General features: G+C 42.2%; 89 protein-coding genes, 8 tRNA genes and 1 riboswitch (1 of these 98 running past the window's edge). Of the genes, 32 read left to right on the plus strand and 65 right to left on the minus strand.

Going from position 1 to position 115,343, the window contains the following annotated elements:
- Positions 1 to 596: 596 nt before the first annotated feature.
- On the plus strand, positions 597 to 1,451 hold the full coding sequence (locus tag B9T19_RS04275; protein ID WP_094567385.1) for a DMT family transporter: 855 nt from the start codon (positions 597 to 599) through the stop codon (positions 1,449 to 1,451).
- Positions 1,452 to 1,624: 173 nt separating this feature from the next.
- Positions 1,625 to 2,014 carry a hypothetical protein gene (locus tag B9T19_RS04280; protein ID WP_094567386.1) on the plus strand — a complete coding sequence of 130 codons (390 nt, stop codon included), beginning with the start codon at positions 1,625 to 1,627 and terminating at the stop codon, positions 2,012 to 2,014.
- Between the two features lie 137 nt (positions 2,015 to 2,151).
- Here B9T19_RS04280 and rhlE read toward each other — a convergent pair whose 3' ends face one another.
- A complete protein-coding gene (rhlE, locus tag B9T19_RS04285) occupies positions 2,152 to 3,645 on the minus strand; it encodes an ATP-dependent RNA helicase RhlE (RefSeq protein ID WP_094567387.1) in 1,494 nt (497 codons plus the stop codon).
- 194 nt (positions 3,646 to 3,839) lie between these two features.
- Between rhlE and brnQ the strand changes: the two genes are divergently transcribed.
- The gene (gene brnQ / locus B9T19_RS04290; protein ID WP_094567388.1) at positions 3,840 to 5,228 is read left to right on the plus strand and encodes a branched-chain amino acid transport system II carrier protein; all 1,389 of its coding nucleotides are present in this window, start codon (positions 3,840 to 3,842) and stop codon (positions 5,226 to 5,228) included.
- A gap of 170 nt (positions 5,229 to 5,398) precedes the next feature.
- On the opposite strand, the gene B9T19_RS04295 is transcribed toward brnQ, so the two are convergent.
- The 3 genes from B9T19_RS04295 to thiC all read right to left on the minus strand — a co-directional run bounded on the left by B9T19_RS04295 (position 5,399) and on the right by thiC (position 7,945).
- Positions 5,399 to 5,716: a type II toxin-antitoxin system RelE/ParE family toxin gene (locus tag B9T19_RS04295; RefSeq protein ID WP_304441075.1), complete on the minus strand. Its 318-nt coding sequence runs from the start codon at positions 5,714 to 5,716 to the stop codon at positions 5,399 to 5,401.
- 5 nt (positions 5,717 to 5,721) lie between these two features.
- On the minus strand, positions 5,722 to 5,955 hold the full coding sequence (locus B9T19_RS04300; RefSeq protein WP_094567389.1) for a type II toxin-antitoxin system ParD family antitoxin: 234 nt from the start codon (positions 5,953 to 5,955) through the stop codon (positions 5,722 to 5,724).
- Between the two features lie 202 nt (positions 5,956 to 6,157).
- Positions 6,158 to 7,945 (minus strand): phosphomethylpyrimidine synthase ThiC, encoded by a 1,788-nt coding sequence (thiC, locus tag B9T19_RS04305; RefSeq protein WP_094567390.1) that lies wholly within the window; start codon positions 7,943 to 7,945, stop codon positions 6,158 to 6,160.
- A gap of 206 nt (positions 7,946 to 8,151) precedes the next feature.
- Positions 8,152 to 8,264, minus strand: a riboswitch (TPP riboswitch).
- Positions 8,265 to 8,673: 409 nt separating this feature from the next.
- Between thiC and B9T19_RS04310 the strand changes: the two genes are divergently transcribed.
- The 4 genes from B9T19_RS04310 (at position 8,674) to B9T19_RS10570 (ending at position 11,989) form a co-directional block, all read left to right on the plus strand.
- Entirely contained in the window at positions 8,674 to 9,144 is a 471-nt protein-coding gene (locus B9T19_RS04310; protein WP_094567391.1) for a RidA family protein, read from the plus strand.
- A 455-nt stretch (positions 9,145 to 9,599) separates the two neighbouring features.
- On the plus strand, positions 9,600 to 10,841 hold the full coding sequence (locus tag B9T19_RS04315) for an MFS transporter (RefSeq protein ID WP_094567392.1): 1,242 nt from the start codon (positions 9,600 to 9,602) through the stop codon (positions 10,839 to 10,841).
- Between the two features lie 149 nt (positions 10,842 to 10,990).
- The gene (locus B9T19_RS04320) at positions 10,991 to 11,470 is read left to right on the plus strand and encodes a VOC family protein (protein ID WP_369828068.1); all 480 of its coding nucleotides are present in this window, start codon (positions 10,991 to 10,993) and stop codon (positions 11,468 to 11,470) included.
- Positions 11,471 to 11,818: 348 nt separating this feature from the next.
- Complete coding sequence (locus B9T19_RS10570; RefSeq protein ID WP_158214345.1) at positions 11,819 to 11,989, plus strand: hypothetical protein; 171 nt, start codon at positions 11,819 to 11,821, stop codon at positions 11,987 to 11,989.
- Positions 11,990 to 12,060: 71 nt separating this feature from the next.
- On the opposite strand, the gene B9T19_RS04325 is transcribed toward B9T19_RS10570, so the two are convergent.
- From B9T19_RS04325 to B9T19_RS04335, 4 genes are all read right to left on the minus strand, one after another.
- Positions 12,061 to 13,068, minus strand: coding sequence for a formamidase (locus B9T19_RS04325; protein ID WP_094567394.1), 1,008 nt, complete (start codon positions 13,066 to 13,068; stop codon positions 12,061 to 12,063).
- Between the two features lie 782 nt (positions 13,069 to 13,850).
- Positions 13,851 to 13,988, minus strand: a complete 138-nt coding sequence (locus tag B9T19_RS10575; RefSeq protein WP_158214346.1) for a hypothetical protein — start codon at positions 13,986 to 13,988, stop codon at positions 13,851 to 13,853.
- A gap of 115 nt (positions 13,989 to 14,103) precedes the next feature.
- A complete protein-coding gene (locus B9T19_RS04330) occupies positions 14,104 to 14,415 on the minus strand; it encodes a monooxygenase (RefSeq protein ID WP_304441076.1) in 312 nt (103 codons plus the stop codon).
- 150 nt (positions 14,416 to 14,565) lie between these two features.
- Positions 14,566 to 17,400: an FAD-binding and (Fe-S)-binding domain-containing protein gene (locus tag B9T19_RS04335; RefSeq protein ID WP_094567396.1), complete on the minus strand. Its 2,835-nt coding sequence runs from the start codon at positions 17,398 to 17,400 to the stop codon at positions 14,566 to 14,568.
- Positions 17,401 to 18,388: 988 nt separating this feature from the next.
- Here B9T19_RS04335 and lon point away from each other — a divergent pair.
- The 4 genes from lon to B9T19_RS04355 all read left to right on the plus strand — a co-directional run bounded on the left by lon (position 18,389) and on the right by B9T19_RS04355 (position 25,606).
- Positions 18,389 to 20,776 carry an endopeptidase La gene (gene lon / locus B9T19_RS04340; protein ID WP_094567397.1) on the plus strand — a complete coding sequence of 796 codons (2,388 nt, stop codon included), beginning with the start codon at positions 18,389 to 18,391 and terminating at the stop codon, positions 20,774 to 20,776.
- 628 nt (positions 20,777 to 21,404) lie between these two features.
- Positions 21,405 to 22,640, plus strand: a complete 1,236-nt coding sequence (locus B9T19_RS04345; RefSeq protein ID WP_094567398.1) for a porin — start codon at positions 21,405 to 21,407, stop codon at positions 22,638 to 22,640.
- Between the two features lie 328 nt (positions 22,641 to 22,968).
- Positions 22,969 to 24,195 (plus strand): porin, encoded by a 1,227-nt coding sequence (locus B9T19_RS04350; RefSeq protein ID WP_094567399.1) that lies wholly within the window; start codon positions 22,969 to 22,971, stop codon positions 24,193 to 24,195.
- A 418-nt stretch (positions 24,196 to 24,613) separates the two neighbouring features.
- Positions 24,614 to 25,606 (plus strand): NAD(P)H-dependent glycerol-3-phosphate dehydrogenase, encoded by a 993-nt coding sequence (locus B9T19_RS04355; RefSeq protein ID WP_094567400.1) that lies wholly within the window; start codon positions 24,614 to 24,616, stop codon positions 25,604 to 25,606.
- A gap of 934 nt (positions 25,607 to 26,540) precedes the next feature.
- Here the strand turns inward: B9T19_RS04355 and B9T19_RS04360 are convergent.
- The gene (locus B9T19_RS04360; protein ID WP_094567401.1) at positions 26,541 to 26,723 is read right to left on the minus strand and encodes a hypothetical protein; all 183 of its coding nucleotides are present in this window, start codon (positions 26,721 to 26,723) and stop codon (positions 26,541 to 26,543) included.
- Positions 26,724 to 27,006: 283 nt separating this feature from the next.
- On the opposite strand from B9T19_RS04360, the gene B9T19_RS04365 reads away from it, so the two are divergent.
- From B9T19_RS04365 to B9T19_RS04375, 3 genes are all read left to right on the plus strand, one after another.
- On the plus strand, positions 27,007 to 28,464 hold the full coding sequence (locus B9T19_RS04365) for a potassium transporter TrkG (RefSeq protein WP_094567402.1): 1,458 nt from the start codon (positions 27,007 to 27,009) through the stop codon (positions 28,462 to 28,464).
- Positions 28,465 to 29,229: 765 nt separating this feature from the next.
- Complete coding sequence (locus tag B9T19_RS04370; protein WP_094567403.1) at positions 29,230 to 29,943, plus strand: response regulator; 714 nt, start codon at positions 29,230 to 29,232, stop codon at positions 29,941 to 29,943.
- Positions 29,944 to 30,108: 165 nt separating this feature from the next.
- Positions 30,109 to 31,407, plus strand: coding sequence for an ATP-binding protein (locus B9T19_RS04375; RefSeq protein WP_158214347.1), 1,299 nt, complete (start codon positions 30,109 to 30,111; stop codon positions 31,405 to 31,407).
- Positions 31,408 to 31,549: 142 nt separating this feature from the next.
- Here the strand turns inward: B9T19_RS04375 and B9T19_RS04380 are convergent, their stop codons facing one another.
- Positions 31,550 to 32,359 (minus strand): phosphodiester glycosidase family protein, encoded by an 810-nt coding sequence (locus B9T19_RS04380; protein WP_094567405.1) that lies wholly within the window; start codon positions 32,357 to 32,359, stop codon positions 31,550 to 31,552.
- Positions 32,360 to 32,753: 394 nt separating this feature from the next.
- On the opposite strand from B9T19_RS04380, the gene B9T19_RS04385 reads away from it, so the two are divergent.
- Positions 32,754 to 33,242, plus strand: a complete 489-nt coding sequence (locus tag B9T19_RS04385; RefSeq protein ID WP_158214348.1) for a Panacea domain-containing protein — start codon at positions 32,754 to 32,756, stop codon at positions 33,240 to 33,242.
- Positions 33,243 to 33,650: 408 nt separating this feature from the next.
- Complete coding sequence (locus B9T19_RS04390) at positions 33,651 to 33,974, plus strand: hypothetical protein (protein ID WP_094567407.1); 324 nt, start codon at positions 33,651 to 33,653, stop codon at positions 33,972 to 33,974.
- 2 nt (positions 33,975 to 33,976) lie between these two features.
- Here B9T19_RS04390 and B9T19_RS04395 read toward each other — a convergent pair whose 3' ends face one another.
- The 3 genes from B9T19_RS04395 to rsmI all read right to left on the minus strand — a co-directional run bounded on the left by B9T19_RS04395 (position 33,977) and on the right by rsmI (position 37,204).
- Positions 33,977 to 34,747, minus strand: a complete 771-nt coding sequence (locus B9T19_RS04395; protein WP_094567408.1) for an inositol monophosphatase family protein — start codon at positions 34,745 to 34,747, stop codon at positions 33,977 to 33,979.
- A 301-nt stretch (positions 34,748 to 35,048) separates the two neighbouring features.
- Positions 35,049 to 36,359: an MFS transporter gene (locus B9T19_RS04400; RefSeq protein ID WP_094567409.1), complete on the minus strand. Its 1,311-nt coding sequence runs from the start codon at positions 36,357 to 36,359 to the stop codon at positions 35,049 to 35,051.
- Positions 36,356 to 37,204, minus strand: a complete 849-nt coding sequence (gene rsmI, locus B9T19_RS04405) for a 16S rRNA (cytidine(1402)-2'-O)-methyltransferase (protein WP_094567410.1) — start codon at positions 37,202 to 37,204, stop codon at positions 36,356 to 36,358. The genes B9T19_RS04400 and rsmI overlap by 4 nt, the downstream gene beginning before the upstream one ends.
- A 54-nt stretch (positions 37,205 to 37,258) precedes the next feature.
- On the opposite strand from rsmI, the gene B9T19_RS04410 reads away from it, so the two are divergent.
- A complete protein-coding gene (locus tag B9T19_RS04410) occupies positions 37,259 to 37,624 on the plus strand; it encodes a YraN family protein (protein ID WP_157957445.1) in 366 nt (121 codons plus the stop codon).
- 690 nt (positions 37,625 to 38,314) lie between these two features.
- On the opposite strand, the gene dnaA is transcribed toward B9T19_RS04410, so the two are convergent.
- The 14 genes from dnaA to B9T19_RS04480 all read right to left on the minus strand — a co-directional run bounded on the left by dnaA (position 38,315) and on the right by B9T19_RS04480 (position 52,038).
- The gene (gene dnaA / locus B9T19_RS04415) at positions 38,315 to 39,679 is read right to left on the minus strand and encodes a chromosomal replication initiator protein DnaA (RefSeq protein ID WP_229821701.1); all 1,365 of its coding nucleotides are present in this window, start codon (positions 39,677 to 39,679) and stop codon (positions 38,315 to 38,317) included.
- Positions 39,680 to 39,758: 79 nt separating this feature from the next.
- Complete coding sequence (locus B9T19_RS04420) at positions 39,759 to 40,541, minus strand: MlaE family lipid ABC transporter permease subunit (protein WP_275665822.1); 783 nt, start codon at positions 40,539 to 40,541, stop codon at positions 39,759 to 39,761.
- Positions 40,538 to 41,341, minus strand: coding sequence for an ABC transporter ATP-binding protein (locus B9T19_RS04425; RefSeq protein ID WP_094567412.1), 804 nt, complete (start codon positions 41,339 to 41,341; stop codon positions 40,538 to 40,540). Before B9T19_RS04425 ends, B9T19_RS04420 begins: the two co-directional genes overlap by 4 nt.
- Before the next feature lie 119 nt (positions 41,342 to 41,460).
- A complete protein-coding gene (locus B9T19_RS04430) occupies positions 41,461 to 41,973 on the minus strand; it encodes a disulfide bond formation protein B (protein ID WP_094567413.1) in 513 nt (170 codons plus the stop codon).
- 522 nt (positions 41,974 to 42,495) lie between these two features.
- Positions 42,496 to 42,571: transfer RNA gene (locus B9T19_RS04435), tRNA-Glu, on the minus strand.
- 4 nt (positions 42,572 to 42,575) lie between these two features.
- Positions 42,576 to 42,651, minus strand: a tRNA-Ala gene (locus B9T19_RS04440).
- A gap of 380 nt (positions 42,652 to 43,031) precedes the next feature.
- The gene (gene dksA / locus B9T19_RS04445) at positions 43,032 to 43,454 is read right to left on the minus strand and encodes an RNA polymerase-binding protein DksA (protein WP_094567414.1); all 423 of its coding nucleotides are present in this window, start codon (positions 43,452 to 43,454) and stop codon (positions 43,032 to 43,034) included.
- A gap of 666 nt (positions 43,455 to 44,120) precedes the next feature.
- Complete coding sequence (locus tag B9T19_RS04450) at positions 44,121 to 44,441, minus strand: hypothetical protein (protein WP_094567415.1); 321 nt, start codon at positions 44,439 to 44,441, stop codon at positions 44,121 to 44,123.
- A 376-nt stretch (positions 44,442 to 44,817) separates the two neighbouring features.
- Positions 44,818 to 45,570, minus strand: a complete 753-nt coding sequence (gene dapB / locus B9T19_RS04455; protein WP_094567416.1) for a 4-hydroxy-tetrahydrodipicolinate reductase — start codon at positions 45,568 to 45,570, stop codon at positions 44,818 to 44,820.
- Between the two features lie 1,128 nt (positions 45,571 to 46,698).
- A tRNA-Ser gene (locus tag B9T19_RS04460) sits at positions 46,699 to 46,789 on the minus strand.
- A 71-nt stretch (positions 46,790 to 46,860) separates the two neighbouring features.
- Positions 46,861 to 47,580, minus strand: coding sequence for a murein L,D-transpeptidase family protein (locus B9T19_RS04465; protein ID WP_233146793.1), 720 nt, complete (start codon positions 47,578 to 47,580; stop codon positions 46,861 to 46,863).
- A gap of 108 nt (positions 47,581 to 47,688) precedes the next feature.
- A complete protein-coding gene (locus tag B9T19_RS04470) occupies positions 47,689 to 48,474 on the minus strand; it encodes an inositol monophosphatase family protein (protein WP_304441078.1) in 786 nt (261 codons plus the stop codon).
- Positions 48,475 to 48,664: 190 nt separating this feature from the next.
- Positions 48,665 to 49,561 carry a glycine--tRNA ligase subunit alpha gene (gene glyQ, locus B9T19_RS04475; RefSeq protein WP_094567417.1) on the minus strand — a complete coding sequence of 299 codons (897 nt, stop codon included), beginning with the start codon at positions 49,559 to 49,561 and terminating at the stop codon, positions 48,665 to 48,667.
- 191 nt (positions 49,562 to 49,752) lie between these two features.
- The gene (locus tag B9T19_RS04480; protein WP_143436854.1) at positions 49,753 to 52,038 is read right to left on the minus strand and encodes a mechanosensitive ion channel domain-containing protein; all 2,286 of its coding nucleotides are present in this window, start codon (positions 52,036 to 52,038) and stop codon (positions 49,753 to 49,755) included.
- 189 nt (positions 52,039 to 52,227) lie between these two features.
- On the opposite strand from B9T19_RS04480, the gene xseB reads away from it, so the two are divergent.
- From xseB to dxs, 3 genes are read left to right on the plus strand one after another with little or no spacing between them, the layout of a single operon-like run.
- Positions 52,228 to 52,455 (plus strand): exodeoxyribonuclease VII small subunit, encoded by a 228-nt coding sequence (gene xseB / locus B9T19_RS04485; protein ID WP_233146794.1) that lies wholly within the window; start codon positions 52,228 to 52,230, stop codon positions 52,453 to 52,455.
- Between the two features lie 15 nt (positions 52,456 to 52,470).
- On the plus strand, positions 52,471 to 53,346 hold the full coding sequence (locus B9T19_RS04490; protein WP_094567419.1) for a polyprenyl synthetase family protein: 876 nt from the start codon (positions 52,471 to 52,473) through the stop codon (positions 53,344 to 53,346).
- A gap of 9 nt (positions 53,347 to 53,355) precedes the next feature.
- Entirely contained in the window at positions 53,356 to 55,287 is a 1,932-nt protein-coding gene (dxs, locus tag B9T19_RS04495; protein WP_094567420.1) for a 1-deoxy-D-xylulose-5-phosphate synthase, read from the plus strand.
- Between the two features lie 282 nt (positions 55,288 to 55,569).
- On the opposite strand, the gene rph is transcribed toward dxs, so the two are convergent.
- From rph to B9T19_RS04520, 5 genes are all read right to left on the minus strand, one after another.
- Positions 55,570 to 56,298 carry a ribonuclease PH gene (gene rph, locus B9T19_RS04500; protein ID WP_094567421.1) on the minus strand — a complete coding sequence of 243 codons (729 nt, stop codon included), beginning with the start codon at positions 56,296 to 56,298 and terminating at the stop codon, positions 55,570 to 55,572.
- A 280-nt stretch (positions 56,299 to 56,578) separates the two neighbouring features.
- Complete coding sequence (infA, locus tag B9T19_RS04505) at positions 56,579 to 56,797, minus strand: translation initiation factor IF-1 (protein ID WP_094567422.1); 219 nt, start codon at positions 56,795 to 56,797, stop codon at positions 56,579 to 56,581.
- 26 nt (positions 56,798 to 56,823) lie between these two features.
- Positions 56,824 to 56,900, minus strand: a tRNA-Pro gene (locus tag B9T19_RS04510).
- Positions 56,901 to 57,027: 127 nt separating this feature from the next.
- Positions 57,028 to 58,614, minus strand: coding sequence for an efflux transporter outer membrane subunit (locus tag B9T19_RS04515; RefSeq protein ID WP_094567423.1), 1,587 nt, complete (start codon positions 58,612 to 58,614; stop codon positions 57,028 to 57,030).
- Positions 58,615 to 59,010: 396 nt separating this feature from the next.
- A complete protein-coding gene (locus tag B9T19_RS04520) occupies positions 59,011 to 59,484 on the minus strand; it encodes a C40 family peptidase (RefSeq protein ID WP_158214349.1) in 474 nt (157 codons plus the stop codon).
- Positions 59,485 to 59,647: 163 nt separating this feature from the next.
- On the opposite strand from B9T19_RS04520, the gene guaA reads away from it, so the two are divergent.
- Positions 59,648 to 60,892 (plus strand): glutamine-hydrolyzing GMP synthase, encoded by a 1,245-nt coding sequence (gene guaA, locus B9T19_RS04525; RefSeq protein WP_094567425.1) that lies wholly within the window; start codon positions 59,648 to 59,650, stop codon positions 60,890 to 60,892.
- Positions 60,893 to 61,154: 262 nt separating this feature from the next.
- On the opposite strand, the gene B9T19_RS04530 is transcribed toward guaA, so the two are convergent.
- A complete protein-coding gene (locus B9T19_RS04530; protein ID WP_094567426.1) occupies positions 61,155 to 61,694 on the minus strand; it encodes a carboxymuconolactone decarboxylase family protein in 540 nt (179 codons plus the stop codon).
- 318 nt (positions 61,695 to 62,012) lie between these two features.
- Between B9T19_RS04530 and B9T19_RS04535 the strand changes: the two genes are divergently transcribed.
- Complete coding sequence (locus B9T19_RS04535; protein ID WP_094567427.1) at positions 62,013 to 62,564, plus strand: adenylate kinase; 552 nt, start codon at positions 62,013 to 62,015, stop codon at positions 62,562 to 62,564.
- A 101-nt stretch (positions 62,565 to 62,665) separates the two neighbouring features.
- Complete coding sequence (locus B9T19_RS04540; RefSeq protein WP_094567428.1) at positions 62,666 to 63,385, plus strand: hypothetical protein; 720 nt, start codon at positions 62,666 to 62,668, stop codon at positions 63,383 to 63,385.
- A 253-nt stretch (positions 63,386 to 63,638) separates the two neighbouring features.
- On the opposite strand, the gene B9T19_RS04545 is transcribed toward B9T19_RS04540, so the two are convergent.
- The 21 genes from B9T19_RS04545 to guaD form a co-directional block, all read right to left on the minus strand.
- Complete coding sequence (locus B9T19_RS04545; protein WP_094567429.1) at positions 63,639 to 64,151, minus strand: hypothetical protein; 513 nt, start codon at positions 64,149 to 64,151, stop codon at positions 63,639 to 63,641.
- Between the two features lie 180 nt (positions 64,152 to 64,331).
- Positions 64,332 to 65,081 (minus strand): ThiF family adenylyltransferase, encoded by a 750-nt coding sequence (locus B9T19_RS04550; RefSeq protein ID WP_094567430.1) that lies wholly within the window; start codon positions 65,079 to 65,081, stop codon positions 64,332 to 64,334.
- Positions 65,082 to 65,530: 449 nt separating this feature from the next.
- Positions 65,531 to 66,109 (minus strand): superoxide dismutase, encoded by a 579-nt coding sequence (locus B9T19_RS04555; RefSeq protein WP_094567431.1) that lies wholly within the window; start codon positions 66,107 to 66,109, stop codon positions 65,531 to 65,533.
- Between the two features lie 556 nt (positions 66,110 to 66,665).
- Positions 66,666 to 67,112, minus strand: a complete 447-nt coding sequence (nusB, locus tag B9T19_RS04560) for a transcription antitermination factor NusB (RefSeq protein WP_094567432.1) — start codon at positions 67,110 to 67,112, stop codon at positions 66,666 to 66,668.
- 80 nt (positions 67,113 to 67,192) lie between these two features.
- The gene (gene rpoC, locus B9T19_RS04565; RefSeq protein WP_094567433.1) at positions 67,193 to 71,302 is read right to left on the minus strand and encodes a DNA-directed RNA polymerase subunit beta'; all 4,110 of its coding nucleotides are present in this window, start codon (positions 71,300 to 71,302) and stop codon (positions 67,193 to 67,195) included.
- 67 nt (positions 71,303 to 71,369) lie between these two features.
- Positions 71,370 to 75,500, minus strand: coding sequence for a DNA-directed RNA polymerase subunit beta (gene rpoB / locus B9T19_RS04570; RefSeq protein WP_094567434.1), 4,131 nt, complete (start codon positions 75,498 to 75,500; stop codon positions 71,370 to 71,372).
- Positions 75,501 to 75,705: 205 nt separating this feature from the next.
- Positions 75,706 to 76,077, minus strand: a complete 372-nt coding sequence (rplL, locus tag B9T19_RS04575; protein WP_094567435.1) for a 50S ribosomal protein L7/L12 — start codon at positions 76,075 to 76,077, stop codon at positions 75,706 to 75,708.
- 73 nt (positions 76,078 to 76,150) lie between these two features.
- Positions 76,151 to 76,660: a 50S ribosomal protein L10 gene (gene rplJ, locus B9T19_RS04580; RefSeq protein WP_094567436.1), complete on the minus strand. Its 510-nt coding sequence runs from the start codon at positions 76,658 to 76,660 to the stop codon at positions 76,151 to 76,153.
- 250 nt (positions 76,661 to 76,910) lie between these two features.
- A complete protein-coding gene (gene rplA, locus B9T19_RS04585; RefSeq protein WP_094567437.1) occupies positions 76,911 to 77,600 on the minus strand; it encodes a 50S ribosomal protein L1 in 690 nt (229 codons plus the stop codon).
- 1 nt (position 77,601) lies between these two features.
- The gene (rplK, locus tag B9T19_RS04590; protein ID WP_094567438.1) at positions 77,602 to 78,033 is read right to left on the minus strand and encodes a 50S ribosomal protein L11; all 432 of its coding nucleotides are present in this window, start codon (positions 78,031 to 78,033) and stop codon (positions 77,602 to 77,604) included.
- Positions 78,034 to 78,278: 245 nt separating this feature from the next.
- The gene (nusG, locus tag B9T19_RS10675) at positions 78,279 to 78,806 is read right to left on the minus strand and encodes a transcription termination/antitermination protein NusG (protein ID WP_198959042.1); all 528 of its coding nucleotides are present in this window, start codon (positions 78,804 to 78,806) and stop codon (positions 78,279 to 78,281) included.
- 9 nt (positions 78,807 to 78,815) lie between these two features.
- On the minus strand, positions 78,816 to 79,244 hold the full coding sequence (secE, locus tag B9T19_RS10680) for a preprotein translocase subunit SecE (RefSeq protein WP_198959044.1): 429 nt from the start codon (positions 79,242 to 79,244) through the stop codon (positions 78,816 to 78,818).
- A 102-nt stretch (positions 79,245 to 79,346) separates the two neighbouring features.
- Positions 79,347 to 79,422: transfer RNA gene (locus B9T19_RS04600), tRNA-Trp, on the minus strand.
- An 18-nt stretch (positions 79,423 to 79,440) separates the two neighbouring features.
- Positions 79,441 to 80,631, minus strand: coding sequence for an elongation factor Tu (gene tuf, locus B9T19_RS04605; RefSeq protein WP_094567439.1), 1,191 nt, complete (start codon positions 80,629 to 80,631; stop codon positions 79,441 to 79,443).
- 42 nt (positions 80,632 to 80,673) lie between these two features.
- A tRNA-Thr gene (locus B9T19_RS04610) sits at positions 80,674 to 80,749 on the minus strand.
- A 5-nt stretch (positions 80,750 to 80,754) separates the two neighbouring features.
- Positions 80,755 to 80,828: transfer RNA gene (locus B9T19_RS04615), tRNA-Gly, on the minus strand.
- 25 nt (positions 80,829 to 80,853) lie between these two features.
- Positions 80,854 to 80,938, minus strand: a tRNA-Tyr gene (locus B9T19_RS04620).
- Between the two features lie 175 nt (positions 80,939 to 81,113).
- Positions 81,114 to 83,069, minus strand: a complete 1,956-nt coding sequence (locus tag B9T19_RS04625; RefSeq protein ID WP_094567440.1) for a murein L,D-transpeptidase — start codon at positions 83,067 to 83,069, stop codon at positions 81,114 to 81,116.
- Between the two features lie 391 nt (positions 83,070 to 83,460).
- Positions 83,461 to 84,384, minus strand: coding sequence for a homoserine O-succinyltransferase (gene metA, locus B9T19_RS04630; RefSeq protein WP_094567441.1), 924 nt, complete (start codon positions 84,382 to 84,384; stop codon positions 83,461 to 83,463).
- Between the two features lie 240 nt (positions 84,385 to 84,624).
- A complete protein-coding gene (locus tag B9T19_RS04635) occupies positions 84,625 to 85,914 on the minus strand; it encodes an O-acetylhomoserine aminocarboxypropyltransferase/cysteine synthase family protein (RefSeq protein ID WP_094567442.1) in 1,290 nt (429 codons plus the stop codon).
- An 859-nt stretch (positions 85,915 to 86,773) separates the two neighbouring features.
- Positions 86,774 to 88,123 (minus strand): guanine deaminase, encoded by a 1,350-nt coding sequence (gene guaD / locus B9T19_RS04645; RefSeq protein ID WP_233146795.1) that lies wholly within the window; start codon positions 88,121 to 88,123, stop codon positions 86,774 to 86,776.
- A 309-nt stretch (positions 88,124 to 88,432) separates the two neighbouring features.
- Here guaD and B9T19_RS04650 point away from each other — a divergent pair, with 309 nt between their 5' ends.
- On the plus strand, positions 88,433 to 88,990 hold the full coding sequence (locus tag B9T19_RS04650) for a MarR family winged helix-turn-helix transcriptional regulator (protein ID WP_094567444.1): 558 nt from the start codon (positions 88,433 to 88,435) through the stop codon (positions 88,988 to 88,990).
- 152 nt (positions 88,991 to 89,142) lie between these two features.
- Here B9T19_RS04650 and B9T19_RS04655 read toward each other — a convergent pair whose 3' ends face one another.
- Together B9T19_RS04655 and B9T19_RS04660 are read right to left on the minus strand one after the other, a co-directional pair.
- Positions 89,143 to 89,640 carry a GNAT family N-acetyltransferase gene (locus B9T19_RS04655; RefSeq protein ID WP_094567445.1) on the minus strand — a complete coding sequence of 166 codons (498 nt, stop codon included), beginning with the start codon at positions 89,638 to 89,640 and terminating at the stop codon, positions 89,143 to 89,145.
- A gap of 341 nt (positions 89,641 to 89,981) precedes the next feature.
- A complete protein-coding gene (locus B9T19_RS04660; protein ID WP_094567446.1) occupies positions 89,982 to 90,527 on the minus strand; it encodes a hypothetical protein in 546 nt (181 codons plus the stop codon).
- 360 nt (positions 90,528 to 90,887) lie between these two features.
- Between B9T19_RS04660 and B9T19_RS04665 the strand changes: the two genes are divergently transcribed.
- Both B9T19_RS04665 and B9T19_RS04670 read left to right on the plus strand, forming a co-directional pair.
- The gene (locus tag B9T19_RS04665) at positions 90,888 to 92,033 is read left to right on the plus strand and encodes an exonuclease SbcCD subunit D (protein ID WP_094567447.1); all 1,146 of its coding nucleotides are present in this window, start codon (positions 90,888 to 90,890) and stop codon (positions 92,031 to 92,033) included.
- A gap of 11 nt (positions 92,034 to 92,044) precedes the next feature.
- Positions 92,045 to 95,275 (plus strand): AAA family ATPase, encoded by a 3,231-nt coding sequence (locus B9T19_RS04670; RefSeq protein WP_094567448.1) that lies wholly within the window; start codon positions 92,045 to 92,047, stop codon positions 95,273 to 95,275.
- Between the two features lie 86 nt (positions 95,276 to 95,361).
- Here B9T19_RS04670 and B9T19_RS04675 read toward each other — a convergent pair whose 3' ends face one another.
- A complete protein-coding gene (locus tag B9T19_RS04675) occupies positions 95,362 to 95,637 on the minus strand; it encodes a hypothetical protein (RefSeq protein WP_094567449.1) in 276 nt (91 codons plus the stop codon).
- A 205-nt stretch (positions 95,638 to 95,842) separates the two neighbouring features.
- Here B9T19_RS04675 and B9T19_RS10580 point away from each other — a divergent pair, with 205 nt between their 5' ends.
- The gene (locus tag B9T19_RS10580; RefSeq protein WP_158214350.1) at positions 95,843 to 95,995 is read left to right on the plus strand and encodes a hypothetical protein; all 153 of its coding nucleotides are present in this window, start codon (positions 95,843 to 95,845) and stop codon (positions 95,993 to 95,995) included.
- Positions 95,996 to 96,287: 292 nt separating this feature from the next.
- Here the strand turns inward: B9T19_RS10580 and B9T19_RS04680 are convergent, their stop codons facing one another.
- The 3 genes from B9T19_RS04680 to B9T19_RS04690 all read right to left on the minus strand — a co-directional run bounded on the left by B9T19_RS04680 (position 96,288) and on the right by B9T19_RS04690 (position 100,996).
- Positions 96,288 to 97,814: an AbgT family transporter gene (locus B9T19_RS04680; protein WP_094567450.1), complete on the minus strand. Its 1,527-nt coding sequence runs from the start codon at positions 97,812 to 97,814 to the stop codon at positions 96,288 to 96,290.
- Between the two features lie 329 nt (positions 97,815 to 98,143).
- Positions 98,144 to 99,433: an amidohydrolase gene (locus B9T19_RS04685; RefSeq protein ID WP_094567451.1), complete on the minus strand. Its 1,290-nt coding sequence runs from the start codon at positions 99,431 to 99,433 to the stop codon at positions 98,144 to 98,146.
- A 231-nt stretch (positions 99,434 to 99,664) separates the two neighbouring features.
- The gene (locus tag B9T19_RS04690; protein WP_158214351.1) at positions 99,665 to 100,996 is read right to left on the minus strand and encodes a hydantoinase/carbamoylase family amidase; all 1,332 of its coding nucleotides are present in this window, start codon (positions 100,994 to 100,996) and stop codon (positions 99,665 to 99,667) included.
- A 181-nt stretch (positions 100,997 to 101,177) separates the two neighbouring features.
- On the opposite strand from B9T19_RS04690, the gene B9T19_RS04695 reads away from it, so the two are divergent.
- The 4 genes from B9T19_RS04695 to B9T19_RS04710 all read left to right on the plus strand — a co-directional run bounded on the left by B9T19_RS04695 (position 101,178) and on the right by B9T19_RS04710 (position 107,506).
- Positions 101,178 to 101,636, plus strand: a complete 459-nt coding sequence (locus B9T19_RS04695; protein ID WP_094567453.1) for an RDD family protein — start codon at positions 101,178 to 101,180, stop codon at positions 101,634 to 101,636.
- Between the two features lie 3 nt (positions 101,637 to 101,639).
- Positions 101,640 to 105,002 (plus strand): transcription-repair coupling factor, encoded by a 3,363-nt coding sequence (mfd, locus tag B9T19_RS04700; RefSeq protein WP_094567454.1) that lies wholly within the window; start codon positions 101,640 to 101,642, stop codon positions 105,000 to 105,002.
- A 522-nt stretch (positions 105,003 to 105,524) separates the two neighbouring features.
- Entirely contained in the window at positions 105,525 to 106,901 is a 1,377-nt protein-coding gene (glmU, locus tag B9T19_RS04705; RefSeq protein WP_094567455.1) for a bifunctional UDP-N-acetylglucosamine diphosphorylase/glucosamine-1-phosphate N-acetyltransferase GlmU, read from the plus strand.
- Positions 106,902 to 107,191: 290 nt separating this feature from the next.
- Positions 107,192 to 107,506, plus strand: a complete 315-nt coding sequence (locus B9T19_RS04710) for a cytochrome C-551 (protein WP_094567456.1) — start codon at positions 107,192 to 107,194, stop codon at positions 107,504 to 107,506.
- 1,054 nt (positions 107,507 to 108,560) lie between these two features.
- Here the strand turns inward: B9T19_RS04710 and B9T19_RS04715 are convergent.
- The 4 genes from B9T19_RS04715 to B9T19_RS04730 form a co-directional block, all read right to left on the minus strand.
- Positions 108,561 to 109,298, minus strand: a complete 738-nt coding sequence (locus B9T19_RS04715) for a TIGR00730 family Rossman fold protein (RefSeq protein ID WP_094567457.1) — start codon at positions 109,296 to 109,298, stop codon at positions 108,561 to 108,563.
- 95 nt (positions 109,299 to 109,393) lie between these two features.
- On the minus strand, positions 109,394 to 110,176 hold the full coding sequence (locus tag B9T19_RS04720; protein ID WP_094567458.1) for a class I SAM-dependent methyltransferase: 783 nt from the start codon (positions 110,174 to 110,176) through the stop codon (positions 109,394 to 109,396).
- An 18-nt stretch (positions 110,177 to 110,194) separates the two neighbouring features.
- Positions 110,195 to 110,656, minus strand: coding sequence for a SufE family protein (locus B9T19_RS04725; RefSeq protein ID WP_198959046.1), 462 nt, complete (start codon positions 110,654 to 110,656; stop codon positions 110,195 to 110,197).
- Between the two features lie 199 nt (positions 110,657 to 110,855).
- On the minus strand, positions 110,856 to 112,361 hold the full coding sequence (locus B9T19_RS04730; protein ID WP_094567460.1) for a YifB family Mg chelatase-like AAA ATPase: 1,506 nt from the start codon (positions 112,359 to 112,361) through the stop codon (positions 110,856 to 110,858).
- Between the two features lie 350 nt (positions 112,362 to 112,711).
- On the opposite strand from B9T19_RS04730, the gene B9T19_RS04735 reads away from it, so the two are divergent.
- Entirely contained in the window at positions 112,712 to 113,491 is a 780-nt protein-coding gene (locus B9T19_RS04735; RefSeq protein WP_094567461.1) for an enoyl-ACP reductase, read from the plus strand.
- A gap of 608 nt (positions 113,492 to 114,099) precedes the next feature.
- Here the strand turns inward: B9T19_RS04735 and B9T19_RS04740 are convergent.
- Positions 114,100 to 115,343 carry the 3' portion of a Wadjet anti-phage system protein JetD domain-containing protein gene (locus B9T19_RS04740; RefSeq protein ID WP_094567462.1) on the minus strand. The gene runs 31 nt beyond the window's last position, so the window shows 1,244 of its 1,275 coding nt (coding positions 32–1,275); its start codon lies beyond the right edge, outside the window — the gene reads right to left on this strand; its stop codon occupies positions 114,100 to 114,102.

Here is a 115,343-nt window from a genome sequence, read left to right on the forward strand (position 1 = left end):
AAAAAAATAGATGCTGGAATTGTTTGGTTAGACTTCTATTCTTTTGCTCACGCAAACAAATACAAGCCCCCATACAAACTTACTTAAGATTAATTTGTTAAAGAACTTTAGGGTTAAAGTGAATCAAACTTGAATCTCTTACCGCCCTAAGCAGACGAACTATATTACAGAAGTGATTCGCTCGTGTCAATTTTATTTTCGACCTCTTTTTAAGCACCGATTCAATTTTAAAGACTACTAGAAAACTGAACTTAAACTTTAAAGAGAGAAGCAAAGAAACTACTAGAGAACTGGGCTTCTACCGAATCATCTTCAACGTTGCCGTCTGAATGAGTGGTGTATCTTACCCCTTTCATTTTTATTTGCAACTCTTTTTTTGAATAAGTATGAACAAATCTCAATCAACCGTTACAATAGCTCATTGATGATCAACTTTCTCTGATTCCCTATTAACGACGGAAGCAGTGAGAGAAAATCTCCCTCGCTCACTATTATGCTCCTATAGTAACCCTATAGTAACCCCTATATAACCTGCTACATATAACAGCTATGTGATTGAACCTCATTAACTAATCTTACTAACTAATAGAGTCTCTATGCGCAATCCGCTACTACTTGGTATCTTTTTTGTCTTTATCTCTCAGATCGCATTTGCCCTAATGGATAGCTCCATCAAATGGCTGAGCAATGATATCTCGACGGCTACCATTATCTTCTTTCGAAATCTAGTCACCCTCTTTTGGGTATTGCCGGCATTCTACTACTCTGGCGAGATGCGAAACTCCATCAGGCGCCTACCTCTTCATGCGATTCGCTCCCTATCAGGTCAGATTGGCATGATCTTAATCTTTATTTCGTTAAAGGTACTTCCCCTCTCTGATGCCACGGTTCTACGCTCACTGACGCCACTCTTTGTGCCGATATTGGCTTTTATTTGGCTCAAAGAGAGATTAAGTTGGGTCTTAATCCCGAGCTTTCTTTTAGCACTTGCCGGCGTTTGGATGTTAGCAGATGTGGATAAACCTCAATTTACCGTACTCTCGCTTCTTCCTATTATTGCGGGTGTCTTTGTTGCGATGGCGATGGTCGCGATCAAAAGAGTCAGCCGCGTGGCTAAAGGGGAGGAGATTGTCTTCTACTTCTCTTTGACCGGGATTGTTTCCGCATTAGGCTTAGCACTCTTTACCGAATTCAGTCTTCCCTCATCATTTGCCGTTTGGGGTGTTGTCTTATTGATGGGGCTCTTTGGATCACTCGGGCAAATTTGGGTAACACGCGCTAATACATTGACCGATGCTTCGATTTTAGCGCCCTTCTACTACCTTAATGCCGTATTTGGTGCTCTTCTCTCCCATTTTATCTGGGATGAGACATTAGGTTTTTGGGGTTGGTTAGGCGCACTACTCGTTATTTTTGCAGGATTACTCCTGCTCTTCGTCCCCCGAAAATAACAGGTACATCATGCGTTCTATTTCCCTTTCTAAGATGAAAATGAAGATCAGATAGGTAGGAGATGAGGTAGACGATGATGTAGTAATGAAAGATATTAATGAAAGATAGTAATATGATCTATTAGGGGCATGCCTTAATCGCATGTGATAGAGATAACATTGAGGATATTAAGATGAAAAAATTAATCATGGCACTAACATTGCCGGCACTACTAACTACCCTTGCAATTGCGCAAGAAGATAACTCAGCAGAAGAAGCCATCGGTTATCGTACTCCGCTTCAAGCCATCTTGGCAGAAAATAACTTTCTAGATCATGAGGAACTCTCCACAATAACCTTAACTCAAAAGCTCAATCGTGTTGAATCTCCCGATGCGGTGATGATTACACTTACGGAATCAGGCTTGTTGGATGATTCTATCTCGGCAATCAGAACCACCTATATCGTTAAGCAATTAATAAAAGATGAAACCCCTATTTGGGTGATCGATGAGAAATTCACAGAACAGAAGTGTCAAAGAAGTGAAGATCCTAATACATTTACCAGTGATCTTTGCCCTTAAGAGCCCTTTCGTTCGGACTTATCACTATTATTGATGCTTTTTGATTTTGATATTTTGATAGCCTGGATAACAATAAAAAAACAGATCGAACAGTATCCGATCTGTTTCCTTGTTTCTTATTAAATAGAGATAGAGTGTTATCTCTCTTCCACCTTCTTCACTCTACGGCGTCGTCTTGGTCGCTCTGAGGGAGAAGTGTTAGTGGACTTATTACCACCTCGTCCGCTTCCGGATTTTTCTGAAGGATTACCGGCATTCTCGCTATTAACTTTTCTGCGAGTTTGTCGATGAGTGCTATTTTCACTTTTTTCTGCGCGCTCGCCACTATTATTGCTGTTGCTGCCGCGAGATGATTGGCCTCGTCCACGCCCTCTACCTGCACTGCGACTATTTCCTCGACTATTTCCATGACTGCTTCCCCGACCTCTACCGCCACGCCCTGTTTCAATCGGTTCTGCTTTAATCGTTGGATCAGGCTCAAAGCCAGCAATAGTTGCTTTAGGGATCTCTTTTTTCAGAAGGCGTTCGATATCTTTTAGAAGCTTCTGCTCATCAATACAAACCAATGAAACAGCTTTACCCGTTGCAGCTGCTCGCCCTGTTCGCCCAATACGATGCACATAATCTGCCGGCACACTTGGTAGATCAAAGTTTACAACAAAAGGCAGCTCAGCAATGTCGATACCACGCGCGGCAATATCTGTCGCTACTAACACCTGAAGTGCATCGGCTTTGAAATCCGCTAAGGCTTTCGTTCTTGCACCTTGACTCTTATTGCCATGAATCGCAGCCGCCACAATCCCTCTATCATTAAGATATTCTGTTAAACGATTAGCACCATGTTTTGTTCGGCAGAAAACCAATACCTGTTGCCAATTTTCGCGCTCAATAAGATGGGAGAGAAGCTCACGCTTACGGGTCTTATCAATAAAATAGAGTTCTTGTGTAACTTGATCGGAGGCTCTCTTCTCCCTTTCGATCTCCACTGTGGCAGGTTGATGCAATAATTTGGTAGCTAATGCCGTAATCTCTGGAGAAAAGGTTGCTGAGAAGAGCAATGTCTGGCGTTTTGCCGGTAGTTTGGAGAGAACGCGCCGAATATCATGGATAAAGCCCATGTCTAACATACGATCCGCTTCATCTAAAACAAGATACTCAACCTGTGAGAGATCGACCGCATTTTGCTGCTCTAGATCGAGAAGACGACCTGGCGTTGCTACTAAGATATCGACCCCGCCACGAAGCTTCATCATTTGAGGATTGATACTCACTCCACCAAAGACCACTAGAGAGCGGAGTTTAAGGTGTCGGCTATAGATCACAAGATTCTCATGGATCTGCGCCGCCAACTCCCTTGTAGGAGAGAGAATCAACGCTCGAACAGCTCTTCTATTTTGTCTATTCTGCCCACTTTTCGCTGAACCTGTTACGGATGCTTGACTCATTAATTCTAAAATCGGAAGTGTAAACCCGGCGGTTTTACCCGTTCCCGTCTGCGCGCAGGCCATAAGATCACGCCCTTTAAGGATGATCGGAATTGCTTGTTGTTGGATAGGTGTAGGCTCACTATATCCAGCGTCACTAATTGCTGTTAAAAGTTCATCACGTAAACCGAGGGAGTTAAAAGACATAAAGCGTGTACACCTATCTAAAAGAAAGGAGCACTATACACTAATTGGAGAGAATTTATCCGACATTCCATTTTTAACAGCCTATAAAAAATTCAACAAGCCCTCGATTTTTTTAGTAAAGTCATCAACGTTTAGGCAAAACCTACAGGTTCATTTTGTCCCCAAAAGGGACGTTTTAAAATTCGAGATAAGATATGAAGAATAACAAACTCTCTCTAGCATCTTACATCACCGTTGGGTCGATGTTATTTGGTCTATTTTTTGGCGCCGGCAACTTAATCTTTCCGGTACATATGGGGCAAGAAGCGGGAGCTTCTACCTTAATGGCAACGATTGGATTTATTCTCACCGGGGTCGGTCTTCCCTTTTTAGGTGTTGTGGCGATTGGATTTTCCAAAAGTAATGGTCTATATGATCTAGCAAGTCGTATCACTCCGGCTTATGGACTCTTCTTTACGATGGTTCTCTATCTCACGATTGGTCCATTCTTCGCCCTTCCCCGTACGGCAACTGTCTCCTTTGAGATCGGTTTGACCCCATTCCTCGGTGAAGATCAATATACAATTGCCCTCTTAATCTTTACGATTCTCTTCTTTCTACTTGCGTGGATCTTATCGCTCAACCCGAGCAATATTATGATGTGGATCGGAAAAGTACTCAATCCGCTCTTTTTGATCTTTTTAGCCTTTCTAATTATTAGCGCCTTTATCGGTCCGATGGGGGAGATTGAACCGCTTGCTGTTCAGCCGGCATATCAAGGAAGTCCTTTCTTTAAAGGATTTACTGAAGGTTATAACACCATGGATGTCTTAGCTTCTCTCGCTTTTGGGATTATTGTGGTTAATGCAATCAAAAGTTTTGGGGTGACAAATACGACCGATATCGCCAAAGACACCTTTAAGTCGGGCATTATCAGCTTAATTTTAATGAGTGTAATCTATGGTTGCCTTGCTTATATCGGCGCGATGAGTCTCAATGCTTATCCGCTCTCTGAAAATGGTGGTATCGCCCTCGCACAGATCGCAACTTACTACTTTGGTGCCTATGGCTCTATTCTTTTAGCGATCATCATTACCGTTGCTTGCCTCAAAACTGCAATCGGTCTGATCTGCGCCTGTGCGGAGATGTTTAATCAGCTCTTCCCTAAGATCGCTTATCGTACCTTTGTTCATCTCTTTAGCTTGATTAGTATGCTGATTGCAAATGTGGGATTAACCGCTATTATCAGCATCTCTATTCCGGTATTGATGTTTCTCTATCCATTAGCGATCACCTTGGTCTTTTTAGCTTTTGCCTCACCCCTTTTTCATCACAAGAAGATTGTCTATCAATTTACAATCGGTTTTACCTTTGTAATTGCGGTAGTTGAAGGTTTAAAAGCATCCTCTGAAGTGATTAGCCAAAACCCGATCATTTTTAGCATTACCTCATTTTTTGATCATCTTCTTCCACTTTCCGATGTCAATATGGGCTGGATTCTTCCCGCAATTGCCGGCTTTGTGATTGGGTGGGGAATCATGTTACTACAAAGCAATCGCACAAAACAAAAGACAAGTCTCTCATCAGTTACTGATAAGCAATAATTAACCGCTGATAATATTGAAAATAGATAATAAAACTTCATTCAGTCAATGGCGGATCCATTGCGGTCTATTAAGGTCTATTAAAAACCCTCTCGAAAATGTGAAATAAACGACATCATCGAGATGGGTTATTTTTTAGATCTTATTTAAGAAAAGTCTACCTTATAATCCTAACGCTTCATCCAACCTGGCAAATCAGAATGTGCATGCAATATTCGCCAAACATGAATGCTATTATCTTCTTCCATATAAAAAATCAAATAAGGAAAGCGCTGTAATTGCCAACTTCGCAAGTTAGGAATCTCCAGCTCATAAGCGTAACGAGTCGAGCCACTTGAGGGGTGTTCACCAATATGTTGAATCGATTTTTCTAAATCATCAATAAAAGAGAGTGCTAATCTTGCCGATTCTTCCATATAATAAAGCAGAGCATTTTCAATATCCTGCTCTGCTAATATTGATTTGGTGATCTGTCTGTTAGTCATCATAAAAACTATTTAGAAAACACTTTATTACGTAAATTCTGAAAATAGTGCTGATCTAAAGCTTGCTCCGACCTAGGGGATCTTGCACCTTCTAATAAAATATTTCTAAGCTTTTCACGCTCTAATTCTTTACGAATCAAATCTTTTACATATTCACTATTTGTACTATATGTTCCGTTTTGGACTTTATCTTCGACAAATTCTTTTAACGATTCCGGCAAAGATATATTCATTGTACTCATATTGCCTCCTAACTATTTTGGCAAAAACTGCCAATTACTGAATACATTTTAGTCTACTCACCAAGTCTTGGACAATATTTTTTACATCGCAATCACAAACCAATAGATAATCAAGCATGCAAAAAACTCCCCCAATTAATGATTAGGGGAGTTTCAAATATAGTATTTTAAAACTATAAATTTCCAATTATTCTAAATCGAATCAACTATAAATCTGCTGCCCTTGCTCTTTAAACTCTTCCGATTTCTGCTTCATACCTTCAATCGCAACACGTACTTCTTCCGGCGCTTCGGCAAGGTTTTTCGCTTGTGCTTCACGGCGAATATCTTGGGAGATACGCATTGAGCAGAATTTAGGACCACACATTGAGCAAAAATGTGCGACTTTTGCCGCCTCTTGTGGGAGGGTCTCATCATGATATTCACGCGCAAGCTCAGGATCGAGGCCGAGGTTGAATTGATCTTCCCAGCGGAATTCAAAGCGTGCTTTAGAGAGTGCATCATCACGTTTTTGTGCATTAGGATGCCCTTTTGCTAAATCTGCGGCGTGTGCTGCTAATTTATAGGTGATCACTCCAGCGCGAACATCTTCACGATTAGGTAAGCCTAAGTGCTCTTTTGGTGTGACATAGCAGAGCATTGCCGTTCCATACCAAGCAATCTGTGCGGCACCAATTGCAGAGGTGATATGATCATATCCCGGAGCAATATCGGTTGTTAATGGACCTAAGGTATAGAAAGGTGCATCGTGACAATACTTCTCCTGCATCTCCATATTCTCTTTGATCTTATTCATCGGCACATGTCCTGGCCCTTCGATCATCGTCTGTACATCGTGCTTCCAGGCAATTTCTGTCAATTCACCGAGTGTCTTAAGTTCTGCAAATTGTGCTTCATCATTAGCATCTGCAATAGATCCTGGACGCAGGCCATCACCGAGCGAGAAAGAGATATCATACTGCTTCATAATTTGGCAGATCTCTTCAAAGTTCTCATAGATAAAGTTCTCTTTATGGTGTGCTAAACACCATTGCGCCATGATCGATCCACCACGAGAGACAATACCGGTCACACGATTGGCTGTCATCGGGATATAACGGAGCAGAACGCCGGCATGAATCGTAAAGTAATCGACCCCCTGCTCTGCTTGCTCAATCAGCGTATCGCGGAAAACTTCCCAGTTGAGATCTTCAGCAATCCCATTGACCTTTTCGAGCGCTTGATAAATTGGTACCGTTCCGATCGGCACTGCGGAGTTACGAATAATCCACTCACGGGTTTTATGAATATCTTTACCTGTTGAGAGGTCCATCACGTTATCAGCCCCCCAACGGGTTGCCCAAGTCATCTTCTCCACTTCCTCTTCAATATTGGAGGTAATTGCGGAGTTACCGATATTAGCATTGATTTTAACGTGGAAATTTTTCCCGATAATCATCGGTTCTGCTTCAGGATGGTTAATATTAGAAGGGATAATCGCCCGTCCTGCCGCAACTTCATCACGTACAAACTCCGGCGTCATCCCTTCGCGAATAGCGATAAATTCCATCTCCGGCGTAATGATCCCTTTACGTGCATAGTGCATCTGTGTCACATTCATCCCCGGCTTGGCACGTAGCGGTTTACGTTTTAATCCTGGGAAGACACCTTCATTGATACGTGGATCATCTTCACGCTTATAACCATCATCTCGGGCATTTTTTACACGCCCCTCATACTCCTCCACATCGCCGCGCTCTATCACCCAATCTCTTTTGAGTGCCGGCAATCCTTTTGTAAGATCGACTTGATAATTCTCATCGGTATAAGGACCACTGGTATCATAGACGCGAAATGGTTCATTCTTCTCGATCACTTCCCCTTTCGGGCCAAGCGTATCGCTCAATTCAATCTCACGAAATGGCACTAAAATATCGGGTCGACTGCCTTCAACATAGACTTTGCGACTCTTGGGAAACTGCTTCATTAACGTGATTGATTGTTGTGGCATAAAAAACCTCTCCTTTATTATCCTAAAAATAAAAGACGAGATTCTGGCATAGGCGTAAATTGGTACAAAAAAACCTGAGCTGCAACGATCATATCGCGAAAAACTCAGGCCTAATCGACACAGTAGATACCTATTCTTCTTTAGCAACAAGCTGATTGATCCTTGATGACCCAATCATCTGCCTATCTCTAACGCTTTACAGATCTACTATAGATTGTTTACTTCCCTACGCTGGTACTAGCCAGATCAGGTCCTGAGGGTTTAAGCATAATTCATGCTAATCTCAGCCCAACTTCATTGGGCACCCCTAGCGAAATCATCTGCACCTTTTATAGATGCAGACCATTACAGTTATAGCTTGTCTCCTCTTTAAAAGCAAATGGAGCAGAAGAAAGAAAAAATAGTAATCCGAGAGATCCTCTCTGCCGAGATCTCTTTACAGAGAGAGAAAGTAACTGCTAAAAATCTATACGCTTTTCGAAGATTTGCTTTTACTCACCGCTATTTACCCCTATAATGCACCGTTCTTGCCGATCGATTTATCGCTCTTTCCAATACTCATAAAAGAGGGGTTGCTATCACTTCTTTGCATCTTTGCAGATAAATGAGAGCATCGAACGGTACCCTTAAATCGTTATCATCAATAGTCGCTTCAAAAGAGCGATCTTTTATCAACTTCTCATCAAGAAGTGATAAGGTGAATAACATCGATAAAAAAGGAAATAGGAATGAAAAAACTAACAGCAATCCTGCTTGCAGCAGGCATAACAATGGGTGGCGCAATGGCAGATGATATCGTAAGAACAGCAGCTCCTGGTGGGTTCCCCATCTCAACTGTCGTTGAAGTCCCAAGTGATGTGACGACTTACTACCTCAGCGGTGCAGTTCCACCAAAATTGGAAGATGGCACTTTTGCTCGTACAACAGAAGAGCAGACTGTTGGTATTCTCAACTCCATCAAAAAGACCTTAGAAGAGCAAGGTTTAACGATGGGTGATATTGTTAAAATGCAAGTCTACTTAGTTGCTGATCCTGATCTTGGTAAAATGGATTTTGCCGGCTTTATGAAAGGTTACTCACAATTCTTCGGTGAAGGCGCTGAGACAAAAGTTCCAGCACGCTCAGCATTTGAAGTCAAAGGTTTAGCATTCCCAGAATGGTTAATCGAAATTGAAGTAATTGCTGCGAAGAAGAAGTAATCATCAGCGATAATGATTACAACTCACGTTGAACCTGCATCAAAAATGATACAACCCGAAGAAGATTCCTTCGAAAACGGTTCAACTAGCAAAACAAATTAAAGTTTTTTACCTACAAAACAGCAGAAAGTATAACTTTCACGCTAAAAAGTATAATAAAACTGACACAACTCCCAAGCGTTATCCACGTTTGGGAGTTTTTTTATTTTAAGCTTGAGATCATTGATAAAATCAAGTTTTTAACAAAAAGAGCATGCGATATTCCATACATAACATTGCCTCTTTATTACTCGATTGATCGCTCATTGTTTGCAGAGTAAGAAAAGATCGTGCTATCTCTATCTAGAATAATCAATTCAAAGAGTATTCAAATAATAATTACAAATAACGACTCACAACTATAAATAACTATAAAAAACAAAATAGACAAGACACTAAAGGATAGGAGGCTCATTATGAGTTCGCGTTGGCTAGGCGTTTTATCGCTATTAGCATTAATTATCATTGCCTATGTTGATAGGGTAAATATCTCTGTCATGCTAGTGAATGAGGATTTCTTGCATCACTTTAATTTAATTGATAATAGAGCATTGCAAGGTGGACTAATGACCGCCTTCTTAGTCGGTTATGGCTTATCTGCCTTCTTTTTAACTCCACTTTTTGAGAGTCAATGGGGCTATCGTAAAGGATTGCTTTTAAGCGTCCTCCTATGGGCCGTTTTCACCATGATCTCCCCGCTTGCAGGAAGCCTCTTTATTCTCTTTATTATCCGCATACTTCTCGGAATTAGCGAAGGTCCCCTCTTTTCATTAAAAACAATGTATATCAAAGACCACTTTGCTGACGATGAATTAGGAAAGCCCAATGCGGTAAGCTCACTCGGTATCTCCTTAGGATTAGTATTAGGCTTTCCAATCGTAACCTATCTCATGAATCAATTCGGTTGGAAGGAATCATTCTATATCCTTGGATTACTCAATCTTATTGTTGGAATTAGCCTCATCTACTTCTTTATCGATAAGCCTCAAAGAGTGTCACCGCTAGAAAATTCACAGATTAAAAAAGGTATTTTAAGTTCAACACTAGAGACCTTTAAACTTGCTTGGAAGACGCCACTTTTAGGATGGATTATCTTAGTGGAGATCGCTACCTTAAGTTACCTTTGGGGATCAAGCTCATGGCTTCCCTCTTACCTTACTAAAGAGCATGGATTTTCTATTAAAGAGATGGGATTTATCTCCTCCTTACCCTTTATTGTTAGCATTCTCTCTAAATATGCCGGTGGTGCTTTTTTAGACAAAATCAATAAACAGCATGCAGCAATTGCTTTTATTATCGGGGGCTTTTTTACCGCTATCTCAATGGGGGTTGTTGTATTCGCAGAAGATAAGTATTTAATCGCCATCTGTTTATTAGCCGCCAATGCCTTTTGGGGATTTCAAGGAGCTGCGATCCCTACCATTATACAGCACCAAGCTCATCCTCAAAGTGTCGGCTCAGCCTATGGCGTTATTAATGGCATCGGAAATACCTTTGCTGCGCTCATCCCTTTCATCATGGGTATTGTCATTCAACAATATGCCTCAATCTCTTCGGGATTCTTCGTTCTCATCATCTCTCAGATATTAACCTGTATTGCCGGCTTAGGTTTATGGATCAGAATGAAGTCTAAAAAACCTATCGCCACTTTGTGGTAAATCACTTTTAGGAGAGATATATGAAATATTCAAACAGTAGACAATCGCTTAATAAAAGGGGTCAAAAGCGATTATTGCCGGCGATGGTATTATCCCTATCATTAATAACGGGAGGAGAGATGGTAATGGCAGAAAAAGCACAACTTCAGGTGAATGATCAAGTAGAGAGCCAAAAAGCACAACAGCTTGCGGCAACAGAGAGCGGTTCTCCTTGGCTCGCCTCTAGATTATTAGTTCCCCATTTAACCGTTGTTGATGTAGTAGAGAGTAAACGTTTCTATCAAGAGGCTTTCGGTTTTGAATTACGCTTTGAGGATAGGCCGGGTGCCGAGAGTCAGCATGTTGAGATGAATTATTTAGGTGAGCTGATCTTAATGTTTGTTCCGGAAGATGTTCGTGGTTCCGATACTCGTGCGCCGATCGATTTTATGCCACCACAACAATTAACAAGCTACTTCTATCTCTATGTTGATGATGTTGATCAGACTTTCCGCAATGCATTAGATGCCGGCGGAACAGCTATTACAGAACCTTACGACTCTGCATGGGGAGATCGCTTTGCCATCATCGCCGATCCTAATGGTTACCATTGGGGGTTGGCTAAGAGCTCAAAGCTGAGTTTTGATTAACGATAAAATCATTATCTGCCGGCGTGCGATTGATGGAGGCATGCGATAGTAAGATCCGGCAACTCATCAGCCTCTGTTATTTAATTGATTCAACCAATAAGAGAATCTGTTGAACGGCGGGAGCCGACCATTTCGTTCTTTTCACCGGTGCATGCCCGCAGGTGGGCATCTTTGATGCCGGGAAAATCATCACTCTTTGAGATATAATTGCCGGCGATTTAATAACCGGCGAGTGAGATTGCCTCTTGCCGGCACTTAATCTTTGGAAGAACATGATAGTGAGGACCGGCAACGCAACGGCTTCTTTTGTTTCAATATGATTAATAGTTAAGATAACAATTATTGGTAATGGAAGATCGCCCCATTGCCGGCGCGCAGTTTGTGGAAGAACGCGATAGTAAGATCCGGCAACTCATCAGCTTCTATTTTCCATCAAACAATAATAAAAGGCTGAATCCAATCGGACTCAGCCTCTATTACTATCTTACAGTTGAAGATTCTAACTTCATCGAGCTTTAATCGACATTTATTCAACCTTTAATCGGTCTTTAAACACCCTTTAAACAATATCGATGAAGCGACTTTGAGAATTACTCCTCCCAATGCTTCTTCCCTTTTTCGGAGTAACCATAGATCGAACCATCTTTAATCTTGATATCATCATCCCATGGTAATTTATATTTTCCATTGGCAAGATCATGGATATAGGTTAACTCAGTTTCTGGATCGCCGCCGGGATCGCCTACATATGCACGACTTCCGAGGTTGTAGATATTATTCTCTAAGCCCCAAGTTCTTCGCGCACCATCGGCAAGGATCGGGTAGATCTCCCCGGTAACGATCTCTCCTGGAGAGCGAGTTCCCTGCTGCAATACGGTTCCATCAAAGTTACAGATCTGCCCTTCTCCAAAGTAGTAGAAGGTTCCATCATAGCCTGCACAGTTTACAGAGATGGTGTACATCAAGTTATGCCATGCATTAGAACGATTCGTTAAGATCCACTGATCTTGTACCTGCGTACTATAACCAGAGATACGAATATAGACGTTCGCCCCTTTATAAGCCGCTTCACGCGCAACTTCTGGAATCATTCCATCATGGCAGATACAGACCGCTAACTTACTACCGCCAGGACCATCACAAACCGGCATGCCTAAGTTACCCGGTGACCAAGGCTCAATCGGCGTCCATGGGAAGAGCTTACGATATTTAAGACAGATCTCACCCTCTGGATTGATAATGATCGCTGTATCGTAAGGGTTTTTTGTCGGATCGGGATTACGTTCAATAATAGAGAAGACCCCATAAACACCCGCCTCTTTACAAGCTTGTGCAAAGATATCGGTCTCTTTTCCGGGAACATCTAGGAGAAACTCCTCAGTTAACCACTTCTCTGTATTTAACCCTTGCGTACTATATTCAGGAAAGATAATCAGCTCTAAGCCCGGATAACCCGCCTTTGTATGGTGAATAATACGAACGATATTTTCAATCTGTTTATCGATATCTGCTCGACTATTCACAATCGGTACAGGATATTGCACCGCTGCTGCGAGAAAGCCTAACTCAGGTTTAGTCATACTACCAATTGAGCCCATAATGTAACTCCTTATAAAAGTTGTTGAGTACTTATTAAGTATCAAATGTACAGCTAACAACGCTCATGCTTTTGGCGTGAGATCATTAATGTACTCTTTCACTTTATAACATTTCACATTATTTTAAAATAATTATATTTAATTCATTTAACTTTACAGATAATAAATCTCTATTAAATTTTCATTAATATATTGTTAATCATTAATAGTGATCTCTCAAATTCCCCATTTTTACAGTTGTCGACAAATATCCATTAGAAAAAATTTATGCCCCTTGATTCTGAAAGGAATTTTAATCTCTCCCTAAAAATTTTAATTCTTTTTTGATCGAGTACGACAATTAAAAGGCTCTCTTTTAAAATCAGAGGTCATTAATCTTTTGATAATATCTCCATAATATTTCGAAATAAGCTCTAAAATAAACAATCATGTATAAGAAAATTTATGGAGCAGCGGAAGCAAACCATCTCGTTCTTTTCACCGGTGCATGCCCGCAAGTCGGCATCTTTGATGCCGGAAAAATCATCACTTTTGAGATATAATTGCCGGCGATTTAATAACAGGCGAGTAAGATTGCCCCATTGCCGGCGCGCGATTTGTGGAAGAATGCGATAGTAAGATCCGGCAGCGTTCGGCTTCTGTTGTTGAATTGATTCAACCAATAAGAGAGTCTGTTGAGTGGCGGGAGCCGACCATTTCGTTCTTTTTACCAGTGCATGCCCGCAGATTACCATCTTTGATGCCGGGAAAATCATCATTTTTGAGATATAATTGCCGGCGATTTAATAATAGCCGAGTAAGATTGCCTCTTGCCGGCGCGCGGTTTGTGGAAGCATGCGATAGTAAGATCCGGCAGTATTCAGCTTCTGTTGTTGAATTGATTCAACCAATAAGAGAGTCTGTTGAATTGCGGGAGCCAATCATCTCGCTCTTTTTACCGATGCATACCCGTAATTAAAATCAACAAAAAAAGAGTGAAGCTGATCGATCATCCTATCGATAAGGTTCACTCTCTCTTCTCTATTGAGATGGAGTCTACTTAGAGGCCACCGTAAATTGATTAATGGCACTTAAAGGCTCATTGACGGAGAAATATTTCACGCTAATATTTTTTGCGCCCATCGCTTCAACACGCGCACAATGCATTGCCACATAATTCTCGGCACTTTCGCGATCTTTAAAGAGATAGATACCACCGCTCTCCGCCATTTCACTATTTTCAATCCAGATTTTAGAGAGAAATCCCGGCTCTTCATTGATGCTCTCTGCCAGAGATTTCGCTCCCTCGGTTAATGCGTCCCCCATCATCTCGATGGGGAAATCGAAATTCATCTGTACTAATATCATTATGACTCTTTCCTTCTATTTAAATTCTTAAATCACGGATCATACCGATCACGCTATCGATCAAATCGATAACTGAAGTAGAGCGATAGAGAACGTGGCTGAAGCGATCCGACTTCTCTATCTACTACAATCTACTACCTAATAGAGATATTATAACGCACACTCATCAAGAAGCGCTTCGATACTCTTAAACTGCAATCCGGTATGAGTCGTTAAACCGAGCTGACATGTTTTACTCATCGATGCGCCAATCTCATAATCCTGTTTCACCGTTGCCGGCAGACGTTGAAGACTATTTTGATTGATCTCCGGCACGGTAAAGCCCTTCATACCGCCAAAACCACAACACTCGATATTGGTGGAGACCACTTCTCGCGCACATTTTTGCGCTAACTTGAAGAGCATCTCACCACCGCCATCTTTTGCCACAGAACAGGGCGTATGAAGAAGAAGTTTGTCGATCTTTGGCTTCATCGTCAATTTCGGCGCGACCTCTTTTAAGAGAAACTCTACAGAGTGATAGAGAATCAAGCGCTCATCGAGCAGACCCCGTTTTTGTAGATCATGTACCTGCAGAGCACACGGCGCATTATCCACATAGATGGGAATCTCCCCATAGCGAGAGGCTTTTAGAAGAACCTCATTAAGATGACGCGCCATCTTATCCGCCTCTAAAGGCGCCTTTGCCGATACAAATGGCTGTCCACAACAGATGCCGGAGATCTTATCGGGGAAGAATGGGGTAAAGCCTGCTTTATGCAGTAGGCTGATCACATGATCAAAAGTATTTTCCGGCGCACCGCCCTTCTCTCGCTTGAGCTCCTGCATATTACGATTGACACAGGTGGTGAAGTAGACAACCGAGTTCTCAATTTTACTCGGCACCGGTAATGCCGGTAAGCTTGAAGAGACCTCCGGCATCGCCTTCGGAACAACAGGAATTCCCTTAAAGATCTTATGAGCCGCCTGCGTTAAATTGTGCGTACGATCGATTCCGATTTTATGCGCCATATTGACCGTAAAGCGCATCCGCTTCTCGGCTAAAGCAAAGTGATTGCCGGCAATACGAAGTAGCGCGCGACTATTAACGGGGCGAATCGATTTGATAAATTTCCCGGTATCGATCCCTAATGGACAGCGAAGCGCACACATCCCCGTTTCGGCACAGGTATCGATCCCGGCATATTGAAACGCGCGATTCATCTTGGCATAGAGCTTACCACTCTCGCCGGTACGCGGTAAGGCTTGCATATTGCGATAGGCGACAATCCGCTGTCTCGGCGTTAAAGAGAGACCATCGGAAGGGCATGCCGGCTCACAAAAACCACATTCAACACAATCATGAATCAACTTATCCGCCACCGGAATCTGCTTAAGGGAGGTGATATGGAGCTTCTTATTATCGGTAATAATCACATCGGGATTGAAGATCTTATCGGGATCGAAGAGCGCTTTAATATCGCGCATCACCTGATAGATCTCCTCGCCCCACTCCGCTTCAACAAAGGGAGCGATATTACGTCCAGTGCCATGCTCCCCCTTTAATGAACCGTTATATTTAACGGCAACCACCTCAGCAAGCTCATCCATAAAGGCATCGAACTGCTTGATCTTCTTCTTCGATGTCATCGTCGGCGCTAACATAAAGTGGAGATTCCCCTCTAATGCATGCCCCATAATGGTCGCTTCTGGGAAATTATGCTTCTCAAAGAGCTCCGTTAATGCCTGCACTCCCTCAACAAGATGCTCCATCGGGAAGACCACATCTTCCGGGATAATTGCCGCACCACTTTTACGCCCTTTCGCGACAATGGGAAAGAGCCCTTTTCGTGTATTCCAGTATTGTGTTGTGATCTCTGGATCGGTCTGAAAGCCTGTGGCCTCCACCACATTGTAATCAGCAAGAACGGATTCGATCTTCTCGATCTTCGCTCGCAGCTCAGAAGCGCTCTCCCCCATAGTTTCAATCAAGAGACAAGCGCTATCCTTATTGAGAGGACGATAGAAGAAACCTGGCAGATCGGGGATCGCTTCCCCCACAAGATGAAGCGTTCGGCCATCGAAGAGCTCCACTGCCTCAACGGGGGCATCAGCCCGTAAAGCTTTAACCGCTTCACAACACTCTCTTAGGGAAGTGAAATAGACAAAGGCAGAAGCTTTATGATCATACTCCGGCACCGTGCGATAGACCACCTCACTGACAAAACCGAGCGTCCCTTCAGAACCGACAATAAGATGCTTTAAGATATCGATCGGATCTTCATAATCGATCAGCGCATTAACGCCATAACCGGTAGTATTTTTAATACGATATTTTACCGCCACCTTCTCTTTTAAGAGCGGGTTTTCAATAATTCGTTGGCGCAATTGAGCGAGATGCGTTAAAAATTTGGCATGACTTTGGCGAAATTGTGCCACATTCTCCGGATCACGCGTATCAAGTACCGTTCCATCATTAAGGACAAGTCGGATATCGGCCAATGTATGGTAGCTATTATGCTTTGTACCGCAGCACATACCGCTACTATTATTGGCCACAATCCCGCCCACGCGCGCGACATTGATCGATGCCGGATCGGGTCCAATTTTACGCTGATAAGGTTTTAATGCTTTATTGACCATCGCGCCAATCACCATCGGCCCGACAGTCACAAGATCGCCACCCTCGGTAATCTCTAACTTAGTGAAGGCATTTCCCAACATCACTAAGACAGAGCCACTCGATGTCTGCCCAGAGAGTGATGTTCCTGATGCACGGAAAGTGAGCGCCACTTGGCACGCTTTTGCCACTTTGATCAGCTCGATCACTTCTGCCTCATCTCCTGCACGCACCACCACCTGCGGGATATAGCGGTAGAGACTCGCATCTGTGCCATACGCAAACCGATAGAAGAAGTCGGTATAGACAGCCTTCTCTCCGACAATCTCTTTCGCTCTCTCTGCAAACTTTTGATGCGCGGCATCAACGGGAATCTCTTTTAACATATCGTACTCTCCTACATCTATTTCTATCTCATGACGCTCTCTCAAGCGCACTTAGGGCGGCTCTTTCACGCCTACTATTCTTACTGTTCTTACTATTATTTGTCGTTACTATTATTATCGCGATGACGGATCATCTCTGGCGGATCATTTGTTACAGACCATCGATTCAATATTGTAGATGATCGATAGCGGTCTTGAGGTGGTTTTGATCCGAGTCTGTTGCCTTATCTATTTTCGCTCTATTGACTCTGTTCCTTCGGTTCGTTCTGTTCTATCTCTCTCTTCAACACTAACCTCTTCAGTCGCTACACGGCCTTCCCCTGACTCTTCAAGCAGGCTTTCGGCCTAGATTCACCTAATGCTAAAGGTTGATGATAAAGCAGTCGGCATCCATTGTTTCATGGGAAACATTTTTTAATAGGATCCCGGCAGATCAAGTGATCTCGAAGCTAGATCGATACGAAGTTGATACCGAGAAAAGGAGAGATAAGTGATCACTAAAATCAATGATTCAAATTGATCATCTTGGTGACTGATCATCTTCGTAAAGAGAGAACAACGATTTTAATTCAATCCCTCTTTATGCCACTTTTCGGCAAATATTTCAAAATTATTCCGGCAATACCATTCTAACTTACCTCCTTAACAGAGCTAGTAGAGAACTTTTCCAGAGCTTCTACATAAGGTTATCGAGAGGTTACCCACAAAGTTATCCACAGGATAACTGCATAAGTAGATAATTGTAGATAATTGAGATAAGCAAAAGATGACTAAGAGCAGACTGAGAAAGAAGTAAGAAATGACATAGTATATATAGGGGCCATTACAGATCGATAACATTTCACCCATTATGGAGAAGAATCGAAACCGATAGAAAGCAATTTCTACGCAAAGTAAAATCTTCTCAGGAGGTTGATATCTTCTTTTTAACCCCCATTGTCCATAGCGATAACAGATATAAAAAAGGATTAAGGTATTAAGGAATCTTATGAGTGAAGATAAAAAAACGACACTTCCGGCGATTGACAGCGATGTCAAAGGGCATAACGAGGTCATTATTGAAGGGGATACCGTTTCAAACATTATCCATATCCTTCCGCTCAATGATCGTCCCTTCTTTCCGCCACAGATAGCGCCTCTCCTCTTAAATGAGGAGCCGTGGTTGACGACGCTCGATTCCATTATGGATAACCGCACTCGCGTTGTCGGCTTAGTTTTAACCGATCAAGAAGATCCTTCTACATTAAAGACCGATAACTTCTATGAGTATGGCACATTAGTACATATTCACCATCCTCATAGAGAAGATGGTCGCGTGCAATTTATTGCCCAAGGTATTCAACGCTTTCGCATTAAGCGCTGGATCTCCAAAGAGATCCCTTTTGTGGCGCAGGTAGAATATTTTGATGAAAGAATGCTCACCAAATCGGAAGAGGTTCGTGCCTATTCGATGGCGGTGATCAATGCATTAAAAGAGTTGATCCCCTTCAACCCGCTCTTCTCTGAGGAGTTGAAGCACTTTTTAACCCGCTTTAATAGTAGCGATCCGTCTCCTTTTGCTGATTTTGCCGCGAGTATGACCTCCGGCTCAAAAGAGGAGCTCCAAGAGGTATTAGCCACTGTGCCGCTTGTACCACGCCTTCGGAAGGTACTCTCCATTATTCAGCAAGAGATTAAGGTAGCGAAACTCCATAGCTCGATCCGAGAAGAGGTGGAAGATCAGCTTACAGATCAGCAGCGTCAATACTTCTTACGTGAACAACTGAAAGTGATTCAGCAAGAGCTTGGGCTCTCTAAAGATGATAAAGCTGCCGATATCGATAAATTTGTTGAGCGCTTAGCCGATAAGGTGATCCCTGAAGCGGCACAAGAGCGAATCGATGATGAGTTGGAGAAATTGCAAGTATTAGAGACCGGCTCGCCAGAGTATGGCGTTACGCGGAACTATCTCGATATTATTACCGATCTCCCGTGGGGCAATCAGAGTGAAGATAACTTCAACCTCCAGCAGGCGCGCAAGATCTTAGATCGTGATCATTTCGGTTTAGAGGATGTGAAAGATCGCATTATTGAGACCCTTGCCGTAGGGAAACGAAAAGGGGAGATCAAAGGGACCATTATTCTCCTGGTCGGTCCGCCGGGCGTTGGGAAGACCTCCATCGGTCGCTCTGTTGCCGATAGCTTAGGGCGTCAATTTTATCGCTTTAGCTTAGGGGGCGCGCGCGATGAGGCGGAGATTAAAGGCCATCGCCGAACCTATATTGGTGCGATGCCGGGGAAATTGATCCAAGCGCTTAAAGAGACCAAGGTGGATAACCCGGTCATTATGCTCGATGAGATCGATAAGATGGGGCAATCCTTCCAAGGTGATCCCGGTTCTGCCCTACTTGAGGTGCTCGATCCGGCACAAAATAGCGACTTTTTAGATCACTATCTCGATGTGCGTTACGATCTCTCAAATGTACTCTTTATCTGTACCGCCAATACGCTCGACTCTATTCCGCCGGCACTCTTAGACCGAATGGATGTGATTCGCCTCTCAGGCTATATTTTAGAAGAGAAGAGTAAGATCGCCCGCCAATATCTCTGGCCAAGACAGCTTGAGAAAGCAGGTTTTGACAAAAAAGAGCTTCGCATTACGCCGGCAGCGGTTGATCGTGTGATTGATGATTATGCACGCGAAGCGGGAGTGCGTCAGCTTGAGAAGCAGCTAGCTAAAATTGTGCGTAAAGCGGCAGTGAAATTTGAGACAGAGAACCTCGAATCCTTTACTGTTGGCGTCAATGAGATTATCCCCTTCCTCGGCAACCCTCGATTCAATCGGGAAAAACCGATCCAAAATGTGGGCGTTGTTACCGGCCTTGCGTGGACTTCTCTCGGCGGTGTAACGCTTCCTGTGGAAGCGGTGAAGATTCATGAGTTGCAAAGAGGAATTAAGTTGACGGGGCAACTTGGGGAGGTGATGCAAGAATCGGCCAATATTGCTTATAGCTATATTATGGCCAATGCGGCAAAGCTTGGATTACAGGAGAGCTTCTTTGAAAAAGCCTTTATCCATATCCATGCACCGGAAGGCGCAATCCCAAAAGATGGCCCAAGTGCCGGCATTACCCTTGCCTCCTGCTTGATGTCGCTTGCCCTCAATCAGGCTCCGAAAAATATCGCCATGACAGGAGAACTCACCTTAATCGGCCAAGTTCTCCCGATCGGCGGTGTGAAGGAGAAGTTAATCGCCGCAAAACGCGTCGGCATTAAAAAGATCATCTTCCCGAAAGCGAACCAGAAAGATGCCGATGAGTTGCCGGAGTATCTTAAAGAGGGATTAAAGCTCCACTTTGTCGAGCACTTTACCGAAGTGGCGAAGTTACTCTTCTAGGTGAAAAGGTACTATCTCACCCAACAAGAGTAATCTAATAAGATCAAGAGCGACCATCATTAAAGTGACGAGTCGCTCTTTTATTATCTCTTTAGATAACGCCTCACGAAACATTCAAGGTTATAATTCAATATTATATTTTGAATATTTAAAGTGATATTGAGAGTGATATTGAGATCTTATATAACGTATATAGAGACTCTCTTCTTGTATTAAAAAAACAACAAAGAGAGTTCAAACACAATAGAGAACCTATTTCACCTTTAATCTCGATTGTAAACTAAGAACTTTATAATATTTGCCTCAAAATTTTAGCCTTACGAATATACGCTCATTGAGTAGATCAATTTAAAAACTCTCTTTATAGTGCGACTCGATATAAATACCCTCTCATCTTATCAAAAGAGTAAAATCAAGGGGTTAAAGCTATTTCGATTATTCAATCGATCAAAATTAATTGTTGCAAAAAAACAACAATCGAAATTAAATTATCATTATTACCAAAAAATAGTTGCTTAAATGATAATCCCTCGTTAAAATGCGAACCATAGCGTGACAAAAGTCACTCAGTTTTAATCTATTTATTGTAAAAGTGGTTCGGCCACCCAATTCCACTGGAGTATATATTATGATGAAGAAAAGTATTTTCGCAGTAGCAGTCGCTTCTGTTTTAACATTAAGTGCAGCACAAGCTGAAACTGTTCTCTACGGTTCTATCCGTTACGATTATGAGAGCAAAAAAGTTCAACCAATGGAAAAGAAAGACGGAAGTTTTGATGTTAAAAGACTTACTAGCAACCGTGTTTCAAACCTTAATGATGCAGGTTCACGTATCGGTCTTAAAGGCTCAGAGGATTTAGGTAACAACAACGCTGTTATCTATAACCTCGAGTGGGGCTTTGATGGTATGACTCAAGACGAATCAAAAGGTTGGAAAACCCGTAAAGCAATCCTCGGTTTAACGGGTGATTGGGGTACGGTGACTGCAGGTCGTCAAGACAACCCATTCAAAGTCACAATTGTTGATGACTCTGTTACAGATGAGTTCAACGGCGGTAACGTGATCTCTTCAGCAGCACAACGTGCGATGACCACATCACTCTTAGCCCAAGGCTTATCTGGTAATGTCACTACCGGAGAAAAAGTTGTTGAAGGTAAAGATGGTCTTGAACTTAAATCAGTACAAGAATTCAGAAATACAGTTGATAGTGCTAAATTCTCACGTGTGGGGAAAGTAATTGCATATACAACACCAAACTTTGAAGGCTTCCAAGCAAACGCAGCGGTAATGATGGATGATGATCTCTACCCAACTAACAACCGCAAAAATGCTGACCTTTGGACAGTAAACGCAAAATATGCATATGATGTAACCGCTGATGGCCAAATCCTTGCAAAATTAGGTTATATCCAAGGTAAAGTAGCAGGTAAAGGTGAAGCGACATCTAAAAATGCTGATGGTATCTGGATTAACAATGCAAATGGACGTTACTCTTCAAAAATCTGGGGCCTCTTCTTAGGTTATGTTTCGGATGAGTTCCGTGTAACTGCGTCTTATGCGGATGGTACTCATAAAGTTGAAGATGGTAATAAAGAGAAATCAAAAGGTTGGGATTTAGGTGCGAGTTACTCATTTGGTCCTAACTACTTCAGCACTGTCCGTGCAGCATATGGTGAAAACCATGTAAAAGTTGCTGGTGATAAAGATAAAGTTAAATCATGGGCAGTTGGTTTCGAGCAAAAACTCTCTACTCGTACACGTGCATGGGTTGAGTATGGCGCAACTGAAACTAAGTTCCACGGTGAAGGCTCTGATAAACAGAAAGATAACGTAGTATCTATCGGTATGCGTCACGACTTCTAATTGAGCCTTGCACAGCAAGAATCATTAGAATTCAGACAATCGTGAAGAGAGAGGTCCTATTCGCAAGAGTAGGGCCTCTTTTTTGTTGCTAAAAAGATGAATACCGTAAAATAGTTGTTGTTTTTTTATCCTAATTAGCAACTTAGATCACTATTTTGCGTTGATTCTTTATCAAAAATACAAATATTACTGAAAAGCTGTTGCGTTCAGGATACATTCCCGCTATTATTGTTATCAGCAATGGACACTTCCTCGGAGTGATTCATTTCGAACTTAAATATAGATGAGCGTTGCCAACGATTGGCACTTTCAGAAAGGATAATTGATTATGATGAAGAAAAGTATTTTCGCAGTAGCAGTCGCTTCTGTTTTAACATTAGGCGCAGCACAAGCTGAAACAGTTCTCTACGGTTCTATCCGTTACGATTATGAGAGCAAAAAAATTGATAAACATGAAAAAACAGACAATAGTCTTGGTCAAAAGATTGAGAAATTTACTGGTAAGCGTGTATCTAACCTCAACGATGCAGGTTCACGCATCGGTCTTAAAGGCTCAGAAGATTTAGGTAACAATAACGCTGTTATCTATAACCTTGAGTGGGGCTTTGACGGTATGACTCAAGATGAATCAAAAGGCTGGAAAACTCGTAAAGCGATCCTCGGTTTAACGGGCGATTGGGGTACAGTAACTGCTGGTCGTCAAGACAACCCATTCAAAGTAACGATCGTTGATGACTCCGTTACTGATGGCTTCAATGGCGGTAACGTGATCTCTTCAGCAGCACAACGTGCAATGACTACTACACTTACTGGACAAGGTTTATCTGGTAATGTTACTACTGGAGAAAAAATTGTTGAAGGTAAAAACGGCCTTGAACTTAAAGAAGTAAAAGAGTTCAGAAATACAGTTGATAGTGCTAAATTCTCGCGTGTGGGTAAAGTGATTGCTTATACAACACCTGATTTCGCAGGTTTCCAAGCAAATGTTGCACTCATGATGGATGATTCTTTCTATCTTGATAAAAAGAATGATGATAAAAACATTGATCTCTGGACTATCAATGCAAAATATGCATATGACTTAGGTGCGAATGGCACAATCCTTGCAAAAGCAGGTTATATCCAAGGTAAAGTTTCTGGTGATAACAACAAATCTAAAGCTTGGGGTCTCTTCTTAGGTTATAGCCAAGATGCATTTGCAGTTTCAGCATCATATGCAGACGGTAACCATAAAGCTACAACAGGCAAAAATGATCGTGGTGTTAAGGTTGGTAACGGTCCTAAACAAAAATCAAAAGGTTGGGATTTAGGTGCAAGCTTCTCATTTGGTCCTAACTACTTCAGCACTGTTCGTGCAGCTTATGGTCAAAACCAAGTAAAAGTTGACGGCGACAAAGATAAAGTTAAATCATGGGCAGTTGGTTTCGAGCAAAAACTCTCTACACGTACACGTGCGTGGGTTGAGTATGGTGCAACTGAAACTAAATTCCATAGTAACGGTTCTGACAAACAAAAAGACAACGTAGTATCAATCGGTATGCGTCACGACTTCTAATTAAACGCTTGAGCAATCAAGCTTTATTGGAAGAACGTGTAAACGTCTGATAGAAGCCCCACTCTTTTGAGTGGGGTTTCTTTTTGTCTGCGATTTAGAGTGGTATCGATCTAATGAGCTATATTTCTGTTTTTGACTGATGTTATCTATTGATACTTTCCTCTTCTCATCCCTTCCCTATTCGTGCGATTCCTCCCCACTTTGACCTTTCCCCGCAAGTGATGAGCGCACTATGTTATAATTTTTACAATCTCTTTCATCTAAAAAACAGACAAGTCAATGATGAGAGGGCAATCATTAGATTTCGCATGTTGCACAATTTTAATAATTTCAATATGTGGAATCAGAGAATAATTGAGTTTTGAGTAGATCATCACTGTGAGATCAACAACCGTATTGAGAGAATAGGAGAGATTGAATGCGTAGAGAGATTGCCGTAATAGGTGCCGGCTCTTGGGGAACCGCACTTGCCATCCATGTTGCTAATAAATTCCCCGTAAGATTGTGGAGCCACAATCGCGAACATATTGCCGAGATGCAAAAACTGCGTCTTAATGAGCGCTTTTTGCCGGAGATCCCCTTCCCTGATACGATCGCCCTCTTCGATGATTTTGAAGAAGTAATTCGTGGTGCGACCGATATTCTAATCGCCGTCCCCTCTACCGCTTTTAGTGAGATTGTTAACAAGTTAAAAGAGATCAATTTTACAAAATTACCGCCGGTGATCTCCGCGACAAAAGGGCTTGATCATGATACTAATGGTTTTTTAAGCGATACTTTCTACCAAGCCTTTCCTGAAGGGCATTTCACCGTACTTTCAGGCCCCAGTTTCGCTAAAGAGGTAGCCAAACTCTACCCCACCGCCATTGCCATTGCCGGCAAAAATGAGGCTGAGCTTGCGGAAGTGATTCCCCTTTTTCATCACGGCAATATGAGAGTTTATGGCAACCTCGATATTAAAGGGGTACAAATTGCCGGCGCTTATAAAAATGTGATCGCCATTGCAACCGGTATCTCCGATGGTTTAGGCTTTGGCGCCAATGCAAGAGCAGCACTCATCACCCGAGGATTAGCAGAGATGACGCGCCTCGGTATTGCATTAGAGGGAAATCCAGAGACTTTTAAAGGCTTAACAGGTCTTGGCGACCTCGTATTAACTGCAACGGATAATCAATCGCGAAATCGCCGATTTGGACTTCTTTTAGGACAAGGGGAAAAAGCCGCCGATGCTTTTAAAACGATTGGGCAAGTAGTAGAAGGTGCCAATATTGTTAAAAATATCTATGAATTGGGCGAGACAATGGGCATTGATCTACCGATCGCGCAACAGGTCTATAAGATCCTCCATAAAAATGTTCTCCCCAATGCGTCCCTCCATCAGCTACTCGCAAGAGAACAGAAAATCGAATAAGAATGAATATTGCCGGCAATGGATATTAACCATCTGCCGGCAATTAAATTTAAGTCCTATGCCGGCGATAACAATCTCCCATGCCGGCATGCACTTTTGGGAAGAACGCGATAGTAAAACCCGGCACCTCTTCAACCTGCTTTGTTTCAATGGATCATATTTATGATTCTTAAGAAGGTTTGTTGAAAGGCGGGAACCCACCATTTCATTCTTATTACAACTGCATGCCCGCAGGTCGGCATCCTTGATGCCGAGAACTTATCGTTATTTGAGTGAGCAGTATTGCCGGCACTAGCAATTATCCTATCCTAATAATAAAAAATAACGCTTTGCCGGCGATTGAAAGAGCGCCCTGTGCCGGCATGCACTTTTTGGAAGAATGCGGTAGTAAACTCCGGCACCTCTTCAGCCTGTTTTATTTCAATGGATCATTTTATGATTCTTAAGAAGGTTTGTTGAAAGGCGGGAACCCACCATTTCATTCTTATTACGACTGCATGCCCGCAGGTCGGCATCCTTGATGCCGAGAACTTATCGTTACTTGAGCGAATAGTATTGCCGGCACTAGCGATTATCCTATCCTAACAATAAAAAATAACGCTTTGCCGGCGATTGAAAGAGCGCCCCGTGCCGGCATGCACTTTTGGGAAGAACGCGATAGTAAAACCCGGCACCGCATCGGCTCTGTTTGCTACATAATAGAAAACCCCGCACAGATGGCGGGGTTTTTAACATCAGATCACTACTATTGGATTTAAATTTATTATCGGTTAATCACCGATCTGATTATTAAATTTTGATCCTGATAATAGTGCTTTTGATTATTGAGTTAATAGACTTCTCTCGTTAAGATTATTGCAAAAAAAGGGATTAATCCGATTAATAATTCGTGACAACCCCTTTCTTACATTAATCTCTAAGCGCAATTAAGCGATTATTTGAAACGAGTTTTTGTGAAGTATTTGTCAAATTGTGCTTGTGTTGCAAGTGCGATGCTTTTCGCTTCGTTTGCTGTTTTTAACGCTTCGTCTGCTTTCGCTTCAACGTTTTGTGATGCACAACCAACAGTGATTGCACCAACAACTACTAATGCTGCTACTTTAGCTAAGTTTTTCATATTACTTGTTCCTTAATAAAAATAATATTTAGAAGATATTATACTCCTGTCCATTCAATATTATTTAAATGGCAGTCGCTCATATTTTCTACTGTTTACCAGTAAAAAGCAAGGCTTGCCACGATAAAATGCAGGACAAGCAAGGGCAAATAGCGGTAAAATAAGCGCTTATTTCAATAATCCCCTTTTTGTGGTTAAATCATATAGATGATTCCCTTGGGATTGCATCGATAGAATTATCGCCTATCATTGTTTATCCTATTTTTTTGTGAGTAGAGGCGCCATGCGCAATCAGATTACACCTGTCTTAAAGATCATTGGTATTTTGGTAACGAGCTTTAGCTTTACCTATCTTATTCCAATCATTATCTCCTATATCTATCATGATGGGCAGGCAAAATATTTCTTTATCACCTTCTTGAGCACCTTTGCCCTTGGCTTGATGCTATGGCTTCCTTGCCGAAAGACAGAGGCAAGGCTCAAAACGCGTGATGGATTTCTCATTGTCTCCCTCTTCTGGACGACCTTGAGCTGTATTAGCGCCCTGCCTCTTATTATCTCCCCGGCAGTAGATCTTCGCATCACCCATGCCCTCTTTGAAGCGACCTCTGGGTTTACCACGACAGGAGCTACGGTTTTAACCCATATTCAAGATCTTCCCAAATCGATTCTCTGGTATCGAACGCAACTCCACTTCTTCGGCGGAATGGGGATTATTATTCTCGCTGTTGCTATTATGCCTCTTCTAGGAATGGGGGGATTAGCGCTCTTCAAGGTGGAAGTCTCTGGCCCCTTTAAAGAGGATAATTTAACACCGCGTATTGCACAGACGGCACGTAATCTCTGGTCGGTCTACCTTATTTTGTTGGCTGCTTGTATCATCGTCTACTACATTGGCGGAATGGATCTCTTTGATGCGATTACCCACGGTTTTACCACGGTGGCAACCGCTGGATTTTCAAACTATGATGATAGTTTAGGTCACTTTAAGAGTAAGTTTATCGATATGACCGCAATCATCTTTATGTTTATTAGCTCCATTAACTTTACAACCCACTTCTTAGCTTTTAGACAGAAAAAGCTACGCCTCTATCTCGAAAGTAGCGAACTACGCGCCTTTGCCTTTATCTGCCTTATTGCCATTACCCTCATCGCTATCGGCCTCTATCACTTTGAAGTCTTCGATACCGTTGAGGATATTGTGCTCCAAGCGGCTTTCGCCGTCATCTCTATGATTACCACCACAGGGCTGACGATTACCGACTTTAGTAGTTGGCCGAGTTACCTTCCTATTCTGATCGTCTTTATCAGCTTTATTGGAGGCTGTTCAGGCTCTACTGCCGGTGGGATGAAGGTGATTCGCGTCATTCTCTTAACCAAGCAAGCAATGCGGGAAATTAAGCTTCTGATCCATCCACATGGGAAGTTTCCGATTCGCCTCAATAAGCGGGTCGTTCATAATGATATTCTCGGCAGCGTTTGGGCATTTTTAGGGATTTATGCCTTCTCAACAGCCATTCTCACCTTAGTGATGACGGCCTTTGGACTCTCTCCACTAGATGCCTTCTCGGCGGTAGCAGCATGCCTCAATATCACTGGCCCTGGCTTAGGTGCCGTTTCGAGTACTTATGGTGGCTTACCCGATGGCGCACTCTCAACCCTAATGTTTACCATGATCCTTGGTCGCTTAGAGATCTTTACCCTCTTTGTCTTAGTAACACCTAGTTTCTGGAAGCATTAGTAATTACATGCTAAATTACTCTCACTCAGTTTTTTTAATTCCCACATTGTTTAATCATCTACTAACCTTTTCTCTTTTCATTTAGTGCTATAAATTCACTAGTTGATCACTGATTAGAAGGGAGTATCGAGAGAAGGGTTACGAAAAAAGAGAGAGATCTACAGAAATAGTTACCGCCCCCTTGTATATTTTTTAACAAAAAACAATCTCTATTTTTGTAACATGTAGTGTTTTTTTAAAGAGAGATATCTCTAATTAAAATTCTAAGATATATAGAAAATAACACTTTCTGTATAAATACTCTCTTTAAATTCAATAATCTTTACGTTTTAAAATATATTATTTATAGTTATTACAAATATAGACGGATCATTTTCACATTTTTTATTAAAATAAAATCTTGAAGTTGCGATTCATAAATTTATTGTCATTCCTTAATTATATTTTGCATAAAAACAGGAAATAGTGGTAAAAGTAAATTACTGTCACTGCTTTAACAGAAGCTATAAAGTGGTGTATTTGCTCCTCTGCAATAAGGATGAAATCGGAGTCCAACAAGTACTCAACTTGTCGGGAATCTTTATGAATCATTATTCAAAGGCCTAATAATGGATCTCCCTGCCCCTCAACGTTCAGGTATGATCTAACTTTTATTAATTAGATATAAATATTTCGCATAATTTGTAAAGTATACTTAAATTTCAATATGTCTTTGTACGCTTTTCAATAAGTACTCAATATTGATAACAGAGGATGGATAAAGTAATGACCGCTCAAGCTAAAGTTTTATTTGTTGATGATGACACAGAACTTCAGGCGCTTGTGCCAAAGATCTTAGAATATGAAGGATTTGAGACAATTGTTAAGAAAAATGGTGTTGAATGCTTAGAGTATCTCGATTCATTCACGCCAGATGTTGTCATCTTAGATGTGATGATGCCAGAAAAAAATGGCTGGGATACCTTAAAAGAGATTCGTAAAGATCATCCGACACTTCCTGTCATTATTCTCTCTGCAAAAGGGGATAGCTTTGATCGTGTTCTCGGTCTTGAATTAGGTGCGGATGACTATATTGCTAAACCCTTTGATGATCGAGAACTCGTCGCTCGTATTCGCGCACGATTACGACTTCAAAGTAAGATATCAGATACTAATAGCGATGATGAGAATAGTGATCGAGTCATTCTAGAAGCTCATGGCTTGATACTCAATTCAGCGCAATATAGAGCCACCTATAATGAACAACCGATCAATCTCACTACAACAGAGTTTTCTGTTCTTTACTATATGGTGCAACGTAAAGGCGAGACTGTTAGCCGTGAAGAGTTAAGTCGTAATGTTTTAGGCAAAAGACATCAATCTTTCGATCGCGTGATCGATATGCACTTAAGTAATATCCGGAAAAAACTACCAGAAAAAGATGATGGACTTCCCTGGTTTAAGACGGTTCATGGATTGGGATATCTCTTCTTAGAATAGGATTTCAATCATACTTCAATAAAAGCCCCTCTCTTTTAAGCTTGGGGCTTTTATGTACCATAGAGCAACTATTCCTACTCCCTATAGCGGCATCCCTATATGAGAAGATCTTTAAAAATATTCAATCACTTAAGTATACGGGTCTTTATCACGATCTGGATTAGTATGATCTTGATGATCTCATTGACGATCTATCTCCCCCAATTTGATCAGAGAAGGATTCTTCCTACGCCACAAAATGAATATACTTTTTATACCTCTAAAATTATTCATATGCTCCATAGCATCCCCTCTAACCGCTTTCTCGACTATATAGATGACTCCCGTCTTATTATAATTCCGGAAGATACTTCCGAACGCTATAATGCTTTTCATCACATTGATAATGAGCAGATGATCCGTTTTATTGCTAGTACACTTCCAAGCAAAAAGGTCTACCAACAAGAAATTAAAGATTATGAGATTATCGGCCCTTTTAGCTTTAAAAATGACCCTAATGTCTACTATCTTATAACCAATGCATTACCCCAATCCTACTATCTATCTCGTGTTTATGATGCTCCACTCCTTCTCTTTATTTTAATGTTAGTCATCAGCTTCCCCTTTGCCGCTGTTTTAAGCTGGTCATTAATGATTCCGATGAAGAACTTAGTCCAAGCAGTTATTCGAGTTAGTAAAGGTGATTGGCGCGAAGATCGCTATCTAGAGATGCAAGGACCGACAGAGTATCGTCAGCTGGCAAAACATTTCAATCAGATGATCACCACCCTCAAAAGAGCTCAAGATGAACGAACTCGTCTCTTTGCTAATCTCTCTCATGAGATGCGTACTCCTATTACTCGAATCCAACTCGCCAATAGCCTCATTCGCCTTAAAAATATCTCAGAGATCGATGAGGAGGTACAAAGAATTAATGATAATATCAGATTACTTGAAGATCGAATTCAATCGCTCCTCTCCCTGTCAAAGCAGATGATTCTTAACCCTGAACAATTTAAGGAGATCTCATTACTCGATCTCTTGTGGCCATTACTTGAAGATGCCTCTTTTGAAGCCAAAGAGAGAGGAAAACAACTCAATTTTAATGAGATTCCTGATATTAAAATTACTGCAAACCTAGAATTAATCAGTAGTGGCATTGAAAATATTGTTCGTAACGCGATCCATTATGCTAAAAGCAAAATTGAGGTCACTATGTCTTCAACGGAGCGTTACTTTATTATCAATGTCCATGATGATGGTCCTGGCGTTCTAGAGAAAGATCTTCCTCAAATCTTCGAGCCCTTCTATCGCGGTGAGCGCCCAACTGACTTTGAAGATTATGGAGGCTCAGGATTAGGCTTAGCCATTGTCACTCGTCTTGTAGAATCCCATCGCGGAAAGGTAGAAGCAATTAATGATCATGGACTCTCTATCACCATAACATTACCGGTTCACCCCATTCACTACCAATTGGATAATTAAACTACCCAACATCAACATCAACATCAACATCAACATCAATAGAATCTAACATCTATTTATTGATAGGTTCTATTGATAGGTTTTATTGATAGGTTCTATTGATAAGGATCTATTTGATGACTTCTAAAAACCTGAAGGGAAATTAAGGAGTGGGGCGAATCACCGACCAGATTCCCACCAATGGTTTTGATTGCCAGAAAGAAGCGCCATACGTGCGACCATTAAAGTAGATACGTGCTAAAGTCCCATCGAGATAGAGCGCATTTTGACACTGAAGTTCCTCTTTAAAGAAGCGAGCAAATTCATAGAAATTGACATTATCTTCTGTCACTACAAAAGTGACCCTTCGCCCCTGATCTTGCGCACAGACGCCACTACGAATACGATAGCTATCCGACTCTGGAAAGAAGTAGGGATTAAATTCACCATTGATAATCAACATCGGCCCTGATTGCACTGCAGCCTTAATCCCCTGATAATCGCCATTAAAACGTTGATGAAAGCGATCCGTATCGAGAATCTCTGCACGATTACGCTCTGTTAAGAAGAAAACGCCATTAGGAAGTAGCGAGAAATTCCCCTGTCCTCGATTGGAGGTGACCAAATTAAGGGGGGAAAGAACTGCACCATCCTCAATATGGAGCCCTAAGGGCTTATACTCTTTAGTATAGATGCCGGAGTTAATGGCAAAGAGTAGCGCCTCCCCTTTCGTCCGCAGTAGTTGTCTTAGAGCACCGAAGGTTACGTAATTCTTTCCTGTCTTAGGATTGACCATATGATGTGTCAAATTTACCTGATTGAGATCGATCTCAACAGCGATATAACGATGCCCCTGATAACGCTCACTCTTAAAGCGCAATCCATGATCTTCACCACGCGCCATCGCTCGCCCACACAGAAGCGTGGCGATAATGAGTAAAAAATAGAGTTGTAAGCTTAATCTTTTTAGCATCTATCCTTCCTAAGCCTCTTAAGCATTATGGTGATAAGAAGATGGAGAGAATCTCTCAAATAGAATCAATAATCTATCACAATCCTACTTCTTTGAAAAAATGATTTTAAAACGCGGGAGGTTTCAGGCGGATGGTATGAACTATTGGGAAGATTGATCAGTATATTTAGTTAATTTTAAAATAAAATTACAATCACGTTGAAAATAATCTGTAGCTTATCTGCGAATCAACAAGCAAACTTCTACGTCATTTACTTTTGATAATCTTACCGATAAGATATTTATATACTACGGTTATAGTCGGTTATTTGCAGTTATCTATCGACTTTTAGAGATAATGTACATATTGGAATACGGCTATTTTAAGAAGAGTGCAACAGGAAGGAGAATAGTTATGACAGATAAATATCGCGCAATTGATATTGCTAACTATATCCTATGGTATGCAGGAGAAAAAGGTCATGAAGGTTTAACAGCGCTTAAACTTCAAAAAATTCTTTATTATGTCGTGACAGGCTATCTTAAAAAAACAGGCGAATTTCTTTTTAATGAAAAAATAGAGAAATGGCGTTATGGCCCTGTTATCCCATCTGTTTATCATACTTTTAAAAACAAAAAGTATGGCCTTATCAAAAAGCCTATCTCTAATTTTATTGAGGTAGAGGGAAAGTTTGTAGCAGATCCGTTCAATCCCAACAATATTGATAAAGATACTCAAACAATAATTGAGAATATTGTAGACAGATTAATAGACTGTACGGCTTTTGAATTAGTAGAGAAAACACATAAAGAGCCCGCATGGCGTGATTATAAATCACTCATTTTAGAATCGTGGGATAACCCAACCTATACAAAAGAAGAATTGCTAGCTGCAACAGATTAAGTTTATAGTTAGATCACAAAAGCCATAATGATCAACCATTATGGCTTTTAATTATTTGTATGAGTAAAAGTAATGTCTAATACAATCGATTATAAAAATTATGGAAAAGAATTTGCCATTTCCTATATAAGAATGAGAGGTGCAAAAGTTTTTTCTGATAATGATTTAAACTCTTGAACAATAGATATATCTTATTAATAACAGAGCTTTTATGTCTTTTAACGCAAAACTCAAGACTTTCAAATCTATTTATAGATAAATTTACCAGTTTCCTAATTAATCTGGAAAAAGAAGAAGAGAGAGCTCATTCCTTATGACTACATTGCTTTTTTTGTCTATAAACATTCGGTTAATTTTAGCCTCAAACGAATAGAAGAAACATTCGGCGATATTACCTCTAGGATAACAATGCTATCGACAGAGAGTCAGCAATATGGAGAGCAAATATATAAAGTATCGGGCAAGCTTAAAAGACACATACAACTTGCTATTTACCAAAAAGAATTTATAGAAGAGCGCCTTGAAAAAGCGAATCAATTAGCTAATGACATTGAAAAAAAGGCGAAGAAAATTGATCGGCAAGCGGAAAATTTACTCCAAAATGTTTACAGTAGTTTTATTGCTATATTAGGTATTTTTTCAGCAATCATAAAAACCGACATCAATGATGCCGGCTCTCGTTCAACTTGTTGTATGAAGTACAATTCAGACAACAATTGGGATACTCATTAAGATTAGAGACGCAATGATTGTAACAATTCTTTAAGAAGCTTTGGATGAGTTACCACAACATGACCGCTCTGCTCGACCTTTTCACCACCTTGATAATCGGTCACTAATGACCCCGCCTCACCGGCAATCAATTGCACTGCTTTTAAGGTACAAAGATCGAAAGTGGGTGCATAGTAAGCTGAATAATGCCCTTTAATTACTAATGCACTATCTTTTGCAAAATCACCTAAAATACGTTGCGCCTTACACTTAAATTGCATCTGCCCAAAACGCTCTAGATCTTCCTCTTTTGTCGTCAATGCCGTCAAGAGGAAAGCATTTTCAATCTTACCATCACTCTTACCTAAGCGAATACGCTGCTCTTCATCTTCTGAGAGAACGCCTAAGCCTTTTGAAGCTTCTGCCACAATTTTATCGGCAATCGGATCATAGATCACGGCAGATTGAAGCTCTCCATCCATCTCTAAAGCGATCGTAATGGAGAAATGAGGGGTCATAAGACGGAAATTTTCTGCACCACTTAAACCCACATACCAAGTAAAACGGGGGCTATTACTTAAGCCGGAATGGTAGTTCGCATAGAAGGTGTGATCGGGATAGAGCTTTAGAAGTGCTTCGATCATATCTCCTTCAATCTTTTCATAAAATTGTTGGAAAAGTTGATCATCTGCACGCTGCTCTGGGCTTAAACGATCTAAACGATAATAAATTGAACGAATGCCACGACCTGAATCAATCGCAACCTGTTTTGCAACTTGGGTAAATGAACTCATGAATATCTCTTAATTGTTAAAGAATAAGGGCCACTCACTAAAGTGAGCGCCACAAATAGGGTAAAACGTTCGAAGCTTTATCGAAGCTTTTATCGAGCTTTTATTGAAGATTATTATCGGAGTGCGTTATCAAAACTGATTATGATCTACTGAAACTCTATAGATCATCTTCCTATAGATCATCCCCAATAAAAATCGCTGATCGATACACTTCTCATAGGGAGATATTGTACCGCATCAGCGAACAAAACCGTATCTAAAATCGTCCTCTAAGTAAAAAGAGGTCAATTCATTTTATATTTTATGCCACCGGTATCTCATCCTCTTTCTCATGAGATGCCTCATCTTCTCCCTTTTCGCTCCGCTTTTGTGGGTTGCGCATCGGAATAGCAATAATGAACCAGAGCGCCAGAAGCACAGCTCCCACAATCAATACCGGCAATGCAGTAAAGTAGCCAAAGATAACACTTGCTAAAATCCCGCCGACAGAAGCACCTAAAAATTGGCTCGATGAGAAGAACCCCATCACCATTCCACGATTTTGCGTGGGTGCTAAGCGGCTCATCAAGGAGGGTTGCATCGCCTCCATCATATTAAAACCCCAGAAAAAGAGGGTCATAAAGAAGAGATAATTACCATATCCAGAGACGAAGGCTAAAGCAATCATCGCAATAATCAGCGCCGCAATCGAGATTAAGAAGAATAATCTAAATTGACGAAAACGCTCGGCAACACCTACGCCGGGAAAGATCAAGATAATAGCGATCAGAAAGCTTGGCAGATAGATCTTCCATGAATCTTGTGGTAGGAAACCTTCCCCTTCGAGTAACCAAGGAAAGATGGTAAACCCAAGCGTTAAGATAAGATGAAGCATAAAGCCACCGAGATAGAGTCGATTAATATCGCCATCAGACCATGCTTCTTTAATCGATTCCATCAATGGTTTGGGATTTTCCCGATTCTCCTTATGTTGTTCACTGGCCGGCAATTGCGCTAATGTAACGTAGATCGCAATCACTCCCAAAATCGCACAGAGAAGAAAGACCCCCATCCCTCCAAAAAAACCATAAATAATGGGGGAGATAAAGATCGCAAGACCAAAGGTAAAACCGATACTAACACCGATCAGTGCCATGGTTTTACCGCGGATCTCCTCTCTTACCACATCACTTGTAAATGCCAATACAACTGCCGAGACGGCACCAGAGCCTTGAACAACGCGCCCCCAGATCGCCATATAGATCGAATCGGTAAAGGCGATCATCAAGCTCCCTATCACAAAGAGTGCCATCCCAATTGTGATCGTCATCTTCCGCCCAAAATAATCAGATACGGTACCGAAGAGCGGTTGTAAAATAATCTGTGTTAAGGCGTAACTACTAATAAAGAGCCCGGCAAGAAGCGGGGTTGTTCCTGAAAGCTCTTTTGTATAGAAGGAGTAGATCGGTAGAATAATAAAGATCCCTAACATCCGAATCGAGAAGAGGCCTGCTAATTTCGATCCAAGAATCCAATCATATCGGCTAAATTTGTGGAGCGCCTTCTCTTCTCTTTCCGCTTCTGCGGTTGAGGTAACATCTGCCGCTACCTGCTCTTTCACATTTTCACTCATGATGATGACTCCTCATCTTTCAATGCTAATAATTCTTGATAGAGCTCATTTTTAGCTCTGCCTGTCACTTTATGCAATATAGTGGAGATCTGCTTTAAAGGGAGCTTCTCTGCCATTAAGGTCTCAAGAAGAAGCATATAGGAGAGATCCCCTGCCTCAGCAACCTGCTTTTCACCCGTTGTTACCACGACAAACTCTCCGCGAATCTCTCCGCTATGGGTTTCATAGTGTTGATGGAGCGCTTCTGCTGTGCCATAACGATAATCTTCAAAGCGTTTGGTCATCTCCCGCCCCACAAAGATCTGTCGCTCTGCACCAAAAGTCGCCACCAAGTCTGCTAACATCGCTAAGATGCGGTGGCTCGACTCATAGAAGATTAAGGTCTCTTCCGCTTTCGCAAGTTGCGCTAATTCTGATTGTCTCTGCCCTTTCTTAGAGGGAAGAAAACCGATAAAGGTGAAGCGATCGGTAGGAATGCCGGCAACAGAGAGCGCTGTAATTATCGCACTCACTCCCGGGATAGGAACGACTAGAAATCCCTCTTTTCGCAGATGTTGTACTACAGTAAAACCGGGATCGGAGATCAAAGGGGTGCCGGCATCTGAGATGATCGCCACTGAATCACCGGCGGAGAGATAGTCAGTAATCTTCTCTAAACGACTCATCTCATTATGTTCATGGAGAGAGATTAACGGAATATTAATGCCAAAATGGAGCAATAATTTTGCCGATACACGCGTATCTTCTGCAAAAATTGCTTTGACACTCTTCAAGGTTTCCACCGCTCTTGGCGTCATATCTTGAAGATTTCCGATCGGGGTTGCAACAACGTAACAAGTTGACATCAATTCACTCTTTATCTATCTCGAAAAAGGTCAGTATATCAAGAGATGCTTAAAATGACGAACAGCAAAATACAGGGAAACAAGGGTGAAAAGATCGCTCAGAACTACCTTCTCAAGCGAGATTGTGAAATTATCAAACAGAACTTCCATTCGCGTTATGGGGAGATCGATATTATTGCCTTAGAAGCGGCAGATCATCCTCAAGAAAAGTGTCTCCTCTTTATTGAGGTAAAGTATCGCCGGAATGAGTACTTCGCCACCGCTGCCGATGCAATTACCCCACAAAAGCAGGAGCGCATGCGTCTTACCATTGAGACCTATCTACAACAATATCCGACTGATCTCCCTTTAAGAATCGATCTTATCACCATCGTCGGTGAAGAGCCTTATAAAATTGAGTGGCTCAAGAATATTTTCTAACGTTACTTTCTAACATTACTTTCTAACGTTATTTACTAATGAGATTAAGGTAGTGATATCCATTAGCAATCACCTCCCTGTTTAATCAACAATTCTTAAGAAAATCTGTTGAGTCGCGGGAGCCAACCATTTCGTTCTTTTAACCATCGCATGCCCGCAGATTGGCACTTTCAGTGCCGAGAAAGTTATCATCATAAAGTTATCATCATTACTTAAGGCATTCATTACTAGCGATTGAAAAATCGCCTTCTGCCGGCATGCAACTTATAGAAGTACGCAGTAGTAATCTCCGGCAATTCAATAGCCCTTTCTGTTTCTATTAATTTCAATCAATCATTCTTATGATTCTTAAGAAAATCTGTTGAGTCGCGGGAGCCAACCATTTCGTTCTTTTAACCATCGCATGCCCGCAGATTGGCACTTTCAGTGCCGAGAAAGTTATCATCATTACTTAAGGCATTCATTACTAGCGATTGAAAAATCGCCTTCTGCCGGCATGCACTTTCTGGAAGAGCGCGATAGTAGGATCCGGCAGCGTTCGGCCTATTTCTAATCTCCATCACCAAAACAAAAAAAGCTTACAATGAAGTGATTCACTGTAAGCTCCGATATATTCTCTTTAAAGATCGAGTGATACTCACTACACCATCGATCGATCAGAAACTCTTATAGATGCTCTTATCTACTCTTCTATACTAATAAAGAGGCTTTAATCGCATCAAAATCTCGTTTTAAACGAATATTGGTCTCTAACTCTTCGGAAATCTTATCATAAGCATGCATCACCGTGGAGTGATCTCGCATAAACTCACGCCCAATCTCCGGCAAGCTATGCTCTGTCAATTCACGGGAGATATACATCGCTAATTGACGTGGCTTGACAATATTCGCCTTTCGACTCTTTCCTAAAATTTCTGAAAGCTCTAGATCAAAATAACTTGCCACTGTGCGCTGAATATTCGCCAATGTGATCTGACGATCTTGAATCTCTACTAAGTGACGCAATGCTTCTTGAGCAATCTCTAAAGTTAACGGCATCCCTTTAAAAGAAGCCATCGCATTAACCTGCTTTAAAGCCCCTTCTAACTCACGAACGTTTGCCCGAACCGTCTCACCAATAAAGAATTTTGTATCTTTAGGGAGATCAACACCCCACGCTTCCGCTTTCTGCTCTAAGATCGCCACTCGATGCTCAAAATCAGGGGGCTTAATATCAACCGTTAAGCCGGAAGCAAATCGCGATTTAAGACGCTCTTCCATCGCTTCTAACTCTTTAGGATAACGGTCACAGGTCAAAATGACTTGATGCCCACCATCGAGCAAAGTATTAAAGGTATGGAAGAAGACCTCTTGCGAGCCCCCTTTACCTGAGAGAAGCTGAATATCATCGATCAAAAGTGCATCGAGCGTTCGATAGAAATGGCGCAACTCATTGATCGTATTATTGCGCATGCTTCGCACAATATCTTCAATAAATCCATCACAATGTTGATAGATCAGACGCGCATCAGGATATTGCTCCTTAATCGCATTCCCCACAGCATGCATCAAGTGGGTTTTTCCTAACCCTGTATTTCCGTAGATAAAGAGCGGATTGTGTGATGTTCCAGGGTTCTTTGAGACCTGCGCACACGCCGCTAATGCAAATTGGTTCGACTTTCCTTCAACAAAGTTATCAAAACTGAAATCGGGGTTGAGGTTACTCGTCTCTATCGATTGCTCACGAATAGAATCCTTTGTAACATTGCGCGCTCGACCTGTACGGCGAGTTGTTCGTTTACTCTGCTTCTTCACTTGGTGATCTTCATATTCAGATTCGGTCCCTAATCCGTAACGAATCTCAATATCAAAACCACTCTCATCAACAATGGCATTTTCTAATAATGTCTTGAATTTAGTTTGAACACCACGAAGTACAATTTCATTTGCAGCAAGCACCATGACATGATCATCTTTGAAGACCACCTCAAGTGGTGAAATCCACATGCTATACTCTTCCTCCGACATCTGTAGCGCAAGAATTTCTAAGCAATTTTTCCAACTAAATTTCATCATATGTAAGACTCTAAATTCTAAAAATCGGCAAAAGGAATTGATCTCAAGTTGCATCTCCGATCATCAATATCGATAATCGCTATACGCCAAAGATCATCGCTGTTAAGAGGAAATCAGCCACTAAGATCAATAGTGACGAAATAACCACTGTATCGGTCGTCGACCGAGCAATTCCGCTTGCGGTTGCTCTCCCTTTTAATCCGATATAAAGCGCAACGAGGTTCGATATTATACCGAAAACAAAACTTTTTAAAACCACCCCAAGCCCGATATCGACACCAAAATCGACACCTGACTTCATTTGGGACCAATAAGCGCCCCCATCTACCCCTAAAGAGATGGTCGCAACACCATAGCCACCAATAATACCGATCGTACTAAAGAGAAGCGCTAGGATAGGAACTGCAATAACGCCGGCCCAGAAACGGGGCGTTAAGATATATTGAACAGGATTGATCGCCATTAATTCATAACTTGCCCACTGCTCTGTAGCTCGCATTAAGCCAATCTCTGCAGTCAATGAGGAGCTTGCTCTTCCTGTATAGAGGAGTGCTGTTAAAACAGAGCTTAACTCACGAAAGAGCGCTAATGCCACAATGGTTCCAACAGAAGCTTCCGCGCCAAAGTTGATCAAGTTTACAAAGGCTTGGAAACAGAGCACCATTCCCACAAAGAGCCCCGATAAGAGAATAATAGGAAGAGAGAGAATCCCTAACTGATAGACCTGGCGAACAAAGAGGCGTGGCTTCTTAAAGAGATACCAAGAGTTCATTAAAATATTGACAAGTAGAAGCGTCGCTTCACCGAGATTCTTAACTAATCCCCGACTCTTCTCTCCGGTCATGGTGATAATATTACTCAAAATAGAACCTCCTCTAACGGTTTTGTGGGGATATGGAAAGGAACAGGTCCATCTGACTCTCCATTAATAAATTGTTTAACCCAAGGATCTTGATGGTGACGAATCTCTTCTGGAGAACCATAAGCGATAATGCGTCCCTCTCCCAAAATACAGGCATGATCTGCAATGGAGAGAACTTCCTCAACATCATGCGAGATCACAACACTTGTAATTTTTAAGGCATCATTAAGATTCTTAATAAGACGAATCAAAACCCCCATCGAGATAGGATCTTGTCCGGCAAAGGGCTCATCATAGAGAAGTAGTGCCGGATCGAGCGCTATAGCTCGTGCTAAAGCCGCTCTACGCGCCTGCCCTCCGGAAAGCTGCCCTGGGAAAGAGTCCTTTAACGCACGCAACCCGACCGATTGAAGCTTTAAGAGCACCAAGGTATTGATCATCGACTCATCAAGTTTAGTATGTTCTCTCAAGGCGAAGGCGACATTGTCAAAAACCGTCATATCGGTGAAGAGCGCTCCTGATTGGAAGAGAACCCCCATTTTGGTACGAATCTTATAGAGATTCCGCTCTGATATCGTGCCGACATTCTCCCCCATCAAGGTGACTTTGCCAGAATTAGGCAGGATCTGACCACTTAAAAGGCGAAGCAACGTTGTCTTGCCGGAGCCAGATGGCCCTAAGATTGCGGTAATCTTACCTTCTGGAATCGCTAATGAGAGATTTTTAAAGATCTCTCTCGATCCAAAACTGAGGTTGATATCCTCAAGATTAATAATTTTATTCTGCACTCTGTTCTGCATACTGATAATCCTTACTAAACCTCTGCCCTAATAACTTAATGATACGATCTATTGCATTTGGCCTATTGCATTTATATACACATAACGCCACCGATAGTCGTGGTGATCACTGATAAATGTTAATAGTAGGGTCGCCGTACAACATTGTGACGCATATAACGATTCATCAATAATCCGATCACCGTTAAGAGAAGAAAGAGAATCGCCGTCCACATCGGAATTGTTAAACCTAAGAAAGTCCAATCGATAGTACTACAATCTCCCCCCGTTAAGAGAAGATCTTTCACAATTTGATAATCAAAAACTTCCGTAATCGCCAAAGTTGTTTGGGTACAGCCTAAGGTATCGACGGGATTGAGTTGAAGATAGATATGTTTGCCGGCAATCAAGAGCCCCAGAGCACCCACAATAACAAAAAGGAGTGAAGAGAGGGATGCAATAAAGCGCGAGCCTCGCTGCACAAAGAGCCCACTCAACCAAAAGAGTGCCGTAAAGAGAAGCAATATTCCCCGTTGCAGCATGCAGTACGGGCATGGCTCTAATAACTGAATATCTTCAAGATAAAACTTAGCATAAGCGATCGCCGCTAAGGGCAGTAGGCCTAAGATAAAATAGATCGTACGGGGAGACATAAGGGGCGATATCCTCTCAAGCGATTGGGACTCAATATATTATCACGTTTTGTGGATAACTTCTTTAGATAAATCACCCCTTTTTAAGAGAGATCTTCGTTAAATAGCGAGCTACCCCCTTCTCTGTTCTTTTCAATTATCTAGAAAAAAGATGCGTAAAAAAGTATCAGTGATAAAAATTATCTAAAGCGCGATTCATCAAAACCAAAGAGGCCGAACGCTGCCGGATCTTACTATCACGTTCTTCCACAGATCATGCGCCGGCAGTTGGCGATCCTCTATCACCGGCAAGAGGGTATCAGAGATGCCAATCGGCGGGCATGCGATTGTAATAAGAGCAAAATAGTTGGTTCCCGCCGCTCTACGAGCCTTCTTATCTGTTGAAAAAACAGAGGTTGATGAGTTGCCGGAGATGACTACTGCATTCTTCCATAATCTGCATGCCGGCAAATAGCGCTACTTTAGCGATTGATAACATCAAAACAAAAAAGCCCGCATCGTGTGATGCAGGCTTCTTAAATATGGCGTCCCTACGGGGATTCGAACCCCGGTTGCCGCCGTGAAAGGGCAGTGTCCTAGGCCTCTAGACGATAGGGACTTTATGGTGGAGCTAGTCGGAATCGAACCGACGGCCTCTTGCATGCCATGCAAGCGCTCTACCAACTGAGCTATAGCCCCAGACAATTTTTGTTGTTTCTGTCTGAGGAGTTGTATAATAGAAAATTCTCTCTTTTCTGTCAAACAAAATATTGCGCAATTAGTAATCAATAGATGATGCATCCCAAAAAATAAAATTTACCCCATTATTATCAATCAATTAAGATCATTGGAGTTTCATTACCACCACACAAATGGGTAATATCTAGACATAAATTATTATCTTCCCCCTATAGCTCTTATTGCAACATTGCTCTATTTTATGAAAGAAAAGCATACCTTTTAGACAGACCAAGAGAACAACCCTCATAATCATCCCCTTTTTCACAAGAGTAGACGCCCACAAAAAAACCAGCCCCTTTAGGACTGGTCTCTTCTTCATTCATTAATCTTGTGTAAAACTAATTGATACGCGCTTTCTCTTTCTGCTCTTCAATCTCTTTACAGTCGATGCAGAGTTCTGCGGTTGGTCTAGCTTCTAAACGACGAATACCGATCTCAATACCACACATATCACAATATCCATAATCATCTAAACCGAGGCGACGAAGGGTCTTCTCAATTTTAGAAAGGAGTTTACGCTCACGATCTCTAGTGCGCAATTCTAAAGAGAAGCCCTCTTCTTGTGTTGCTCTATCATTGGGATCAGGAAGGTTAAAGGCTTCATCTTGCATATTATTCACGGTCTTTTCACCCTCTTGAACTAATGCTTCGCGCCAGCCTTCTAAAATTAATTTAAAATGCTCACGTTGCGCCTCATTCATATACTCTTCACCTTCTTTAATCTCATAAGGTGTGAAACCACGAAACTCTTGATTCTTCATCTATCTTCCTCTTCACATCCTAGCTCACAATTGAGGTGAGCTCGGTCTAATCCAACACATACAACGTTAGAAAATACCCTATCGATTAATCCCCATATGGCTCCACTCTCATAATAGATATCGATTAGCTATCGATCTATCTTCCTATTAATTGAGGACCTTAAAAGATCATTCAATAGAGTCACATAAAATTATATAGCTACACAGTCAATCAGTTTTTCGCTTACCATTCAAGCTTTCAATTGAGACTCGCACTTTAATTATGCAACGAATCTCCCGATCGGCTGTAGGTGATCATAGATCGCATCATTACCAATAGTACAAATCTATTTTTCTCCAGAATATATTTGTCTATTAATAGTTTAAACAGTTGATAAAACCCCAATAAAATCAGAAGCCTATAACTAAGACCTCATCAACTTAATAATCAAATTAATCAGTTAGAGTTAATATTGATTATTAACTAACCTTATTAAATCAAGCTTTTTAGCCCTTTAAATTGATTCATTTAAATTGACTCATTAAACCTATTAATATTACATAATAAAATAGAGCTAATATAGCAATGCAATATAATAATTCCGCAAAAATGATACATTAATCCCAGCTAAAAAGATACTGAAAAATCGATTATTTTAATCATCTTTGACAACTTCTTATAAAAAGTTATAACTCTTTATACTCCCCTTCATAGAGTTCCCCTTTTTCGGACTCCTTCCTTCTACTTGGCTGCTGACCATAAAATTGAGAAAAATTAGCATTACCCTCTTCCTGCATTCGCGCCATCTCTTCTCGCACCTGCTTTCTAATTTTCCGTGTTTTCCAAAAGAAGATCACCGCTAACACGGCTGTCACTCCTAAGCCAATCACAAAAACAGCGAGTCCAAAAAACGCAAAGACAATGAGCGCTCCGATACCGATCACAGCAGCTAAGATTCTCTGTAAAAGAGAAGCGGGTTTGCCATTTATATAGAGTTGTTGGCTCATCTTTATCCTTCCTATTACCTATTATTTTAATGATAAGGCTATCGTACAGATTCTTAGCGCTCATCGAACTAAGCTCAATTAACCAATTTAATTAGCGAATCTAGTTAGCTAATCTAGTTAATATATCAATATATGGAGACCTCGATAGCCATTATCAAGATCGATTGCACTTCTATCTATAGATATAATCCATACATTAGTGTCTATATCTATATAGATAGTACAGAGAGACTCTATTCTATTTTTCTTAAAGAAATCTTAAGATGCATCTTTAAAAAGAGAAGTATCACTCATAACTATTCACTCACCAGCGTTCGCAATTAAAGGCAATAGCTAACCAAAGAGATAACCAAAGAGAGATCGCTACGGTTAAACTCTAATGGAGATTGAGAACATCAAAAATCGTATAACGTCCCGGCTTTTGCCCCTGACTTAACCACTCAACACATTTAAGGGCGCCTTTAGCAAAGAGCGCACGATCAAATGCAGTATGCTTGATCGAGATCTGCTCCTCTAAACTGGTAAATGTCACCTCATGTTCTCCTACGATCGAGCCGGCACGTGTGACAGAGACCCCTATCTTATCCGCTTCTCGCGCACCATCACCTACTTGATAAGGTCTATATTGCTTATTAAAAGCCTTCTCTTTTGCAGCAACAATATCTTCAAGCAGTGTTGTCGCAGTTCCTGATGGACTATCCACTTTAAAGCGATGATGACTCTCATGGAGATCAATATCAAAATCCTCACCTAAGGCCTTGGCAACAATTTGAACAATATAACGCTGTATTGCCGCCCCAATACTGGTATTGGTTGCTAAAATAACCGGCACTTTCTGCGCTAACTGATCGATCTGCGGCATAAGCTGAGCTTGATCCCAACCGGTAGTACAGATAATTAGAGGTTTCGGATCGTTAAGTGCGGTAGTGATGATCTCCGGCACAAGCGCAGCATTGGAAAAATCCACAACGACATCATTCTCCTTAAAAACAGTTGCTAATCGATTACTTTCTGCTAACTCTTTACTGTAGGAGCACCCAAGCTTAAGCGCTTCCCGCTTTGTAATCTCTTCACTTAGCACCTGCCCCATACGCCCTGTAACCCCTATAATTCCTACCATTGTTTGCATCAAATCTCTCCTCTTACTTTTCTTTATCAAGTAATCCCATCAAAATTTCATCGAGTAATTAAGTGGCTTCAATGAGTGTTCTATACTACCGCTCAATGGCCCTCAATATCGCTCAATAATACGCACAATAGGTATTAATTTCTAGATAGTGGCTCTCACCATTACCCATTACTATCACTATTTAAGCATTTAAGACTCTATTTTAAAGGATTGGTTTTAATAAGTCGCTCCTTCCCTCAATATAGACCTCTGTCTAAATTCCTAAAGATTGCTAGCAATAACCATTATTCACCATTTTTCTCTAGACACTTACAAGCAACAACAAAATCTTATCTTTAACTCCATCATTTTATAATTTATTATAAACTTTTATCCTTTTTGCATCTTTTTATACGTTTTTATACATTTTTTATACATTTCTTAAATAGATAGAATTAATCCTCTTCATTAATCACTTTCAATAACCTTTTAAGGATTCCTTATAGCTCAAATAGATAGCTTCTCTTTAATATCTATTTTGTCGACACCTCTTTTATAAAATAATTCAAAAGAAAAACAAGTAGTTGCAATATTAATAAATCTCATTCAATATGAGATATGATCGATAGCGTTATCACGTTTAGGGAGATTATCGCAACGCCTATTCCAAATCAATATTTGAAAATATAAGCGGTTTTTAGAAAATCGTCTTTTTAAATCAAGTATGATTATTTTGCTGATAGTTAATCATGTGAAGTATTAGTGTGATTTTATTTAATTAATAGTTAGAAAACGAAAGCTAATAGAAGCTTAACTTTTAGGCAGATTAAACTACCCCCTTATCTTCCTATAAGAGGTGCTTTTATTGTTTGAGGAGATTTCTCTATTAATAAATAGAATCTAACCGATCATTAATTCTTTCACAATTTTCCATCGTGCATAGCGCTATCGATCCCCTCTTTCAATAGCTATTTTTAGAATTTAAGTATCATTTTGTTCTAAGAGACTCTACCGCCATCTCTTATTTATTCTCTCCCCATTTCTCTCTTACTCTTTTGCTACCAACCGTTTTAACAACTACTCATTGGTATACTCTCGTACCATAAAAAAGAAAAGCTCTTGTATACACAAGAGCTTATTCAAAATATCTGGCGGAAAAGGAGGGATTCGAACCCTCGATACGCTACTAACGTATATCCGCTTTCCAGGCGAACGCCTTCAACCACTCGGCCACTTTTCCTAACTGTATCTCAACCCAATCTTTTTCAGTTGAGGCAGATAAGATACTAAATATTTTCACAATTGACAAGTCTATCCCTTAAATAGATAGCGTCCACCACTGACACGATAGTCGAGCGGTCTCCGTGAGCGCTCAAATTGTTGATATCCCTCTTGCAGGTTATCCCAAAACTCATAGTGAAGTGATTGCTTCTCCCGATTGAGTCTAGACTTATCCATTTTAAAGGGATAAGCCTGCACTTCAACATAGGGTTGGCCATTTTTTAGCGCAAGCTCAACAAGCCCATAGATCTCCTCAATTTGCGGATCTGTCATCGCATAACAACCAACTGAATCACACTTACCATGAACCATCAAATAGCTTCCGGTTCGACCTAATGCTCGATCAAAGCTATTGGGAAAACCGAGATTGAAAGATTTATAGAAACGACTATGAGGATTGAGCGCTCTACGGTCCACCCGATAGAAACCTTCTGGCGCTTGATGATCTCCTTCATAGATCTTAGGTCCTAATGTCCCTGAATAGTTACAAATAGGATAATTTGAGAAGTGGATAAACTCTTTTTTCCCTTTAGGCTTCATCCACACCTCAAGCATCGCTTCCTCTTTAAAGATGCGAATTAAGACCTCATCTCCCGGCTTCAAACCATAATTTTTAAGCCGCTCTGTTAATGGTCCTCCGGATATGTAGGAGGGAGATGGCGTATTAGAATAGGTACTACAAGCAGATAGAATCAGTATAATACCTACCGCTTTGAGAACCGTTTTGATCGCTCTGTTCATTCTATTCATATTTATCCCAACTCTTTATTTCAAACCTTGATCTCAAGTTTTATCTGAACACTTCATTTCAGCAATCATTACAGCTCGACTCTATCCTTAATATTCCGTCTCTCACAATTATGCAGAATATTGCAGAAGATCTAACACTTTTTGATGGAGTGCCGGCGTTGTTGCTAGGATCGTTGTAACATCAAGATCAATTGCGCCTCCATCGAGTGCAGTCATCACTCCTCCTGCTTCCTTAACAATAATCGAAAGTGCTGCAATATCTAAGATATTGACATCAGATTCAACAATAATATCGACTTTCCCAGTTGCTAAGAAATGGTACTGTAAAAAATCTCCAAATCCACGCGTAGAATTGACCGCTCCAACTAATTGTCCATAATTTGTCCATTTCTCAGCATCTTGAGTTAAACGCTTGAGATTTCCTGAAGAGAAGACCGCTTGTGATAACTGATCGATATCACTGACGGAGATCTTTTTACCCTCTAAAAAAGCGCCTTGCCCTTTTAGCGCATAGATTCGCTCACCACCGTTAAAACAGGGGGCTGTTGATACCCCTAAGATAATCTCTCCCTTATACATTAAAGCAATTTGGCAAGAGAAAAAAGGACGACGGCGAACAAATGCTTTAGTGCCATCAATAGGATCAATGAGCCAGATAAAGTCAGAACTCATATTCTTCTGGCCGCTCTCTTCTCCATAAAAGCCGTGATCAGGAAAAGCTTTAGAGATATGGTCATAGATTGCTTTCTCTACCGCAATATCCACCTCTGTTACCGGCGTTGCATCAGCTTTAATCTCAATCTTAAAGGCATTCTCATCATAAGCTGTTGCGATCAGCTCTCTTGCAATCTCTGAAGCCTCTAACGCACAATCTAAATATTTTTGCATATCCATCTCTATCTACTCTTCTCTCTCTATTGGTTATCAAAATCTACGCGCCCTATCTCGATGCTAAGATCAGCTCAGATAGGAGTCATCACATAATACTCTCTCATTTATCATAATGACGAATATAATGGTGAACATGATGACGAATAAAAAAAGATGATGGATCAAGCCATCATCTCTCTATCACAAATATACTCTATGACTCTCTTTTTAACATAGGAAAGCCTAATCTTTCACGGGATTCATAGTAGCTCTTCGCCACCATTCCCGCCATTTTACGAACTCGTAAAATATAGCCTTGTCGCTCTGTTACGGAGATCGCTTTACGCGCATCTAATAGGTTGAAGGCATGGGAAGCTTTCAGAACCATCTCGTAAGCAGGAAGTGCTAGGTTCTCAGCTAAAAGGCGTGATACCTCTTTTTCGTAAAAATTAAAGGAATTTAGGAGAAACTCAACATCGGCATGGGAGAAGTTATAGTGAGATTGTTCTACCTCATTTTGATGGAAAACATCGCCATAAGTGATCTTACCAAAAGGTCCATCCGACCAGACAAGATCATAAACACTCTCAACTTCCTGAACATACATCGCAAAGCGCTCAAGTCCATAGGTGATCTCCCCTAAAACCGGTTTACACTCTAAACCGCCTGCCTGCTGGAAGTAGGTAAATTGTGTTACTTCCATCCCATTGAGCCAGACTTCCCAACCTAAGCCCCAAGCACCTAAAGTTGGCGACTCCCAGTCATCTTCTACAAAACGGATATCATGCTTTGTGACATCGATCCCTAACGCCTCTAATGAACCGAGATAGAGCTCTTGCATATTCTCGGGAGAGGGTTTAATCGCCACTTGGAATTGGTAGTAGTGCTGAAGACGATTAGGATTCTCCCCATAACGACCATCCGTTGGACGGCGAGAAGGTTGAACATAAGCAGCTGCCCATGGCTCAGGCCCTAATGCTCGGAGAAAGGTTGCCGTATGGAATGTTCCTGCGCCTACCTCAATATCATAAGGCTGGAGTAATGCACATCCCTGCTCTGCCCAATAGGTTTGCAGCGTAAAAATCATCTCTTGAAAGGTCATTTTTTTCATATTCAATATCTTTATTAAGCTCTATCTTATTGTGTCTTTTATTGTGTATTCTATTGTGTATTTTGTTGTATCTTCACTTGATCTTTATGTGGCCTCCATCTTACTGAAGATCCACCGGAAGTTGATCATGCGCTGACAGATCCTCTAATCACATCTGTTTTGATAAATTTATTTTGGCCATTATACCCCAATTATTGTCGATTGCGCGGCTCACTCTCTGCTTCCTCTAAAAAGGTCTCATCATCGAGGATCTCTTGCTCGACACGCTCAATAGGAAGAACTTCTCCCTGACGAAAACGATGTTCACGCTGAGGAACTGGAATCTCGATATTGTTATCTCTTAATGCACTGTCGATCGCCCACATATAAGCTGCGCGAATACCATTGGGACGTTTCACAGCCCGCGAGGTGAGCCAAACAACTAACTCAAACTCATAGTAGTAATCTTTAAAATCGACTAACCAAACAGCAGGATTACGTCCTGGAATTCCTTTTAAGGTGTGTGGCAACGCCTCTGCAGCGGCAAGAACCACTTCTCGAACAATCTCCTTATCTGTTCCATAAGCAACTCTAAAGGGGTAACGCATACGGCGCTGAGGCTCTTTAAGCGTCCAGTTGAGCATCTTGGTATTGATAAACTCAGAGTTAGGAATCACGATATCGACATTATCATTATCAGTAATAATCGTAGCGCGGACATTGATCTCTTTCACCTCACCCCAAAGAGGCTTTCCACTCTTTTGATCTTGTAGCTCAATAAAATCGCCCACCTTAATCGAACGTTCAAAGAGCAGAATCAGACCTGAAACAAAGTTATTAACGATCGATTGCAATCCAAATCCCAGTCCGATTGCAAGTGCCCCTGCGACAAGCGCAAAGTTGGTAAAATCAATGCCGACAGCAGTCAAACCATAGAGAAATCCAAAGAGGATAATAGCGTAGTAAGTTAAGCGCCCGGCAAGATAGTAAGCCGGTAATTTATCATCACCTCGCTTATTCCCCATACGATTGAAGACACGATTGAGCCAGAATGCGATCCACCAACAGACTAGGACAATGAGGAGAAACTGAAAGAAACTGATCGAGGTTACCGGTGTATCACCCACAGTAAAGAGTGGCGTTCTCAAAAGTTGCTTCACATTGCGCCAAGCATAACTGAGCGTGCTTTTCGTACGATTGATGGTATTCATCAATACGCCTTGAAACTGTAATAATTGATTCTCTAAGATCCGCCCCATAAACTGACTATCGGCAATCTCTGTCTGCAGCTTTTGTAACAGAACAGAGGTCTCTTGAATCAGCGTTAGGCGATCATTCGCGATGCCGGCAAGGAAGCTATTCTCATTGACGCCACCACGAATTTCAATATCCGCTAAGAGCGCATTGGTATTACTTCGCTCTACCTCATTCTGGTTGAACCAATCTTTCGCTTTAAGTGAGATCTCCTCTAAATTACGCTGACGATCGGCATAATTTTTCTGTATTCGCTCAACATCGAGCCCCTCTTCATCCGAGAGAATAGCCAAAATATCTCGCTCATTTTCATACATATCGAGCCGCGCTTCCAAAATCGCTACATTGATCTTCTCTTTTGCAACACGCTGATTGCGTAATCTTGCAACAGCTTGATCTTCTACAGTCTCATCAGGCAGCAGAAGAAGCTGTGATTGCTCCCGCAGTAATTTAGTATTTGCTTCTTGAAGACGAATAATAGTGTTATCGATCCGATCATTGAGCGCATCGATCTCATCACTGGTATAGGTTAAGCGGGTAATTGCGACATTTTTGATATCCTGAAGCTCACGAGACTCCGACTCAATAATACTTAAATTTTCACGCAACAAGCGTAAGCGCTCTGTCAATAATGCCTGCTCCGTCTGCAGTGTAATCACCTGCAATGAGGCTAAGAAACGAGCATGACTTCCCTCTGCGGTCTCAAGATAGGAGACAAAGCGATTATTAAGATCTCGGGTAATATCACGATATTGAACATCTTGATCACGAATATCTTCTCGAACACTGACAAGTTCGGTACTCAACTCCCGCTCACGATGGATAATTGTTAGTAGCTCACCAATACTATAATGTTCCTTCAATTCAAATTTGAAGCGCTTTTTCGTAACGCTCTTCTCTTTCAGAGCCACATAAGCAAAAAAGTTCGCGCTAATATGAGAGATCTTCGGCAATTCCCGCTTAAGAGCCTCTTCTGGCAATTTTTGTGACTCTTCATCAATACGTTGAATAAAGTCGATCACTGCCTGTTTAAGATCGCCGGATTTTTTATTTTCAAAATAGTTCCACCATGCTGTATTAAGTGACATAGGATCAGGAAGCATAAGCTCCTCTTCTTGACCACTTTCTACAGCACCTAATCCATTTTGCAGTAACGAGCTAATAGGATGAACCTGAGAAAAAGCGACACTTAAACTCATCAACATTATCAATAGTAGCGTTGAAGCTCGCTTTATATTGGTCACAGGCACCTCATATTTAAATTCTTGCTGAATCAGGGAGAGAAATAATATTTGAAAGTCCAAAATAACCGCAAAGTGAGTTGAAATCCCACATCGCAGATTAGATCAGACTTCGGTCTAATATTATTGCATATAGCGCCCACTCAATCTAGAATATGAGACCGAATTATTAATTATTTTAAGGAAATATCTGTGTCCGAAAAAATAAGTCAAGATATCGCTGAGAACTTAAGTATTGAAGCGCAATTAGAGAAGCTCACTAAAATTTTAGAAGCACTCGAAAATGATGAGCTTCCGCTAGAGGAATCTCTTCAAAAGTTTGAAGAGGGAATCAGACTAACAAAAGAGTGCCAAGCACTGCTTGAAGCCTCTGAAAAGAAGATCTCTCAACTCTTATCTAAAGAACAGATTGAATCATAAGGAGCTTAGCAACTCATGCCTACCGCTTGGTTTACAACGCAACTTCACCTCTTTGAAGCCGCTTTCACAAAAGAGCTTGAGAAGATCGAAGCCCCTGAGCGTCTTAAAGAAGCACTGCTCTATAGCACACTCAATGGGGGTAAAAGACTTCGCCCACTCTTAACCATCGCTAGCGGCGAGCTCTGTGATGCTAAGATGGCAGCAATTTTATCCATTGCCTCTGCCATTGAGATGATCCACGCCTACTCTTTAGTCCACGATGACTTACCGGCAATGGATGATGATGAGTATCGACGTGGCAAATTAACCTGTCATAAGGCCTATGATGAAGCGACCGCGATTTTAACTGGCGATGCGCTTTTAACCGCATGTTTTGAAAGCTTAAGTCATATTGAAGAGCTCTCTGCAGAGAAGAGATTACAGCTGATTCAACTCATTAGCCATGCTGCCGGCAGTGCCGGAATGGTCGGTGGGCAATATCTCGATCTCTCTTCTGAAAATAGAACCATCTCTCTTCATGAATTAGAGACACTACACCGTAAAAAGACCGGAGCACTCATCAAGGCTTCTATTTTAGCTGGGGCAATTGCCGGCGATACGGATCAATCAACTTATGATAAACTATCGGTTTATGCCGATAATATTGGGCTTGCGTTTCAGATTAAAGATGACATTTTAGATCTCATCGGAACCCAAGAAGAGCTCGGCAAAAAGCCTGGCAGTGATCTTCTTCAAGAGAAATCCACCTATATCTCACTTTTAGGGTTAGAAGATTCTATTGCAAAGCTTGATGAGCTCACAAATGAAGCTATTGAGCTACTCTCTCCTTTGGGTAAAAAAGCAGAACCACTGATCGATCTTGCCCACTATATTCAAAAGCGCAATCATTAAGGTTTTAGAATGAATCCAACACCACTTCTTGATCAAATCCAGTCACCTGATGACCTCAAATCCCTCTCTCTCAATGATCTTGAGTCACTCTCTATGGAGCTTAGGCAATTTCTGATTGGCTCGGTTCTCGATTCCGGGGGGCATTTTGCATCAGGCCTTGGAGTGGTTGAACTAACAGTGGCATTGCATCATGTTTTTAATACCCCTCACGATAAGATCATCTGGGATGTTGGACATCAAGCCTACCCTCACAAAATATTAACGGGGCGAAAAGATCAGATCCATACCATTCGTAAAAAAGGGGGGCTAGGACCTTTTCCCTCTCTTAATGAGAGCGATTACGATGCTTTTGGTGTAGGTCACTCCTCAACGTCAATTAGTGCTGCTTTAGGCATGGCGATTGGTGCAAAACATCATCATGATGAAAGTCAACAGCTTATTGCTGTCATTGGTGATGGAGCTTTAACCGCAGGGCAAGCCTTTGAAGCCCTCAATCATGCGGGTGATCTTAAGGCGAATCTTTTAGTGATTCTCAATGATAATAATATGTCGATCTCTCCCAATGTGGGGGCGCTCAGTACCATGTTGACGCGTACGCTCTCTAAGCCGGCGATTCAATCTATTCGTGAAAGTGGTGCAAAATTTTTAGAAAACCTGCCCTTCCCACAAGCACTCGATCTAGCAAAACGTGCCGAAACGCGTGTTAAAAGTGCCGTGGCAGAACAGAGCATTATCTTTGAAGAATTTGGCTTTCAATATTTTGGCCCTATCGATGGGCACGATCTGCCGACACTGATCACGACCCTTAAAAACTTAAAACAAAAGAGCGGCCCTCGCTTTCTCCATATCACTACCAAAAAGGGGAAAGGATATGCTAAAGCAGAAGCAGAACCCGTTAAGTTTCATGCCGTCTCTGCAGCGAAAAAGGCGCCTCAAGGTGTAACCTCTACTGACAAAGCGCAATCTGCAAAACAGGCTGAAAATGCGGTATCAAAAAAAGCATCGGGATTAACTTATACCCAGGTCTTCTCACAATGGCTCTGCGATATGGCGGAAATTGAACCCGATCTGATGGCAATCACGCCCGCTATGTGTGAAGGTTCTGGCCTTGTCACATTTAGTCAGCGCTTTCCTCACCGTTTTTTTGACACCGCAATTGCTGAACAACATGCAGTCACTTTAGGTGCGGGAATGGCGTTAGGCGGAATTAAGCCTGTCGTTGCGATCTACTCCACCTTCCTTCAACGCGCCTATGATCAACTGATTCATGATGTTGCGATTCAAAATTTAGATGTCACCTTTGCTATCGATCGCGCCGGTATTGTCGGTCCTGATGGCGCAACACATGCAGGAACCTTTGATATCGCTTATCTTCGTACGATCCCCAATATGGTGATTATGGCGCCTTCTAGCGAAGAGGAGTGCTATAAGATGTTAACCACAGCCTACCACTATCGAGGGCCGGCAGCAGTTCGCTATCCACGCGGGAAAGGGATAGGCACTCAGATCAGTGATGAACCGATAGAAAAGATAGAGATAGGAAAGAGCCGACTTCTACAAGAGGGAGAGTCGCTCTTAGTGATCAATATTGGCCCTCTCATTGAGAATGCAACTACCATAGCCAATCATTTTGGTGGAACCCTACTCGATCTTCGCTTTGTTAAACCTCTCGATCGAGAGATGCTCTTAAAGCTTGCGCGATCCCATCAAGCGATCATCACGATTGAAGATGGTGCGATCATGGGGGGTGCCGGCTCGGCCATCAATGAATTACTTGCCTCTGAAGGAATCTTTATGCCCATTAAACATTTTGGCATTAAAGATTACTATCCTGAACATGGAGAGCGAGAAGAGATCTTAGCCGATTATGGCTTAACGCCGGAAAAGATGATCAAAGAGACAGAAACTTTTCTTTCACTTTTTAAGCAGTCTGCACAATAGAGATCAGACCATAGAGGCAGATCATCTCCTATCTCTCTCGATTCGAAAATATTGATCGAGAAATGGCAGAAAAGATAGAAACAGAGAGAGATGTAGAGATTGATCGATTGATTGATTGAAAGTACAAAAAGAAGAATAAAAGCGTCAAAAAATAAACAGGTAAAACCAATAAGCCCCTTAACGACAGAACATCGTAAGGGGCTTACTCTTTTAGGACAATCAATCAGCTAATGTTGATTGATCTTTCGATCGATAATCAGAGAATCGATTGAATTGATAATCTTAATTGATCGCTTCAGCTAAAACAGCAACTTGTGCTGCTGTAATTTGGGCAATGCCCTTCTCTGCAAGTTTGATCATCTCCAATAACTCTTTCGTAGAGAATGGTGCTTGCTCTGCCGTTGCTTGCACCTCAATCATCTGCCCATTGTTATCCATAATCACATTCATATCGGTATCTGCGGCACTATCTTCAAGATAATCAAGATCCAATACTGGAACACCTTGGTAGATTCCTACAGAAATTGCCGCAATTTGACTAACTAACGGTGTCTTCTCTAATAACCCTTGCTCTACAAGCTTATGAAGCGCTAACACTAGAGCAATATAACCGCCTGAAATCGATGCAGTTCTCGTACCACCATCTGCTTGTATCACATCACAATCGATCGTAATCGTTCGTTCACCTAGTAACTCGAGATCGACCGCAGCACGTAGTGAGCGACCAATCAGACGTTGAATCTCTAAAGTTCGTCCACTCTGCTTACCTCTTGCCGCTTCACGACTTGAACGTGTGTGAGTCGATCCCGGCAACATGCCATATTCTGCAGTAATCCAGCCCTTTCCTTCTCCGCGTAAAAAAGGGGGAACTCGTTCCTCGATCGAGGCAGTGCATAATACTTTGGTATTGCCAAATACCGCTAAAACAGAGCCGGCAGCATGCATTGTAAAATTAGGAATAAATTGCAAAGAACGCATCTCATCTGCAGCTCTTTTTGAAGGTCTTACCATCTCTTATCTCTCTTTTTCAGTTGTGTATCGATACCACTCTAATTTCTACAATATAAAAAAGCCCGTTAAAAACGGGCTTTTTTAATAAAATCTTTAATTCTGATCAACTAGTCCGATTTGACCGATTTGACCTGTTTAAACTATTTAAACAATAGCATCAATACCCTATCGGGTATCGATTTAAGCATCTCTCTGTAAAGAGTTACCGATAGACTTACTATTAATCTACTAGTCAAATTATTAGTTGCATCACTAATTGCGGCCTATCAATAACTAATGACTATTTACCGCGATAAACGATACGACCTTTAGTAAGGTCATAAGGTGTTAATTCTACTTTAACTCTATCTCCCATAAGAATACGGATATAGTTCTTACGCATCTTACCAGAGATATGAGCAGTGATAACATGACCGTTATCTAACTCTACTCTAAATTGTGTATACGGAAGGGTTTCAATAACCGTGCCTTCCATTTCAATATGATCTTCTTTTGACATATAACTCTTTAATAACTTAGTAAGATTGGTCGGGACAGCAGGATTTGAACCTGCGACCCCTTGCACCCCATGCAAGTGCGCTACCAGGCTGCGCCATGCCCCGACGAAATGAGATCTAAATAATAGCAAATAAAAAGTGCCGTGACAAGACCCTTTCCCGATCCTGTCACTTTACCCTTCTTAAAAGTCTCAAGAAGAGGGGTTTTCTCCACTTTTATCTGTTATCTTCTTTACTCCTTAACAACCGTTTTAACTTCCTCTAGCTTTAAGCCAGGGAAAAGGGTATCGCTACTCCCACTCTCGGCGTTATAAGGTGCTTTTCGTGTTACTGCTAACTCTTTAGCAACAGGGTTATCCTTTGCTCTAGCCTTCATATAGTCTGTCTGATGAATTGCGTCAACTGTTCCCATACTCTGTGCTCCACCACCTAAAGCAGCGTAGAGCATGACATCATTGATATGCTTATTAAAGTAGGTCGTTAAGAGCGCTTGACGAGAGCTAAAGAGTGTTCGCTGTGCATCTAACACATCAAGATAGCTCGCAATTCCGTTAGTATAGAGAAGATTTGCTAAACGCAACTGCTCAGAGGTTGTTGCCACAAGATTTTGTTGCGCGCGCAATTGATCGCTTAATGGTTTTTTAGAGACTAAAGCATCTGCCACTTCTTGGAAAGCGGTCTGAATTGTCTTCTCATACTTCACTACTTCCACATTCTTACGAATATAAGCGAGATCTAAGTTCTTCTGAATTTTACCCCAATTGAAGATCGGAATGCTAATTTGTGGTGCAAAGGTCCACCCACTATGGCCCGATTTAAAGAGGTCAGAGAGTTCTGAGGATGCATTACCAAAGGTTGAGGTTAAGGTGATGCTTGGGAAGAAGGCTGCTCGCGCGGCACCAATATCAGCATTTGCGGCTAACAGTTGATATTCAGCTTCAATCACATCAGGACGCACCAATAAGACTTGTGACGGAAGACCGACGGGCAACTCCTCCGAGAACTGTTTTGCGCGTAATGAGAGCCCTTTAGGTAGATCTGTTGCCACCGCGCCCACTAACGTGTAGAGCGCATTACGCGCCTTACCTAACTGCCCTTCAATATTGGCCACTTGAGCTTGTGCTGAGAAGACCTGCCCTTTTGCTTGCGCTAGATCGAGATCATTAGCAATTCCTGCTTCAACCTGCTGCTGAACAAGATTATAAGAGGCTCGATTAGAGTTTAAGGTCTCTTTGGCAACTCGTAACTGCTCTCCTGCAAGTACTTCCGTTAAGTATGCTCGTGCAACCCCTGAAACAAGGGCGATCTCCGCTGCTCGTTTCCCCTCTTCCGTTGCTAAATATTTTGCAAAAGCGGCATCGCTTAAAGAGGCCGCTTTACCGAAGAAGTCGATCTCAAAGCTACTAACACCAAAGTTAAGTGATGATCTTTCTGCTACAGAAGGCTGGTTAGGTAAAGATTTATTAGCACTTCCCGTTTTAGTTCGAGAATAACCACCGGCCGCATTAAATCCTGGTAATTGATCCGCTACAGAGATCCCATAAGCAATTCGCGCTGCTTCAAGATTTAAGGTTGCTAATTGCAGATCCTTATTATTCTCTAACGCTAAAGCGATCAGCTTTTTCAGACGAGGATCTTTAAAGTAGTTCTCCCAACTGATCTGATAAGCAAAGGTTTGATCTGCTAATGTCCCTGCTTGGGCCCCTGATGAGACAGGGAAGCTATCAATAACAGGAAGTGCAGGACGCTCATAGGTAGGCGCCATAGAACAAGCGGCTAAAATAAAGGGAGCACCGACGAGTAACAGTGATTTTTTCATATCTTTGATCAACCTCTAGTTGAGTTTGGAGCAATACGTTTTAAATATAGGTTTATTCGCAATATACGAACTGCGGCAATACGGCAATTAATAGAACTATTAATTATTAAGATGAATATCTAGGGACAACCTCTTGAAAATTAATAATTCGATATCGATAGACTTCATCGATACGACTCATATATTACGCTTCATAATTAATTGAAAGATGGTAGGTATTGTATCAAGTGACAACAATGTTGTCATTATCAAATCACCTCTCTCTGCCTAGATCTTCACTCGATCTCTAGCATCTCTATTAAAAATTTCTATCAGGCATTGCTATCAGGGATTTCTATCAAACATTTTTATCAGATACTTCTATCTTGAATCTCTTCAAGTATGCCGGCGCTCGCTTTAGAGCTTACCATAACCATAGAAACGCTGTTGCCAATAAGGAGTATCAAACCGGGTAATCTCAACCCGTTTGCCAGAACTCGGCGCATGGATCATCTGATTATCGCCGATATAAATTCCCGCATGGGAGATACTCTTACCATTGGTGATAAAAAAAACGAGATCCCCCGGCTCCGGTTTATCGGTACGTTTCGCGTAACGATATTGGCTTCGAGTATCTCGCGGTAATGAAATGCCGGCATTTTTATAAGCATATTGAATCAACCCACTACAATCAAACCCCCGTTTAGGATCGGTCCCCCCAAAGAGGTAGGGACGTCCAATCTGTCCCTTTGCATGATAAATGGCTGAAAACTTTGCCCCGAGCAGATTCTCCTGCTTCACATCACTATCGGCAACGGCTAGTGAAATAGGGGCCAATAGTGCCGCTACAAAAAGAAAACATTTGAGCTGATCGGTTAAGCGGTTCTGCATCATCTCTCCCATAAATGAATTAATCTACAATCAATCGATCTACAAATTGTTAAAAGTCACCGCTATGGCAGAAATCCCTCGATAAATTGGGGTGTTGATAGACATTTTTGCTATACTTTACCCCTTAATCAATCCCTAGAATTGCATCAAGGATACATATTTTATGCCACAGCACTTAAATAATAGAATATTAATTGTACACGCAAATCAACAAGAAGCTCAAAAAATTGCACGTCTTCTACGTGATGCTCAATTTTACTCAGAAATTGTTACCCTAAAAGATCTTGCTGAAGCCCTCAAAAGTGGCCCAACAAAAGCGATCTTAAGTGACCAAGTTACAGCGATCGAAGCGCTTTTAGAGCGTGAATCTTTCACAACACCTCTCTTTGCCTTAGCAGAGGATAGCTCAGCGGAAGCGGTGATCGACTTTATTAAGGGAACAGGCGCAGAAGCGGTCTGGAGCGTTGATGCATTTATTGAGCATCACACTAAAGCGATTCAAAATAGCGTACAAAATGATGAGGTGATCTTAGGGCTCTCTGGTGGTGTGGATTCCTCTGTGGTGGCGGCACTGATCCATAAAGCGATCGGCCAACAGCTCACTTGCGTCTTTGTCGATACAGGTCTTCTTCGTCTCAATGAAGGGGATAAAGTGATGCGAACCTTTGCAGACAATATGGGAATCCATATTATTCGTGTCGATGCTGAAGCTCGCTTTTTAGAGGCGCTCAAAGGGGAGAATGATCCAGAGAAGAAGCGTAAAATTATTGGAGAGCTCTTTGTTCGTATCTTTGAAGAGGAAGCGCGTAAGCTCCCTAATGCGAAGTGGCTAGCACAGGGCACCATCTATCCTGATATCTTAGAATCGATCAATACCAAAGATGGGGTTGCCGTTAAATCTCACCATAATGTTGGCGGATTGCCGGCAGATATGAACCTCAAGCTTCTTGAGCCGATTAGCTCACTCTTCAAACATGAAGTGCGTGAATTAGGCGTTGCTTTAGGACTCCCTAAAGAGATGGTCTATCGTCATCCATTCCCAGGACCTGGCTTAGGCGTGCGTATTTTGGGAGAGATCAAAAAAGAGTATGCTGATATTTTACGTTTCGCTGATGATATCTTCATCGAAGAGTTGATAAAAGCCGATCTTTACGACACTGTCTCCCAAGCCTTTGCTGTTTTTGTACCGGTAAAATCAGTAGGCGTCTCCGATGATAAACGTGTCTATGACTATGTTATTGCACTACGTGCTATTGAAACGATCGATTTTATGACCGCACGTGCAGCGCATCTTCCTTGGGAGTTTATCGAGCATGTCTCTAATCGCATTATCTTAGAAGTCGATGGAGTTTCACGCGTCACTTATGATGTCTCTAACAAACCGCCTGCAACAATTGAGTGGGAATAATTAAGTACGAGAATAAAAATTAAAATAAAAAAAGTCCTTAACCTATGAAGTGAAGGTTAAGGACTTTCATAAACCTCTATTGAAAAATTGATCGACTATAACAATCTAATCTCATCAGAAAGAGCGCATTTAGGGGAAACTCTCTCCCTGATATCTCGCAATAGAGCTAATTAATGATCGCTCTCCTATCGTAATTCACCAATAGTCATCAACTAATAGTAATCAACCAATAGCGATTAACAGTCATCATTAACAGCGGCCATTAAACTAATGGCACTTCAGGAAAGTCGATCTTCGGATCAACGATATTGTTGAGCCAATTTGTAAAACTATTGAGGGCTGTAAAGAGCGTTAACTGAACAATATCAGCTTCTGTAAAACCTGCTGCTTTTGCTCGCGCTACTAACGCATCATCTAAGTTACCCTTCCCTTTAAGTACCGCTAAAGCAATATCGATAATCAACTGCTCGCGAGGGTCTTTCGCACGTCCATGTTGCGCTTCAACACACTCCTCTTCACTCAATCCTGCCATTCTTTTTGCAGTAAAGGTATGAGCACTAACACAGTAGTGACAGCCATTGTAATTGGCAACAGCCAATGCTAATAACTCCTGATCTCTTTTTGAGAACTTAGAGTTTTCCAATTTTGCTTGTAATGCTAAAAAAGCATCTAAGCTCATTCCATCAATGCCTAATGCACCAAAGAAGTTAGGTAACATTCCAAATTTGCCTTTCAATTGCGTTAAAATTGGCTTTGCAATCTCATCCGCAGTCTCTGGTGTAACTAATGTAAATTGTGTCATTCTTAATGGCTCCTAATTAATTCCTAGAGTTCTCTATTAATATTCTCTATTAACGACCCTTTCATATACTAACTTACATTATATATTTTTACAATTTGTTATCCCTATTTGCCCAGTTTTTTACCGATCATATGCACGATAACAGGCTTCTATCAACAATTGATGACTTACCTCTACCTCTTTCTCCCTCTTTTGTCTAATTTATAAGCTAAAATAGCAGTTCATAATTGAGCGCACTCTGCTTAGCGTGTATTATGAAGAGATTATCAAGCAATCTGTTATTGAACAGATTTTTATAATTTAAGGAGAGAGTTATCTATGCGTATTGTCCTGCTTGGCGCACCTGGGTCTGGAAAAGGCACTCAGGCTGAAAATATTGTTAAAAAATTTGGAATCACCCACCTCTCTACAGGGGATATGCTTCGTGCGGAAGTTAGTGAAGGAACGCCTTTAGGTCTTGAAGCTAAAAAAATCATGGATGAAGGCAAACTTGTCTCTGATGAGATCGTCCTTGGCATGGTTAAAAATCATATCCTTAAAGCAGAAAATGGCTTTCTTTTAGATGGTTTTCCACGCAACATCAATCAGGCAGAACAGCTTGATAAGCTCCTCGATGAGATCAATATGCCGATTGATAAGGTGATCTACTTTGATGTGCCTTTTGAAGTCATTAAAGAGCGCCTTAAATCACGTGGTCGTTCTGATGATACCGAAGAGACTATTCTTAAGCGCCGTAAAGTATTTGAAGAAGAGACTTTCCCATTAGTCGACTACTTTATCCTTCAAGGAAAACTTAAAACGATCAATGGTTATGGCGATGTTAATGAGATCTCTCAAGAGATCTTCAAAGTTCTAGATCCATCACTATAAGCTCACTCTGCTAATATAGGCAGTGTCATTGAGCAATGCCATAAAACAGTAATAGGCTACAAGCATCGCTTCGTAGCCTTTTATATCCCTTAAGGTTAAATATGAAACGAAATATCTTCTGGATTTTAGCCACAGTCCTCTTTATTGCAGTTTTTGCATACTTTGCTGCCCCCCTCTTTAAGCCCCCTAAACAGGGAAATATTGAGACAGAACCCTTTTGGGTTGTAGAAACCTCTCCGCAAAATCCCGATTATCTAAAAGTCTTTGAGATAACGCTCAATGAATCGGAGTTACAAGATCTTATCTATATTCTCGGCAACCGTCTCAGTCTCTCTCTCTTTGTTGAGGGCGATCAAAAGAGCCTAGAAGGATATATTAGAGAGACTCATATCGGAGGATTGACCGCCAGAATTCCTTTTACTCTCCAATTTGATGAAAGCGAAGTCAGCTCTCTTATGCCCTTTTTAACGGCAAGTAAAATGTCTACCTCAAAACGGCAGATCTATGAGATTCCAGAAGAGTATCATGGGCGCTTCATGCAGAATAAAATTGAGAATATCGCCTTTATCCCTATGGCGGTCAATCTCGATGAAACTGTTATTTTAGGGCGATTTGGCGATCATCCCATCAAACTGCAAGAGAAAGATAATGGACCATATCACTATCTCTATCCAGAAAAAGGGGTCGATATCTCGCTTGATGCCAAAGGGGAGTATCGTGCTATTGTCCAATATATAACGCCGGCAGAGTTCGATGAAAAGATTCTCAAGCCCTTAATTGAAAATGATGCAGAAGAGCGACCTCTTCTTGAACTCCAATAGGAAGAAAAAGTAATCTTCTCCCGCTGATTTTATATAGCAGGTTTGATATAGCTAACGTTATATCGCTTGTCACACATCTACTATCATCTATCGATATCAAAAGGATTCATTATCATTGAATCCTTTTTTCTATCTAGCTCCCATAGTTTCAACTATTCTAACTATTCCAACTCCAACTATTCCAACTATTTCAGCTGCTTTAATTGACCTTGATTCAGATCGGTTCAGATCGATGGGGGTCAATCAGAGTCGATTAGCCTCTCTTAAATTGATTCAAAGTGGGAAGGTAATACTCAATCAAGGAGAGCTGCTCTGCCTCTCTATAGAAGAGGGACCTTCGCGCCACAATGATCTCATCCTCTTTTAATCCCTTTTGTGCAAAATCGGGTAAATCATTAACCAAAATGAGCGCATACTCAAAAGGAGTGCGTTCAATGAGATTCTCTCCATTAAAGAGTCGTCTACCTAATGATTGAGTTCCGCAGTTGAGATATGCTTGCCAAAATTGAGAATCTAGATCACAGAGGCTCTCTGCAGCAATCACCGCTTTTTCCTCTAACTTTAATTTAACTCGGCGACTAAAAGCATTCTTATCAGCCACTTTGAGCGAACCTAAATAGAGAAGTTCGACACTAAATGCCGGGTTAAGTCCCTCTAATCCCTGTGTCAAAGATTGGATCGTCAAAAGAGGGAGATAGAGCTCAAGATCAAAGCCAGCCTCTATAAGAAGCGATCTGAGAGCCGATTGAGGATGCCAACTATCCATTTGAGAATTCCTTCAATAATTCTTAAACTGCTGCTTTCTAACAGCACTACACTACATTAGTATGAGTATGAGTATGAGTATGATAAAAACTCTAACCTAAAAGATAAGCGCTCAAATACAGATTGTATACCCTTTTAGAGGATAAGATTCGAGCCGTTAAATACGATTGATTAGATACGACTAGATACGCTTTGTAATTTTATTGATGATATAACCGGCAGCCATAATCCCCATCGTTGCTGTAACCGTCATGATAGAACCATACCCCTGACAATTCAGTCCGCCATTTGCGCTCTTTTTCGCTTGACTGTTCTCGCGACTAAAGACAACCGGAATACCTGCACGCTGAGTATAATCGGGGAAATGATAATCTTTTCGTAAAATCGATTTTAAACGCGCGCAGAGTGGATCATGGAATGTTGCATTAAGATCATCAATTAAGAGCGCATCCGCTAGACATTTTCCCCCGGCGGCCCCCGTTGAAATGATCTTATAACGATGCTGCTTAGCATAAGCTATCAATGCCGCCTTTACTCTCACCTCATCAATCGCATCTAAAATCCAAGCCTTTTTGCGATCGAGCGTTAAATAGTGATTAAGATTATCCTCTGTTAAAAAATCTTCAATCACCTCTACCTCACACGCGCTATTGATCTCAACAATCCGGCGCTTCATCTCTTCAACTTTCGATGCCCCAATCGTTGAACTTAATGCATGAATCTGCCGATTAATATTACTCTCTGCAATATTATCGAGATCGATGAGTGTTAACTTCCCGACTCCACTTCGCGCTAATGCCTCTACAGCCCAAGAGCCCACTCCACCGATTCCGATAACTACCACATGGCTCTCAGCAAGACGCTTCAAACCTTCTTTCTCATAGAGGCGCTCTAAAGTTGAAAATCGGCGCTGATAATCTTGCTCAAACATAAAAATCCTTGAAATATACGCTTACAGCGAATGGTCAATCATAAATTGATCTCTATTTTACATAAATTTTAAAAAGATAGCTGTTTCTCTGATTCTCTGATTCTCTCTAAGCTTTTTACAAACTCCTAAGAACGCTTCACTTCTCTGAAGATTCTCAAAATATCGCTCTGATCATAAAATCGTTTTTGGTCCTAAAATGGGTCCTAAAACGAGTCATAAAACGAGTCATAAAATGAGTCATAAAATGAGTCATAAAATGAGCCATAAAAAAAGGAGATATCAAATTGATATCTCCCATCTTTAAAATCAGCAATTCACGCTTTAATCGATACTACAATCTTATTGCTGTTAACTGAATATGAGGGTCTATTCTCATAATTGATTCCAATAAGATCGGTATGATCGGTATGATCAAAAAAATTGACCATAGATCACTGATTTTTAAATAATTAGCCTAAACGCTCGTTTACTTTATCCCAGTTAACTAGTGCCCAGAAATTTTCTAGGTAGTTAGGACGGCTATTACGGTAATCGATATAGTATGCATGCTCCCAAACATCACATGTTAAAAGTGGTGTTTGATCTTCTGTTAAAGGCGTTGCTGCGTTTGAGGTAGAGACTAGCTCGATTGAACCATCTTTGTTCTTCACAAGCCATGCCCAACCTGAACCGAATGTACCAATTGCACACTTGTCGAATGCTTTTTGGAACTCTTCAAAAGAACCCCATTTTTTATTGATCTCTTCAGCAATTTTACCTGTTGCTGCACCACCACCTTGTGGTTTTAAAGATTCCCAATAGAAGGTATGGTTCCATACTTGTGCCGCATTATTGAAGATTGGGCCTGATGATTTTAAGATGATCTCTTCTAAAGATGCATTTTCAAACTCAGTGCCTTCAATTAAAGTATTTAATGTATTTACATAAGTTTGGTGATGCTTACCATAGTGATACTCTAATGTCTCTTTAGAGATGTGTGGTGCAAGCGCATCTAATGCATAAGGTAATTTTGGTAATTCAAATGCCATTTCTTATTCTCCTTTCTTTCATTTTGATCTGATATTGAGCCTCTCATATCCCATATCATAGATCACTCCCGATAAACAATCTCTGTTTCTATCTGCTTATCTACGAGCTTTCCATGAAATGAACTTTCTTCAATTTACTCTTAAGACTTTTAATACTACTAATACCCTTAAGAGAGAGCCTCAATACCCCTTTACATAATAACAGGATTAGAGCCTTTCCGCTTATCTCAAACACCTTAAGCGATAGTTGCTGTAAAAAAGCCCAAAAGCATATAGGCCTTTGGGCTTCAATCTAATCTTAGAGTGCTATCTATTGAGCCACATTAGATCGATCAATAGCGATTTCACTTCAATCACCATTCTCTGCTCTGATCGATATGCCCCTATTTATCAACTTATCATAAAGATCTCATTGACAAAAAGTTGCTGTAGATCAATTTTATGCCTTTTCACCTATTAACTCAAGCTTAAGCATAAAGTAAAGCAGATCGAACATATCTCTCAAGCTCTTATATTATCTTTCTCGTATACTGTGGACTCTTTTCTAAAGACTCTTCTATTTCTCACCATTGCGTAATGGTACAGTTTTAGCGATTTTATCTAAAATACCATTCACATAACGGTGACTTCCCTCAGCGCCAAACTGCTTAGCTAGTTCTACTGCCTCATTGATCACTGACTTATAAGGAATATCGAGCTGATATTGCAACTCATAAGTTCCTAACCATAAGATCGCATGCTCAATCGGATCAACCTGCGTTACATCACGATCTAAAAATGGTGCAATGGTATTATCAAGCTCAGATCGCTTTTGGACAATATTTTGTAATAGCTCGTGGAAGTACTCACTATTTGCTTGAGCAAACTTCTCATTATCGGCTGCTAAATTAGCACTGATCTCATTGAGAGAACTCTGTGCAATTTGCCACTCATAGAGTGCTTGAATTAAAAAGAATCTTGCCGATTTTCTTGAAGCTATTAATTTACGCTTTGAAACAGACACGCGATATTTCCTCTTATATTGTGAATGAGAAAGCGCTCCCCTAAAGGAGCGCTCGATCAATAGTCTAAATCAACCAGTGACTACTTAGCTGCATTGCGACGCTCTTGATGATAGATAAGACCCGTTCCCGCAGGAATTAATCGACCTACGATAACGTTCTCTTTAAGACCACGGAGATGATCTTTCAAACCGCGAATCGATGCATCAGTTAAGACACGCGTTGTCTCTTGGAACGATGCTGCAGAGATAAAGCTATCTGTTGCAAGCGATGCTTTTGTGATACCGAGAAGAACAGGTTGGTAAGTTGCTGGAACTTTACCTTCTGCCTCTAAGCGATCATTCTCTTCGAGAACTGCCACATATTCTGCCTGCTCACCCTTAATAAAGGAGCTATCATTCGCCTCAAGAATCTCCACTTTACGGAGCATTTGACGAATAATGACTTCAATATGCTTATCAGAGATCTTAACCCCTTGGAGACGATAAACATCCTGAATCTCTTTTACTAAATATGCCGCAAGCTCTTTCACCCCTAAGAGGCGAAGAATATCGTGTGCACTTAACTCACCATCAACAATGATCTCACCCTTCTCAACAGTCTCCCCTTCGAAGACGTTGACATGACGCCATTTAGGAATTAACTCTTCATGAGCTACGCCTGCTGAGTCTGTGATAATAAGACGTTGTTTGCTCATTGTCTCACGACCAAAGCTCACAATACCAGTTGTCTCTGCAAGAATAGCCGCTTCCTTAGGACGACGCGCCTCAAAGAGGTCAGCAACTCGTGGAAGACCCCCGGTAATATCACGTGTTTTTGACGACTCTTGTGGAATACGCGCTAACGCATCCCCGATGGAGACAGCATCACCATCATTGAGGTTAAGAATCGCACCAACAGGAAGTGTATACATTGCTGTTACATCTGTTCCTGGGATATTGAGCTCATTACCTGCTTCATCAACAACATAGATTGATGGTCGTTTTCCACCGGTATTACGTTGCTTAGAATCGAGAACAATTAAGTTAGAGAGTCCGGTAATATCATCTGTCTGTTTCTGAACGTTGATGTTTTCTTCAAAATCAACAAACTTGATAAAACCTGAAACCTCAACAATAACGGGGATTGTATGTGGATCCCATGTTGCAACAACATCACCGATCTCAACACTACCACCCTCATCAACAACAATCGTCGCACCATAAGGAACTTTATAGCGTTCACGGTTACGTCCGAACTCATCCATAATGATAAGTTCACCTGAACGAGAGATCGAAACAAGGTTATTATCCTTATTACGAACCGTCTTCATACGGACAAGTTTCAATGTTCCTTTAGTCTTCACCTGAACATTAGAAACAGCTGCAGAACCTGATGCCGCACCCCCGATATGGAACGTACGCATCGTCAACTGTGTTCCCGGCTCACCGATCGACTGAGCAGCAATAACCCCAACGGCTTCACCAGGGTTAACAAGATGACCACGACCTAAGTCACGACCATAACATTTTGCACACAATCCATGACGATTTTTACACGTAATAGGTGAACGAGCGATTAACTCATCAACGCCCTTCTCATCGAGAAGCTCAACCGCAGCTTCATCTAAAAGAGTCCCTGCTGAGAAGAGAACCTCATCCGTTCCAGGAATGTAGACATCTTCGGCCACAACAAGTCCTAAAACGCGATCACGTAATGGTTCAACAATATCCCCACCTTCAACGATCGGCGTCATTAAGAGACCATCTGTTGTACCACAATCTTCATTGACAATCACAAGATCTTGAGCAACATCAACAAGACGACGTGTTAAGTAACCTGAGTTTGCTGTCTTCAATGCCGTATCTGCAAGACCTTTACGAGCACCATGCGTTGAGACGAAGTACTGAAGAACGTCGAGACCTTCACGGAAGTTTGCCGTAATTGGTGTTTCGATGATCGAACCATCTGGTTTTGCCATCAATCCACGCATCCCTGCAAGCTGACGGATCTGTGCCGCACTACCACGCGCTCCAGAGTCTGCCATCATAAAGATCGAGTTAAATGAAGTCTGCTCAACCTTTTCGCCTGTCTTCTCATCAACAACCTCATCTTTACCGAGGTTATTCATCATGGTTTTTGCAACCTCTTCGTTGGTGCGCGACCAGATATCGATCACTTTGTTATAACGTTCACCATTGGTCACTAAACCTTGTGAGTATTGTAACTGAACCTCTTTAACTTCTGCCTCAGCACGCTCAATAATCTCTTGCTTCTGTGGCGGGATCACCATATCTTCATAGCTGATTGATGAGCCTGAACGCATTGCATAGTAGAAGCCGGTATACATCAACTTATCAGCAAAGATAACGGTATCTTTAAGACCTAAGCGACGATAGCAACTGTTAATTAAGTTGGAGATCTCGCGTTTTGTTAAAACTTTGTCAATTAAAGAGAATGGAAGCCCTTCAGGAAGAAGATCCGTTAAGAGAATACGACCTACTGTCGATTCAACACGGCGATAAGTCTCTCCCTCTTTGGCATCCTCAAACATTGAGATCGGAAGACGAACAGAAACTTTTGCATGGACATCAAGCTCTTTTAAGACATAAGCACGATGAACTTCAGCAGTATCCGTAAAGACTCTTCCTTCCCCCTTCGCATTGATTCGCTCACGCGTCATATAGTAGAGACCTAAAACAACGTCCTGAGAAGGAACGATGATCGGCTCACCATTTGCCGGTGAAAGGATGTTGTTTGAAGACATCATCAATGCACGCGCTTCTAATTGTGACTCAATCGATAGAGGTACGTGAACCGCCATCTGGTCACCATCGAAGTCGGCGTTAAATGCAGTACAGACTAATGGGTGAAGCTGAATTGCTTTACCTTCGATCAATACTGGCTCAAATGCTTGAATCCCTAATCTATGAAGGGTCGGTGCACGGTTAAGAAGGATCGGATGCTCTGTAATAACATGTTCTAAGATATCCCAAACTTCCGGCACTTCACGCTCAACCATACGCTTTGCCGCTTTAATCGTTGTAGCAATACCGCGCTGGATCAATTGTGAGAAGATAAATGGTTTGAAGAGCTCAAGCGCCATCTGCTTTGGTAACCCACACTGATGTAGACGAAGTGTCGGACCAACAACGATTACAGAACGACCAGAGTAGTCAACACGCTTACCAAGAAGGTTTTGACGGAAGCGACCTTGCTTACCTTTGATCATATCGGCAAGTGATTTCAATGGGCGCTTATTCGCTCCAGAGATTGCACGACCACGACGACCATTATCGAGTAGAGAGTCTACTGACTCTTGAAGCATACGCTTCTCATTACGCACAATAATATCGGGCGCTTCTAACTCAAGAAGACGCTGTAGACGATTGTTACGGTTAATGACACGACGATAGAGATCATTGAGATCTGATGTCGCAAAACGTCCACCATCTAGTGGAACTAATGGGCGAAGATCCGGTGGTAATACAGGAAGATTTGTTAAGATCATCCACTCAGGTTTGTTACCTGATGAGATAAATGACTCAACCAGTTTTAGACGATTTGAGAGACGCTTGAACTTCGTCTCTGAGCGCGTCTCTTGAAGCTCTTCACGAAGACGTGAAGCTTCCTCTTCAAGATCTAGCGCTTTAAGAAGCTCTAAGATTGCCTCTGCACCCATTCGTGCATCAAACTCATCGCCATACTCTTCGATTGCATCTAAGAATTCTTCATCCGTTAAGACCTGACCATGCTCAAATGGTGTCATGCCTGGCTCAATCACAACAAAAGATTCAAAGTAGAGGATCTTCTCAATATCACGAAGTGTCATATCAAGAAGAAGACCGATACGGCTTGGTAACGATTTAAGATACCAAATATGTGCTACAGGTGACGCAAGGCTAATATGCCCCATACGCTCACGACGAACGTTTGAAAGTGTGACTTCAACGCCACATTTTTCACACACCACACCGCGATGTTTTAAACGCTTATACTTTCCACATAAGCACTCATAATCTTTTACAGGCCCGAAAATTTTCGCACAAAAGAGACCATCGCGTTCTGGTTTAAAGGTTCGATAATTGATCGTTTCTGGCTTTTTGACTTCACCATAAGACCAGCTAAGAATTTTCTCTGGCGATGCTAAACCGATCTTGATCGCATCAAAACCGCCTTTATCTTCCGTCTTAAATAAATTTAATAAGTTCATTCGTTATCTTCCAATGTATATTTAAAGAAATGTCTCTACGACGCAGTACTTAGAGAAGAGATGATGATTACTCATCATCCCCATCATTGACTGTGTCAATATCGATACCTAGAGAACGGATCTCTTTAATCAGTACGTTAAATGACTCAGGCATTCCCACTTCGATGTTATGCTCACCATTGACGATATTTTTGTAGACCGCTGTACGGCCAGCAACGTCATCTGATTTTACTGTTAACATCTCTTGTAGGGTATATGCAGCACCGTAAGCCTCAAGTGCCCACACTTCCATCTCCCCGAAACGCTGACCACCAAATTGTGCTTTACCACCTAATGGCTGTTGCGTTACAAGTGAGTATGGTCCTGTTGAACGAGCATGCATCTTATCATCAACCAAGTGGTTAAGTTTAAGCATATACATAAAGCCAACAGTAACAGGTCTATCAAATGCATCCCCTGTACGACCATCATAAAGGGTAATTTGACCAGACTCCGGAAGGTCTGCTAAGCGAAGCATACGACGCATCTCTTCTTCTGACGCACCATCAAATACAGGGCTTGCCATCGGAACCCCTTTACGGAGGTTGCCACAGAGCTCTAAGATCTCATCATCACTGAACTTATCAAGATCAATCTGTTGAGCACTCTCATCTTTATTGTAGATCTCGTCTAGGAAGCTACGAAGTTTTTGTACTTCAGCATGTGATTTGAGCATCTTATCGATCTTCAAACCCAAACCATGTGCCGCCCAACCTAAATGGGTCTCAAGGATCTGCCCGATATTCATACGGGAAGGTACCCCAAGTGGGTTAAGACAGATATCAACAGGTGTCCCATCTTCCATATAAGGCATATCTTCTTCTGGAACAATCATGGAGATAACCCCTTTGTTCCCGTGACGACCTGCCATCTTATCCCCAGGTTGAATACGACGTTTAACCGCAAGATAGACCTTCACCATCTTCAAGACACCAGGAGCTAACTCATCACCTTGGGTCAATTTCGCACGAAGTTCTTCAAACTTCTTATTCGACTCTTTACGTTGCTGATCTAATAGCGCTTTAAGTTTCACTAACTCTTCAGCAAGCTCCTCAGATTTCACTTTAAGATCGAGCCATTTTTCACGCTCTATACCTTGAAGATACCCTTCAGTGATCTTATCACCGGCTTTAATGCCCTTATTACCCGCAGCAACATCAGCACCAATTAAGCTCTTGCTTACACGCTCAAAGAGGTCATCTTCAAGAATACGAAGTTGGTCATTTAAGTCCTTACGAACACCACGGAGTTCGCGATCTTCAATCTCTTTCGCACGGCTATCTTTCTCGATGCCATCACGGGTGAAGACACGAACATCGATCACCGTTCCATCCATTCCTGAAGGAACGCGAAGCGAGTTATCTTTAACATCAGAAGCTTTCTCACCAAAGATAGCGCGAAGCAGTTTCTCTTCAGGCGTTAAAGTGGTCTCCCCTTTCGGTGATACTTTACCCACTAAGATATCGCCAGATTTAACTTCTGCACCGATATAAGCAATACCTGCTTCATCAAGTTTAGAGAGTGCTGATTCAGAAACATTAGGAATATCGGAGGTGATCTCTTCAGGTCCTAATTTTGTATCACGAGCAACACAGGTTAACTCTTCAATGTGGATCGTTGTAAAGCGCTCTTCTTTAACCACACGCTCTGAGATCAAGATGGAGTCTTCATAGTTGTAACCATTCCATGGCATGAACGCTACTAACATATTTTGACCAAGAGCAAGCTCACCTAAGTCCGTTGAAGGACCATCTGCTAAGATATCTTGACGCGATACAATATCACCCTCTTTCACCAATACTTTTTGGTTAACACAGGTGTTTGCATTCGAGCGCTGATATTTTGTGAGATTATAGATATCAACCCCAGATTGACCTACCACTGTCTCATCATCATTAACACGGATAATGATTCTTGTTGCATCAACATAATCAACAACTCCCCCACGCTTCGCAACAACACAGACCCCTGAGTCGCGCGCAACGATACGCTCCATACCTGTACCCACAAGTGGTTTATCAGCATTGAGTGTTGGAACTGCTTGACGTTGCATGTTTGATCCCATGAGAGCACGGTTCGCATCATCATGCTCAAGGAAGGGAATTAATGCTGCTGCTACAGACACAATCTGTTTAGGCGAGATATCGATATAGCTAATCTGCTCTTTTGTAAGAAGCGTAAACTCCCCACCTGAACGAGCAGCGATCAACTCTTCAACAAAAGCACCATCTTCATCTAATTTTGCATTCGCCTGCGCGATACCATAATTTGCTTCTTCATAAGCTGAGAGATAATCAACCTGATCTGTCACACGTCCATCAACAACTTTACGATATGGTGTCTCTAAGAAACCATAGCTATTGGTACGTGCATAACTTGCAAGTGAGTTGATAAGACCGATGTTAGGACCTTCCGGTGTTTCGATAGGACAAACACGGCCGTAGTGAGTTACATGAACGTCACGGACTTCAAAGCCTGCACGCTCACGTGTTAAACCACCTGGACCTAATGCAGAGATACGACGCTTATGAGTCACCTCTGATAATGGATTGTTCTGGTCCATAAATTGAGATAACTGCGAAGATCCGAAGAACTCCTTGATTGCCGCACCCACAGGTTTAGCATTGATAAGATCATGTGGTGTCAAACCCTCAGCTTCCGCTAAGAGAAGACGATCTTTAACTGCTCTTTCGATACGGACTAAACCGATACGATAGACGTTTTCAACCATCTCACCTACTGAACGAATACGACGGTTACCTAAATGGTCAACATCATCTACCTGTCCATGTCCATTGCGAATAGCAACCAACTCTTTTAAGACATCTAAAATATCTTGATTAGAGAGTGTACCTTCGCCGGTATCGCTATCACGACCGAGACGACGGTTGAACTTCATACGACCAACTGCAGAGAGATCATAACGATCACTTGTGAAGAAGAGGCTTGCAAAGAGATTCTCAGCAGCTTCTTTTGTAGGTGGCTCACCAGGACGCATCATTCGGTAGATTTCAATCTGCGCCTCTAATTGACTCTTCGTTGTATCAGCACGTAAAGTATCTGAGATATAAGCACCGCGATCGACATCATTCGTGAAGAGAACAGGAATCTCATTGATTCCATAAGCAACAAACTTTTCTAATGTCTCAGCTGTAATAACATCATTGGCTAATGCTAAGAGTTCACCGGTAGATTCATCCATAACATCTTGTGATAAGACTTTACCTACAAGATACTCAAATGGGACCTCTAACTCTTCAATACCCGCATCTTCAAGACGTTTAATATGACGAGCTGTTACACGACGCCCTTTCTCTACTAATACATCGCCATCGAGAATAATATCGAAAGCCGCCATCTCACCACGGAGGCGAGCAGGAACTAGCTCAAGGAAGAGCTTCTTCCCTTTAATTAAGAACTTATTCGTTTCAAAGAACTCAGCTAAGATCTCAGCATCAGAGAGACCTAAAGCTTTTAAGATGATTGTCGCATGTAATTTTCTGCGGCGATCGATACGAGCATAAACGAGATCTTTTGCATCAAACTCAAAATCCATCCAAGAACCACGGTAAGGGATAATTCTTGCGGAGAAGAGTAATTTACCAGATGAGTGTCCTTTCCCTTTATCATGATCGAAGAAGACACCGGGTGAACGATGGAGCTGAGAAACGATAACACGCTCAGTACCATTGATCACAAATGTACCATTTTCAGTCATTAAAGGAATTTCACCTAAATAGACACCACCGCGACCAAATTGATCGATATCCGCTTCACGGATCTCTTTAATTTCGCCGGTTTCTAAATCAGAAATTTTTAATCGCATCCCAATACGCAACGACGCTGCATAGGTCGTTCCACGCATCTGGCACTCGCGAACATCAAATTCAGGCTCGCCAATGTGATAATCCACATACTCTAAAGAGAGGCGAAAGCCGTTAGATGTTGCTGTTTTAGCTTTGATAGCTTCAATTGGGAAGATCGATTTAAACGCCGCGTGCAATCCTTGATCTCTACGCTCGCGTCTAGGGGTATGCTCTTGCAAAAAATTCTCGTAAGAGTCAATTTGTGTCGCGAGAAGGAAAGGGACTTCCTGAACTTCAATCTGCTGTCCGAAGTCTTTACGGATGCGTTTTTTTTCTGTAAACGAATAGACCATGCAATGTATTCCTCATAAGATGGGGAGTGTAAACATATAAATTAATCCTTTGGCCAAAAGGCCTAATTTATACGCTTGAAAAATATTTTTTAGAAGCTAGTAAAGGCTAGAGTCGTAACCCTAGCCTTTATGTTTCATTCTTAATTAAAAGAGTACCTGGTAATATCAGGCAGATAGTTGTACATCTCTTTTAATTATAGCCTGATTATTTAAGTTCAACAGTTGCGCCCGCTTCTTCAAGCTCAGCTTTGATCTTGTCTGCTTCTTCTTTAGATACTTGCTCTTTAACTGTTGCAGGTGCACCTTCAACAAGCGCTTTAGCATCACCAAGACCAAGACCTGTGATACCACGTACCACTTTGATAACGTTGATTTTCTTGTCGCCGATAGCTGTCATTACAACATCAAACTCAGTTTGAGCTTCTGCTGCTGCGCCAGCATCACCTGCAGGACCAGCTGCAACTGCAACTGCTGCTGTTACGCCAAATTTCTCTTCGATTGCAGAGATTAACTCCATAACTTCTGCAGTTTTCATCTCTTCAATTGCATTAAGGATATCTTCGTGTGAGATTGCCATAATATAACTCCTAAAATTATCTTAAAATTTTGATTAGTTAACGATTCTAAATTAAGAATTGTTAGCAGAGCGATTAAGCTGCTTCTGCTTCTTTCTTGTCTCTTACAGAAGCTAATGTTGCTGCAAGTTTCTGAACTGGTGCTTTCAATACCGCTAAGAACATTGAGATCGCCTCTTCCTTCGTTGGGAGTGACGCGATTGCTTTCAGTGCAGAACCATCATGGACTTCGCCATCATGGGCAATTGCTTTAACTACTAACTTCTCATTCGCTTTTTCCTTAAGGAAATTGTGAATAACACGTGCGCCGGCAACTGGATCTTCCTCGTTCATAGAGAAAGCCATGATGATCGGACCAACAAGACTTGGGATCGCATCTTCGAATTGAGTCTCTTTCAATGCAAGTCTTGCTAATGTATTTTTCACAACACGGATATCAACATCTGCTGATCTTGCCGCATTACGAAGAGATGTAATCTGAGCTACCGTAAGCCCGTGGTACTCAGAAAGAACTAGAGAGTGCGCATTATTTGCTAACCCACTAACCTCTTCTACCACTACTTGTTTACTTTGCAAAGAACTCATTTTTCACCTTTACATATCTGGTAATTACTTACCTGTTACAACACCCAAACAATTAAGTTTGGCCCTACGGTAACCCTAATCTAGAACCACCGTCTACGTAGACCATCTCGATAGCGCAAAACACTCGAGCTATCGAGACAATTAAACCCGAAGGGAATCTACGGTCTTCGACTCACCTTTAATTAAAACCAGCTTCTCCTAAAGAGGAGCTACTCAAAATTAAAAGATAAGTTCACATTCTCTATTTTGCTTATACCGAAGCTAAATCAACAGTAATACCAGGACCCATTGTGGTCGACACTGTTAATTTTTTAAGGTATACACCTTTTGCTGAAGCTGGCTTCAAACGAGTCAACTCAGTAATAAGCGCTTTAAGATTTTCTCTGATTGCATTTGCATCAAAGCTTACTTTACCAATTGCAGCGTGAATAATCCCTGCTTTATCAGTACGGAAACGTACTTGACCTGATTTTGCATTTTTAACAGCGGTCACCACGTCAGGCGTTACTGTACCAACACGTGGGTTAGGCATAAGGCCTCTAGGACCTAAGATCTGTCCTAATTGACCTACAACACGCATCGCATCTGGCGTTGCAATAACAACATCATAGTTGAGATCGCCACCTTTCATGCTCTCTGCGAGATCTTCAAATCCAACAACGTCCGCACCCGCTTCTTTAGCAGCTTCAGCGTTTGCACCCTGTGCAAATACTGCAACACGAACATCTTTACCCGTTCCGTTTGGCATAACTGTCGCACCACGAACAACTTGGTCTGATTTACGTGGATCAACACCTAAGTTAACTGCAACTTCAAATGATTCTTCAAATTTCGCTGCAGGAACTTTTTTAAGTGTCTCAACCGCTTCATCAAAAGAGTATACTTTTTCTGAATCGATTAACTCTAAGATAGCTTTTCTTTTTTTAGTTAACTTAGCCATATTACACACCCTCCACTTCGATACCCATTGAGCGTGCACTTCCTGCAATGATTCTTACCGCAGCATCTAAATCTGCTGAAGTTAAATCTGGCTCTTTAGTCTTCGCAATCTCTTCTAATTGCGCACGAGTCACTTTACCAACTTTTTGTGTATTTGGTTTTGGACTACCTGATTTGATACCGGCCGCTTTCTTTAAAAGATATGCTGCTGGTGGAGTTTTGGTGATAAATGTGAATGAACGGTCATTATAGACTGTAATCACAACTGGAATTGGCATACCAGGTTCCATCTGTTGTGTTGCTGCGTTAAACGCTTTACAGAATTCCATGATATTCACACCGTGCTGACCTAACGCCGGACCGATTGGTGGCGATGGGTTCGCCTTACCTGCCGCTACTTGCAGGTTGATATAAGACATTACTTTCTTTGCCATTTGGCGATACTCCTAATTGTATGGGTTAAACGCTCTTCAGCTCCCCAAGTTTTAAAAGACTCGGTATTGTAGCATTCTTTATCAAGCACTACAACTATTTATTCAAAAGAGAGGTGGATAAAACAAACCTCAAAATACTCCCAAAAACAGAAGAGAGCGTTAAAATCAAGAAATTAAAATTACTATTAACACCTTGATTTCAACACTCTCCTTAACTGCTTACTTTTCAGTGATGAGATATTAAACTACAGCTTCTCAACCTGACTAAATTCTAAATCAACAGGGGTTGCGCGACCAAAGATCATCACAGAGACTTTAATTCGCCCTTTATCTGAATCAACTTCAGTAACAGTACCATTAAACTCATTAAATGGACCATCGATAACGCGAACTTCCTCCCCTACCTCGTAGAGAACTTTCAATCTAGGACCCTCTTCAGCCTGAGCAATGCGATTTAAAATATGGTTTGCTTCACGCTCAGAGATAGGACTTGGACGATCACTCTTACCACCAACAAACCCAATCACTCGCGGAACGCTATTAACTAAGTGCCAAACTTCTTCATCCATATCTGCTTGAACTAAGACATAGCCCGGAAAGAATTTACGTTCACTCTTACGACGCTTACCATCTTTAACTTCTACTACTTCTTCAGTCGGCACTAAAATCTCACCAAACTTAGATTCAAGTCCTTCTCTTGCAATATATTCATGTAGTGCACGAACTACCTGTCCTTCGTACCCAGAATAAGCTTGTATCACATACCAATGCATCTTTCTCTCCTACGAAAATGACAATATAAATGAGATGATGTTCTTAATAATAAAATCAACAAACATCAAAAAGAGTAGCGTCACGACCATGACAACAATTACAAGCAAGGTCATCTTACGAGTCTCATCCATTGTTGGCCATACTACTCGGCGCAACTCCATTCTCGACTCCTTAAAGAAGACCACTAAGTTCTTCCCTGTTGGAGAGACAAAAAAGATCCCCGCACCAACAGCCAACCCAGCGATCAACGCGCCAAAAGAGTAGAGCATATTGATGCCCTCAAAGTAGTAATAGACAAAGATCCCTGCCAATACCACTAATACTGCAAGCCAGACTAAACCTTTACCGCTCTTAACTTCTTGCCCTTTAGTTTGTGAGGCTCTCTTTGCAACTGCGGGTTGCTCATTCACCTTTACAGGCTTTTTCTTTGTTTTCATCTTATTACTTCTCATTCATGCACATTAAACCGGCATTATACTAGATAATTTTGATTAGATAAAATAAAAGCAGTCAGAAACTAAACTGACTGCTTTATATTTTGGCGGGCCAAGAAGGAATCGAACCCTCAACCTACGGTTTTGGAGACCGTCGCTCTGCCAATTGAGCTATTGACCCAAATACTGCTAGCAGTAATTATGCAATAACTTTAGCTACAACACCTGCACCAACTGTACGACCACCTTCACGGATTGCGAAACGTAAACCTTCATCCATCGCGATTGGGTTGATTAACTCAACAACCATCTTGATGTTATCGCCAGGCATTACCATCTCTACACCTTCTGGAAGTTCAACTGCACCTGTTACGTCAGTTGTACGGAAGTAGAATTGTGGGCGGTATCCTTTGAAGAATGGAGTATGACGACCACCTTCTTCTTTAGATAATACATATACTTCTGCTTCAAATTTTGTGTGTGGCTTAATTGAACCTGGTTTTGCTAATACTTGACCACGCTCAACATCTTCACGTTTTGTACCACGAAGAAGAACACCAACGTTATCACCTGCTTGACCTTGATCAAGAAGCTTACGGAACATCTCAACGCCCGTACAAGTTGTTTTCTGAGTTGGACGAATTCCTACAATCTCAAGCTCTTCACCAGTCTTAACAATACCAGATTCGATACGGCCAGTTACAACTGTACCACGACCTGAAATTGAGAATACATCTTCGATAGGCATAAGGAATGGCTTATCGATTTCACGTACCGGCTCAGGAATCCACTCATCTAATGCTGCAAGAAGTTTTTTAATTGCAGGAACACCGATTTCAGACTCATCCCCTTCGATTGCTTTAAGCGCAGAACCTACGATTACTGGCGTATCATCACCTGGGAAATCGTATGCATCAAGAAGCTCACGAACTTCCATCTCTACTAACTCGATCAATTCAGGATCATCAACCATATCCGCTTTGTTTAAGAAAACAAGGATATATGGAACACCTACTTGACGAGATAAAAGGATGTGCTCACGTGTTTGTGGCATCGGACCATCAGCAGCTGAACAAACGAGGATTGCCCCATCCATCTGCGCCGCACCAGTGATCATGTTTTTAACATAGTCTGCGTGCCCTGGGCAGTCAACGTGTGCATAGTGACGGTTTTCAGACTCATACTCAACGTGTGAAGTTGAAATCGTGATACCACGCTCTCTCTCTTCCGGCGCATTATCGATCTGATCATATGCACGAACGTTTGCACCTACAGACTCATTACCTACTTTTGTTAAAGCAGCTGTCAATGTAGTTTTACCATGGTCAACGTGGCCAATTGTACCGACATTGACGTGCGGCTTATTACGACTAAAAGTTTCCTTTGACATAATATCACTCTTCTTGATTAGATTAATTACACGGAAGGGGAATGGTGCTCATAACCGGAATTGAACTGGTGACCTCGTCCTTACCAAGGACGCGCTCTACCAACTGAGCTATATGAGCAGAAATGGAGCGGGTGATGGGAATCGAACCCACACAATCAGCTTGGAAGGCTGAGATTCTACCATTGAACTACACCCGCGAAACTCATTTTTGAAGCTAAAATTTGGTGGTGGAGGTAGGATTCGAACCTACGAAGGCATAGCCGCCAGATTTACAGTCTAGTCCCTTTAACCACTCGGGAACTCCACCAGATAAGCCATCATTATACATTGAGTTTTCAATGTGTCAATTTAATTTTTGCTTATTTTTTTATCACTCTTTAAAATCTCTTTCAAACAATCTTTAAGCGATTTTAAGTGGTTTTTAAGCTATAGAAAGATAGCTCTTAAACAATTAAATTGAACTTTGGCTAACAGTGTAAACATCATTTCGAAAGATTACTGAGTGACTCTAGGAGCACTTTGTCTTTGCTGTAGATGTCAGCACGGAAAGAAATACTATCATTCTCTACTCTCGTTGTCATGTATAAAGTATAGACAGGTATCTTTTTATCCTTATTTAGACTGACATGAGCTTCCGAAGAGCGCTTAAATGCTGACTTTATCCGTTTTTGATCCCATCCTGCCTCGCCTAAAAAATACTCAGCAAGTTCTTCTGGATTCTCTATCCGCACACACCCTGAGCTAAAATCTCGTGATGTTTTATCGAAAAGATATTTTGAAGGGGTATCGTGCAGATAGATTGCATGTTCATTCGGGAACATAAATTTAACGCGACCTAAGGAGTTGTGATCGCCAGGATCTTGCCGTAACTGAAAAGGAAAGTTATTACGACTATATTGCGACCAATCTACCGTTCCGGGATCAATCTCTACCCCATTGCGAAAGATTCGAATCTTTGAGCGATTAAGCGCATAAGGGTTCTGCTTTAAGCGAGGAAGAAAATCATTGACAGCCATTGAACGAGGAACATGCCAATAGGGACTAAAGACAATATAACTCATCGGCGACATAAAGACCGGCGTCTTACGAGCGCCCCGCCCCACTACAGTTCGCGCATTAAGAACCTCTTTCCCCTCTTTAATAACAGCATAACGGAAACCGGGGATATCGACAGCAACATAGTGATTCCCCATTGTTGCCGGCATCCAGCGCCAACGCTCCATATTGATCTGAATCTGCTCGATACGATCACGGTTAGAGCGATTTAATTCGGTAATCGTCTTTGCTCCAGCGGCACCATCAGGCTCTAAAAGATGGGTCTTTTGAAATGCTTTAACCGCTTCTCCCATTTTTGCATCATAATACTTAGCATCGCCTGCATCATACCCCTGGTAATTGAGACGATCACGCATCTGAATCACACGCTCTCCACTCATGCCGGGCTTAATAGTAGGCCCTTTTGCAATCAGCGCCGGTTCTTGATCAAATTCTTTCGCCTTAAAGGCTCGAAGTGCTCGCTTTAAATTATGATATTCAGGATAAGCAGGTTGTAACTTATTCGCTACCGCTTGAGGATCATCACTCTCTATTAATGTTACTAAAACCTCAGGAGCATCCACTTTTCGCCCTTCTAGTAACCAATCAGGATCTCGCTTCTTCAATTCAGGCATTCCTACGACCATATCGCGGATATAGGCTAACATCCCTACCTGCAAAAGCTCATTGATCTCGGCCTGATAGAGAGCGGGGTCTGCTTGAAGGAGATTTTGAATACGCCCAACATGGTAGAGTTGTGGCAAGAGCCCCTCCTCCTCACTTGCTAAGAGAAGCTGATAGAGCGCCTCCCCCTTCGGAGTCAAGCCTTTCTGATTCACAAGGAGCGAAGAGCTATCTATTGATTCCTTAAACTGCTCTTTAAAACGTTGGTGAAAACGATTTAGGATATTATTACTGACCCGTGCTTGATAAGGGTAATTCTCCCCTGCCTTGGCTGCTTTTTCTGCCCAGTAATTAGCACGCGCACTATAATCGATCGCTTCTGTTGGCATTGTAAATCGCTGAAAATTTTCAGCAACGAGCGCCATCTCTTCCTCCGACTCATCAAGATCCTCCATCAATAATTGAGGATCTGAAGAGCTTATCTCTTCTACAACCTCAACAGGCGCTTGCGCTCTCTCTGCTACTTGCGAACGCAATTCTAAAGCGGGGATATTTTCTGACTCTTTCGGCGCTGAAACCATCTCAGTAACAGTAGTTATCTCAGATAGAGATTGCTCAGATAAGGGTTGCTCAGGAAGCTCACCCCCATCAAATAGCGACCCAATCGCATCAACATTATTAAGATCAACACGAATTTGTAACGACTTCTCCTCAGAAGCAACAACTGCCTCTGGAAAGAGCGCCATCCAGATCCCTACTGCAATAAGATGTCTTTTCATCTTGATTTTACCTCACCATTATAGGTATTTATTTACATAAATTTATTAATAAGAGATCGTTATAATACACTACTTTATAGAATATTTTATAGTGCCGATGATAGTACCGCTCTATAGCCCCCATTCGATTAATGATCTCCTCGATGCCCCCATCGATCTCTCTATCGATATCGACATCTATTTTTACGCTTTTTTATAAAAAAAGAGATAACCCATTTTCCTGGCTATCTCTCTTACCTCTCTCATCTCTCTCGATAATTGATGATTCATAATTTCGATTCTAGGGTTTCGACTTAAGGATTCCAATTTCAGGACCTCACTCTCAGAGAATATCCCCTAGCTCTTTTTAGCAAACGCTATGAACCTCATTCTACTGGTCTGACTCCCCTCTTTAACGCTTTTTAAGGGAGAGCAGATCAAATGGTGTCTCCTGATAGACGCAGTAGTTCAACCAATTAGCAAAGAGAAGATTACCATGAGAACGCCAAGTGACAAGCGGCGCCTCTGATGGATCATTGTTACGATAATAATTTTTAGGCGGATCGATCTTATCACCCCGCTCTAAATCACGGCGATACTCACGATCTAATGTGTCATGATCATATTCACCATGCCCCATAACATAGACGTGGCGCAGATCTCTATTGGCAACAATATGAACCCCTGCTTCTGCCGATTCCGCTAAGATCATTAACTCTTCATGCTCTAAGATCTCCTCTCTTCTTACCTCTGTATGACGACTATGAGGTGCATAAAATTGATCATCAAATCCTCTTAAGAGCTTCACATTTTGAGCGGTAACTTCATGAGGAAAGACGCCGAAGCACTTCTCCTCTAGTGAATGCTTATCTACGCCATAACGGTAGTAGAGCCCTGCTTGTGCGCCCCAGCAGATATAGAGTGTTGAGAAGACATTTTTATCCGCCCACTCCATGATCTCCGTTAACTCTTGCCAATACTGCACCTCCTCAAAAGGGATCGTCTCCACCGGAGCACCCGTAATAATAAAGCCATCAAAGGCATCCTCTTTAATACCCTCAAAAGTACGATAGAAGGTATCTAGATACGCTTTATCAGTATTTTTAGGTTGATAGCTCTCTGTCGCAATAAAGACGGGATCGATCTGTAGAGGAGTATTCCCTAAGACTCGAAGCAATTGTGTCTCCGTCACCTCTTTAAGCGGCATTAAATTTAAAATCGCAATTTTTAAGGGTCGAATATCTTGTGCGACAGCACGATCTTCATCCATGACGAAGATATTTTCATTTTTCAATACCTGGTAAGCAGGTAGCGCGTTAGGAATTTTAACCGGCATTTAGCCTCCTCATATTCCATTTCTCAATGTTAAAGCGATGGGGTAACACCTCAATAACATCTCAAAACAACATATCAATAATCTATTTTACCAATGAGAAAAGAGCTGCTTAATAGTGATAAACAGCTCTTTTGATTTTTAGTATTGATCATCTACCGCTTGTCGCTCTTAACGCTCGTATCGCCTCTAACAATCTATCGATAAGAGAATAAGCATCGATCATCAATACCCTATTAAGCCTTATGCTTGCTGTGATTTCTCTAATGCTTGATCAATATCTGCAATCAGATCATCAACATCCTCTAAACCGATAGAGAGACGGATCAACTCAGGCAGTACGCCGGCAAGTTTTAACCCCTCCTCATCGAGCTGTGAGTGAGTTGTTCCCGCAGGATGAATCACTAAGCTCTTCGCATCAGCCACATTGGCAAGAAGAGAGAAGATCTCTAAATTATCGATAAATTTAATGCTCGCCTCTTTCCCCCCTTTTACACCAAACGTGAAGATGGCGCCGACGCCTTTTGGGAAATAGTGCTGCGCTCGCTCATAATATTCACTTGAGGGTAATCCAGGATGTTTTACCCAAGCAACTGCCGGATGTTTTTCAAGATGCTTTGCGATCTTCAGGGCAGATTCAGTCATGCGCTCTACACGAAGACTTAAGGTCTCAGCGCCTAAAAGAATTAAGAATGCATTAAAGGGGCTAATACAGGCTCCGGTATCTCGTAATAGCTCAACACGCGCCTTTAAGATATAGGCCTGTTCACCAAGATCGGCATATTGCAAACCATGATAAGCGGCATCGGGAGTATTAAATCCAGGGTAACGCGGATTATCTTTATAGTTAAAGTTACCATTATCGACAATTGCGCCACCAATTGAGGTGCCGTGGCCACCAATATACTTTGTCAATGAGTGGACAATCACATTGATGCCATAGGATTTGAGATTGATCAGATAGGGGGTTCCGAAGGTATTATCAACAATCGTCACAATCTGATGCTTTTGTGCAATCTCAACAATCCTCTCAATATTGGGAATATTGATATCTGGATTGCCGATACTCTCAAAGAAGATCGCTTTTGTCTTCTCATTAATTAAGCTCTCCAATCCTGCGAAATCTTCCGGCTCAACAAAGTGAACCTTGATGCCAAACTGAGATTGTAAGCGATTATTAAAGAGGGTATAGGTTCCCCCATAGATCGTACTTAAGGTGATAATTTCATCACCAGGGGTTGCCACATTTAAAACAGCGTAGAGAATTGCGGCCATGCCAGAGCTTGTCGCTAATGCACCAACGCCCCCTTCTAATGCTGCAACACGCTTTTCAAGCACATCTGTTGTAGGATTCATAATCCGAGTATAGATATTACCCGGCTTTGCAAGCCCGAAAAGATCCGCCGCATGTTGCGAATCATCAAAAACATAACTTGAGGTTTGGTAGATTGGAACGGCTCTCGATTTGGTTTCATCAACCACTTGGCCGGCATGAACTTGTAGAGTATCGAAACTCCAGTTTTGGGTAGTCATTTAAAAGAACTCCTAAATTTTATTGGTTGCATATTCGATCCGCTCTAAAAAAGCGCTCTCTACACTTAGAGACGCACAAATCGCAGGATCGAGATATGAAAAAGTAATCACGCTAAGTCCAAAAAATTAGAAACATAAACTTAGGCGCTTAAGAGATAGCTATATCGCAGAGAAAAAGAGAAAGCAACTAAAATATTTCCCCCAACCTTACTCTTCTTTCACTAAAGCACTGCTCTCCCCTTCTCAAAAAATGATCTAAGAGAGTAGATCTCTGTAGGCTCTATCTTTTAAAAATTGAGCAGAGTAAAAATTTTCCTCGCCTTTACTTCCTATCCCTATCTTTTCACCGACTTTACCACTCTTATTCGCTTTAACTCTTTGGTTAAAGTGAGCAATAGGGAGAGATATTAAGATCATTCCGCAGCCAAAAAGAGAAGCAGAACAGAGCAAAAACAGTATCAAAAAATGCTCTTAACAGATATTAAATAGAAGATGATCAAGATCTAAAAAGAGTAACCAGCACTATTTCGTTTTCGATACTCTATCTCAATCTTACCCCAAAAAAAACGAGCGAAAAATAGTCAAACTTTTTCTATCTCTATTTCCCTTTTCCTCTCTCTATCATCTCCTAATTATTCTTTTTTAATATTACTTCTTATCCGATTACTACTTACCGGATTACTTCTTATCGGATTCCTTCTTATCGAATTGCTTCTTTCTGGGTTTCTTCTTCCTAGATTGCTTCTTACTGGAATAAAAAAGCCGGCAGCTTATTACGGCTACCGGCACTTTACAGCCCACTGTTCGTCGAGGTATCGATTCAATTTTGGAGAGAGATCATCAGTACCTCAAAGAGACGTTAGGCAGTGTAAACTGGTTCTCCTGCAATATAGGTGGCAGCAATTGCCCGATCATCCCCCATCATCATCTGAATAAAGAGCGCTTCCTCTAATGAAGAGGCAGAGTGCATACGATATTCGATGATCGGAGTTGATTTAAGATCTAAAATTGTCAAATCAGCCTCCATTCCTGGAGCAATTGAACCGATCTTCTCTTCAAGCTGAAGCGCTTCGGCTGTCCCACGGGTTGCAAGATAGAATGTATGTAGCGATGAATAGGGAGTCCCATTGAGTTGGGCCGCTTTATAGGCCTCATTCATCGTCTGCAAAATAGAGAAACTCGTCCCCGCACCTAAATCAGTCCCTAAACCGACCTTAATAGGACGCGCCTCTGCTTTGGCATGTTGGAGATTGAAAGCGCCACTGCCTAAAAAGAAGTTGGAGGTGGGGCAATGTGCTACAGCCGCACCACGCTCATGAAGAATCGCAAGCTCCCGCTCTGTTAAATGGACACCATGCCCGTAGATCGCACGATCTCGCAATAGACCATACTGATCATAAACATACGCATAGTCGAGTGCCTTAGGAAAGAGCGAACGAACCCACTCAATCTCATCGAGATTTTCAGAGATATGGGATTGAATCAATGTATCGGGATACTCTGCAGCTAACGCGCCGACCATCTCTAACTGCTCAAAAGTGGATGTTGGTGCAAATCGTGGCGTAATAACATACTCTGCCCGTCCACGCCCATGCCACTTTTCAATAAGCGCTTTCGATTCATCATAAGCACTTTGAGCAGTATCTAAGAGGGCTTCGGGCGCATTGCGATCCATACAGACCTTTCCAGCCATAACGCGCATATTGTAGCGCTCAGCCTCACTAAAAATCGCATCAACTGATTCTGGAAAGACAGTACAAAATATCGTCGAAGAGGTGACGCCATTACGATGTTGTTCTTGCAAAAAGCGTTTCGCCACTTGATCGGCATGAGCTCGATCTTTAAATTTCTGTTCAGCAATAAAGGTATATTGATTGAGCCAATCGATCAGCTGCTCACCGTAAGAAGCGATAATCTCTGTTTGGGGATAATGCACATGGCTATCGATAAATCCCGGCAAAATAAGGTGATCGCGATAGTGGGTAATCGGAGTATTTTCTAATGTAGGTAGTAACTGATCTGCTGAACCAACCGCGACAATCATCCCCCCTTCCATCACCACAATCGCATCTGACTCATAGCGATATGATTCCTCTAGCGGATGAAAAAATGGATCTTGATGGAAGGTTAATAGCGCCCCACGGATTGCTCTGCGCTCCCCTTGGTTTCTGGCATGCTTTAAATTTTGATCCATAACTGATTTCTGCATCGACATCTACCCTCAACTCCCCTCTAATCATAAAAAAACTTCCGCAAATCTCTTTGACGGAAGAATCTTTGTAGAAAGATACCATATTTTTGCTAAAAGCGATATCCTTCTCATAAGAGATCGCACTTGAGTGCCACTGCCAAAAAAGTGAAAAAACGTTATAATTGCCCTACCGTTAAAGATCATCAATCATAGATCATGATTCTATAACGATATTCTATAACGATTATTTATTGCATCCGATAGTAGAAGATCGATCAATACGGCACCTAAAATTTTCGGGATTAAAGTTACATAAGGAGCGAAATAATGCCCAAAGAGCCCCAAGAACAAGCGTGTGAAAGTACTCTTATAGAGAGTGATAACACCCCTCCTGATCTTGTTGATCAAGTGATTGAGAAGTGGCAAGCAACCCCACTTCAACAGATGGATTTTACCGGCACCGAAATTATCGGACGGATTGTACGAATGGACTCTTTCATCAATAAGATGATCGACGAAAACTTATCACGCTATCGCATCAATTTTGGGGACTTCAATATCTTGGCTGTTCTCCTTAGAGAAGAGAATCATCAACTCACTCCTGGTCGTATCCAAGAGTTGATCTTTGTCTCCTCTGGGGGGCTCTCTAATCGTATGATTCGCCTAGAAGCCAAAGGTCTCATTGAGCGCTCCACCGATCCTAAAGATCGAAGAGGTGTTATTGTAACGCTCACAGAAGAGGGGAAAGCATTGATTGAAAAAGTAGCACCTACCCATATCGATCTAGAGAACTCCCTTATCACACACTTATCGGATGAGGAGCGAGATATCTTTATCAAACTTCTTAAAAAGACACTTCGTCATGCAGAGATGATGAGCCGGTAATTAAGATCGATCGGTACAGATTGAGATGGAGTCTATCGAGATGACGATCGAGAAATAACAAAAAGAGACAATAAAAGAGGCAATAAAAAGAGCGGGAACATCATATTCTCGCTCTCTCTTTTCGTACTACCGATCCTTGGAAATAATCTTCCCTACTTCATAAAATGCATCATCGCATAGGGCACTTCAGCTAAGAGATCTCCCGCCTCAGGCTCTGTTAGATCATAGATCCCATATCCCAATGCCTCAATAAATTTCACCGCGCCCTCATTATCTCGATAGATATCGATATAGCTTGCGCCCTGCTCTTCTGCCGCGCTTATCAATGCTGAACCGATGCCAAGACGAATCCACTCCTTATCAACAGCAATACGTTCTATCGCATCCTCTTCAGCGGCAAGGATTCCAACTAACTCACCTTCAACATAAGCACCTAACAGAATTGATGTTTCACGTAAAAACTGAAAAGTCTCCGGAAGCGTTGCCAAGTAGAGCGCCTTTCCAACCCCATGGTTGATCTCTGCTAATCGCTGATAAAGTAATGCACCGGCACTTTCGATCTCCTCGTCAGATAGCGGTTGAATCGTATATCGACAAGATTCGGCATCCTCTTCACGGTATTTTTTATCTAAGTCTTTCACTCTCTTCATTGTGATATCACTCCTTCTAGCATTCAATCATCATTTCAATTCTACGGCGCATATCTTACACAACTCTCCCCTAAAGTCGCTACAAGAGATCGCATAAAGGATTCTCTACCAACAAAATAGTGATCAAATAACGATCAGGTAACAAGCAAAAAACAACCAAACAATAACAATAACAATAACAACCCAATAACGGACAAATAACAAACAGCTATCCAATAGCCTCAAGATAGCGATAAAACAACGATAAAAAATGCCCACCTTACAATAAGGTGAGCATTCCACTCTCTTCTTTGAACATTACAAAATCAGATCTCCTGATCGATCCTCATAACGTCTAACAACTAGTTAGGTTCTTCAATACGCCCTGGCTTACGATTAGGATTCTCATCATATGCTTTTGCCACTTTTGAGAATTTAATCGCAATAGCAGCACAGATATAAGCAAAGATCGCCCCCAAAACAGCACCGATGGGAACAATGATAAAGATCCGGTAGGAGAAAGAGCTGATACCTAACATCTGCGCAATGGGCTCATCGATAAAGAAGATAATGCCGACAATCACCAAGAGATAGAAGAAACTTAAGATAAATCCTCGCTTTAAGGCCATTAAGCGGAAGAGTCCCCCTAAATCTTGCTTCGCAAAACCACTCATCCAGAAGCCTAAAATCAACCCAAGCGGTAAAATAGCGGAGAAGGTGATTGTTGAAAAGGGAACGATCTTACTCAATTCCATAGCCGCATTATTACCATCGGCTACCAACTTATTGAGAAGCGTAAAACCGATAATATAGGTGATTAACGCAAAGAGATTAAAGATGAAAAAAAAGGTTAATGTAATTCTACCACTCTGATCCTGCTGATAGACTTGATCCGGCCGTGTTGTCATAGCGAACTCCTTCCCACAAATATGCTAAGCTTGAGTCATTGCCTTAGAGCGTCAATAGAGGCGCGATCCCATTGTTACCCTAACAGCGATAACTGAAAAATTATCGATAAACGTTATTGATAGACCTATTAATAGATATTATTGACAGACGTATTGATAGATCTATTGGTAGATATTCAATATTTCAATATTTCAATATCGCAATATCGCAATATCGCAATATCGATAATCATTTTATAAAATTATTCTAACATATCGACTCTTTATTAAGCTCGTTATAATCAAATTCTTATAAGATATTTTTAAAAGATAGAGAGCGTCAATTGCAAGAAAGAGAAAAGAGAGAGGAATAGAGACGGCATGAAAATTTTACACACCGCCGATTGGCATCTTGGCAAACTGATCCATGGAATCTATATGACCGAGGATCAGCGTGCTATTTTAGCGCAGTTAACCACCTATATTAAGCAAGAGCACCCCGATCTGATCATCATTGCCGGAGATCTCTACGATCGCGCCATCCCGCCAGTTGAAGCTATCGAACTGCTCGATCAATTTTTACGTGATATTGCCCTGAAAGCCGGCATTCCTATTATCGCCATTACCGGCAATCATGATAGCCCTAAGCGCCTCCAATTTGGTAATGAGTTTCTCCAGAGTCAATCCTGCTTTTTAATCACAGAGCTCGACCCTACCTTTCAACCGATCATTCTCTCGGACCAATGGGGAGAAGTCCATTTCTACCCGATTCCCTACTTAGAACCCTCTCTCGTACGCCATATTTTACAAGATGAGCATATCACCGATCACGATAGCGCCTTAAAAGCGATCGTCACCAAAATCGAAGCGCAATATGATCCTACGGTTCGTAATATTCTCATTCTTCATGCATTTGTGATCCACTCCTCTTCAAAAGAGAGACTCACCTCCGATTCAGAACGTCCGCTCGCCATTGGTGGCAGTGAATATGTCTCTGCCGAGCACTTTGAGATCTTTGATTATGTGGCGCTCGGTCATCTCCATCAAGCGCACTACATTAAAGATGAACGCATACAATACGCAGGCTCCCTCTTAAAATATTCTCAATCAGAAGCCAATCATCAAAAAGTGATCTTGGAGATTGAGCTCGGCGCTAAAGGAGAGTTATCCATTGAGAAGGTCGCTTTTACTCCCCGTCGGGAGTTGCGTGAAGTGAAAGGATATCTCAAAGAGATTCTCCAGATGCCTCAAAGTGAAGATTACTGTTTTGTTACCCTTTTAGATGAGACGCCGGTACTCCAACCGATGGCGCAAATTCGTACTGTTTTCCCCAATGCGATGCATGTTCAGAGATTGCCGATAGAGACACCGATGTTTCACAAGAAACATTTTGAGACACCTCAAAGAGAGCGAGAGGATGATCTCTCGCTCTTTACCGGCTTCTATCGTACCCTGCTCGATAGAGAACCCGATGCCGAGACATTACAGATTTTTGCTGATGCTATCCAACAGACAGAGAGTGAGTAGAGGAGAATCCCATGCGCCCCATTCAATTAACCCTTACCGCATTTGGCCCCTATCATGGAACGGAAGTGATCGATTTTCGTAAACTTGCTCCTCATAATCTCTTTGTGATCTCCGGGAAAACCGGCGCCGGCAAGACAACGATCTTTGATGGAATCTCCTATGCGCTCTTTGGTGAAGCAAGCGGTCTCGATCGTCAAGATGCCACTCTCTCACTCCGAAGTGATTTTGCGATCGATGATGAGCCGACGACTGCTGAGCTTATTTTTGAGCTCAAGGGGAAAGAGTATCGCATCTTTCGTCAGCTTCCCTATCGCAAAACGGGTAACAAGACGATTACCCAAGGAAAGGCGGAGTTATATGCGCTTAACCATGATGGTCCTCAAAGTGATCTCTTTGCAGAGATCCCACTCGTTGAACGGCAGATTCCCAATATGGTCAACCCTAAAATTGAGGAGCTATTAGGACTCAATCGAGATCAATTCAATCAGCTTGTCATGCTTCCACAAGGGGAGTATCAGCGTTTTCTAACCTCCAAGACCACCGATAAAGAGGCGATTTTACGCACTGTCTTCAATACTGAACGTTATCAAACCGTTGTCGAGAATCTCAAAATGAGCGCCGATCGCTCTAAAGAGAAGGTCAGAGAGATTCAGTTTGGTTATAACACCCTGATCCAATCGATCTATCGGCAACTACCACCGCGGGAATCCCCTTTCTTCGAGCATTTTCAAGAGGGAAGTGAAATTCAGATCAATAGTTTTCAAGCGCTTGAAGGTTTAGGTGTAGAAGCGGCATTTTATCAAGCAGAAGAGCGCACTATTCGCAAAGAGATCACGCAGCAAGAAGCCATCATCGAAACAGAGCAGGAGCGACTGATAGAGAACCGAGCGCTCAATGCAAAATTCCAAGAGTTAGAGGATGCACAAAAAAATCTTCAAGCCCTTAGCGCACAACAATTAGCAGTTGACAGCTTAAAATATTCTGTCGCTCTTGCGGAAAAGGCACTGTCGATGGAAAAATTTGCCAATGATGCCTTTCGGTTACGTCGAGAGTACACTGAAGCCCAAAAGGCATTAGCAGCAGCGCAAGAGCGCTTCAAAGTGGCGGAAGTAGAGCATCAAAATGCGCTAGAACAACATCAACTTGCACAGAAGAAAGAGGATCTTATCACGGCGCTGAGTGAGGAGGTGACCCTTCTTGAGAGTCGAGAAAGAGAGATTGAGGCGCTAGCCCAATATCAGACCACTATCTCTCAGAGCCGAGTGCAGATCACTCAGATTCAACAAGAGATCAACCGTTTAAGCGATATCATCCGCGAAGAGCAGACGAAAAAGAGTGATTGCCAGCAGAGAATAAAAAATGCTGAAACCGATAGTGATCCTATAGCGCAATATCAACAACTCCATCGCGACTTTGAACATTTCTCAACATTACTTGAGAAGCAGAAGCACGAGCAAGCAACGCTCTTATCACTCGAAGAAGAGAAAACAAGAAGAGCTACTGCGCTTGAAAACGCGCAAAAAGAGCAGAAAGATGCAGCTATAAAATTTTATCAGCAACAAGCTTTAACGCTTGCCCATACGCTTGAAGATGGCAAACCTTGCCCTGTTTGTGGCAGCTTCCAGCATCCACATAAAATCGATGGAATAGATGCTCATACGGCAGGTGAAGATTCCATCAATCCACAACATCAGTTTGAGGTGGCCAATCAGAATCTGATCGATGCTCAGCGACGATATGATCAACTACTCAATAGAGAGAAAGAGCTAGAAGAGAGAGTTCAACAAGCTTCTCAAGATCTTGAAGAGTCGTGGCAAAAAATGATCACTTTCAGCCAACAAGAGAGTGATGAGATAGTGCCTCTAGCCCTTGAGATCTCGACCTACGAAATGATGGTTTCATCACTTGCCTCTAATCGGCAAAAAGTACAATCTGCCTTTGATAATAGCCAAAGATCATTACAGCTATTACGAACGTTACGCCCCGAGCTTGAAGCGATTGAAACCGCTTTAATGCAACATCAAAGAGAACTCGACCAAGTAAGGGAATCTTATCAAGAGAAGAGAAACTACCTTACAGAGATGGAGAGCGCACTCAAATCGATACTCCAAAATATCCCTGAAGAGCTACGTGATCCTCAAGCCTATCGAGCCTATCTTGATCAGCAAAAAAGCGCTTTAACAACGCTTAAAACGCAACTCAAATTAGCAGAAAAAAGATTACAAGAAGCAGAAAAAGAGCGAGCGCTTCTCTCTCAGAAACTAGAGCAACACCAGATAGAAAAAGAGAAGCTCTCTCAAGACTCAAAAAAAGCAGAAGAGGATTTTACTCTGGCACTTATCCAAGCCTCTTTTATCAAAAAGAGTAATGATGGCGCTGAAGAGACTGATGAAGCTCAATTTATTGCGGCGCAACAGCAGATCCCTCATCTCGCTGAAAATCGTGACAAGGTGGCCGAGTTTGAACGACGCTATCTCATCGCCCATGAGAAGGTCAATGCCCTCTCTCTTGCTCTTGCCGGAAAAGCACCGATCGAGCTCTCCGAACTTGAGCAAAAAGTAGGTAGCGATAAAGAGAAGCTTGCAGAATTGCAGAGCGGACTTCATAAAAATCAGCAACTTATCACCCAGATAAAGCAGACGATTACCGGGATTAATGAGGTCAGTAGCGCTTTAGAGGCGGCACGTGCGCGGCATGAAAAAACAGTTGAGGTTTATGATCTTGTCCGCGGACAAAATAGTAGCCGAATCTCGCTCGAGCGCTTTATTCTCATCGAATATTTTGAAATGATTATTCATGCGGCAAATCTCCGACTCTATCAGATGAGTCATGGTCAGTTTCAATTTATTCGTTCCGAAGATATTGCTGCGCGCAATGTTCAAAGTGGACTTGATCTCAATATTTATGATGCTTATACCGGAGAAAATCGCGATGTTAAGACCTTATCAGGCGGAGAGAAATTTAAAGCTTCGCTCAGTCTCTCTTTGGGGATGGCAGATGTGATTCAATCCCATAAAGGGGGCGTCTCTATCGATACCCTCTTTATTGATGAAGGATTTGGAGCACTTGATGAGGAGTCCCTTATGCAGGCAATCGATGTTCTCATCGAGCTACAAGCCTCTGGACGTATGATCGGTGTGATTTCCCATGTAGAAGAGCTCAAGCAGGCATTGCCGGCACGTATCGAAGTCACCAAAACAAAGAGTGGCTATAGTAAAACGGCAATTATTCACCATCAATAATCCCTTCGATCTTATCGATGCCGATCTGCGGGCATGCACCGGCAAAAAGAACGAAATGGTAAATTCCCGCCCCTCAAAAGATTCTCTTAAGAATCATAAGAATGATTGACTGAAATTAATTGAAACAAAAAGAGGCTGTTGAGTTGCCGGAGATCACCACTGCATCCTTCCATAATTTGCATGCCGGCAATTGGCGATCTTCTATCACCCACTATTTTCTTAGAACAAAAAGAGCTGTTGAGTTGCCGGAGATCACCATCGCGTACATCTAAAAACCACGCGCCAGCAAATGGCATCAAAGATGCCAAACCGCGGGCATGCACCGGTAAAAAGAACGAAATGGTGAATTCCCGCCTCTCCATAAGCCTTCTTAAGAACAATTCATCAAAATAGCAAAGGCTGAACGTTGCCGGATCTCACTATCGCGCGTTTCCCAAAATCACGTGCCGGCAATTGGCATCAAAGATGCCGATCTGCGGGCATGCACCGGCAAAAAGAATGAAATGGTGAATTCCCGCCCCTCAAAAGATTCTCTTAAGAATCATAAGAATGATTGACTGAAATTAATTGAAACAAAAAGAGGCTGTTGAGTTGCCGGAGATCACCACTGCATCCTTCCATAATTTGCATGCCGGCAATTGGCGATCTTCTATCACCCACTATTTTCTTAGAACAAAAAGAGCTGTTGAGTTGCCGGAGATCACCATCGCGTACATCTAAAAACCACGCGCCGGCAATTGGCATCAAAGATGCCGATCTGCGGGCATGCACCGGCAAAAAGAACGAAATGGTAAATTCCCGCCCCTCAAAAGATTCTCTTAAGAATCATAAGAATGATTGACTGAAATTAATTGAAACAAAAAGAGCTGTTGAGTTGCCGGAGATCACCATCGCGTACATCTAAAAACCACGCGCCAGCAAATGGCATCAAAGACGCCAAACCGCGGGCATGCATTAGTGAAAAGAACGAAATGGTTGGCTCCCGCCCCTCAACAGATTCTCTTAAAAATGATTACATCGGTCCTAGCGGTAGCCCTAAGCTATAGTAGATTAAAAAGAGAACTGTCCAGCTACTAATAAAGATCAAACAATAAGGCAACATAATAGAGAGGAAAGTTCCAAAGCGAACTTTCGCATTATATTGTGCGATCAACGCTAATACCATCGGTAGATAGGGGTTTGTAGGCGAGATTACATTGGTCGTGGAATCCCCAATACGATATGCCATCTGAATCGCTTCTGGCTCAACACCGACTAACATTAAGAGCGGGACAAATACCGGCGCCATCATCGCCCATTGGGCAGAACCACTAAAGACAACAAGATTGATTAACCCTGCTAAAATCACCAGAGCACCTAGCATCACAACATTGGGTAACTCTATCTCTGCTAAAAAATCAGCCCCCGAGACCGCAAGCCACATCGAAAGATTGGTCCAATTAAACCAACCGATAAATTGTGCAATAAAGAAGACGAGAACAATATATCCCCCCACATTTTTTAAAGCATTGGCTAATAGTGTTGGTAGATCATCAAAATGGCGAATCGTGCCGGCAAAGATCCCATAGACAATCGCACAGCTGATAAAGAAGGTCATAATAATCGGAATCATCCCACTTAAGAAAGGAGATGGTACAAGACCACCATTGCCATTTCTTAAGGGAGAATCCTCTGGATAGATCGTTGCAATTAAGAGTAGAACAAAGAGTAAGGCATACAATCCTGTGATCTTTAGAGCCCGCTTCTCTTTTGCAGTAACCTGATAATCATCTCCCCCTGCCGGCGCTAGGTTATCATTATAATCTGCTGTAATAGGAAAACGTGGCTCGATAATCTTTTCTGTAATCCAAGTCCCCAAAATGGTTAAGAAAGGGACAGAGAGCAACATAAAATACCAGTTTGCCGCAGGTGTAATCTCAACACCATTGATAATCTTAGAGGCTTCATTGGTGACCCCGGAGAGAAGCACATCTGTCCCGGCAATAAAGATATTCGCGGTAAACCCTGCCGCAACAGCAACAAATCCGGCACAAATACCCACAATAGGATTCCGCTTAGTTGCTGCAAAGATAATCCCGGCTAAAGGTGGAACAAGAACAAATGCCGCATCTGATGCGAGATTGCCGACGATACCAACAATAAAAATAGAAGCGGTCACAAAACGGCGCGGCGCATTGAGTAGAAGCGCCTTAATCGCTGAATCAGCTAACCCAACCTCTTGCACAAGACCTACAGCAATCATCATACAGAGTACTAAACCGAGCGGTTTAAAGTCGATAAAGTTACTCACCGTTGATTGTAAAATATAGACTAAACCCTCTCCACTAATGAGATTGCGAATAGAGACCACATCATTCGTCACAGGATGGATCACTTCTAGGTTAATACCACTTAAAATTGCGGATAGTACCGCGATTAAGAGACAAAAAATAACAAATAGATAGAGCGGATTAGGGATCTTATTCCCAAATGATTCCACTCGATCAAACCAACTTCTCTTCTCTGCCGTCACAATGGGCCGCTCTAAATTCTTCTGCATTCGCACTCTCCTTAAATTACTTCATCTATCTACATCATCCAATAGCACTCTTCTTCAGGGCAATCTGCTCGCCCCCACGATTGAGTACACAATTAATGCTCTTTTCGACCTCATCGGCTTCTTCATCCCACAAGGTTGTCATCATCGATCTCCTTTATTGATCTATCTCTAATCTCTACCAAACTGAAAAAGATGATCGAAGTAGAGAGACTTCGATCATTCTTCATTCCCTTTAAAACTAGCAACTTAGACTAAAACTTATACTGATACTAATAATTGATACTAATAATTCAGACTGATAATCCACTTCATCTATTCCTTATCTAACATCATTTCGATGGAAGATAGGACTCAACTAAACCTACCAAAAAACTGGCCCCTAAAGGGGTAATATCATCATTAAAATCGTAATGACTATGATGCAGACCAATCGATGCGCCCGCTTCTGTTGCTACCGTGCCATTACCGATAAAGAGGTAACAGCCCGGCACCCGCTCAAGATAGAAGGCAAAATCTTCACTTGTCATCTGCTGCTCAATATCGAGTTTGACCTGATCTGCACCTACAAGCTCCGTTGCGACACTGATCGCTCTAGCCGCCTCTAACTCACTACTCACTGTAACGGGATGGCTAATCGGCCCTAAACGCATTGTTGCCTCCATCCCAAAAGCGCGCCCCATACTCTCTACTAAGAGATGCAATTGTGCAATGATCTTATGGCGCAATCTTTCATCATGAGTGCGGATCGTTCCTGCCATCTCGGCACTGCCAGCAATCGCATTGGTCGTCTCTCCACCATGAATTTGGGTAATCGCCACCACCAGAGGTGAGAGAGGATCGACAGTTCTTGCAACTAACCCCTGAATACCTTGGTAAATATGAGTTGCCACAAGAAGGGGATCTTGTGTCAACTGCGGAAGCCCGGCATGACCACTCTGTCCTTTTATAGTGATAAAGATTCGATCTGAACTTGCCATAATCGAACCTGGTTTAATGGCAAAAGTTCCCGCCGGCAATGTGGGCCAGTTATGCATCGCATAGATCGCATCTAAAGGGTAACGCGCTAAAAAATTCTCTTTAACAACTAACTGCTCGGCACCTCCTCTTCCCTCCTCCGCAGGTTGAAAGATCAAGATCGCCGTACCGGCAAAATTTCGATATTTAGCAAGATATTTTGCCGCCATCAATAACATCGTGGTGTGACCATCATGACCGCATGCATGCATAATGCCGAGATATTCAGAGCGATAGGTAAATTGATTCTGCTCTACTATCGGCAATGCATCCATATCTGCTCGAAGACCAATCATCGGTCCCCCATAACGGCCGGCAATAGTAGCAATTACTGCCGTCTTTGCAAAGGAGAGATCGATCTTATCAACACCATAAGCTGTTAAGAGCTCGACCACTTTCGCGCTTGTCGCTGACTCTTCAAATCCCAACTCTGGGTACTGATGGAAAGCGTGACGGATCGCTCTCGCCTCCTCTTGCCAGCCTTCGATCTCTTGCAAAATCGCTTGAGCACGATGCCTTTTAACACAATGCGCTTGCGAATCTTCCTCTTGAATGTTTCCCTTTTGAATATCTGTTGAAACGCCTCTTCGCTCACCTTCATTCATCGATATCACTCCACTCTTCTTCTCATCCCTTTAACTAAAATTGATCGAGCGCTTTCGCTCAGATCCCCCTAAAGGGCGCCTATTTCGCCCTTCTCTTCTTCCTATATACCCCATAATGAAGAAAGATGAAAGGAGGATGGGAGGAAGATGAAGGAAGATAGAAACGCTTCCTAAAATCGTGAGGTTAGAAATCTTAGTAGAGATAGCGAGATATTGAAATCATCTTCAAATTTAGAGCGCTAAATCTAATATCAACGCAGAAAAGAGGGAGATTCCCCGAATAATATCTGCCTCATGACTCAACTCTTGAGCATGATGGCTCAATCCATCGACCGATGGGATAAAGAGCATTACCGTTGGCATCAACATCGCCATAAAAGCGGCATCATGTCCGGCACCACTTAAGAGCGAATGAGATCGATATCCCAGCCGCTCGGCCCAAGAGGTTGCCTGCGCCTGAAGAGCTCTATCGAAAAGAACAGGTTCTGTAGTAGAGAGTCGCATCAACTTACTTGAGAGCTGATACTGCTTCTCAATGTGACTCTGCTGCTCCTTTAACGCCTCTAAAAAACGATCCCGATATTGCGTCCTAGAAAAACGGATATCCACTACCAATTGCGCAGCTCCCGGCACAACATTGATCGCATTGGGCGTAGTAATGAGCCTGCCACAGGTTGCTACAAAATAACCTTGTTCAAGCGCAGCCTCTGCCGCCATCTCAATCGCTAATTGATAAATCTTCGTGATCAATGCCGATGCTCCCACAAGGGCATCTTCTCTTAAGGTCATCGGGGTTGTACCGGAGTGATTCTGCTTACCGCTAATATTAATCTCCACACGATCGATTCCCACAATACCGGAGACAATTCCCACTTCCCGATCCAATGCTTCTAAGAGAGGTCCCTGCTCAATATGGAGTTCAACAAAACAATTTCCCGACTTTGGTGAAAGAAGATCACTCTGGAAGGGCGCTTCTCCCCCCATTTTGACAATAGCATCTGCTAACATTTCATCGGTGTAGGGATTTTTTCGTGCTAAATCTTGCTCGCTCAATACGCCGGCTAAACCTCTACTGCCGATACAAGAGAGCCCCCAATCACTACTCTCCTCTGCTAAAAAATCGATTAGTTCTAGAGAATATTGCGGTTTTTCTCCGGAAGTGATGATGCTTTGCAGCACTGAGATCCCGGCAATCACCCCTAAGATACCATCATAGAGCCCTCCACCCGGTACCGTATCTGTGTGGGAGCCAAAGTAGATCGTCTCCGCTCGCTCCCCCTCTAAACGCACCCGAAGATTGCCAATGGCATCATAGTAAGGCGTTAAACCTAATGCACTTAATCGTTCAACGAGCCATGCTCTACCAGCTAGATACTGATCGGTAAATGCACGGCGCGTATAGGGCTGATCAGAATCGGTTAATGCTTTTAAAGCGGCAAAATCAGCAAAGATCGATTGCTGATCAATCTGATCCACTAATTGTAAAATCTTCAGGTTTCGCGCTTCTTCCGATCTCACTCGCTCCTCCTTCATCATCCTCTCCCTTATCATCTCTTCCTTCATATTACTCCTCCTCACTGATAAAAATGCAACGGCGAAATCCCCTCCGCAATTCTGCAATAGGCATGTTAAAATAGTAACCATTTTTTAATCCATGATTTAAAAGTCTCTCGAGATGATCTTGTTTTAAAGTCGCCTACTAAGACTTCGATCTCTCAATCGATCAATCTATGAGGAGTTGTAGATGACAACCTATCCCCGTGCCCTACTCCACCGCCGACTCGGCGCTCTGCTATACGATATTCTCGCGATCTTTGCCTTAGAGATGGTGATTGCTGTGATCTTCTTGCCCTTTAATGGCGGCAATGCTATTGAAGCAGGTCATCCCCTCTTTCCCCTTCAACGAACACTCTTTGCGCTGCTCCCCTTTATCTACTTTCTCTTCTTCTGGTTAAGGGATGCCCATACAACCGGCATGCGCGCATGGCGTCTACGTATTCAACAGATCGATGGTCGTCCTATTACAGCTCAACGAGCTATTCTTCGCCTGCTTACCGCGATCATTAGCTGGATTCCACTGGGCTTAGGCTTTTTATGGGTCTTTGTCTCCCCAACTCGCCTCGCCTGGCATGATAAGCTCTCCGGCACTGAGATTATTCAACTTCCTAAAAAAGAGAAACAATCTAACAAAAAGCGCGCTTAAGTTATGAAAAAAATTGCCCTCCCCTCTCGCTCTATCCCCGTGCAGAAACGTACTATTGAGTGGGAGATTGAAAACCCCGCTCATTTTGCTCTCAACCTGGTCAACTCAGCAAAGAGTAGCGATCAAACCTTGGTGGTTATTGTTAATGATATGCGCAAAGCAGAAAATCTTGCGCAAGATTGCACCTTTTTTGGGGGTGAAGCGGCGATTTTTCCCGATACTGAAACACTCCCTTACGATCCCTTCTCTCCTCAGATCGATATCATCTCCGAGCGGCTCTCCCTTCTCTTCCATCTGAAGTCCGGCAATCGCAAGATTGTGATTATCACGATCCCCACACTCCTTGAGCGCCTTCCCCCTCGCGAATTCTTCGATGCAAATGTTCTCCTCTTTCAACGAGGCGATATTATCGATCGCGAACAGTTTCGTCTTAACTTAGAAGCGGCGGGCTATCTCGCTGTCTCCAATGTTCTCTCTCCGGGGGAGTTCTCTGCACGTGGCTCGCTCTTCGATCTCTTTCCAATGGGGGAGAAATCGCCGCTCCGAATCGATTTTTTCGACAATGAGATCGATTCAATTCGCACCTTCGATCCAGAAAGTGGCGATACTATTGAGACCTTTGAGAAATTATCGCTTCTACCAACACGAGAGCTCGATATGAGCCCCAAAGGTTTGGAGACCTTTGCCCAAAAATACCAATCTACCTTTACCGATGATCCTGCTATTTTAGGCAAATCTCATATCTATCAAGAGACAATCAAGGGGAATCTCCCCTCCGGCATTGAAAACTATATGCCCCTCTTCTTTGATAATAGCGCCACCTTTTTCGACTATCTCCCAACGACGACTTCGCTCATTCTCTATCCTCATGTCGAGCAAGAAGCTCTTCGCTTTCAAGAGCTGATCGAGACTCGATTTGAACGCTATCGCCACGATCATCTCAAACCGATTCTTCCCCCAACGCGCCTCTATCTCACCCCTAAAGGGGCGGAGAGCCTCATTAGTCACTATCCACAGGTCGATCTTCGCTTTACCACGCAGTTTCAACCTTCGATCGATCTTAAAGCATTAAAGACACAAGCAGATTCGGGGAAAAGCCCCCTCTTTCTCTGCGCAGAAACCTCCGGTCGCCGTGAAAATCTTCTCAATCGTTTAGCTAATGAAGAGATCACACCGGTAATGGCACCCTCCCTACAAGCGGCATTTAGTAAACCGGCACCCCTCATGCTCTTAACGGGCGTTCTCAGTCAAGGTTTCTCTAATGAAACACCCCCTTTCCGCATGGTGACAGAGGCGGAGTTTCTCGGCGTTAAACCCCGTGAGTATCGTGCAAAAGGGAAAGTGGCCGATATTGAGGCGATGTTAACGAATCTCGACACATTAGAGATCGGTGATCCCATTATCCATATCAATCATGGGATTGGTCGTTATGCCGGCATGGATATTATCGATGATACCGAACTTGTGGTGATTCAATATAGAGATAATGCCAAGCTCTATGTTCCCGTCACCTCGCTCGATCTCCTCTCTAAATATTCAGGTAGCGAGAAGAGTAGCGCACCGCTACATAAGTTAGGCTCTGATCAATGGGATAAGGCTCGAAGAAAAGCGGCGGAAAAGGCGAATGATACTGCTGCTGAGCTCCTCGATATCTATGCTCGCCGAGAGGCGCAATCGGGTAAGGGGATGACACTGCCGGAAGAGTATCCTGCCTTTGCCGAGAGCTTCCCCTATAAGACGACGCCCGATCAGCAGCGAGCGATCGATGCCGTTTTAAGTGATCTTGAAGCGGGAAAAATGGATCGTATTGTCTGTGGTGATGTGGGTTTTGGAAAGACAGAAGTGGCAATGCGTGCCGCATTTATGGCAGCAATGAATGGTTATCAGGTCGCAATATTAGCCCCTACAACCCTTCTTGCTGAGCAACACGCCACCGCCTTTGAGGATCGTTTTGCCGATTGGCCCATTAAGATTGCCGCGCTCTCCCGTTTCCGCAAGAGTCGTGAGACTCGCGAGATCTTAGCTAGCTTAGAAAAAGGGGAGATCGATATTATTATCGGCACCCATCGCCTGCTCTCAGAAGATACCCTTTTTCACAATTTAGGTTTAGTGATTATCGATGAAGAGCATCGATTTGGGGTCAAACAGAAAGAGCGCCTTCGTGCTTTAAGAGCAGAGGTGAACTTTATGGCGATGACTGCAACACCCATTCCTCGCACACTCAATATGGGCTTAACAGGGCTTAAAGCGCTCTCCATTATTGCAACACCTCCCGAAAATCGTATCGCGGTACAGACCTTTGTCAATGAGTGGAGTGATGAATTGATTGTTGAAGCCTGTATGCGTGAATTTAAACGGGGCGGACAGGTCTATTTCCTCCACAATGAAGTGAAAAGTATTGAGCTCGTTGCCGAGCGACTTACCGCGCTAATGCCCAATATCTCTATCGGTATGGCGCATGGGCAGATGCATGAGAATGAGTTGGAAAAAGTGATGCTCGATTTCTATCATCATCGTATCAATATCCTTCTCTGTACCACCATTATTGAATCGGGGATCGATGTTCCTAATGCCAATACGGTGATTATCAATCGTGCAGATCATCTTGGACTTGCGCAACTTCATCAGATTCGAGGTCGTGTTGGGCGCTCTCATCATCGTGCTTTCTGTTATCTCATCGTGCCGGAGTCGGCAGCAATGACAAGTGATGCGAAAAAACGGATTGAAGCGATTGCCACGACCGATACTTTAGGTGCCGGCTTTATGTTAGCCAATCATGATTTAGAGATACGAGGTGCCGGAGAGCTCTTAGGAGATCAGCAAAGTGGTGAGATCAATGCGATCGGTTTCTCTCTCTATATGGAGCTCTTAAGTGAAGCGGCAGAGATGATTAAACGGGGTGGAAAACTCGATGTTGCAGATCCCTTCAACAAAGGATTAGAGATCACCATCGGTGCGCCGGCATTGATTCAAGAGGACTTTATCTTTGATGTTGCGATCCGTCTCTCCTACTACAAACGGATCGCTAGTGCAAAAAGTATCGATGCGCTCGATCAGATTCAGATCGAAATGATCGACCGTTTTGGCCTTCTTCCTGATGCGACAAAACGACTCTTCAAAATCGCAGAACTTAAGTTAAGAGCAAAACCGCTCAACTTAAAGAAGATCGAAGCGAATGCCCAAGGGGTACGAATGATCTTTGGAGAACAACCGCGTATCAATACGCCAAAATTAATCAGCCTAATTCAGGAGCAACCCCAATTTTATCAACTTCAAGGACAAGAGGCCCTACGTTACAAGTTACCCCTTGAGAGCCCAGAACTTCGCATCAATGCCATCAGCCGCCTAATCGATCTTCTCAGCTAATAGCAAGAAGATCATCCCTTAACGGCACGCGATTTTTGGAAGAGCGCGATAGTGAGATCCGGCAGCGTTCAGCCTTTGCTATTTTGATGAATTGTTCTTAAGACGGTTTATGGAGAGGCGGGAACTCACCATTTTGTTCTTTTTACCGGTGCATGCCCGCCATTCGGCATCCTCGATGCCAACTGCCGGCGCATAGTCTGTGGAAGAGCGCGATAGTGAGATCCGGCAGCTCATCAGCTCTTTTTGTTTCAATTAATAACAGAGATCCCCGGTAAAGATTGATCTTATCCCGCTTTGCCGAAAATTTCCTGAAGTGATCAGCGTAAAAGATTAAAATGGGGAGATCGATATCGGGTCGGCATCATGGTCGATAGACTCAATTAAACCTTTTTGTTGAGTCGAAAAAAGTCTGTAGAGCCGAGAGATGCAATATCATTTACCATATATCTAAGATATATCATTGTATTATTTGAACAATCTTATTGATCAATAAGAGCTATCAAAAGAAAAGGAATTTAGGATATGAAAAAGCTTTCCATCGTCATTCTAGCGGCAGGTTTAGGTTCTAGAATGAAATCAGCACTCCCCAAGCCTCTCCATAAAATTGGAGGCAAGCCGATGCTTGAACATGTTTTAGAGAGTGCAAGAAAGCTCAATCCCGATCGTTTAATTGTTGTTTATGGTCACCGTGGAGAAGAGCTACAAGCGGCCTTTACCCACCATGAAGATATCACTTGGGCAAAACAAGAGACCTTTGAAGGTACCGGAGATGCGATGAAGTACGCACTGCCCTACACCATTGAAGACTCTACCGTCCTCGTCCTCTATGGTGATACACCATTGATCCGTGCAGAAACATTGGAAGAGCTCGTCAAGAATGCCGAAAATACGCGCCTCAACTGGTTGATCTCTTCTGTTGAAAATCCTACCGGTTATGGCCGTATTATTCGTGACCATAATCATCATATGATTGCGATTATTGAAGAGAAAGATGCCAATGAGACCGAAAAAGAGATCAAAGAGATCAATACCGGTATCTTCGCCATCTGCCAAAACTTCTTAAAAGAGGCGCTTCCACAGATCGATAATGATAATCAACAAAATGAGTACTATCTCACCGATGTTGCAAAACTCGCAGTCCAAAATGGAATCACGATCCATACCATCGAGGAAGATCCGGCAGTGATCCAGGGCGTTAACGATCGTATTCAATTGGCTAATCTTGAGCGCTACTATCAGCAAGAGATGGCAAAACAACTCATGCTCAATGGTATTACGATCGATCATCCCGACTCTTTAACGATTCGTGGACGCGTTCAGAATGACCTCGATTGCCATATCGAAGCGAATGTGATTTTAGAAGGTAAAGTCATTTTAGGTAAAAATGTTGTAATCCGTACTGGTAGCGTCTTAAAAAATGTCGTTATTGGTGATAACACCATTATTCATCCTTACTCTGTTATTGAGAATGCATCAATCGGTGCGAATGCCTCTATCGGTCCTTTTGCACGCATTCGAGAGAATAGTAAATTAGGGGATAATACCCGCATTGGTAACTTTGTCGAAACTAAAAATAGCACCCTTGCTGATGGGGCAAAAGCCTCTCATCTTGCTTATTTAGGGGATGCTACGATCGGCAAGGAGAGTAATATTGGTGCCGGCGTCATTACCTGTAACTACGATGGAGCAAACAAGCATCAGACCATTATTGGTGATCATGCCTTTATCGGTTCAAATAGCTCCTTAGTAGCGCCCGTTAAAATTGGTAATCATGCAGCAACAGCCGCGGGTTCTATTGTTCCTAAAGATGTTAAAGATCATACCTTAGTTCGTAATCGCTTAGAGGCGATTCATGTGGAAAATTGGGAGATTCCGAAAAAAGGGGATACTAAAAAATAAATTTTAAAAGTTTTTAAAAGCTTCTTAAAACTGCTTAAAACTTCTTAAAGTGCAGATGATCCCGATCATCTGCCCAATCAGTTGAAAATTGATATACAAAAATATAGAGTAAATACTCCCATTTAACGGTAGAATAGTGGATGATTCTGGTAGAATAGAAGTTATATGGATGTGATTTATGGCGACATCTATTGTGGATCCGCTCCGAGCAGAAGCATTCGATCACAATAGTTACTAGCAGAGTCACAATAGACTTCAGTGATGAATCATTCAATTAAAAGGAAATTCATATGAAAAAAATTCTTCTTATTGCCGCTTCATTCGCAGCACTTTCAGTTCCAACTTTTGCACAGGTTGATCCTGAGCTTGCAACAGCTTCAGGTTGCTTTGCTTGCCATCGTCAAGATAGCAAATTAATTGGCCCAAGCTACGATGAAGTATACGAAAAGTATAAAGATGATGATGGTGCTGAAACCTATCTTGTTGAGAAAGTCACCAACGGTGGTTCAGGTGTTTGGGGTCCTATTCCAATGGCACCTAACTTACACATTCCACAAGAGAAGATTCAACTCTTAGTACAACAGATTCTTCATAAAGCAAACTAATTAGAAAGCAGAATGAAGCAAAGTTACGCTCATTTGTAACTTGTCATAAAGATCTATAGATATCAAAATGCCACCATAGAGTATCAATGGTGGCATTTTTTTATTACGCTTTTTTGTTGAACTTTAAATTATTAGTTTTAAATTATTGGTTTTAGATGATTGATTTATTGATCGAATAAGGCTGATGAATTGCCGGAGATTACTACTGCATACTTCTACAAGTTGCATGCCGGCAAATGGCGATTCTCCATCGCTGACTATTTTCTTGAAATAAAAAGCTGAACGCTGCCGGAGATTACTACTGCATACTTCCATAAGTTGTATGCCGGCAAATGGCGATTCTCCATCGCTGACTATTTTCTTGAAATAAAAAAGCTGAACGGTGCCGGTTCTTACTATCACTTACTTCTATAAACGACGCGCCGGCAGTTGGCATCAAGGATGCCGACCCGCGGACATGCACTGGTAAAAAGAATGAAATGGTCGCTTCCCGCAACTCCACAGACCTTCTTAAGAATGATTAATTGAAATTAATTGAAATAAAAAGAGCTGTTGAGTTGCCGGAGATCACTACTGCATACATCTACAAGTTGCATGCCGGCAAATGGCGATTCTCCATCGCTGACTATTTTCTTGAAATAAAAAAGCTGAACGGTGCCGGATCTTACTATCACGTGCTTCCATAAACTACGCGCCGGCAGTTGGTATCAAGGATACCGACCCGCGGACATGCACTGGTAAAAAGAATGAAATGGTCGCTTCCCGCAACTCCACAGACCTTCTTAAGAATGATTAATTGAAATTAATTGAAATAAAAAGAGCTGTTGAGTTGCCGGAGATCACTACTGCATACATCTACAAGTTGCATGCCGGCAAATGGCGATTCTCCATCGCTGACTATTTTCTTGAAATAAAAAGGCTGAACGCTGCCGGTTCTTACTATCACTTACTTCTATAAACTACGCGCCGGCAGTTGGTATCAAAGATGCCGACCCGCGGGCATGCACCGGCGAAAAGAATGAAATGGTCGCTTCCCGCCCCTCCACGAATTTTCTTAAGAATAAAGATTTTTCTTCGCTTCCTCCGAAGAGAGCTCTTTATAGATGGGCGCTAAGGCCGCTAAAACCTCTTCCACACTATCGACTAGCGTCACGCGATCGAGATCTTTCGCGATAATCATCTCTTGAGAGAGAAGCTCATTTCCAAACCAATCGAGAAGTGGCTGCCAAAATTGTCGATCTACTAAAATGATCGGTTTTTCGATCATCTTTTTAGTCTGCATCAAGGTTAAAGCTTCCATCAACTCATCGAGTGTTCCAAATCCACCTGGCACACAGATAAAAGCCTCCGAGTAGGCCAAAAATACCGTCTTACGCGTTAAAAAATGATCAAAATGGAGCGAGAGATCTTGGTAGATATTCGGCGACTGTTCACGAGGTAGCTTAATATTAAGACCGATTGAAGTTCCTAACTTCCCTGCCTGACAACCCCTATTTCCTGCTTCCATAACGCCGGGTCCACCGCCGGTGATAATAGAAACGCCCCGCTCTGAGAGCGCTTTAGCAATTTCAAAAGCTAATTGGTAGCTCCGATCATCTTTCGTTAATCGTGCAGAACCGAAGAGACTCACTGCCGGCTCTAAATTACGCAACCCTAAAACTTCATCCGCTCGCTCTAATTCCGCTTTAACAATGGGAATATCATAAATCGGAATTCGTCTTGCACCGCGACTTGCGGCTTTCAAGGTAGAATCTTCATTCACTGCTACTAAATCGGTAATTTCGCGACTCATCTCTCTCTTTTTAACTCCTACTTGATAACCTGATGTGATCACTTAGCGCTACACATCGATATTGATTAGATACCCCATTCCGATCGATTTTGAACCTACATACTTTTCGTCGAGCGAAGATAGACATCAAAACGAGTATTCGGCGACTCAACGGAGTGATTAGGCCTTTTCTCCCCCACAAAAGGAGCACCTTTCGGCCTCTTCACAACCACTCGTTCAGCGCCACTCTCTAGCGCTGCGTCTAGAAGCGCTTCACTATCGGGATCATCTCCTACCAGTTCACGGATAATACGAAGCTCTTTTTTCACTAAGGCTGATTTCTTCCGCTCAGGATACATCGGATCGAGATAGATGAGCTCAATCTGCTCGATCTCATCTACGATTTCACTCTGAATAACACCCGCTTGCTGATGAGAATAGTGCGTTAGATAATCGATCGCATCTTGCTCTCTTAAGTACCATTGCTGCGTAAATTGTGCCATCGGTACCGCTTGAAGTGCCACTTTTAGAAGAATCTGTAAAACAGGATTGCGCTCAAACATCGTGACATTAAAGCCGGCAAAGAAGAGAAGCGCAGAATCTCGCCCTAATCCCGCCGTAAGATCAAGTACATTTTTACGCTCATTGCTCTTCCACCCTAAGGCACGAAGAAGCGGTTCTTGCGCTTTATTGAGATGTTGCATACGGTAGCGCATCTTCTTGGAAAAGAAGTCGATTTTAAGATCGCCGGCCGCTAAATCGCGCCAAAAAAAGGCTTTACCATCCCAGATAAATCGATTCTCTTCTCGATCACTCTCTTCCAATTGTGCCAAGAGCTTTGCAGGAAGATTGTGGGGAGTACCAACTCCCTTCTTTGTTATCTCAAATGGATAGCGCATTTTGCCCCTCTTGACACCTTAAAGGGCGCCATGCTCCTCTTCGATTAAGGTCTGCTCAGCGATCAGACGAATCTTCTTCATCATCTGCGCTAAACCATTGGCACGATAGAGCGAAAGATGCTGCTCTAACTCAATTTCACGGATAAACTCTGGGGGATGATCGATGATCTCCTGCGGCGTACGCCCTGAATAGACACGAAGAAGCAACGCTAAAAGCCCCGAAACAATAGCAGAATCACTCGTAGCTTGAAAATAGAGACGCCCTTCATGATATTGAGAGAGCAACCAAACCTGTGCTTGGCAACCATAGAGGCGATTCTCTTCAATACGCTGATCATCGGGAAAGGGAGGCATTGCGCGCCCTAAATCGATAAGATATTCATAACGGGCGGTCCAATCATCTAAAAACTGAAAGCCATTAACAATCTTCCCTACCACCTCTTCGATAGATTGTGTAGGCGCTACAAGTGACTGACTCAACTTAAATCTCCTTCGATCGCTTGATCTGATCGGTTATCTACTGCGTGAAGTGCTGATCGATAGTATTTATCTTACCACCCATCAATACTCACCAAAATTTACTAAAATAGAGCTCAATAGCCCTCTAGTATATCCTCCTTTGCCCCACAAGCGAAAGGGATCTCTTAAAGAGCGAGAAATTAATACGGATAATCTATAGCTAAGGGCTCTTTTGATAACCGCGATCAAGCGCTCGAAAAGCGAGACTCTCCGTTAAATGCCGGCTACTGATCTTTTCGCTCTCCTCAAGATCGGCAATTGTTCGCGCTACTCGTAAAATACGGTGATAACTCCGTGGGGAGAAATTGAGCCGTTTTTGCGCCATCTCCAATAATTTCAACTCGCCTTCTCCAAGGGGACAGTCAGACTCAATCTCACTGACGGTAAGATCAGCATTGATCTTCTCACGTCGCGCTAATTGTGCCGCTCTTGCAACCTCAACCCGTTTTCTGATCTCTGAGGAGGGTTCCCCTCTCTTACTACTTTGGAGCTCTTCTGTGGAGATACGAGGCACTTCTACATGAAGATCGATCCGATCTAACATCGGCCCTGATATTCGCCCCTTATAGCGAGCAATCGCATAATCACTACAGCTACACTCATGATCAGGATCTCCTAAATAACCACAAGGACAAGGGTTCATCGCTGAGATCAATTGAAATTTGGCGGGGAATTCCACCTGTTGCATCGCTCTTGAGATATGGATCATCCCCGATTCAAGAGGCTCTCGCAATACTTCTAACACCGTGCGATTAAACTCTGGCAACTCATCGAGAAAGAGAATGCCGTGATGTGCAAGGGAGATCTCCCCCGGCTTTGGATAAGTTCCGCCCCCCACTAAGGCAACAGATGAAGAGGTGTGATGGGGTGTTCGATATGGACGAACACCAAATTGCTCCGCTCTAAACCCCTGCCGACTAATAGAGGCGATCATCGCGCTTTCGATCGCCTCCTCTCGCGTCATCTTTGGTAAAATGCCGGCAAAACGGGAGGCGAGCATAGTCTTTCCCGTACCCGGTGGGCCGATCAAAAGAACATTATGTCCACCGGCTGCGGCGATCTCTAATGCACGTTTGGCAAAAAACTGTCCTTTAACCTCTGAAAAATCGGGAATGGGCGTATCAGATTGAATCTGTAGAACAGGTGGCTCTGCTAATTTGACTCTCCCATCGATAAAATCCACCACTTCACGGAGATTTTTCGCCATCAAAAAGTGTTGATACCCAAGAAAACCGATCTCTTCAGCTCCATCATAAGGGACAATTAAGCGTCCCTCCCGCTTCATCACCTGAATGGCTGTGGGCAGTAATCCTGTGATAGGTCGCAACTCTCCAGTAAGCGCCAACTCACCGACAAATTCATACGCTTTAGGCGAATTTTGTAACTGTCCTGATGCCTCTAAGACCCCTAGAGCAATAGGCAGATCGTAACGCCCACCCTCTTTAGGAAGATCCGCCGGAGAGAGATTGATAGTAATTTTACGATTAGGGAACTCAAAACCAGAATTGACAATAGCGGCAACGACCCGATCCTTACTCTCTTTGACCGCTGTCTCCGGCATCCCCACAATCGTTAATGCCGGCAAGCCATTGCTAATATGAACCTCAACACGTACCTCCGGCGCATGCAGTGCACTTAAGGCTCTCGTATAGATCACTGAAACCATCGATCCGCCCCCTAACCTTCTCCCAAAAAATAAACTAATACTCAATACTCAATACTAAAATATGGATAAATCACACTCATAGCGCCCTAACTATTGAGAGTAAAGCGCTCTTAAATGTAATAATCGTAGTGATTCTTCCTAGAATTTGGGAGAAATAGCACAATGCCCCTACAAAGATTCGTGGTAATATGGTGCTATTTAATCTGTCGCAAAGTGGCAGATCTTTACACGCTTTTTTATGGTGTTTTATACTATTTTCATACTATTTTTATATCGTTTTGATTCTTTGATGCGCTTCGATACGCTATCGATCAGCAACAATAATCAAACAGAAGCAGAAAGGATTTAATATGGGTTTTTTAAAAGGTAAACGTGCATTAATCGTCGGTCTCGCCTCGAATCGTTCAATCGCTTGGGGAATTGCAAAAGCGATGCGTGAGCAAGGTGCAGAGCTTGCATTTAGCTTTCATGGTGAGCGTTTAGAAGATCGTGTTAGAAAGATGGCGGCAGAGCTCGACTCTGACATCGTCCTCCCATGTGATGTGGCAAGTGATAGTGAGATTGAAGCATTGATGACATCACTCAAAGATGTTTGGAGTGATGGCTTTGATATTGTGATCCACTCTGTAGGCTTTGCACCTAGAGAGTCGCTCGATGGTAACTATCTCGATACCGTAACAAGAGAGAACTTCCAAATTGCTCACGATATCTCCTCTTATAGCTTTGCCGCATTAGCAAAAGCTGCACGCCCTTACCTTCGTGAAAATGCTTCACTCTTAACATTAACCTACCTTGCAAGTGAGCGTTCAGTACAAAACTACAATGTGATGGGCTTAGCCAAAGCATCACTTGAAGCAAATGTTCGCTACATGGCATTAGCATTGGGTAAAGATGGTATTCGTGTTAATGGGATCTCAGCAGGACCGATCCGCACTTTAGCAGCATCAGGAATTGCTGACTTTAAGAGCATGCTCTCAGCATTTGAAGCAGCAGCGCCGATCGGTCGTTGTGTCACCATTGAAGAAGTGGGTAATGTTGCCGCATTCCTCTCTTCTGATCTTGCATCAGGTGTAACAGGCGAGATCACTTTTGTTGATGGCGGATTCAATACCGTTATTGCCGGCATGTAATTTTCCCGATTGATTGGTTGACTGATTGATCAATGTACTCAGTCTAAAAAGGCTCTAATAATGATTAAATATTAATCAATTAGAGCCTTTTTTTCATATCTCAAGATCTCTCTTTGAAAACGTTTCCTCTTCCTACTTCTGCTCACTTATCGCTTTTTACATCGATATTCCCGCAAAAATGGCTACTTTTTTCACAAAAACCGCTAATTTGAAAATATTTCTAAATTTTTTATCTTTTGCTTAAGATATTATTTGACAACCTTTAAAAAAAGCACTACTATATGCGTGACGTTTGAGCAATCAGACGTTCTCCTCCATATCCTCCTTTGGTGGTTATTTTGCCGAGTCTTTAAGAGCTCGGCTTTTTTTTGCCTAAAATTTGTCACCCAAAATTGAAACAAAAGAGGTTGAACGCTGCCGGTCCTCACTATCGTGCGCTTCCAGAACCCACACGCCTATTGGCATCAAAGATGCCAATAGGCGGGCATGCATGAATGAAAAGAACGAAATGGTTGGCTCCCGCCCTTCAACAGCCTCTCTTAAGAATCATAAGTATGATTAACTGAAATTAATTGAAACAAAGAGAGCTGTTGAGTTGCCGGAGATTACTACAGACTACTCTTTTCATTTATCCAGTCATGAATTGTAGCGATAATCTCATCTTGAGAGATGCGCTCCTGTTCTAAACGAGAAGCGCCATAATAATTGGTGCGCAATTGTTGAAACAGCACCCCCTCTTCAGGAGTTAAAAAAGGAGGATCATAGATCAACTGCTGACTTCCCGGCACCATATAATTACGATATCGGTTAATAATCGATACATCCATCATCAAAGGAGTAATCTCGGGAAAGAGCGACCGAGCCTGACTGAGCATACTTAAACCATCAAGATCAATATCTCCCCAATAAGCAACTCTCTTACCTTGTAACCATCGCGCACTTAACCAGTTGAGATTTTTCCCCGTGCCGGCAATAATTAATAGATCATCCCAATTAGGGAGACTAAATGCAGCCTGTTCATTTTCAATAATTAGAATATGATCCACCTCAAAGGCTTGCCTCCTTAATACTGCCGCCGGTAATCTTAAGAGATCTAAACCTTGGTACTGCGCTTGTAATTGTGGGCAGAGCAAGCGTATTAATAGCCAATCTTTAGGCGTCTGCTTCACATCTAACCACTGATAGAGCCCTATTTTTGTAATATCTCCAATCACTTCTTTAGAGATTTCAGTTGTAGACTTAAGATCTAACGATTCTGAAGGATAGATCCCAGCTAGTAGCGCTACCACTAAGATCTCATTATTTTCAATAAATTTGGTATCAATACCGACCACATTGAGCGCTCGAAGATAACAACCTTTTCCCATTCGATAAGATAATTGTGGTAATAACGTTAATATTCTCCCTCGATCTAAAGGAGAAAGCGCTGTGAGTGCATCTATTGAGTTGACAATAGCACTAACAAGAGCACAAGAAGGCATTTGATCTATCGGAGTTAACTCATAGAGAAATCGATCGATCGTAGTACGCCAATCTTTCCATAATTGTAGCGCCTCCTCACCTAGAAAAGTCGCTAACTCTAAAAGAGAAGAGATACGGATTTTAATAGGAATGGATTGTTTTCCAATGCGAGGATAATGAAACGTTTTTCGAATAACTTCAATCTTTCCATCCCATTCCCGCCACGCCTCGACAAATGCCTGAAATGCCGACACATCCTGTAAAATAATCTGTTCTGTCGGCGGCTTTAAGCCCACTTCAATAAGGGTAAACTCCGAATCTAACAACCTCGATTTCAAGCGGCCCTTATTTTGCCACTCTCGTTGCCATAATCGCTTAATTAATGTTTCAG

The organism is Ignatzschineria sp. F8392, from assembly GCF_002252045.1.
Classification (GTDB): domain Bacteria; phylum Pseudomonadota; class Gammaproteobacteria; order Cardiobacteriales; family Wohlfahrtiimonadaceae; genus Ignatzschineria.

What these genes read in the sequence shown, in the direction of transcription:
- B9T19_RS04275 (WP_094567385.1), top strand. Translation starts at nt 597, where the DNA reads ATGCGCAATCCGCTACTACTTGGTATCTTTTTTGTCTTTATCTCTCAG.
- B9T19_RS04280 (WP_094567386.1), top strand. Translation starts at nt 1,625, where the DNA reads ATGAAAAAATTAATCATGGCACTAACATTGCCGGCACTACTAACTACC.
- rhlE (WP_094567387.1), bottom strand. Translation starts at nt 3,645, where the DNA reads ATGTCTTTTAACTCCCTCGGTTTACGTGATGAACTTTTAACAGCAATT.
- brnQ (WP_094567388.1), top strand. Translation starts at nt 3,840, where the DNA reads ATGAAGAATAACAAACTCTCTCTAGCATCTTACATCACCGTTGGGTCG.
- B9T19_RS04295 (WP_304441075.1), bottom strand. Translation starts at nt 5,716, where the DNA reads ATGATGACTAACAGACAGATCACCAAATCAATATTAGCAGAGCAGGAT.
- B9T19_RS04300 (WP_094567389.1), bottom strand. Translation starts at nt 5,955, where the DNA reads ATGAGTACAATGAATATATCTTTGCCGGAATCGTTAAAAGAATTTGTC.
- thiC (WP_094567390.1), bottom strand. Translation starts at nt 7,945, where the DNA reads ATGCCACAACAATCAATCACGTTAATGAAGCAGTTTCCCAAGAGTCGC.
- B9T19_RS04310 (WP_094567391.1), top strand. Translation starts at nt 8,674, where the DNA reads ATGAAAAAACTAACAGCAATCCTGCTTGCAGCAGGCATAACAATGGGT.
- B9T19_RS04315 (WP_094567392.1), top strand. Translation starts at nt 9,600, where the DNA reads ATGAGTTCGCGTTGGCTAGGCGTTTTATCGCTATTAGCATTAATTATC.
- B9T19_RS10570 (WP_158214345.1), top strand. Translation starts at nt 11,819, where the DNA reads ATGGAAGATCGCCCCATTGCCGGCGCGCAGTTTGTGGAAGAACGCGAT.
- B9T19_RS04325 (WP_094567394.1), bottom strand. Translation starts at nt 13,068, where the DNA reads ATGGGCTCAATTGGTAGTATGACTAAACCTGAGTTAGGCTTTCTCGCA.
- B9T19_RS04330 (WP_304441076.1), bottom strand. Translation starts at nt 14,415, where the DNA reads ATGATATTAGTACAGATGAATTTCGATTTCCCCATCGAGATGATGGGG.
- B9T19_RS04335 (WP_094567396.1), bottom strand. Translation starts at nt 17,400, where the DNA reads ATGTTAAAAGAGATTCCCGTTGATGCCGCGCATCAAAAGTTTGCAGAG.
- lon (WP_094567397.1), top strand. Translation starts at nt 18,389, where the DNA reads ATGAGTGAAGATAAAAAAACGACACTTCCGGCGATTGACAGCGATGTC.
- B9T19_RS04345 (WP_094567398.1), top strand. Translation starts at nt 21,405, where the DNA reads ATGATGAAGAAAAGTATTTTCGCAGTAGCAGTCGCTTCTGTTTTAACA.
- B9T19_RS04350 (WP_094567399.1), top strand. Translation starts at nt 22,969, where the DNA reads ATGATGAAGAAAAGTATTTTCGCAGTAGCAGTCGCTTCTGTTTTAACA.
- B9T19_RS04355 (WP_094567400.1), top strand. Translation starts at nt 24,614, where the DNA reads ATGCGTAGAGAGATTGCCGTAATAGGTGCCGGCTCTTGGGGAACCGCA.
- B9T19_RS04360 (WP_094567401.1), bottom strand. Translation starts at nt 26,723, where the DNA reads ATGAAAAACTTAGCTAAAGTAGCAGCATTAGTAGTTGTTGGTGCAATC.
- B9T19_RS04365 (WP_094567402.1), top strand. Translation starts at nt 27,007, where the DNA reads ATGCGCAATCAGATTACACCTGTCTTAAAGATCATTGGTATTTTGGTA.
- B9T19_RS04370 (WP_094567403.1), top strand. Translation starts at nt 29,230, where the DNA reads ATGACCGCTCAAGCTAAAGTTTTATTTGTTGATGATGACACAGAACTT.
- B9T19_RS04375 (WP_158214347.1), top strand. Translation starts at nt 30,109, where the DNA reads ATGATCTTGATGATCTCATTGACGATCTATCTCCCCCAATTTGATCAG.
- B9T19_RS04380 (WP_094567405.1), bottom strand. Translation starts at nt 32,359, where the DNA reads ATGCTAAAAAGATTAAGCTTACAACTCTATTTTTTACTCATTATCGCC.
- B9T19_RS04385 (WP_158214348.1), top strand. Translation starts at nt 32,754, where the DNA reads ATGACAGATAAATATCGCGCAATTGATATTGCTAACTATATCCTATGG.
- B9T19_RS04390 (WP_094567407.1), top strand. Translation starts at nt 33,651, where the DNA reads ATGCTATCGACAGAGAGTCAGCAATATGGAGAGCAAATATATAAAGTA.
- B9T19_RS04395 (WP_094567408.1), bottom strand. Translation starts at nt 34,747, where the DNA reads ATGAGTTCATTTACCCAAGTTGCAAAACAGGTTGCGATTGATTCAGGT.
- B9T19_RS04400 (WP_094567409.1), bottom strand. Translation starts at nt 36,359, where the DNA reads ATGAGTGAAAATGTGAAAGAGCAGGTAGCGGCAGATGTTACCTCAACC.
- rsmI (WP_094567410.1), bottom strand. Translation starts at nt 37,204, where the DNA reads ATGTCAACTTGTTACGTTGTTGCAACCCCGATCGGAAATCTTCAAGAT.
- B9T19_RS04410 (WP_157957445.1), top strand. Translation starts at nt 37,259, where the DNA reads ATGACGAACAGCAAAATACAGGGAAACAAGGGTGAAAAGATCGCTCAG.
- dnaA (WP_229821701.1), bottom strand. Translation starts at nt 39,679, where the DNA reads ATGATGAAATTTAGTTGGAAAAATTGCTTAGAAATTCTTGCGCTACAG.
- B9T19_RS04425 (WP_094567412.1), bottom strand. Translation starts at nt 41,341, where the DNA reads ATGCAGAACAGAGTGCAGAATAAAATTATTAATCTTGAGGATATCAAC.
- B9T19_RS04430 (WP_094567413.1), bottom strand. Translation starts at nt 41,973, where the DNA reads ATGTCTCCCCGTACGATCTATTTTATCTTAGGCCTACTGCCCTTAGCG.
- dksA (WP_094567414.1), bottom strand. Translation starts at nt 43,454, where the DNA reads ATGAAGAATCAAGAGTTTCGTGGTTTCACACCTTATGAGATTAAAGAA.
- B9T19_RS04450 (WP_094567415.1), bottom strand. Translation starts at nt 44,441, where the DNA reads ATGAGCCAACAACTCTATATAAATGGCAAACCCGCTTCTCTTTTACAG.
- dapB (WP_094567416.1), bottom strand. Translation starts at nt 45,570, where the DNA reads ATGCAAACAATGGTAGGAATTATAGGGGTTACAGGGCGTATGGGGCAG.
- B9T19_RS04465 (WP_233146793.1), bottom strand. Translation starts at nt 47,580, where the DNA reads ATGAATAGAATGAACAGAGCGATCAAAACGGTTCTCAAAGCGGTAGGT.
- B9T19_RS04470 (WP_304441078.1), bottom strand. Translation starts at nt 48,474, where the DNA reads ATGGATATGCAAAAATATTTAGATTGTGCGTTAGAGGCTTCAGAGATT.
- glyQ (WP_094567417.1), bottom strand. Translation starts at nt 49,561, where the DNA reads ATGAAAAAAATGACCTTTCAAGAGATGATTTTTACGCTGCAAACCTAT.
- B9T19_RS04490 (WP_094567419.1), top strand. Translation starts at nt 52,471, where the DNA reads ATGCCTACCGCTTGGTTTACAACGCAACTTCACCTCTTTGAAGCCGCT.
- dxs (WP_094567420.1), top strand. Translation starts at nt 53,356, where the DNA reads ATGAATCCAACACCACTTCTTGATCAAATCCAGTCACCTGATGACCTC.
- rph (WP_094567421.1), bottom strand. Translation starts at nt 56,298, where the DNA reads ATGGTAAGACCTTCAAAAAGAGCTGCAGATGAGATGCGTTCTTTGCAA.
- infA (WP_094567422.1), bottom strand. Translation starts at nt 56,797, where the DNA reads ATGTCAAAAGAAGATCATATTGAAATGGAAGGCACGGTTATTGAAACC.
- B9T19_RS04515 (WP_094567423.1), bottom strand. Translation starts at nt 58,614, where the DNA reads ATGAAAAAATCACTGTTACTCGTCGGTGCTCCCTTTATTTTAGCCGCT.
- B9T19_RS04520 (WP_158214349.1), bottom strand. Translation starts at nt 59,484, where the DNA reads ATGCAGAACCGCTTAACCGATCAGCTCAAATGTTTTCTTTTTGTAGCG.
- guaA (WP_094567425.1), top strand. Translation starts at nt 59,648, where the DNA reads ATGCCACAGCACTTAAATAATAGAATATTAATTGTACACGCAAATCAA.
- B9T19_RS04530 (WP_094567426.1), bottom strand. Translation starts at nt 61,694, where the DNA reads ATGACACAATTTACATTAGTTACACCAGAGACTGCGGATGAGATTGCA.
- B9T19_RS04535 (WP_094567427.1), top strand. Translation starts at nt 62,013, where the DNA reads ATGCGTATTGTCCTGCTTGGCGCACCTGGGTCTGGAAAAGGCACTCAG.
- B9T19_RS04540 (WP_094567428.1), top strand. Translation starts at nt 62,666, where the DNA reads ATGAAACGAAATATCTTCTGGATTTTAGCCACAGTCCTCTTTATTGCA.
- B9T19_RS04545 (WP_094567429.1), bottom strand. Translation starts at nt 64,151, where the DNA reads ATGGATAGTTGGCATCCTCAATCGGCTCTCAGATCGCTTCTTATAGAG.
- B9T19_RS04550 (WP_094567430.1), bottom strand. Translation starts at nt 65,081, where the DNA reads ATGTTTGAGCAAGATTATCAGCGCCGATTTTCAACTTTAGAGCGCCTC.
- B9T19_RS04555 (WP_094567431.1), bottom strand. Translation starts at nt 66,109, where the DNA reads ATGGCATTTGAATTACCAAAATTACCTTATGCATTAGATGCGCTTGCA.
- rpoC (WP_094567433.1), bottom strand. Translation starts at nt 71,302, where the DNA reads ATGAACTTATTAAATTTATTTAAGACGGAAGATAAAGGCGGTTTTGAT.
- rpoB (WP_094567434.1), bottom strand. Translation starts at nt 75,500, where the DNA reads ATGGTCTATTCGTTTACAGAAAAAAAACGCATCCGTAAAGACTTCGGA.
- rplL (WP_094567435.1), bottom strand. Translation starts at nt 76,077, where the DNA reads ATGGCAATCTCACACGAAGATATCCTTAATGCAATTGAAGAGATGAAA.
- rplJ (WP_094567436.1), bottom strand. Translation starts at nt 76,660, where the DNA reads ATGAGTTCTTTGCAAAGTAAACAAGTAGTGGTAGAAGAGGTTAGTGGG.
- rplA (WP_094567437.1), bottom strand. Translation starts at nt 77,600, where the DNA reads ATGGCTAAGTTAACTAAAAAAAGAAAAGCTATCTTAGAGTTAATCGAT.
- rplK (WP_094567438.1), bottom strand. Translation starts at nt 78,033, where the DNA reads ATGGCAAAGAAAGTAATGTCTTATATCAACCTGCAAGTAGCGGCAGGT.
- nusG (WP_198959042.1), bottom strand. Translation starts at nt 78,806, where the DNA reads ATGCATTGGTATGTGATACAAGCTTATTCTGGGTACGAAGGACAGGTA.
- secE (WP_198959044.1), bottom strand. Translation starts at nt 79,244, where the DNA reads ATGAAAACAAAGAAAAAGCCTGTAAAGGTGAATGAGCAACCCGCAGTT.
- tuf (WP_094567439.1), bottom strand. Translation starts at nt 80,631, where the DNA reads ATGTCAAAGGAAACTTTTAGTCGTAATAAGCCGCACGTCAATGTCGGT.
- B9T19_RS04625 (WP_094567440.1), bottom strand. Translation starts at nt 83,069, where the DNA reads ATGAAAAGACATCTTATTGCAGTAGGGATCTGGATGGCGCTCTTTCCA.
- metA (WP_094567441.1), bottom strand. Translation starts at nt 84,384, where the DNA reads ATGCCGGTTAAAATTCCTAACGCGCTACCTGCTTACCAGGTATTGAAA.
- B9T19_RS04635 (WP_094567442.1), bottom strand. Translation starts at nt 85,914, where the DNA reads ATGACTACCCAAAACTGGAGTTTCGATACTCTACAAGTTCATGCCGGC.
- guaD (WP_233146795.1), bottom strand. Translation starts at nt 88,123, where the DNA reads ATGCAGAAATCAGTTATGGATCAAAATTTAAAGCATGCCAGAAACCAA.
- B9T19_RS04650 (WP_094567444.1), top strand. Translation starts at nt 88,433, where the DNA reads ATGCCCAAAGAGCCCCAAGAACAAGCGTGTGAAAGTACTCTTATAGAG.
- B9T19_RS04655 (WP_094567445.1), bottom strand. Translation starts at nt 89,640, where the DNA reads ATGAAGAGAGTGAAAGACTTAGATAAAAAATACCGTGAAGAGGATGCC.
- B9T19_RS04660 (WP_094567446.1), bottom strand. Translation starts at nt 90,527, where the DNA reads ATGACAACACGGCCGGATCAAGTCTATCAGCAGGATCAGAGTGGTAGA.
- B9T19_RS04665 (WP_094567447.1), top strand. Translation starts at nt 90,888, where the DNA reads ATGAAAATTTTACACACCGCCGATTGGCATCTTGGCAAACTGATCCAT.
- B9T19_RS04670 (WP_094567448.1), top strand. Translation starts at nt 92,045, where the DNA reads ATGCGCCCCATTCAATTAACCCTTACCGCATTTGGCCCCTATCATGGA.
- B9T19_RS04675 (WP_094567449.1), bottom strand. Translation starts at nt 95,637, where the DNA reads ATGGAGAGGCGGGAATTCACCATTTCGTTCTTTTTACCGGTGCATGCC.
- B9T19_RS04680 (WP_094567450.1), bottom strand. Translation starts at nt 97,814, where the DNA reads ATGCAGAAGAATTTAGAGCGGCCCATTGTGACGGCAGAGAAGAGAAGT.
- B9T19_RS04685 (WP_094567451.1), bottom strand. Translation starts at nt 99,433, where the DNA reads ATGAATGAAGGTGAGCGAAGAGGCGTTTCAACAGATATTCAAAAGGGA.
- B9T19_RS04690 (WP_158214351.1), bottom strand. Translation starts at nt 100,996, where the DNA reads ATGAAGGAAGAGATGATAAGGGAGAGGATGATGAAGGAGGAGCGAGTG.
- B9T19_RS04695 (WP_094567453.1), top strand. Translation starts at nt 101,178, where the DNA reads ATGACAACCTATCCCCGTGCCCTACTCCACCGCCGACTCGGCGCTCTG.
- mfd (WP_094567454.1), top strand. Translation starts at nt 101,640, where the DNA reads ATGAAAAAAATTGCCCTCCCCTCTCGCTCTATCCCCGTGCAGAAACGT.
- glmU (WP_094567455.1), top strand. Translation starts at nt 105,525, where the DNA reads ATGAAAAAGCTTTCCATCGTCATTCTAGCGGCAGGTTTAGGTTCTAGA.
- B9T19_RS04710 (WP_094567456.1), top strand. Translation starts at nt 107,192, where the DNA reads ATGAAAAAAATTCTTCTTATTGCCGCTTCATTCGCAGCACTTTCAGTT.
- B9T19_RS04715 (WP_094567457.1), bottom strand. Translation starts at nt 109,298, where the DNA reads ATGAGTCGCGAAATTACCGATTTAGTAGCAGTGAATGAAGATTCTACC.
- B9T19_RS04720 (WP_094567458.1), bottom strand. Translation starts at nt 110,176, where the DNA reads ATGCGCTATCCATTTGAGATAACAAAGAAGGGAGTTGGTACTCCCCAC.
- B9T19_RS04730 (WP_094567460.1), bottom strand. Translation starts at nt 112,361, where the DNA reads ATGGTTTCAGTGATCTATACGAGAGCCTTAAGTGCACTGCATGCGCCG.
- B9T19_RS04735 (WP_094567461.1), top strand. Translation starts at nt 112,712, where the DNA reads ATGGGTTTTTTAAAAGGTAAACGTGCATTAATCGTCGGTCTCGCCTCG.